Origin of the sequence: Embleya australiensis (assembly GCF_051903075.1) — a bacterium.
Classification (GTDB): Bacteria; Actinomycetota; Actinomycetes; order Streptomycetales; family Streptomycetaceae; genus Embleya.
Genome location: NZ_CP182423.1, coordinates 4,130,435 through 4,217,944, shown reverse-complemented (window position 1 = coordinate 4,217,944; position 87,510 = coordinate 4,130,435). Strand labels below are relative to the sequence as shown.

At 70.2% G+C, this 87,510-nt stretch carries 83 protein-coding genes and 5 pseudogenes (1 of these 88 running past the window's edge); 58 read left to right on the top strand and 30 right to left on the bottom strand.

Going from position 1 to position 87,510, the window contains the following annotated elements; all coding sequences use genetic code 11:
• Positions 1-470: 470 nt before the first annotated feature.
• Complete coding sequence (locus tag ACMXN5_RS48800) at positions 471-3,650, top strand: Helicase associated domain protein (RefSeq protein ID WP_439673348.1); 3,180 nt, start codon at positions 471-473, stop codon at positions 3,648-3,650.
• A 27-nt stretch (positions 3,651-3,677) separates the two neighbouring features.
• On the opposite strand, the gene ACMXN5_RS48795 is transcribed toward ACMXN5_RS48800, so the two are convergent.
• Positions 3,678-4,583 (bottom strand): nucleoside triphosphate pyrophosphohydrolase family protein, encoded by a 906-nt coding sequence (locus ACMXN5_RS48795; protein WP_439673349.1) that lies wholly within the window; start codon positions 4,581-4,583, stop codon positions 3,678-3,680.
• Positions 4,584-4,698: 115 nt separating this feature from the next.
• On the opposite strand from ACMXN5_RS48795, the gene ACMXN5_RS48790 reads away from it, so the two are divergent.
• The 4 genes from ACMXN5_RS48790 to ACMXN5_RS48775 are packed head-to-tail and all read left to right on the top strand — an operon-like array spanning position 4,699 to position 7,166.
• The gene (locus ACMXN5_RS48790) at positions 4,699-4,977 is read left to right on the top strand and encodes a phosphopantetheine-binding protein (RefSeq protein ID WP_439673350.1); all 279 of its coding nucleotides are present in this window, start codon (positions 4,699-4,701) and stop codon (positions 4,975-4,977) included.
• Positions 4,974-5,396 carry a helix-turn-helix domain-containing protein gene (locus ACMXN5_RS48785; RefSeq protein WP_439673351.1) on the top strand — a complete coding sequence of 141 codons (423 nt, stop codon included), beginning with the start codon at positions 4,974-4,976 and terminating at the stop codon, positions 5,394-5,396. Before ACMXN5_RS48790 ends, ACMXN5_RS48785 begins: the two co-directional genes overlap by 4 nt.
• 26 nt (positions 5,397-5,422) lie before the next feature.
• Positions 5,423-6,301 carry an ImmA/IrrE family metallo-endopeptidase gene (locus ACMXN5_RS48780; protein ID WP_439673352.1) on the top strand — a complete coding sequence of 293 codons (879 nt, stop codon included), beginning with the start codon at positions 5,423-5,425 and terminating at the stop codon, positions 6,299-6,301.
• Positions 6,302-6,344: 43 nt separating this feature from the next.
• Positions 6,345-7,166 (top strand): hypothetical protein, encoded by an 822-nt coding sequence (locus ACMXN5_RS48775; RefSeq protein WP_439673353.1) that lies wholly within the window; start codon positions 6,345-6,347, stop codon positions 7,164-7,166.
• 3 nt (positions 7,167-7,169) lie between these two features.
• On the opposite strand, the gene ACMXN5_RS48770 is transcribed toward ACMXN5_RS48775, so the two are convergent.
• Positions 7,170-8,240, bottom strand: a complete 1,071-nt coding sequence (locus tag ACMXN5_RS48770; protein WP_439673354.1) for a nucleotide kinase domain-containing protein — start codon at positions 8,238-8,240, stop codon at positions 7,170-7,172.
• A gap of 30 nt (positions 8,241-8,270) precedes the next feature.
• On the opposite strand from ACMXN5_RS48770, the gene ACMXN5_RS48765 reads away from it, so the two are divergent.
• Positions 8,271-8,609 carry a hypothetical protein gene (locus ACMXN5_RS48765; RefSeq protein WP_439673355.1) on the top strand — a complete coding sequence of 113 codons (339 nt, stop codon included), beginning with the start codon at positions 8,271-8,273 and terminating at the stop codon, positions 8,607-8,609.
• A gap of 354 nt (positions 8,610-8,963) precedes the next feature.
• Here ACMXN5_RS48765 and ACMXN5_RS48760 read toward each other — a convergent pair whose 3' ends face one another.
• The 4 genes from ACMXN5_RS48760 to ACMXN5_RS48745 all read right to left on the bottom strand — a co-directional run bounded on the left by ACMXN5_RS48760 (position 8,964) and on the right by ACMXN5_RS48745 (position 15,065).
• Positions 8,964-10,241: an IS256 family transposase gene (locus tag ACMXN5_RS48760; protein ID WP_439673356.1), complete on the bottom strand. Its 1,278-nt coding sequence runs from the start codon at positions 10,239-10,241 to the stop codon at positions 8,964-8,966.
• Between the two features lie 166 nt (positions 10,242-10,407).
• The gene (locus ACMXN5_RS48755; RefSeq protein ID WP_439673357.1) at positions 10,408-11,052 is read right to left on the bottom strand and encodes a hypothetical protein; all 645 of its coding nucleotides are present in this window, start codon (positions 11,050-11,052) and stop codon (positions 10,408-10,410) included.
• 382 nt (positions 11,053-11,434) lie between these two features.
• Positions 11,435-12,625 (bottom strand): hypothetical protein, encoded by a 1,191-nt coding sequence (locus ACMXN5_RS48750; RefSeq protein WP_439673358.1) that lies wholly within the window; start codon positions 12,623-12,625, stop codon positions 11,435-11,437.
• Positions 12,626-12,665: 40 nt separating this feature from the next.
• The gene (locus ACMXN5_RS48745) at positions 12,666-15,065 is read right to left on the bottom strand and encodes a Helicase associated domain protein (protein WP_439673359.1); all 2,400 of its coding nucleotides are present in this window, start codon (positions 15,063-15,065) and stop codon (positions 12,666-12,668) included.
• A 160-nt stretch (positions 15,066-15,225) separates the two neighbouring features.
• On the opposite strand from ACMXN5_RS48745, the gene ACMXN5_RS48740 reads away from it, so the two are divergent.
• From ACMXN5_RS48740 to ACMXN5_RS48715, 6 genes are all read left to right on the top strand, one after another.
• The gene (locus tag ACMXN5_RS48740; RefSeq protein ID WP_439673360.1) at positions 15,226-16,308 is read left to right on the top strand and encodes a TniQ family protein; all 1,083 of its coding nucleotides are present in this window, start codon (positions 15,226-15,228) and stop codon (positions 16,306-16,308) included.
• Between the two features lie 273 nt (positions 16,309-16,581).
• On the top strand, positions 16,582-17,313 hold the full coding sequence (locus tag ACMXN5_RS48735) for a TnsA-like heteromeric transposase endonuclease subunit (RefSeq protein ID WP_439673361.1): 732 nt from the start codon (positions 16,582-16,584) through the stop codon (positions 17,311-17,313).
• Positions 17,310-18,170, top strand: a complete 861-nt coding sequence (locus tag ACMXN5_RS48730) for a hypothetical protein (protein WP_439681308.1) — start codon at positions 17,310-17,312, stop codon at positions 18,168-18,170. The genes ACMXN5_RS48735 and ACMXN5_RS48730 overlap by 4 nt, the downstream gene beginning before the upstream one ends.
• Positions 18,085-19,077 (top strand): hypothetical protein, encoded by a 993-nt coding sequence (locus ACMXN5_RS48725; protein WP_439681307.1) that lies wholly within the window; start codon positions 18,085-18,087, stop codon positions 19,075-19,077. Before ACMXN5_RS48730 ends, ACMXN5_RS48725 begins: the two co-directional genes overlap by 86 nt.
• 194 nt (positions 19,078-19,271) lie before the next feature.
• Positions 19,272-20,504, top strand: a complete 1,233-nt coding sequence (locus tag ACMXN5_RS48720) for a TniB family NTP-binding protein (protein ID WP_439681306.1) — start codon at positions 19,272-19,274, stop codon at positions 20,502-20,504.
• A 38-nt stretch (positions 20,505-20,542) separates the two neighbouring features.
• Positions 20,543-20,752, top strand: a complete 210-nt coding sequence (locus ACMXN5_RS48715) for a hypothetical protein (protein ID WP_439681305.1) — start codon at positions 20,543-20,545, stop codon at positions 20,750-20,752.
• A gap of 429 nt (positions 20,753-21,181) precedes the next feature.
• Here ACMXN5_RS48715 and ACMXN5_RS48710 read toward each other — a convergent pair whose 3' ends face one another.
• The 5 genes and pseudogenes from ACMXN5_RS48710 to ACMXN5_RS48690 all read right to left on the bottom strand — a co-directional run bounded on the left by ACMXN5_RS48710 (position 21,182) and on the right by ACMXN5_RS48690 (position 24,867).
• Complete coding sequence (locus tag ACMXN5_RS48710; RefSeq protein WP_439677917.1) at positions 21,182-21,433, bottom strand: hypothetical protein; 252 nt, start codon at positions 21,431-21,433, stop codon at positions 21,182-21,184.
• 527 nt (positions 21,434-21,960) lie between these two features.
• Positions 21,961-22,098: a hypothetical protein gene (locus tag ACMXN5_RS48705; protein ID WP_439681456.1), complete on the bottom strand. Its 138-nt coding sequence runs from the start codon at positions 22,096-22,098 to the stop codon at positions 21,961-21,963.
• A gap of 167 nt (positions 22,099-22,265) precedes the next feature.
• Positions 22,266-22,409: pseudogene (locus tag ACMXN5_RS48700) on the bottom strand (transposase); the annotation flags it as partial.
• A gap of 49 nt (positions 22,410-22,458) precedes the next feature.
• Positions 22,459-22,962: a TetR-like C-terminal domain-containing protein gene (locus ACMXN5_RS48695; RefSeq protein ID WP_439681304.1), complete on the bottom strand. Its 504-nt coding sequence runs from the start codon at positions 22,960-22,962 to the stop codon at positions 22,459-22,461.
• Positions 22,963-23,901: 939 nt separating this feature from the next.
• On the bottom strand, positions 23,902-24,867 hold the full coding sequence (locus ACMXN5_RS48690) for an alpha/beta hydrolase (RefSeq protein WP_439677915.1): 966 nt from the start codon (positions 24,865-24,867) through the stop codon (positions 23,902-23,904).
• A 1,174-nt stretch (positions 24,868-26,041) separates the two neighbouring features.
• On the opposite strand from ACMXN5_RS48690, the gene ACMXN5_RS48685 reads away from it, so the two are divergent.
• From ACMXN5_RS48685 to ACMXN5_RS48675, 3 genes are all read left to right on the top strand, one after another.
• A complete protein-coding gene (locus ACMXN5_RS48685) occupies positions 26,042-27,082 on the top strand; it encodes a CU044_5270 family protein (RefSeq protein WP_439677914.1) in 1,041 nt (346 codons plus the stop codon).
• A gap of 80 nt (positions 27,083-27,162) precedes the next feature.
• A complete protein-coding gene (locus ACMXN5_RS48680; RefSeq protein WP_439677913.1) occupies positions 27,163-27,315 on the top strand; it encodes a hypothetical protein in 153 nt (50 codons plus the stop codon).
• Positions 27,316-27,331: 16 nt separating this feature from the next.
• Positions 27,332-27,961, top strand: a complete 630-nt coding sequence (locus ACMXN5_RS48675) for a hypothetical protein (protein ID WP_439677912.1) — start codon at positions 27,332-27,334, stop codon at positions 27,959-27,961.
• Positions 27,962-28,034: 73 nt separating this feature from the next.
• On the opposite strand, the pseudogene ACMXN5_RS48670 reads toward ACMXN5_RS48675, so the two are convergent.
• Positions 28,035-28,367 (bottom strand): annotated as a pseudogene (locus tag ACMXN5_RS48670) (nitrilase-related carbon-nitrogen hydrolase); the annotation flags it as partial.
• Between the two features lie 51 nt (positions 28,368-28,418).
• Here ACMXN5_RS48670 and ACMXN5_RS48665 point away from each other — a divergent pair.
• On the top strand, positions 28,419-28,565 hold the full coding sequence (locus tag ACMXN5_RS48665) for a hypothetical protein (RefSeq protein ID WP_439677911.1): 147 nt from the start codon (positions 28,419-28,421) through the stop codon (positions 28,563-28,565).
• 612 nt (positions 28,566-29,177) lie between these two features.
• Here ACMXN5_RS48665 and ACMXN5_RS48660 read toward each other — a convergent pair.
• Entirely contained in the window at positions 29,178-29,897 is a 720-nt protein-coding gene (locus tag ACMXN5_RS48660; RefSeq protein ID WP_439677910.1) for a response regulator transcription factor, read from the bottom strand.
• A 269-nt stretch (positions 29,898-30,166) separates the two neighbouring features.
• Between ACMXN5_RS48660 and ACMXN5_RS48655 the strand changes: the two genes are divergently transcribed.
• Entirely contained in the window at positions 30,167-30,388 is a 222-nt protein-coding gene (locus tag ACMXN5_RS48655; RefSeq protein WP_439677909.1) for a hypothetical protein, read from the top strand.
• A gap of 114 nt (positions 30,389-30,502) precedes the next feature.
• On the opposite strand, the gene ACMXN5_RS48650 is transcribed toward ACMXN5_RS48655, so the two are convergent.
• From ACMXN5_RS48650 to ACMXN5_RS48640, 3 genes are read right to left on the bottom strand one after another with little or no spacing between them, the layout of a single operon-like run.
• Positions 30,503-31,954 carry a sensor histidine kinase gene (locus ACMXN5_RS48650; RefSeq protein ID WP_439677908.1) on the bottom strand — a complete coding sequence of 484 codons (1,452 nt, stop codon included), beginning with the start codon at positions 31,952-31,954 and terminating at the stop codon, positions 30,503-30,505.
• Positions 31,933-32,544 (bottom strand): phosphatase PAP2 family protein, encoded by a 612-nt coding sequence (locus tag ACMXN5_RS48645; RefSeq protein WP_439677907.1) that lies wholly within the window; start codon positions 32,542-32,544, stop codon positions 31,933-31,935. The genes ACMXN5_RS48650 and ACMXN5_RS48645 overlap by 22 nt, the downstream gene beginning before the upstream one ends.
• Complete coding sequence (locus ACMXN5_RS48640; protein WP_439677906.1) at positions 32,541-33,221, bottom strand: DedA family protein; 681 nt, start codon at positions 33,219-33,221, stop codon at positions 32,541-32,543. Before ACMXN5_RS48640 ends, ACMXN5_RS48645 begins: the two co-directional genes overlap by 4 nt.
• 191 nt (positions 33,222-33,412) lie before the next feature.
• Between ACMXN5_RS48640 and ACMXN5_RS48635 the strand changes: the two genes are divergently transcribed.
• From ACMXN5_RS48635 to ACMXN5_RS48600, 8 genes are all read left to right on the top strand, one after another.
• Positions 33,413-34,015 (top strand): hypothetical protein, encoded by a 603-nt coding sequence (locus ACMXN5_RS48635; protein ID WP_439681303.1) that lies wholly within the window; start codon positions 33,413-33,415, stop codon positions 34,013-34,015.
• A complete protein-coding gene (locus tag ACMXN5_RS48630; RefSeq protein ID WP_439681302.1) occupies positions 34,009-34,131 on the top strand; it encodes a hypothetical protein in 123 nt (40 codons plus the stop codon). Before ACMXN5_RS48635 ends, ACMXN5_RS48630 begins: the two co-directional genes overlap by 7 nt.
• A gap of 95 nt (positions 34,132-34,226) precedes the next feature.
• On the top strand, positions 34,227-34,742 hold the full coding sequence (locus ACMXN5_RS48625) for a transposase (RefSeq protein ID WP_439681301.1): 516 nt from the start codon (positions 34,227-34,229) through the stop codon (positions 34,740-34,742).
• Positions 34,743-35,101: 359 nt separating this feature from the next.
• Positions 35,102-36,355 carry a group II intron reverse transcriptase/maturase gene (ltrA, locus tag ACMXN5_RS48620; protein ID WP_439678286.1) on the top strand — a complete coding sequence of 418 codons (1,254 nt, stop codon included), beginning with the start codon at positions 35,102-35,104 and terminating at the stop codon, positions 36,353-36,355.
• Between the two features lie 44 nt (positions 36,356-36,399).
• Positions 36,400-37,356 (top strand): IS3 family transposase, encoded by a 957-nt coding sequence (locus tag ACMXN5_RS48615; RefSeq protein ID WP_439681300.1) that lies wholly within the window; start codon positions 36,400-36,402, stop codon positions 37,354-37,356.
• 1,071 nt (positions 37,357-38,427) lie between these two features.
• Positions 38,428-39,324, top strand: a complete 897-nt coding sequence (locus ACMXN5_RS48610) for an alpha/beta hydrolase (protein ID WP_439681299.1) — start codon at positions 38,428-38,430, stop codon at positions 39,322-39,324.
• A 56-nt stretch (positions 39,325-39,380) separates the two neighbouring features.
• Complete coding sequence (locus ACMXN5_RS48605) at positions 39,381-39,863, top strand: nuclear transport factor 2 family protein (protein ID WP_439681298.1); 483 nt, start codon at positions 39,381-39,383, stop codon at positions 39,861-39,863.
• 8 nt (positions 39,864-39,871) lie between these two features.
• Positions 39,872-41,266 carry an MFS transporter gene (locus tag ACMXN5_RS48600; protein ID WP_439681443.1) on the top strand — a complete coding sequence of 465 codons (1,395 nt, stop codon included), beginning with the start codon at positions 39,872-39,874 and terminating at the stop codon, positions 41,264-41,266.
• Positions 41,267-41,291: 25 nt separating this feature from the next.
• Here ACMXN5_RS48600 and ACMXN5_RS48595 read toward each other — a convergent pair whose 3' ends face one another.
• Positions 41,292-42,185 (bottom strand): LysR family transcriptional regulator, encoded by an 894-nt coding sequence (locus tag ACMXN5_RS48595; protein ID WP_439681297.1) that lies wholly within the window; start codon positions 42,183-42,185, stop codon positions 41,292-41,294.
• 89 nt (positions 42,186-42,274) lie between these two features.
• Positions 42,275-42,850 carry a TetR/AcrR family transcriptional regulator gene (locus ACMXN5_RS48590; RefSeq protein ID WP_439681296.1) on the bottom strand — a complete coding sequence of 192 codons (576 nt, stop codon included), beginning with the start codon at positions 42,848-42,850 and terminating at the stop codon, positions 42,275-42,277.
• Positions 42,851-42,948: 98 nt separating this feature from the next.
• Between ACMXN5_RS48590 and ACMXN5_RS48585 the strand changes: the two genes are divergently transcribed.
• From ACMXN5_RS48585 to ACMXN5_RS48560, 6 genes and pseudogenes are all read left to right on the top strand, one after another.
• On the top strand, positions 42,949-44,487 hold the full coding sequence (locus tag ACMXN5_RS48585) for an FAD-dependent monooxygenase (RefSeq protein WP_439681295.1): 1,539 nt from the start codon (positions 42,949-42,951) through the stop codon (positions 44,485-44,487).
• A 31-nt stretch (positions 44,488-44,518) separates the two neighbouring features.
• Positions 44,519-45,172 carry a CatB-related O-acetyltransferase gene (locus ACMXN5_RS48580; protein ID WP_439681294.1) on the top strand — a complete coding sequence of 218 codons (654 nt, stop codon included), beginning with the start codon at positions 44,519-44,521 and terminating at the stop codon, positions 45,170-45,172.
• A gap of 18 nt (positions 45,173-45,190) precedes the next feature.
• Entirely contained in the window at positions 45,191-46,471 is a 1,281-nt protein-coding gene (locus ACMXN5_RS48575; RefSeq protein ID WP_439681293.1) for an erythromycin esterase family protein, read from the top strand.
• 127 nt (positions 46,472-46,598) lie between these two features.
• A pseudogene (locus ACMXN5_RS48570) lies at positions 46,599-47,306 on the top strand (ISL3 family transposase); the annotation flags it as partial.
• 537 nt (positions 47,307-47,843) lie between these two features.
• Positions 47,844-49,628 (top strand): reverse transcriptase domain-containing protein, encoded by a 1,785-nt coding sequence (locus ACMXN5_RS48565; RefSeq protein ID WP_439681292.1) that lies wholly within the window; start codon positions 47,844-47,846, stop codon positions 49,626-49,628.
• Between the two features lie 106 nt (positions 49,629-49,734).
• A pseudogene (locus tag ACMXN5_RS48560) lies at positions 49,735-50,562 on the top strand (transposase); the annotation flags it as partial.
• A gap of 1,128 nt (positions 50,563-51,690) precedes the next feature.
• Here the strand turns inward: ACMXN5_RS48560 and ACMXN5_RS48555 are convergent.
• The 3 genes and pseudogenes from ACMXN5_RS48555 to ACMXN5_RS48545 all read right to left on the bottom strand — a co-directional run bounded on the left by ACMXN5_RS48555 (position 51,691) and on the right by ACMXN5_RS48545 (position 53,913).
• Positions 51,691-52,071 (bottom strand): fic family toxin-antitoxin system, toxin component, encoded by a 381-nt coding sequence (locus ACMXN5_RS48555; RefSeq protein WP_439681291.1) that lies wholly within the window; start codon positions 52,069-52,071, stop codon positions 51,691-51,693.
• A complete protein-coding gene (locus tag ACMXN5_RS48550; protein WP_161363586.1) occupies positions 52,068-52,280 on the bottom strand; it encodes a hypothetical protein in 213 nt (70 codons plus the stop codon). Before ACMXN5_RS48550 ends, ACMXN5_RS48555 begins: the two co-directional genes overlap by 4 nt.
• 629 nt (positions 52,281-52,909) lie before the next feature.
• Positions 52,910-53,913, bottom strand: a pseudogene (locus tag ACMXN5_RS48545) (IS5 family transposase).
• A 260-nt stretch (positions 53,914-54,173) separates the two neighbouring features.
• On the opposite strand from ACMXN5_RS48545, the gene ACMXN5_RS48540 reads away from it, so the two are divergent.
• From ACMXN5_RS48540 to ACMXN5_RS48515, 6 genes are all read left to right on the top strand, one after another.
• The gene (locus tag ACMXN5_RS48540; protein ID WP_439681442.1) at positions 54,174-54,515 is read left to right on the top strand and encodes an ArsR/SmtB family transcription factor; all 342 of its coding nucleotides are present in this window, start codon (positions 54,174-54,176) and stop codon (positions 54,513-54,515) included.
• A gap of 32 nt (positions 54,516-54,547) precedes the next feature.
• Positions 54,548-56,248 carry a SulP family inorganic anion transporter gene (locus tag ACMXN5_RS48535; RefSeq protein ID WP_439681290.1) on the top strand — a complete coding sequence of 567 codons (1,701 nt, stop codon included), beginning with the start codon at positions 54,548-54,550 and terminating at the stop codon, positions 56,246-56,248.
• Positions 56,249-56,645: 397 nt separating this feature from the next.
• Positions 56,646-56,831: a hypothetical protein gene (locus ACMXN5_RS48530; RefSeq protein ID WP_439681289.1), complete on the top strand. Its 186-nt coding sequence runs from the start codon at positions 56,646-56,648 to the stop codon at positions 56,829-56,831.
• A 216-nt stretch (positions 56,832-57,047) separates the two neighbouring features.
• Positions 57,048-57,563 (top strand): universal stress protein, encoded by a 516-nt coding sequence (locus tag ACMXN5_RS48525; protein WP_439681288.1) that lies wholly within the window; start codon positions 57,048-57,050, stop codon positions 57,561-57,563.
• Positions 57,560-58,003 carry a CBS domain-containing protein gene (locus ACMXN5_RS48520; RefSeq protein WP_439681287.1) on the top strand — a complete coding sequence of 148 codons (444 nt, stop codon included), beginning with the start codon at positions 57,560-57,562 and terminating at the stop codon, positions 58,001-58,003. The genes ACMXN5_RS48525 and ACMXN5_RS48520 overlap by 4 nt, the downstream gene beginning before the upstream one ends.
• A gap of 67 nt (positions 58,004-58,070) precedes the next feature.
• Positions 58,071-58,733, top strand: a complete 663-nt coding sequence (locus ACMXN5_RS48515; protein ID WP_439681286.1) for a response regulator — start codon at positions 58,071-58,073, stop codon at positions 58,731-58,733.
• 120 nt (positions 58,734-58,853) lie between these two features.
• On the opposite strand, the gene ACMXN5_RS48510 is transcribed toward ACMXN5_RS48515, so the two are convergent.
• Positions 58,854-59,546 carry a CBS domain-containing protein gene (locus ACMXN5_RS48510; RefSeq protein WP_439681285.1) on the bottom strand — a complete coding sequence of 231 codons (693 nt, stop codon included), beginning with the start codon at positions 59,544-59,546 and terminating at the stop codon, positions 58,854-58,856.
• A gap of 423 nt (positions 59,547-59,969) precedes the next feature.
• Here ACMXN5_RS48510 and ACMXN5_RS48505 point away from each other — a divergent pair, with 423 nt between their 5' ends.
• The 6 genes from ACMXN5_RS48505 (at position 59,970) to ACMXN5_RS48480 (ending at position 66,776) form a co-directional block, all read left to right on the top strand.
• Complete coding sequence (locus ACMXN5_RS48505) at positions 59,970-60,602, top strand: hypothetical protein (protein WP_439681284.1); 633 nt, start codon at positions 59,970-59,972, stop codon at positions 60,600-60,602.
• 205 nt (positions 60,603-60,807) lie between these two features.
• Positions 60,808-61,191, top strand: a complete 384-nt coding sequence (locus ACMXN5_RS48500) for a pyridoxamine 5'-phosphate oxidase family protein (protein ID WP_439681283.1) — start codon at positions 60,808-60,810, stop codon at positions 61,189-61,191.
• A gap of 120 nt (positions 61,192-61,311) precedes the next feature.
• Positions 61,312-62,421: an acetate/propionate family kinase gene (locus tag ACMXN5_RS48495; protein WP_439681282.1), complete on the top strand. Its 1,110-nt coding sequence runs from the start codon at positions 61,312-61,314 to the stop codon at positions 62,419-62,421.
• 145 nt (positions 62,422-62,566) lie between these two features.
• Positions 62,567-64,831 carry a formate C-acetyltransferase gene (gene pflB / locus ACMXN5_RS48490; RefSeq protein ID WP_439681281.1) on the top strand — a complete coding sequence of 755 codons (2,265 nt, stop codon included), beginning with the start codon at positions 62,567-62,569 and terminating at the stop codon, positions 64,829-64,831.
• Positions 64,832-64,899: 68 nt separating this feature from the next.
• Complete coding sequence (pflA, locus tag ACMXN5_RS48485) at positions 64,900-65,616, top strand: pyruvate formate-lyase-activating protein (protein WP_439681280.1); 717 nt, start codon at positions 64,900-64,902, stop codon at positions 65,614-65,616.
• 305 nt (positions 65,617-65,921) lie between these two features.
• Positions 65,922-66,776 (top strand): universal stress protein, encoded by an 855-nt coding sequence (locus ACMXN5_RS48480; protein WP_439681279.1) that lies wholly within the window; start codon positions 65,922-65,924, stop codon positions 66,774-66,776.
• 78 nt (positions 66,777-66,854) lie between these two features.
• On the opposite strand, the gene ACMXN5_RS48475 is transcribed toward ACMXN5_RS48480, so the two are convergent.
• The 3 genes from ACMXN5_RS48475 to ACMXN5_RS48465 form a co-directional block, all read right to left on the bottom strand.
• A complete protein-coding gene (locus tag ACMXN5_RS48475) occupies positions 66,855-67,763 on the bottom strand; it encodes a universal stress protein (RefSeq protein WP_439681278.1) in 909 nt (302 codons plus the stop codon).
• Positions 67,764-67,860: 97 nt separating this feature from the next.
• Positions 67,861-68,331, bottom strand: coding sequence for a Crp/Fnr family transcriptional regulator (locus ACMXN5_RS48470; RefSeq protein ID WP_439681277.1), 471 nt, complete (start codon positions 68,329-68,331; stop codon positions 67,861-67,863).
• Positions 68,332-68,341: 10 nt separating this feature from the next.
• Positions 68,342-69,043, bottom strand: coding sequence for a CBS domain-containing protein (locus ACMXN5_RS48465; protein ID WP_439681276.1), 702 nt, complete (start codon positions 69,041-69,043; stop codon positions 68,342-68,344).
• Between the two features lie 328 nt (positions 69,044-69,371).
• Here ACMXN5_RS48465 and ACMXN5_RS48460 point away from each other — a divergent pair, with 328 nt between their 5' ends.
• The 3 genes from ACMXN5_RS48460 (at position 69,372) to ACMXN5_RS48450 (ending at position 72,268) form a co-directional block, all read left to right on the top strand.
• Entirely contained in the window at positions 69,372-70,829 is a 1,458-nt protein-coding gene (locus tag ACMXN5_RS48460; RefSeq protein WP_439681275.1) for an amino acid permease, read from the top strand.
• Between the two features lie 162 nt (positions 70,830-70,991).
• Positions 70,992-71,411: an STAS domain-containing protein gene (locus tag ACMXN5_RS48455; RefSeq protein WP_439681274.1), complete on the top strand. Its 420-nt coding sequence runs from the start codon at positions 70,992-70,994 to the stop codon at positions 71,409-71,411.
• 107 nt (positions 71,412-71,518) lie between these two features.
• Positions 71,519-72,268, top strand: coding sequence for a response regulator (locus ACMXN5_RS48450; RefSeq protein ID WP_439681273.1), 750 nt, complete (start codon positions 71,519-71,521; stop codon positions 72,266-72,268).
• A gap of 4 nt (positions 72,269-72,272) precedes the next feature.
• Here ACMXN5_RS48450 and ACMXN5_RS48445 read toward each other — a convergent pair whose 3' ends face one another.
• From ACMXN5_RS48445 to ACMXN5_RS48435, 3 genes are read right to left on the bottom strand one after another with little or no spacing between them, the layout of a single operon-like run.
• The gene (locus tag ACMXN5_RS48445; protein ID WP_439681272.1) at positions 72,273-73,082 is read right to left on the bottom strand and encodes an FAD:protein FMN transferase; all 810 of its coding nucleotides are present in this window, start codon (positions 73,080-73,082) and stop codon (positions 72,273-72,275) included.
• Complete coding sequence (locus ACMXN5_RS48440; protein ID WP_439681271.1) at positions 73,075-73,527, bottom strand: FMN-binding protein; 453 nt, start codon at positions 73,525-73,527, stop codon at positions 73,075-73,077. Before ACMXN5_RS48440 ends, ACMXN5_RS48445 begins: the two co-directional genes overlap by 8 nt.
• Before the next feature lie 25 nt (positions 73,528-73,552).
• A complete protein-coding gene (locus tag ACMXN5_RS48435; protein ID WP_439681441.1) occupies positions 73,553-74,854 on the bottom strand; it encodes a ferredoxin reductase family protein in 1,302 nt (433 codons plus the stop codon).
• 209 nt (positions 74,855-75,063) lie between these two features.
• Between ACMXN5_RS48435 and ACMXN5_RS48430 the strand changes: the two genes are divergently transcribed.
• The 8 genes from ACMXN5_RS48430 to ACMXN5_RS48395 all read left to right on the top strand — a co-directional run bounded on the left by ACMXN5_RS48430 (position 75,064) and on the right by ACMXN5_RS48395 (position 84,085).
• On the top strand, positions 75,064-75,801 hold the full coding sequence (locus tag ACMXN5_RS48430) for a response regulator transcription factor (RefSeq protein WP_439681270.1): 738 nt from the start codon (positions 75,064-75,066) through the stop codon (positions 75,799-75,801).
• A 2-nt stretch (positions 75,802-75,803) separates the two neighbouring features.
• Positions 75,804-77,237: a sensor histidine kinase gene (locus ACMXN5_RS48425; protein ID WP_439681269.1), complete on the top strand. Its 1,434-nt coding sequence runs from the start codon at positions 75,804-75,806 to the stop codon at positions 77,235-77,237.
• A gap of 183 nt (positions 77,238-77,420) precedes the next feature.
• Complete coding sequence (locus tag ACMXN5_RS48420) at positions 77,421-77,573, top strand: hypothetical protein (protein WP_439681268.1); 153 nt, start codon at positions 77,421-77,423, stop codon at positions 77,571-77,573.
• A 231-nt stretch (positions 77,574-77,804) separates the two neighbouring features.
• Positions 77,805-78,212: an ATP-binding protein gene (locus ACMXN5_RS48415; RefSeq protein WP_439681267.1), complete on the top strand. Its 408-nt coding sequence runs from the start codon at positions 77,805-77,807 to the stop codon at positions 78,210-78,212.
• A gap of 308 nt (positions 78,213-78,520) precedes the next feature.
• On the top strand, positions 78,521-79,564 hold the full coding sequence (locus ACMXN5_RS48410) for an alcohol dehydrogenase catalytic domain-containing protein (RefSeq protein WP_439681266.1): 1,044 nt from the start codon (positions 78,521-78,523) through the stop codon (positions 79,562-79,564).
• Positions 79,565-79,613: 49 nt separating this feature from the next.
• On the top strand, positions 79,614-80,627 hold the full coding sequence (gene gap, locus ACMXN5_RS48405) for a type I glyceraldehyde-3-phosphate dehydrogenase (protein WP_439681265.1): 1,014 nt from the start codon (positions 79,614-79,616) through the stop codon (positions 80,625-80,627).
• Between the two features lie 31 nt (positions 80,628-80,658).
• Positions 80,659-83,361: a pyruvate, phosphate dikinase gene (gene ppdK / locus ACMXN5_RS48400; RefSeq protein ID WP_439681264.1), complete on the top strand. Its 2,703-nt coding sequence runs from the start codon at positions 80,659-80,661 to the stop codon at positions 83,359-83,361.
• Between the two features lie 55 nt (positions 83,362-83,416).
• Entirely contained in the window at positions 83,417-84,085 is a 669-nt protein-coding gene (locus ACMXN5_RS48395) for a helix-turn-helix domain-containing protein (protein WP_439681263.1), read from the top strand.
• A gap of 132 nt (positions 84,086-84,217) precedes the next feature.
• On the opposite strand, the gene ACMXN5_RS48390 is transcribed toward ACMXN5_RS48395, so the two are convergent.
• Positions 84,218-84,730 carry a universal stress protein gene (locus ACMXN5_RS48390; RefSeq protein WP_439681262.1) on the bottom strand — a complete coding sequence of 171 codons (513 nt, stop codon included), beginning with the start codon at positions 84,728-84,730 and terminating at the stop codon, positions 84,218-84,220.
• 71 nt (positions 84,731-84,801) lie between these two features.
• Positions 84,802-85,332: a CBS domain-containing protein gene (locus tag ACMXN5_RS48385; RefSeq protein ID WP_439681261.1), complete on the bottom strand. Its 531-nt coding sequence runs from the start codon at positions 85,330-85,332 to the stop codon at positions 84,802-84,804.
• Positions 85,333-85,580: 248 nt separating this feature from the next.
• On the opposite strand from ACMXN5_RS48385, the gene ACMXN5_RS48380 reads away from it, so the two are divergent.
• The 4 genes in view from ACMXN5_RS48380 to ACMXN5_RS48365 are tightly spaced (at most 15 nt apart) and all read left to right on the top strand, a layout consistent with a single transcriptional unit that may run on beyond the window.
• Positions 85,581-86,465, top strand: coding sequence for a universal stress protein (locus ACMXN5_RS48380; RefSeq protein WP_439681260.1), 885 nt, complete (start codon positions 85,581-85,583; stop codon positions 86,463-86,465).
• Positions 86,462-87,076 carry an Rv1733c family protein gene (locus tag ACMXN5_RS48375; RefSeq protein WP_439681259.1) on the top strand — a complete coding sequence of 205 codons (615 nt, stop codon included), beginning with the start codon at positions 86,462-86,464 and terminating at the stop codon, positions 87,074-87,076. Before ACMXN5_RS48380 ends, ACMXN5_RS48375 begins: the two co-directional genes overlap by 4 nt.
• 15 nt (positions 87,077-87,091) lie before the next feature.
• Positions 87,092-87,364 carry an MBL fold metallo-hydrolase RNA specificity domain-containing protein gene (locus ACMXN5_RS48370; protein WP_439681258.1) on the top strand — a complete coding sequence of 91 codons (273 nt, stop codon included), beginning with the start codon at positions 87,092-87,094 and terminating at the stop codon, positions 87,362-87,364.
• A protein-coding gene (locus tag ACMXN5_RS48365; RefSeq protein WP_439681257.1) for a glycoside hydrolase family 65 protein crosses the window boundary here: on the top strand, positions 87,361-87,510 show its beginning. Its footprint extends 2,277 nt past the window's final position; only the first 150 of its 2,427 coding nucleotides appear in the window; its start codon is at positions 87,361-87,363; its stop codon lies beyond the right edge, outside the window. Before ACMXN5_RS48370 ends, ACMXN5_RS48365 begins: the two co-directional genes overlap by 4 nt.

Below are 87,510 nucleotides of genomic sequence, written 5' to 3'. Positions count from 1 at the left end.
CCCGCGGAGCGGGTCCCCAAGCCGCTGCGCGGCTTGCGAGCGAAAGGCTGCCGCGTTGCGGCAGCCGGGTGGCGCGTTGCGCCACCCGGTGAAGGACGGCCGCGTTGCGGCCGTCGGAGCCCGCTGCGCGGCCTCCCGGTGTACCGCTGCGCGGTACACCCGAGCCACCCGCTGCGCGGCTGGCTCAAGGCCGCAAGCGGCCTGCCGGCAGCGGCAACCGGGGTGTCTGGGTTACGCTTTCGGGGCTCTGGCTCGTATATCTGATGAGCCATCACATTGGATCTGACGCATCGTCAGCTGTGATTTCCAATGCCTGACTCGACGTCAGTCGCAATCTGACTTGCCGTCATGTGGTGCGGTGGGGTTTCCCACGTCCGAGAAGTCCGGTGGGCTTCGCTTCAGGGTGACACATCGGTACCGAGTCACGCCGTCGGCTTGCATCAAAACATCTTCTACCCGAGTCTGTGATTATGAGCCCCTCGTACCGAGGCGTCGCGCCGAGCGTGACTCTACGCCGTCATCAACGCGAAGCCGTGCAGAACGTAGTCGCCGAGTTCCGGCGTCCGCTCGAGGAATTTCGGCTCGGCGACGGGCCGTACGCGGGCCGGCGGGCCCAGGTCGTGTCCGCCACCGGGTCCGGCAAGACCGACATCGCCGCGGCCGTGGCAGGCGAGGTGGCGCCGCGGGGGCGGGTGCTGGTCCTGGTGCCCACCCTGGGTCTGTTGACCCAGACCATGACCGCGTGGCGGCGCGCGGGGCGCGACGGGCCCATGGTGGCGTTGTGTTCGCTGCCGAACAGCGATCCGGTCCTCGTCGACGCCGGCGCGCGGGCCACCACGAACCCGTACCGCTTCGCCCTCTGGGCGGGCCGTACGCGGCACGTCACGGTCTTCGGGACCTACGCCTCCCTCCGGCAACTCCTGAAGGCCCACAAGGGCAACTACGGCCTCCCGGTACTCCCCTGGACCCTGGTGATCGTCGACGAGGCACACCGCACCAGCGGCTACCTGGGCAAGAAATGGGCCGCCGTCCACGACAACCGACGCCTCCCGGCGCAGCGGCGGCTGTACATGACCGCCACCCCGCGGGTGTGGGACCCACAGGCGCGTAGTGCGTACGCGGCGTTGGGGGCGCGGCCGACGTCGGTGCGGTACGAGGCGCCGGAGGAGTTCGACGACGAGGAGGTCGTCGAGGGCTTCGGGGGCTTGGAGGGGGTCGACGGGGGGTCGGAGGGTCTCGATCTGGTCTTCGATTTCGCCTCCGGTGAGGACGACGGGGACGAGGAGTGGGAGGCGTTCGCCGAGGAGACCCCGGATGAGGCCGAGGAGGAGGTCTCGGGGACTGTCGAGGATGTCGAGGCGGAGGAGCGGCTGGTGGCGATGCCGTTGCCGCCGGGGTTGGTGGCGTCGATGGACGACGAACGCCTCTTCGGCAGGGTGGTGTTCGAACTGCCTCTCGTCGAGGCTTGTCGCCACGGGATCTGTGCGCCTTTTCGGGTGATCCTGGTGGAGGTCACCGATGCCGAGGTGGAGGCCGCGGCGGCGGCGAAGGGCCTCGCGCTCAACAGGAACACGCAACGCCCCCAGGACGCGGAGGAGTTCCGGGGTGCACGGTTGGCGGCGTTGCAGACGGCGTTGCTCAAGACCGCCGCCGAGTACGGGCTGCGGCGCATCCTCACGTTCCATCACCGCGTCAAGGAGGCGCAGGCGTTCGCTGAGGGCCTGCCGAAGGCGTTGGGGCGGCTGCACGCGGCGGATCCGCGGACGTATCCGGGGTCGGTGGGCGCGGGGTGGTTGTACGGCGGTGACGACGCGGAGGTCAAGCGCGAGGCGTTGCGGGTGTTCGAGGCCGGTGTCGACGCGGACGGCGTCGTGGCCGAGCGGTCCTTCCTCGCGAACTGTCGGGTGCTGGGCGAGGGTGTCGACCTGCGGGTGGACACCGTGGTGTTGGCGGATCCGCGCGGTTCGGTGGTGGACATCTGCCAGGTCCTCGGTCGTGCGGTCAGGCCCTCGCCGGAGGGCGACAAGATCGCGTCGATCGTCGTGCCGATCTTCCTGCGCAGGGGCGAGACGCCCGACGACATGCTCGTCTCCCCCACCTGGGCGCCGTTGGCCCGCGTCCTGTACGCGCTGCGGTCCCACGGGACGGATGTCGTCGACGTCCTCGCCGTGCCCCAGGTCGACGGGGCGGCGCAGGAGACGGCCCGCCCGTTCGACGACGGTGACGACGAGTCCGGTGGCGAGGGCGGGCCCGGGGGGCGGGGTTCGCTGGTGTGGTTCTCCTCCCGGCGCGACCCGGTCCGGTTGGCGCGGTTCGTGCGTACCCGTGTCCTGGACCCTCAACGGCGCAACTGGCTGCGGGGGTACGCGGCCGCGGAGCGCTACCGCGAGCGGTTCGGGAATCTCGAGATCCCGCTGCACACGGTCGACATCGACGCGCACGGCGTCACCTTCCCCGTGGGGAGCTGGGTGTCGGAGATGCGGCGCGCGTACGCGAACGGCGGCCTGGATCGGACGCAGATCGCCGAGCTCGAGGCGTTGGGGATGGTGTGGGACGCCTACGACCGGGGGTGGCGGGACGCCCTGGCCCACGCCCGTGAGTACGCCCGGCTGCATGTGGGCCTGGCCGCGCCGGTCGACGCGATCATCGACGGCTTCCCCATCGGACGGCAACTGCAGAAATGGCGCCAGGGCAACGGCATGAAACGCCACCCGGAACGCGCCGAACAACTCGCAGCCATCGACCCCGAATGGAACCCCCGGCACTGGTCGATCGACTGGCAGCGCCACCTCAACCACCTCCGCCACTGGCAACAGACCCACAACCCGCCCGCCGCCCTCGAGGGCGGCGACGGCGCAGCGGCGGGTGGACATGAGCCGGGTGTCGGGGTGGGGGCTGGTGGGTCGTACGGCGCAGCGGCGGGTGCGGGTGGGGTGCCCGACGCGGCGGCGGTTCGAGACGGCGGGGGCGGAGGCGCGGCGGCGGGTGTGGTCGGGCCGGGCGTCGCGGGGCCCGGGCACGGGACGGCGGCGTCCCGGGGTACGACGGCGGGTGGGCATGGATCGGGCGGTGAGGTGGGCCTGGCCGGGCCGCGCGGCGCAGCGGCGGGGGTGGCTGGTGGGGTCGGGGTGCGTAGCGCGGCGGCGGGTGTGGCGGGGCGGGTCGCGGCGGGTGGTGTGGGGGCCGACGTCGGCGGTGGGGCGGCGGGGCCGGCGGCGGTGCGGGAGGTGGTTGTTCCCGGGCCCGGGACGGTGTATCGCGGGGTCGGGATCGGGCGGTGGGTCGAGCGGCAGGTCGCGGGGTGGGCGCGGTTGAACGCGGCGCAGCGGGAGGCGCTGCTCGCGGTGGGCGTTGTGGCGTCGGCCGTCGGGGTGGTGGCGGGGCGGGGCGGGGGGTCGGGTGGGCCGAGGGCGGGGCGCAGTCGGGACGAGGCGTTCGCGGTGGGGTTGGCCGCGGCCGGGGTGTTCTTCGCGCGGGAGGGGCATCTGGAGGTCCCGCGTGGGCACGTCGAGGTTGTGGAGGTGCCCGGGGGTGGCGGGGTCGAGGAGGTGCGGTTGGGGGTGTGGGTCACCAACACCCGGGCGCGGCGCGGGAAGTTGACGGGTGAGCGGATCGCCGCGTTGGACGCGATCGGGATGCGGTGGACGTGACGTCGGGTGTGAGATCCGGCGTGAGGTTCAGGGTGCGGTGTCGGTTCTCGTCGAGGGTGGTTCGGGGTGGGGGCTTTGCTCGATGAAGGTGAGTGTCTGGTGGTCCAAATCGAGTTCAACTGTGCCGCCGTTGTGCTTGCGGATCTGACGCCATACGTCGTAGCCGGTCATGATTGCTTTTTCCCAGTCGGCGGCTCTGAGGACGTTGACTTCCAGGTGGGCGGTCATCTGGTCGATCGTGTCGAGGAGTTCGTGGTCGACGTGGCGGGTGTCTTCGAAGAAGCCGTGGCGCGTGGCGTAGGTGAAGACCAGGGCGGATACGCCTTCTTCGATGGCGATTGCGCGGCCTCCGTCTTCGGCTTCGTCGACGCCGGGACGACTGCGGCGTTTGCGCTCCAGGAGGAAGCGGGTGACGGGCGACCAGCCTAGGACTGCGGCGTGCGCAAGGTGGAAGGCGTCGTGGAAGCGGTAGTCGTCCTCGATGTGGGATGCGCTGGTGAGGGGGTCACCTGCTTGGCTGCCGTCCTCACGGGTGAGTCGGACGCGGTTGTCTTCGGTGGGGGTGAACGTGAGGGTTGTGCGGCGGGGAAGTTGCTCGTGGGGCGGGTAGTCGGCGTCGAAGTGGACGCGTTCGAGGTCGGGGGTGACGCGCCATCGGTCCTTGGCCTTTTCGAGGCTGGCGGCGGCGACGTCCTCGAGGTCGAGGTCCAGTCGGTGGGCCAGGGCGGCGACGTACCACAGGACGTCGCCGAGTTCTTCGCGTAGTTGTTGGCGTCCGGTGGTCGTGCCGTCGCGCATACGCTTTTTGTAGGCCGTTGCGACCGAGCCGACTTCACCGACGAGACCGAAGAGGGGCACGAGGACGGGGTCGGCGTCCGGGGTGGGCGGTTGCAGGGTTTTCAGGGCGGCCTGCTGGTAGCGGGCGAGGTGCACGTACCCTCCGTCTAGCGAGTTAGGCGACAAGTCTGTCGGATTTCCCGACACGCTTGGTATGCTAGATGACGTCAGCCCGGCTGTCCGGGAGTCGCGAACACGGGCGGGTGTCGCCATGCCGGACGGAAGCGTCAGGGAGATCGTCGACGTCGTCGTGGAGCTTCTGGCGGAGCAGCAGGGTCGATCGGTCGACGAGTTGTACGAGGAACTTTCGTCCCAGGGTGCGGAGTTGCCGGTGGACTCCGTGTTGATCGTGGAGATCCTGACCCGTGTCGAAAACCGTTTTGGCGTGACGATCAGCGCGGATGCCGAGGCCGGAAGATCTCTGCGCTCCGTGTGGGCTTTCGCCGAGACCGTCCACGAAGCCGTCCCCGCGAAGGAGGGGCTGTCATGACCGCCGTATCCGAGCCTGCGGACGACGATGTCGAGCGTGCCCGGCTCGGGCAACGATTGAGGAGCACCCGCGATTATCTGGGCCTGTCCCAGCAGCAGGTGGCCGAACGGACCGGCATCCCCCGTTCGGCTGTCAGTGACATCGAGCGCGGAGTGCGCAAGGTGGACACGATGGAGTTGAAGAAGCTGGCGCGCCTCTACCGGTTGTCCGCGTCCTACTTCCTGGACGAGGACGAAGACGCGGATGCCGGTGAGCACGCCTTGGCGGGGATGCCTCGGACTCGCAAGGACTTGACGGAAGGGGACCGGATCGAGGTGGCCAGGTTCATCCAGTACCTCAAGGCTCGGCGTGCGGCCGAGGCGGAGGCGGAGTCCTCGGACGCTTCGGATGGGCCGTCGGCGTCCCCGGAGCTCCTTTGAGTTGGGACGAGGCGCACGGGATCGCGATGATCGCCGCAGCGCACGCCCACCAGAGCCTGAGGGTTCCCCGCGACGACTATGTGGACGTGTTCGCCGCTTTGAAGGCTGCGAATGTGGAAGTTGTCGCTCGAAAGTTGGGTCCGTTGTTGGGGTTCTACCTCGCGTCGGGCGACGGCGGGCCGGCTTGTCTGCTCAACGAGGGCTTGGTTGAAACCGACATCCGACACACCCTGGCTCACGAACTGGGCCATCACGTCCTGGGACACGGGACGACCCTGGATCACGACGGGGACAGGAGGTGGGGACGTTGGGGTGAGGACTGGCCGGAGCACGAGAAAGCCGCCGAAGCCTTCGCGTCCTGGTTTCTGATGCCGTTGCCGGCCGTCCGTGCGGCCTGCGCGCGTGTCGGTGTACGGCACCCGTCCAGCCCTGCGGACGTCTATCGGATCGCGCGCTGGCTGGGCACTCCCTACGCCACCACGGTGCGACACCTGGTCCGGCTCAAGGCCATCGGACGATCCACCGAGAGGATGTGGGTGAAAAACGCTCCGGCGGATCTGAAGAACCTGCTCGCGCACGGGCTCGGAATCTCCCCTCGGGCCCATGTCCACGCCCTGGGGCGTGGTGCTCATGATGCGCACATACGTGTGGCCGCCGGGGATCTGCTCTTGTTGGACTTCAGCGGTGCCTGGGACGCGATCCCTCCCGGCTTCGCGAACGAGGATCCGTCCGACCAGACGCAACTTTCTTGGGAGGGTGGCCCCGACGGCAACCGCGCCCTGTGGGTCACCGAAGAGTTGAACGGCGTTTCCACCCTGACTGCCACCTCCGGCGACGAGATCTTCCACGTCACCGTGTCCCCGGTACCGCGACGTCATGGCTCCGATCACTTCTGGGAGTCGTAGCCCGAACGCCGCGCGCCAGTGCTCCGTCGAGGGGAGACAGAAAGTGCACACCTTCACCGTCGACGCTCCCGACGTGTCCTCCGCCTGGCTGAGGGCCTGCGGGCGCCTGGCCGAATTCCCGGGCGCGAAGGGCTACCACACCGTCGTGCGCATCTCCGATCCGCGGCACGAACATCCAGATATGCGAGCCGAGTTGGAGCGCCTGCGCATCGCCAAGGACAAGTACCCGATGGAAGCGGTGATCAACACCCTCTTCCCCGCCGCGCTTGCTGCCTCCAGCAAGGATCACGCCGAGTTGGCCCGACGCTATCTCGCCATGTACGAGCGGCTGCGCAAAGCCGATCGGCGCAACGTCCACGGCACCTACTTCGGGCGGCTGGTGGGCCACCCCGGCCGCGACGGGAACACGGCTCCGGTCGACCAGTTGGGTGTGCTCATCGCGCGGCTACGGCAGCTCAGCCGCAGCAGTCGCTGGAACGCGGTGTACGAGGCCGGCACCGTCCACGTCGAGGACGGTCCGCCGCCGGTCGAGGAGGCTCCGACCGACCTGCCCATCCGCGACCTCGGGGGCGACACCCAGATGCTGGACTTTCCCTGCCTGAGTCACGTCTCGTTCCAGCTGGAGAGCGGCGCCGGCATCGTCCACACGGTCGCCTACTACCGCAGCCACTACATGTTCGACCGCGCCTACGGCAACTACCTGGCGCTCGGCAAGCTCAACGCCTGGGTCGCCGAGCAGGCGGGTCTGCGTCCGGGAAGTCTGATGGTCGTGGCAGGCGTGGCACGTCTGGATTGCACTCGAGAGATCCTCGCCCGGGTGAACAGGGCGCAGCAGCAAGAAGACCTGTTCGCTCCCCAGGGTTGACGCTCAGGGGCACGCCGACGCTCCGGCCGCACTCTCTGTCCCGGGCGCGTCGGCGCCGCCCAGTCCCCACTTCGGGGGAAACCACGGTGTCAACGGCGCGGAGTCGGCGCGGTAGACCTGCTTGATCCGTGCGCGGCCGCTGATCCCGGCGACGTCGGGGTGCGCGACCCTGGCGTACTTGTCGACCTCGCAGAACAGGTTCTGGCAGTCGATCAGTTGGAGTCGGCGGCGGCCTCCCAGCCGCACCGGTTCCAGGCCCAGTCGGGCGAAGTGCTCCTCCTGGGTGTCGGTCATGTAGTGGATGACCTCCGCCTCGATGCCGTCCGCCGCCGCACCGAACGCCTTGCGGATGCCGTCCTTGGCACCCGGGCCGGGCACGACGAAGTCGCCTTCCTCGAAGGGCATCTCGGCCGCGTAGTTCAGGTCGATCACGTACTGGTAGGCCAGGAACGGGCCGATCGCCGGGTAGCCGAGCAGGATCCGGTACGCCTCCTGGAGGCTCTTCGCCGCCAGTACCCGCGCGGGCGCGTTCGTGGCCATCATCGTCTCCAGCACGCGCAGGTGATTGGCGTGCTTGCGCGGCTCCCCCATGGCCGGCGGCGGGGTGATGTAGGCCGCCGAGTACAGCCGCCCACCGGACGCGAACGCCTTCGACAACACTTCGTCGTAACGACCGAAGTCGTAGTCCGCCCACGTCGGCGTCCCGCCGAGCGCGCCCACCAACAACTCCCACGTGGACGCCTTGTTGAAGAACTTGAACAACAGCGTGCGGAAGAACACCTCCTCCCAGCGCTGATCACCCCGGTAACTCACCCCCGCGATCAGCTGCTGACTGACGCGATCCGCCGCGCGGAAGCAGTTGGTGAACCGGTGACGGGCCAGAATCGGGTCGCTCGTCCACGGCGCGGGCGCGCCGGCCACCCGGGCGCGATACACCCGGTCGCGCAGCACGGCGAACCGCCAGTAGGTGTCGAAGACCGCCGTCGGCCGCAACCGCCGCCCCGCCACGACCACCTCGTCGCGGGCGCGATGAGCATGTTCCTCGGCAGCGGGGCTGGCCAGCAGGGAAGGCATGCGTTTGAATATATATTCAATCTATAGTCGATGAACAGGGGCGCCGCCGTGGGCAGGTCCGTGGAGCGGGTCCATCAGGGGACGCGGCGCAAGGTCCTGCTCACCTGGCCGCAGGAGATCGACGCCCGCCTCGACCTTCTGGTGCGCATGGCCACCGAGGCGGGCGAGCGCACCAACCGGTCCGAACTGCTGGCCGCCCTGATCGCCTCCACCGAGACGACCCCGAAGAAACTCGCGGACACGCTGCGCGCCTATCGACGACTGGACCCGGAGACGTTCACCGCCGCCCACGACCGGCCCGATCTGCCCACCGTGCGCCGCACCGGACCCAAGACCACGAGCGGGGACACCACCGCGCCCACGCCGTAGCCGCACGCCCCCGCGGCCGCCGCCACGTGGACCGGCCCGCCGGCGGCAGATGTTCCCGCCCGGTCCGCACCGCACGGGTGAACCACCACCGCGTCTCGACGCGGCGTCCGACGAAGGCAACGACACGCGGGTTCAACCCCCCCACACGACACCGAGGACACGGCCCGACCCCCACGACCACGCGCCGGCCGCAACAGGAGCCCCCGGCAGTCGAAGACGGCTCACCCTCGGCGGAACGGGGCACGACATCGCGTGCTCTACCGCTCGCCGCCCCCGTACACCGCACCGCCGGGCCGGCCCCACTCGCGGTTGCGGGTCTGTAAATCGAACGGTGTAACGGGGTTGATGTAGTGGTCAGTTGCGTCCGGCGGACAGGCGTCCGTCGAAGGCGATGTCGAAGGCGTTCAGGGCTGCTTTCCAGCGCATGGTCCAGCGTTTGCGGCCCTGACCGGTAGGGTCGAGCGACATGATCGCCATATAGACGCACTTGAGGGCGGCCTGCTCGTTGGGGAAGTGTCCGCGCGCCTTGACCGCCCGCCGGATCCGCGCGTTGACCGACTCGATCGCGTTGGTCGAGCAGATCACCGTGCGGATCTCCGTGTCGAAGCTCAGGAACGGTACAAACTCCGACCAGGCGTTCTCCCACAGCCGTACGATCGCCGGGTACTTCTTCCCCCAGGCGTCGGTGAACTCCACGAAGCGTTCGAGTGCGGCCTCCTCGGTCGGAGCCTGATAGACCGGCCGCAGGGCCTTGGCGATCTTGTCCCAGTCCTGCCGTCCGGCATAGCGAAAACTGTTCCGCAGGAGATGGACGACGCAGGTCTGGACCACGGTCCGCGGCCAGACGGCCTCGACGCTGTCGGGCAGACCTCTGAGCCCGTCGCAGACGAGCATGAGCACGTCCTCGACGCCGCGGTTCCTGATCTCGGTCAGCACGTGGAGCCAGAACTTGGCCCCTTCCGCGCCGTCGCCGGCCCACAGGCCGAGGATGTCGCGGTGGCCCTCGGCGGTGACCGCCAACGCGACGTAGATCGGCCGGTTGGCGACCTTGCCGTCGCGGACCTTCACGTTGATGCAGTCCACGAACACGACCGGGTAGACGCGGTCGAGCGGCCGGTTCTGCCACTCGGCCATCCCGTCGAGGACCTTGTCGGTGATCGTGGAGATCGTCTGCCGCGACACGTCGGCCCCGTAGACCTCGGCCAGGTGGGCCCGGACCTCGCCGGTGGTCAGACCTTTCGCGGACAACGAGATCACCATCTCGTCCACCCCCGACAGACGCCGCTGCCGTTTACGGACGATCCTCGGCTCGAACGACCCCTCGCGGTCTCGCGGCACCGATATCTCCACCGGGCCCACATCGGTCAACACCGTCTTCGCGCGGGTGCCGTTGCGCGAGTTCCCGCTGTTGTCCCCGGCCGGATCGTGCTTCTCATACCCGAGGTGGTCGGTGATCTCACCCTCGAGAGCGGACTCGAGGATCCGCTTGGTCAGCTGCTGAAGCAGCCCACCCTCACCCACCAGATCCAGACCTTGGGCACGGGCCCGGCCCACCAGCTCGTCGATCAACCGGCCGTCCACAGCGTCATCGACGACACCTCCAACCGGGCTGTCCTGCACAGGCTCTGACATCACGTCAGTCATCTCTCGGCGTCACTTTCATGATCAAGTTCCACCGTTAGTTTTACAGTCCCGCGGTTGCCGGATCGGGCGGGTCCACCGCACGTCGCGGAAACCAACGGCCCAGCCGAGGCGCGACACAGGGCGCACCCACGCGCGAGTTCGCTGGTGGAATCCCTTACGTGGACGACTCCCACGTCTTGGCGAAGATTCGTTCCAGGGTCCGATACATGGGCGAGGACACGGGGTACTTGACGACCGCGCAGTGTCGGCCGTGCTCGTGCGCCGAGTAGGGCGTGAAGTAGGCCGCCCGTTCGGTCAGACACACCCGCCCGATGTGCGGGGCGTCGAACCTTCTGAGTTCGATCGTGCCCGCACTCGTGTACGGGGCCACGAACGCGACGTTGGTCTCGATCTGAGTGTGCAACAGGCCCGAGCCGTGACTGCGATCGAACGTCGCGAGTTCCGCCTCGCGGTCGGTCGTCCAGCGGGCGTCCCGGCCGGTTCCGGTACACGGCAGCAGGAGCCGGACCCGGCGCCCGGTCGTACCCGCGGCCGCCAGGAGAGGAGCGAAAGTATCCCGCTGCAGCTCGTTTCCCCGGCCGGTCAACAGGTCCACGCGACGAGCGCGCGCCAACTCCCTGCGGAAATCCTCGTCCGCCTCGACCTTCGTCGGCCACGTCTGACCGAAATCACCACGCGTCAATCGCGCTACCGCCCGGATCAACAACCAACGAAAACGTCCCGACCACAACACCGCGAGTGTGACGGTCAGCCCCGTGGCCGCGAGTGAGGACAACACCCCCATCAAGAACTCGTTCACCACCCACCCCCTCGCACGTCATACCCCGCCGCCCGCTCCGACCAAGCCCCGGGAAGACGAACAACACATGCGATTCGCGACATCGGCGCCACCCGAGCGGATGCGCGACTCCTTTGGCGGCCGGGAACGATTCGTGACGACCGCGTCGCCGGCCACAGGCCGGCTCGCGTCACAAGGGAATAGGTTCCCGGCCGATGTTCGTCGAATCGGTCGGGGACCGGTCGGTCGTGCCGCCCGAGAACGCACACGTGCGCCAGCCCACCCATCGAGCCCGTGTCTTGCTCGCCGCTCCCGTTGCACGGTTCGTCGACGCGTGGGGAGGCCGGGTGGGCCCCTGAGCCGAGCAGAAGCGTGACGAGTGAAGGGACGGCGCAGCGGGGCGCTACGGGGCGCGGGCGTCACCGTGCCACTGGTCGAGGCGGTCGGGGAACTCGGATGCGTCGTGCGGGGTGCGTTGTTTATTCAGGATCCGGTCGGTGAGTTCGACGGTGGCGAGGTACCACCAGAAGATCCAGTCGAGGAAGGCGTCGTCGTAGTCGGCGCGTTGGTCGGCGCGGCCGTGGCGCAGGTCGTATCGGTTGGCGATTTCGAAGAGGAATCCGTCGTCGGGTTTCCCGGCCTCGGTCTTGATGAGGTCGCGGCGTTGTTCGAGGATTCGGGCGAGGGCGACGATGGCCGAGCGTTTGTGGTCGCGGGTGGCCCCGCGTGCGCGGAACAGGGCGATGGCGTGCTCGGTGCTCGCGCGTGTTCGCGGGTCGGGTGTGTTCAGGACCCGGTGGACGAGGTCGCCGCGGGCGTCGTCGGTGAGGGCGACCAGTCGGCCGAGGTCCTCGCCCTCGTCGGCGAGTCGGTAGTCGATGCCGGCGTCGTGGAGGAGGTTGTTGATCCTCCATCGGTACAGGGCGCGGCCGGGGGCGGCGTTGAACTCCTTGTGGTGCCAGCCGCAGCCGGAGTAGGAGTGCATGTCGCGGTTGCGGGGGCGCGAGACCAGGTCGTGGAAGACCTCGATCAGGCCGAAGAAAACGTCGTCGTCCCATGCGTCGGGGTCCAGGGGCCACAGGTTCGCGTGTCCGAGGTGGCGGTCCAGGATCCGGGAGCGGTCCGGGAGCGGATCGGGGTCGTCGACGCAGTCCCGGCCGAAGACCTCGACCAGGTAGCCGTTGGTGTCGAGTTCTTCGACGAGGCGAGCGAACTCGCGGCGTTCGCCGCCCTTGTGGCGTGCGTGGTCGGACGGGGCGCCGTGGCGTTGAGGCCAGTACGGGCGCGGTCGGCGGGCGTGGCGCAGTTCGGCTGCGCGGTCGATCAACTCGCGCAGCCAGGTGCGTTGGGTGTACGCGGGAGGCGCCTGTCCCGCGGGCGGTTTCGGGGACCAGGGGTCGTCGTCGGCCCAGATGGTGGAGGATTCGCCGACCTCGTCGAAGTCGCCCACCGCCGTGGTGCCGGCGAACGCCTCGCCCAACAGCAGTCGTGCGCGTTCGACCCACTGACGGTGGTCCGAACGCGAGATGCGCTCGGCCTCGGCCGTGAACAACGCGGTGGGCCACACGAGTTCGTACACGCTCACATCCAGCACGGGACCATCCTGGCCGAGTGTGTACGGGATCGTCCCCGAATTAGCGCGGCTGCGTGCGGGGTCGCGACCTTGCCGTCGTCGGTCGGGCGCTGTGCAGTTCGATCGGGGGTGAGGGGGCGGTGAGGCCTGGCTGCCATTCCATGCCGAGTGCCTGCAGGGCGTCGAGTTCCGGGCGGGACAGGCGTGTGACGTGGTCGGGGTCGCGCAGGGCGGCGATCGCGGCGCCGAGGGGGATGCGGTCGCGGCGGACGCGTTCGACGTGGTCGGCGGGTACGCGCAGGTGACCGTGGGTGCGACGGAACCGGCGGGCGGCGCGCAGGAGGTGGCAGAACTCCTTCTCCCCCGAACTGCGGGGATTGCGCAGGCCGATGGCGAGGGGGTCCGCGGGCAGGAGACCGGCGAGTTGCTCGCGCTGGCCCGAACGCAGCGCGGGGAAGGCGTCGAACTGGGCGTCCAGCCATCGGGTCAGGTCGTCGGCCTCGGCCTGGGCGTGGGTGAGGGGGATGGCCAGGGCGCCGCCGCGGGCCCGAACGAGGGCGGCGGCGTGCATTCGCTGCCAGGCGTGCGGCCAGGCGGGGTTCCAGTGGCGGTCGATGCCGGCCAGCGCCTGGGCGTAGCGGCGGGGCAGGGTGCCGGCCGTGTGCTTGGCGCGTTGGTGTTCGAGCCAGGCGCCCAGGGGTTGTTTGCGGAAGGTCTCGGTCGGTTCGGGGAGCAGGTGGCCGTGTCGGTGGCGCCAGGCGCGGGCGAGGGCGAGGTGGTGCTCGGCGCTGTCGGCGGAGTGGGGCCAGCTCATGCCGAGTTGGGCCAGGGCGCAGATGCGTTCTGGGGCGAGGTTGCCGGCGGCTTTGAGGGAGCGCTGATAGCCGATCCACCAGCCCAGTTGGAAGCCGTTCTCGTCGATGTGGTCGCTGTCGACGTCGAGTAGGCCGTGGCGGGCGTGGTGGCGGGCGGCGGCATCCAGGCCCTGGAGCCACAGATCGGGAGAGGGGTCCATGGTGCGTAGCCCGAGGTGGGCGGCGATCTCGTCGGCGCGTTCGGGGTGGGGTGCGGGCAGCGGGGTGTGTTCGAGGGGTTCTCGGCCGTTGCGGGCGATGCGGTGGAACAGGTGCTCGTCGTGGGCGCGCAGGGCGATCATGACTTGGTAGAGCAGGTGGTAGGGCGTGCCGAAGGTGGCGTCCCGGGGGTGTTCGCCGGGTCCGAAGAACACCGGGATGATCAGGGTCGAGCATTTGGACATGCCCGGGGCCAGGCGCAGCGCGCGGCCCACGCCCTGGACGATGTCGATCGTGCTGGACTTGGGGTCGGCGAACAGGACCGAGTCGGCCAGGGGGAAGTCGACGCCCTCGATGGCCAGTCGGCAGTTGCAGAGCACTTCCAGGTCGGTCGCGTGCCGGCCGGGGGCGAGGTCGCGGGGCGGGCGGGCGAAGCGGTCCATGCGGCGGCGGCGCTCGGCGGGTGTGTGGCGGGAGTGGACGGCGGTCGCGCACAGGCCCTGGGCGTGGCGGCCTCCGGCGTGGCGGGCGGTGTCCAGGAGGGTGTCGGCGAAGGCGTCGGCATGGCTGATCGCGCGGGAGAAGACCACGGTGCGGCTGATGCCGTGCAGTTCGCGGGCGCGTAGCAGGGCGAGTTGGGCGCCGGCGATGCGCATGCCGCCGGCGGCCGGGTCGTCGTCGTGGTCGGGGCGGCCGGCGAGCAGGGTGCGCAGTTGGGTGTCGTGGATCTCGGGGGCGCAGATGCGGTAGTCGGCGAGTTGGCCCTCCTCGATGGCCTGGGCCAGGGAGTAGCGGAAGACGACGGGCCCGTACAGGGATTGGTCGTCCATGGAGGCGATGGGCTCGTGGGAGAGGGGGCGGGTGACGTCCCAGATCCTGGGGGTGGCGGTGAGGTAGAGGCGGTGGCGGGCGGGGACGGCGTCGTCGTCGTGGATGGCGGCCCATTGCTTGCCCAGGGCTCCCGCGGTGCGGTGGGCCTCGTCGACGACGACGATGTCCCAGCGCGGCAGGGCGAGGTGGAGGTGGGCTTCGATGATCCTGGGGAGGGAGGCGTAGGTGGCGAAGACGGTGACCGGGCCGTCGGCGGTGCGTACGGCTCGGGCCAGGACGGCGGGATCGGTGGTCATGGTCATCAGGCCCTGCAGGGCGGGGTCGGCGGGCTTGTCGTCGCTGAACAGGCCGACGTAGGTGCCGGGTCGGCCTCGGGCGTACCAGCTTCCGGCGGTCTGCTGGAGCAGCGGTCGGGTCGGGCACAGGACCAGGGCTCGCCCGTGGGGGGCGCGCCGGTGGGCGATGCCCAGGGCGATGAGGGTCTTGCCCGTCCCACAGGGCGAGACGAGGGTGCACCGCGCGGCGCCCAGGGCGAAGGCGTTGCCGGCGGCGTCGATGGCGTCCTGCTGGCGGCCGCGCGGTTCGATGGTCAGGTCGTGGACGCGTGGTGGCGGCAAAGGGGGGCCTCCCGGCGGCGCCGGCGCGGCGCCGTGCGGATGCGGCGCCGTCGAAGTGCAGCGTGGGGGAGGAATCGACGGGCGGGGCGGCCCCTGCCGGGGGTTCGCTCGTTCGAGTGAACAGCTCTGGTGGCGATCGGTGTCGGCGTGCTATCCGGCCGTGGAGGGCGGAACGCGCGAAGGGGCGGCGGCGGTGGCCGGAGGGTGGGTGGAGGCCGGGACGTGGGGCTCCTCGCGCGGTTGGCCGCTCGCGGTGCGGTTCGTCGCGGACGAGTCCACCGGCTCTTTCCTGTCGCGGTTCGCCCGGGCCAACGGCCGCGGCGTCGGGGACCTCCTGCAGGATGTGGGCGAGGGTGGGATCGGGCGGTCGCCGGTCGAGCCGTGCCTGGCGGAGGTCTACCTCAGCCGCCCGGCCCTGGAGCGGCTCGCGGTGCTGACCGGCCGCCGGGCGCAGGTGCTGCAGCGGGCGCTACCGAACCTGCGCGATCCGCTGCTGCTGGCGGACGAGGGACCGCGGTGGCACTACCCGTGGACGCCCGCGGCGGGGTCGCTGGTGCGTGCCTGCCCCCGGTGCGCCGCCTCCCGGGGAGCCGACGGCGCGTGGGTGGTGGCGCGGGACCCGTGGCGGGTGTGTCTGCGGCATCGGCGGTGGACGGACGCGGTCCGCGCCGGCGGGCCGGCCTGGTTCGACCTGGCCGCGCTGCCCGAGGTCACCGCCGCCCGACTCGGGTGCCTGCGCCTGGAACGGCGCTTCGGGCCCACCGGGGCGGCGTTGGTGGCCGACGCGTTCGCGATCGCCGGATGGTGGTGGCGCCGCGCGCCGCAGGCGCCGTGTTGGCGCCGCCGCGAGCGGTGTCTGGGGGTGGGCCCCGGTGCGGTGCGCACCGCCGTCCTGGTCGTGACGCCCGAGGCGTTCGCCCTCGCCCGGCTGCTGTTGCGGCACGAGCGGGTCCGCGGTGCGCAGGGCGGGCAGGACGTCGCTGCCGAAGCCGAACTGTTGTGCGCGGCGCGGGCGGTGGCCGGACGGTTGCCGCTGGCGCCGCGGGTGGCGCAGCAACCGGTGGCGGAGTGGTTGGCCCGCCACCACCGCATCCTCTCGGGGACCGAGGACCACGGCGGGGTGCGGGTGGGCCGACGCGAGCCGGTGCGCTGCCTCGTCCACGGTCGGGACGAGGCGCAGGCCTGTCTGAGGGAACGCACGTGCCTGCCCTGGCAGTGGAGCGACCTGCACACACGACCGTGAACGCCCCGGCGGCCGGGCTGTGTTCGGGCGGCGAGCGATTGCCGGCCCCGCCCCGGGCGTGGGGGCCTCGCCTGGCGGGCCTCGCCTGTCCGTGTGGCGGACGCCCCCCGATCGCCGGCGCCGCTCGTAGCGCGTCGCGCGGCGGTTCGGCAAGCGCCGGGGCACCGCTGTCACCCGTGGGAGTGAATACGCGGCCATCGGGTCCCGGGCCGCCGGGTGTCGCCGACGCTGGTGGGGACGGTTCCGCGCCGAGATGCCCGAAAGGGGGCCGGTGTGCCGGAGATCTCCATCGCCTACACCGACGAGAACGGACGCGCTCTCGAAGTGCCCGCGGATCGGGCAGGTGGCATCGCGTTCGAGGAACTCCCCCATCCGCGGCCCCCGATCGCCCATCGGGGGCGGCGCGGCTTCGTCACGGATGGCTGGGTCTCGGGGACCGGGCGGACACTGGCCCTGGGCTCGCTGCGACAGCAGCACGTCGCGATGCTCCTGGACCGGGACCCGTCCGTCGGCGCGTTCGCCGCCGGACCGGTCGAACTGCGCTGGAGCGCCGGGGGCCGGGAACACGCGCTGCGGCCCGACTTCCTCGCCCGCCTGACCACCGGTGTGCGCGCCCTGGTGGCGGTGGTGCCCGACCGCCCCGCCACCGATTGGGACGCGAGGGTCCGTATCCTGCGGGCGGCGGCCTCGCAGGCGGGCTGGCAGGTCCGTACCTTGTCCCCTCCGCGCGGTGTGCGGCTGGCGAACCTGCAGCTGGCTTTCGCGGCCCGCGACCCCAGGGGCCGCGACGAACGGCAGGCCCGGCTGCTGCTGGGCGCCTTCGCCCGGCCGCGGCCTCTCACGGACGGCGCGCGGGCCTGTCCCCTGCCCACCCTGGTCGCGCTGGAACTGGCCTGGCACCTCATCTGGCGTGGTCGCCTCCACGTCGACTGGGACACCCCCATCGTGCCGGACTCCTCGCCGGCCTGGGCCGCCCGACCGGCCCCGGAAGGCGGCCGGCGGTGAGCCCGGCCGCGGTCCGCACCGCACCGCCGCCGGCGCGCGGTGACCGTCTCGAGCTCGGCGACCGGGTCCGGCTGCGCGGGCACGTCTGGCGAGTCGTCTCCTGGCAGGGCGAGAGCATCTCGCTGGCGCCCGCGGACCGAAACGACACGGAATTAACCGCCCTGTTCGCCGCGCTGGTGGGCGCCGAGGACTTCGCCGTGCTGGACCGCGCGGACCGGCCCCTGACGCGCACCGAACTCTCCAGCCGCACCGGGCAGTTCGACGCCCTGCCCGTCGAGGTGCGCGCCGATGCCCTGCGGTGGCAGCGCCACGTGATGGAGGTCCTGCACCAGCAGGCGCCGAACGTGCCCGCCACCGGCGTTCCGCACCCGGCCTACGACCCCGCGACGCACACCCTGCAAGAGCGCTACCGGGCCAAGGCGGCGCAGTTGTCCGCGCTGGGATGGGACGTGTCGCACCACACGGTCGAGCGCAAGTGCCGGGCCTGGCGCAGGAGCGGACCCATGGGACTGGTCGACCGGCGCCGGACGCGACCCCCGTCCCCGTGCGGACGCACCGATCCGCGCGTGGTGGACGTGCTGTGGCAGGTCCTGGACGCCGAGGCGGGAAAATCGGCCGGCACGGTGACGCGGCTGTGGGGAACTCGTCCGGGCGCGGGTCGCACGCCGCTACCGAGCGGAGATGCGCGACCCAAAGGAGCGTCGGCGTCTGACGGTGCCACGCGCGACCTTCTACAGACTCCTCCACCGCCTGGGCGTCACCGTCGAGGACGTGGCCGGGTCGACCGCGCGGCGCAGCGCCGACCGGGAGCGGCCCCCACCCCCGTACACACCCACCGCGGCGCGGGTGCCGGGTGAGTTGATGCAGATCGACACGACCGGCCTGGACGTGCTCGCGATCGGCGACGACGGTCGGCCCACCCAGGTCGAGGCCACCGTCCTGATCGACGTCGCCACGCGCACCATCGCCGGCGAGATGATCGTGCCCAAGCGCTCCGGCCACGGGCCGCACGGCAACCGCGTCGGCGGGCGGGCCACCCGCTCGCAGGACGCGGTCTTCGCCCTCGCGCAGGCCCTGGCCCCGGTCCCGGCCCGGGCGGGCTGGTCGCCACTGACCCTGATGGAAGGCTCCGACCTGCCCTACGAGGAGTTGCTGGCCGCCGATCCACGGATGGCCGGGGCCGCGGCCCGACCGGTGATCCGCCCGCGGACCGTGGTAATCGACCACGGGAAGGCCTACACCGGCAGCGCGTTCTCCTCGGCCTGCGCCGAACTGGGCATCGAGGTACGGCACGCCCGCACCCGGACCCCCACCGACAAAGCCATCGTGGAACGCGCCATGCGAACCATCAAGACGCGGTTCGGCCAGTGGCTGGCCGGCCACACCGCCCACCGCCTCGAACTGCGCGGCAAGAACGTCGAGCGGCAACCGCTGTGGCGCATCGACCAGATCCAGGACATGTTCTCGCAGTGGATCGCCCTGGAATGGCAGCAGACCCCACACGGCGGCCTGCGCAGCCCCTACACACCCGGCAAGCTCCTCACCCCGAACCAGATGTACGCCGCCCAGATCGCGCGCTGCGGCTACCGGGCCCTGCCGCTGACCCAGGACCAGAACCGCAAGCTGCTGCCCGCGGTGTGGGTGACGGTCGACCGCAAGGGCTTCCGCATCGACAACCGCACCTACAACCGCGGCACCGAACTCGCCCCGTTTCGCGGCAAGTCCGGCATCCCCGGGCGGCGCGGCCGGTGGGAGGTGCACTAACCCCTACCGGCCCGAGGTGGCCTGGCTGTTCGACCACCGCGCCCGAGAAGGCGAGGACCCCTGGGTGGAAGTGCCCTTCGTCCACCGCAGGCTCCTCGACGACCCCGTGGACCGAGGACCTGTGGGCGCAGGCGAGGGCCGCCCACGTCGCGGCCGGCGGCGACCGCCGCGACGAGGCGGCCATCTGCCGGGCGGTGGGCGAACTGCGCGAACGCGCCCGCCGCGGCCGGCCCGCGGCCGAACGCCGGGTACCCGCCCCGCTGTTCCGAGGCCCCGACGTCGACGTGGACACCCCGCCCCACGACCCCTACGCCGGCATCCCCGACGTCGATCCGAACACGATCACCCCCTACCGCAGCCTCGACGTCCCCGCGCCGACCTGTTCCCCGACCCCGTACCGCCCACCGAGCCCCTTCCCGGCGAACTACCGGACCACATCGGCTTCCTCAACTGGGACATCGCAGAACTCGACCCGCCCGGCCCGAACCCGAAACCGCCCGAGAGCGCCGGCGACGACGAAGCGGGAGGGCCGTGAGCACCGCGCCCGCGAAACCCACCGCGGCCCCGCCGAGTCGCGCCCCGACCGGACCGCCGAACCGGAACGGATGACGGTGCGCATCGGCTGGGACACCGCCGTGCACCGCCCCGCGACCATCCCCGACCTGCGTGACTGCGCCCCGGCCGGCACCCCGGTCGGCGACGACGACCCGCGAATGCTCTACCACGGCACCCTGGGACCGGTGGCCACCGCGGACATCGACCACGGCCTGAAGGTGGCCAGGCGACTGCTGCGGGCCAACCGACAGACCACCCAGACTCCCGCCCACGCCGCCGTCGACGGGGAACGGGGCAGCGGCAAGACCACCCTGCTCCACGTCGTGGGCCGCGCCCACCAGGGCCGCGTCGAGAAGTGGCACGGCATCGACGCCAACCGCATCCCCGTCGTGTGCATCAACACCCCGCCCACCCGCGACGACCTCGTCAACTGGTCCGCGCAGATCGCCGTGTTCCTGGGCTGGGACCTGTACCGCAGGGACCCGGACGGCAAGACGGTACAGCGGACGAAGGACTGGACCGGACCGGTCGTACACGTCCTGCGGGCCGCGAAGACCCGACTCCTCCTGGTCGACGGCATCGACCGGTTGCGCACCGGCGACATCGGGCCCGCGTTCGCCTTCCTCGACTTCCTGGCCGCCGAGTTGGGACTGACCGTGTTGTGGTGCGGCACCGGCTCCCGCGAGGTCCTGCGCGAAGCCCGCGGCGACCCCGACACCGACACCGGAACCCTGCTGCCCCGAAACGCCGCCCCACCCTGTGGGTCCGCCCCGTCCCCTACACCGGCGCCCGGCCCGAACCCTGGCTGCGGACCCTCGACGGCTTCGACGAGAAACTACGACTGCACCACCACACCCGACACGACCTCCTGACCCACGCCACGTTCCTCCACAAGGCCAGCGAAGGACGCATGGACGTCCTGGCCCCGCTGATCTGCCAGGCCGCACAGATCGCCATCGAGAACGGCACCGAAGCCCTCACCACCGCCGTCCTGGCCGAAGCCGCGGAGTTCCTCGGAACCGACACGACCTACCGGGACCCCTCCCCCGCCGGCACTCTCCAGGACACCCCACAGGACACCGGGCCGCCCGGAGGAACCCCACCGGAAACACCCGGCTGACCGACCACACCGCCACGCGTCCGGCCGCCCGCGGCAACCACCCACAGCCGCGGCGCACACCCCCGCCCCGGGGCCGCCGCCCCGACGGTTCCCCGCCACGACCGCCCCCGGGACACAACCCCCGCCCGCCCCGTCGCATGGCCGCCGGCACGCCGCACAGGCCCACCCGCACAACACCCCACAAAACCCGACCGCGACCACCACCGCGGCCCACCCGAACACACACAAGGCAGTCTCGCTCCACCCGCCGAAATCTCATTCCCCCTGCAAGATCAACCACTTACCCGCCCCCGACCAGCCGACATCCCCACCACACCCGAAAAACGACCTCCCCACAGGTCGAAACATCCATCTCACGGCACCAGCAGCAATACAGACCACACAGCCACAGAACCAGACAAAACCAGCGAGACGGGACAGGCCGCCGAATCAGTACCGGCCGTCTCGGTCGGTCGCACGTTCCGAGTGATTGTTGAGCATTCTGCTCAGGGAGATGAGCCGTCCGCCCGCAAGGGCCGCGAACCGTCCGCTCACCCGGACGTCTTCATATCCGCAGACACTCCTCGACGCCCTCGTGGTCTCCGGGGGCAACGCCCATTCCAGGGCGACACGCCGCACCGGATGCTCGGGCGGGGTGTCGTAGACGATCTCGTCGAACTCCTCACGCCGTGCCTCGGGCAACGCGGGGCGGATACCGCCCACCCTTCGCGTCAGCGTGATGTCTCTCCCCCGGCACGCGCGTCCAATCCGAATCCGCCATGGCCCCCAGCGTGCCGGCGCGAGGACGAAGATCGGTGGACGGCACACACCACCGGCCGACGCGATCTCCCGGACGACGAACGCGAACGACACCCGGGGCAAAGGAACCCCGCACCGGTGCCGGCTCGGCCTGCGGCTGGATCGACGAGATCCTTCGGAAGTGACCGTGACGCGTACTCCGGGATGCCGATGGTGATCTTTTTCGGCCTCGCACGGTCTACGCGCGGGCCCCGGTGCCACCGCACTCGCGAGGCGACGAAACAAGAGGCCCCGAGCCGGGGACCGGGCATCACCGGCGCCCTCGAGGCGATCTCGCCCTCCGCCCACGGGTCATTCAACGGTACGGTCTCGCAGGCGCTCGTCTCGTCTCCGCGCAGGACGGTGCGGTCTCACCTGCGGTACACAGTCCAGCCGGCCTCGGTAGCCCGGGCAACGTGCTTGGGGCACAATCACCCGTCCCCGGTGACGGTGAGGAATGCCACCGAGCCGACCGAGACCAGGGCGACTCCGAACAGGCACCAGTAGCGCGCCGCGCGGACCGCCGATTGGATCTGGTAGACGTGCGCCGTGGCCGGCAGCCGGCGCACCAGAGGATCGGTTCTGGCGATGTTGGCGTGGACTCGGCGCAGTTGCTCCTGCCACTGGGCGCAGCGGCTGCGGGTTGTCCTCCGCGAGCGCCGCGCGGCGGATACTCACGGCGATCCGTCGGTGACGTAGCAGGTCGTCGATGCTGGTGGCCGTGGAGCACCCACGACTCGTACCGCTCCGGCACGTCCCGCCAGGCCGTGCCGGTACGAAACTTCCCCACGATCCCATCGAGCACCCTTCGGTCGTCCAACCGCTTCCGACCCCGCTCCGAGACCGGAAACAACGGACGCACGAACTCCCACTCAGACATCGGACAGTTCATGGCGACGTATCACTCGCCCATGACCCACCATCCAAGATCATTTGAAGACACGGCCTAGCGGCGCGTGGCACCGGTCTGGTCGGTGCTTGCGAAGGCGCCGGCGAGGGCGGCGGCGTGGGCGGCGGCCGCGGCGCGGTCGGCGAGCGCGGTATCGAGTGATCGGCGTACGACGAGCATCCGGTAGTAGACCGGCGCCCCCAGCGCGGGCGATGAGTTCGATGCCGTCGGTTTCGGGGGGCAACTCGCCGCGTGCGATCGCACGTTCTACGATCACGGCGGCGCCGGCGTTGCGCTCGGCGAAGAAGTCGTGCAAGGCACGCTCCGCCGCCGAATCCCTGGTGGCACCCGCGACGATGGTCTCGATCATGGTGCGAAAACGGATGTCGTCCCGATACAGGGCCACGATGGACCGCGACAGTGCCCGAAGGTCTCCTTCCAGCGATCCGGTGTCGGGGAAGGGGATCTCGTTGAAACTGATCCACGTCAGGAGATCCACGATCAAGCCCTCGACCGTGCGCCAACGCCGATAGATGGTGGCCACGTGCACACCGGAGCGACGAGCCACGTTCTCCATGGTGAGTCCGCCTTGGTCGGGCTCACCGAGTTCCGCCAATACCGCGCTCAATACCTCGGCACGGGTACGCGCCGTGCGTCCACCGGGGCGCACGGATCCGGGCGTGTGCGTCGACTCATTCGCTGACACTGGACCCCACAACGGTCGAACGATCTCGCCGGTAGAACACGGGCGGGATACCCGCGTTCGACGGTGGCCACCCCCGCGGCCGCCGTCCACTCGGTCGTGTGACCCTAGCCGCCCGGAACGCGGTCCATCGTCGGCGGGCCGGATGGTCGACGGCCCGGCGTATGACGAAAGGGCGGACCGCGCGGACGAAAGGGGGGTCACACGGGACGGTCGGGTCCGTCGTCGGGTCATCGGTCATCCTTCGACGCCTTGGCACAGGGCTCGGACGAGTCCTCCGTGGCGGGGAGGTCGGCCGGACGCACCCCCGATCTGCCGAAACAGACGCACCCCCGATCTGCCGAAACAAGCGACCGGGCACTGCCCCAAACATTCGCCTCAACGCGATGAGGCTCCTGTCAAAAGCCCTTGGGGACTCTTCTTCGAGGGCGTCCGAGCAGGGTAGGGAAACCGGCGGGCACGCGGATGCGCCCCACGCGGCGGGCGGGCCGCGTCTGCTCTCCGCCTCGTGGCGCGACGCGTCCGCGGCAGTGATGGGGCATGGCGACCCGACTGCGGGCGACTTCGGCAGGTCCCGCGCGTCCGGCCGACTTCGTGCGTCGGCCGGACGCGGGATCGGGGCGGCGCCCGGTCCCGGCTACCCGGACACTGAGGTTGGAAGGGGCCCGATACCGGTGGCCACGTACGGCTTCCGGCCCTTGCTGCGGCATGAGAAGACGTTCGCTCTCGGGTGGGCCCCTCCCAACGCGTGGCTTTCGTGATTCCTCCGAGGCGCCGGCGTCAGGCGGTGCGAACCTGCCGGGGGTGACTGCCGCTCTCGGCCATCCGTTGCGCGGGAACAGGTGCCGGTCCGACCGCGAGGTGTTCCTCGAAGAACGACGTCATGAGTCTCAGCGATTCCGCGAACTGCTCGTTGTAGACCACGAAGTGGCCACCGGGCAGGATGGCGAGCCGCTTGGGGTGCAACGCGCGTTCGTACGCCGCGAACGCGAGGTCGCTGTGCGTGAGAATGTCCTGCTGTGCGACGACCATGAGCAGCGGCGTGGGCGAGATGCGCCGGATATAGTCCCCCGGTTCGTATCCCGACAGCAGCTCGATCGAGCGCACGGTGATCTCGTTGCGCCACGTGGCGAGGCGTTCGGGTTCGATGGACTGGTACCACGCGTAGGTTTCGCGGTCCGCCATCGCGGCCATCGCGGTCGGATCCTCGGTGATCAGCGGGATGACACCGGGCTCCGCGCCTTGGAAGCGCGCCAGGCGGTCCTGGTCGAACATGCGCCGAATCTCGCGCATGGCCTCGGAGTTGATGAATCGGGACAGGGTCGTCCCACCGCTGATGACCGGGACCTGCGCGTACACGCACTTCACCCGACGGTCGATGGCACCGACGACCAGGACATGGCCACCGGAGAAGCTGGAGCCGAACACACCGATCCGGTCCGAGTCGATCTCGGACCGGGACTGCAGGAAGGTGATGGCGTTTCGGTATCCCTGTATCTGCGCGGCCGGGTCCGCCTCCTGGCGCGGCAGGCCGTCGCTCGCCCCGAAGGAGGGATGGTCGTACAGAATCACCGCGATGCCGGCACTCGCCAGATGCTCGGCGATGGTGTCGGTGTACTGCTCCTTTACCGCGCCCAATCCGTGCGTCACCACGACCGCGGGGTGCGGAGCCGCTCCGGATTCGGGAATGTAGAGCCAGCCCCGAAGCGTCGTGCCGTCGGAGTCGAACTCGATGTCCTGGCGCATCCGCGCTTCCTTTCGACAGATGTGGCCGTGATCAACGTGCGATGGTCGGACGGCGCCGGGCGTCGGTGGCAGTACGCGCCCCGGGGCCGGGATATCCGCGTGCTCCGAGCGTCGATCCAGCCACGGCGCGTGCCGCATGTCGTAGCCGTGGACGAGCCCTCGGAAGAACTCGGGAGCCGTGAAGAATCACCGGATGAGACCGCACCGTCCACGCCCTCGAGCCCCGCGTGTGTCTTGTCGTGCATCGGTGTGCCAGGTGTGAACACGATCATCCCGGGCGTCGAAGGGCCCAACCTCGCTCGAGACGTGTGCGTTCGCGAAGTTTCGGGGTACGGCGTGGCACGCACTTCCGGCCCGGCGCCCACACTAACGCTAGTTCTCTCGTATTAGTAGTCCCGAGGTTCCCGCCCACTCCCCAGTGCGGCACAGGGCACACAGTCGGTGCGTCGTCGCAGTGGGGCCGGACGTCGTTCACCGGGGCCCGCTGCGGACCGCGTCCATTCCCCCTCCCGCCACGGCCGGGCACGCGAACGCCGGGACCGGCGGCGACTGGCCGGCGAGATCGCCCCGGACCGGACTGCCGGACCCGAGACCGCACCGGCATCGGCACCGGCACCGCGAGAAGCCCGTCCGGCCGTCAGGTCGGCGACGTCGAGTACCGGTTCCGGCCCCGAGGCACGGCTGACGGATTCGGGCCATGCAGCCCGGAATCGACCCGATGTGCTCATGGTGCGCGGCTCGAACCCTCCACAGGCGGCCCGGAGTTCGGCACGAAGGCGGGTGTCCGTGATCCCGTCGACCCCGCACACCACACGTTGATCGCGACCAGGGCCTCGCCGACGCTGTCGGAGTCGTCGTCGCCGGAGTCGATCGCCCAGCACTCCGAGAGTCGATGCAGCCCCCGAACCGTGTCCGCAGCCCTCGACGGGTTCCCGTGACGCAGGTCAGTTTCGTGCGCCGGGAGGTCGGCTGTCGTCACCGGCCCGCCGGTTCGGGATCGCATCGGCGCTCGACCTGCCGGTGGGCACCGTGCGCTCCCGCCTCTCCCGTGCCCGGGCCCGACCGCGTGGGCCGGCCGAGGGGGAACTGCGGGCGATGCGAGGCACCTTCGACCCACCCGGCGTGGCGACCGCGTCACCCCCTCCGTCCGTACGATTCTCCGGGAGTCGGCCCCATGACGCACCCGCCCCGCCCGCCCGGCACACCCTCCTGCGCCGAGGCCGCCGAACCCACCGACGTGACCAACCCCGGCGACAATGCGATCGAAGCCGCGCCGGCACACGATGCACGGCCCACCTCCGAGCGGCGGAGACTGCTCGAGGAGCACCTGATGCGCGAGATCACCGAGGACCTCGCCCGCTCCACCACCCGACGGCCCGCACTCGGGCGCCGAGTGCCCAGGTTCGTGGCTCCGCTCGGCGCGGCCGGCGCGGTCCTCGCGGTCGTGACGGCCGTTGCCCTCCTCGGCACTCCCGGCTCCGGCGCGTCCGGACCGGGCCGCACGCCCACGATCCGGGCCGACTCGGCCACCGCGCCGACGATTCCCCGCCCGGGGCAGGTCCTCTATACCGAGTCCGAATCCTCTTCGTGGCCCGACTCCGATGCATCGCCACGGCGTATTCCGCCACACATCCGCAAGGAGTGGGTGTCCCAGGACGGGCGCCGCGTCTTCATCGACGAACCCGGGGCAGGGTTGCACGGGTTGTCGGTCAGCGATCCACCGCTGCGCTGGAACTACCTCGAACCGGCCGCATCGGTCCCGACTCCGGACGCCCTGACGGCGGCGATCCGGCAGCGCAACGCGGACACGCCGGGAGAGATCGATCAGGAGGCGTTCCGCGAGATCGCGAGCGTCCTCTCCCGGGGTGTCCTGCCCCCGGGCATGCCCACCGCGCTGTTCGAGGCCGCGTCCCGGCTCACGGGCGTGGAACGCACCGACGACGCCGTCGATGCACGCGGGCGGCACGGCATCGGGCCGGCCCGTACCGACCCGCGCGGCGGTGTGCGCACGGAACTGGTCCTCGACCCCACAAGTCGCCTCCTCCTCGGCTCACGCGGAGTGCTGACCCACCCCGACGAGAACCACCCGATCGGGACGGTCGTGTGGACATCAACCGTACTCAAACGCGACATCATCGACACCATGCCGGCAGACCCAACGGCCGGGATCAACGGTTCGCACACGTTCTCGATCGCCCCGAAGCCTCGATCGTGACGGCGCCCGCACAACCGCGCGGAGAGCCACAAGAGCAACGGGACACACGATCACCGACCGCACCGGAACGCAAGGACGACATGACCGGCACCACCACGCCCACACTCGCGCCCGACGCGCTTCCGGACACCGCCGCAGGGCCGGAAGCCGCCCTGGGCAAGCGGCACTTCCGTGATCGGATCCGCTCCGGACACAGGTCCTCGACCATCTCGCCATGGCCCTTCCGGTGCTGATCCTGGCCTGGCCGGCATGGGGTGGCACCGGCGGTGGATCACCGACGACGGGCTGATCTACGTACGCGCGGCCCGGCAGATCCTCGCCGGCAACGGTCCGGTGTACAGCCCCGGCGAGCGCGTGGAGACGTCGACCGGCACGTTGTGTCAGTGGCTGCTGGTGCTGCTCGACGCGTTCGCCCCGGGCGATCCGGCCCGCGTCGCCGTCTACGCGGGCCTGGCCCTGTCGGTCGCCGGGTCGCGGCTCGCCCTGTCGGGCACCCGTCGACTACTGCGCGCGGAGACCGGCCGGATCCTCGTCCCCGCCGGCGCCCTCGTCCTGGTCGCACTGCCCCCGGCCTGGGACTTCGCCACGTCCGGACTCGAAACCGGCCTGCTCGTCGCCTGGATCGGCCTGTCGTGGCGGTTGCTGATCGCAGGCGATCCCCGGGCGTGGACGACCCGACATCGCCTCGGCGTAGCGGCGGTGTTCGGGCTCGGCTTCCTGATCCGGCCCGAACTGGTCGCGACCGCACTGGTGTTCCTGATCGCCCTGGCTTTGGTGTCGGGATCGGGACGGCGCGCCGTCGTGGCGATGTTCCTCGCCGCCGGCGCGCTTCCCGCGGCGTATCAGGTCTGTCGATGGGGTGGTGGCCTTCCGGACTGAAGGGCGGGACGGCGGCCGGAAGACGGTCGGCGATGAACAGGCAGTCGTGCCGGCGATCTTCGGCAGTGGCTGCGACAAAGGGTTCGCCGTCGGGGGCCCAGATGCCGGAGGTGCCCTGGTACCGCCAGGCGCCGGCGGGGACCTGTTCCCAACCGCGGCGATTGGCGTACGCGATGAACAGGCGCCACATGCAGGCCATGGCGGGGATGACGGGGCGGGTGGCGTCCTGGTAGGGGACCTGGCTCATGGTGCCGTCGGCCAGGCGGAAGTGCCCGTTGGCGGCGGCCTGCCCGATCACGACCTGCGCGCCCTGTTCGGCCAGGAACTGGTACAGGGGTGGGAACTCGCACTCGTGGCAGTTGAGGACGCCCGCCACGATGCCATTGAGGCTGACGACGGGCGGCAGGTCCTACCCGAAGGAGTAGTTGTGGCGCCTGCGGACCCGTACAGGTGGGTCTTGCGGTCCGCGATCGGCCGAACCCACCCGACCGCCCGCCAAGCCGACGCGCGTACCGCACTGCTCGCCGAATCCCACGCAAGCATCGTCACCGCCGAGTGGACAACGCTGCCGAGCGTCCTCGCACAGACCCACGCCCGCGGCTGACAGACCATCCGTACCAACCCGATAGCGTGCGGCGGCGATCCGGTCCGGACGCCCCGCCACGAGGACGATCGCGCCACCATGTACCCGGCGCGCTTCACGGCGGCGCGCCTTCGCCATCGCGCTGTCCCGCCATGGTCGACGGCACCGGGACCGGGATCAGCCGGGTGAACACGGTCGAGGCCGTGCCTGTCGCCGCGAGCCGACCGCCGGCGCCCTCGGCCGGCTCCCGGGTCGACCACTTCCCCGTGTCGCCGGGGTGAACCCGGGGCGTGTTCCGGGCGTGCGGAACACCGGCGGCCCGGCCACCGGAACGGGGGTCCTCCTCGGGGTGCGACATCCGACCCGTGCGGTGAACGTGCGAGTGCTCGCTGAGGGTGCAGGCCAGGGGCGCGCGCAACCGAGCAGATCCTCGACGTCCTCCTGGACAACGTGCGAGAGTACGGAAGCGGCACGGTACGCGTCACGCTGCGCGAACTCGGCGCCGCGGTGGCCGTCGACATCCGCGGCGAGGGAACGCCCACCCTCGATCCGGCCGGCCTGTTCGACCGGAGCACCAGCGGCACCGGCCAGGGCATCGGCCTGTCCCTGGACGATCGTGGCCGCCACCGCGAATCAATCGGTAACGACCAGCCTGTACCCGACCCCGCGCACCGTCTCGATCACGGGCCGCCGGCCGGGCGCGCCCGACGCGCCGGCGGAACCCGCGCCCGGGTCGCGACCTTCGCCGCCGATCTTGCGCCGGAGGTAGCCGACATACACCTCGACCACGTTCGCGGGCCCCTCGTAGTGCGCGTCCCACACGTTCGCCAGGATCTCCGTCTTCGACAGCGCGTCGCCGGCCCGACGCATCAGGAACTCCAGCAGCGCGAACTCCCGTGGGGTCAGCTGTGCCTCCTCGCCCTCGAACTCGACGCGGCGGCGCGCGGGGTCCAGGGTCAGGCCGCCCACTTCGAGCACGGCCGGTCGCACCGGCGCTCCCCGGCGCACCAGCGCGCGCAGGCGCGCGATGAGGACCACGAAGCTGAACGGCTTGGTGAGGTAGTCGTCCGCCCCCAGGTCGAACGCGTCCGCCTGGTCGTATTCGCCGTCCTTCGCGGTCAGCATCAGTACCGGGGTCCACACGTCCGCCGCGCGCAGCCGTTCACACACCCGGTAGCCGCTCATGCCCGGCAGCATGATGTCGAGCACGATCACGTCGTAGGTGTTCTCGGTCGCGGCCCACAGGCCGTCCGTCCCCGTGTGGACCACCTCGACGTTGAAGCCCGCGTCGACCAGCCCCAGCCGCACGGTCTCCGCCAACCGCACCTCGTCTTCCACCAACAGCACCCGCACCCGATACCTCCGCCGCCCGCGCACCGGCCGCCGGGACCGCCGACCGTGCAGCGAGCACATCATCTCGAACCCAAGAAGACGCTGAGACAGGGCAACGGTGCGTGCGTCCGTGTCGTCCCGGGGCGTTTGCCTTCTCAGCATCTTCTCAGCCGCCGGGTGGTTGGCTGCCGGTGAGGGTGGCCGGACCGGGCCGCGGTTGTGTGACGTCGGAGAGAGAAAAGGCAGTGATCACCCGTTCGAGTTCGCCGCGTGCTCGGCGTGGAGGGCAGATGCGACTCATCGCGCCGGCGGTTCTGGCCGCGGCTGTGGTGGCCATTTTGATGCTGCCGCCGATTGCGGCTCAGGAGCCGAATTCGCGCCCCCGCGACAGCACGGCCGACGCTGTGCAAGCACCGCAAGCGCTGCACGTGGCCGCCGAACACGCGGACAACTTGGTCGACAAGCTTCGGCACACGCACGATGCGCACCCCACGCCGATGAACCCCTGCTGATTCGAAGCCGGACTCGCCAAAGGCTCCGCAGGCTCCCAAAGGCTCCGCGGATTCAGGGCGCGGCGCACATTTCGCGAGCCCGGCCCGCATCGACTGTCGCCCACCCTCGGCGAATCAGCGGTCGGTGGCCTCGTCACCCGCATCCACCGGCAGGACCACCCGGAACAGCGCCCCACCCCGCGCCGAGGCGAGCACCTCCACCGTTCCCCCATGCGCGGTGACCACCTCACGGGTGATCGCCAACCCCAGTCCGGTACCGCCCGAATCGCGGCGCCGGCTCTCGTCCAGTCGGACGAACCGCTCGAACACCCGCTCCCGCTCCTCGACCGGGATGCCGGGCCCGTCGTCGACCACCTCGACGATCGCGTTGCCGTCGACTTCGCGCAGGGTGAACCTCACGCTCCGCTCGGCGTGCGTGGCGGCGTTGTCGGCGAGGTTGCGCAGTACTCGGCCGAGTCGATGGGCGTCGCCGCGCATCCGTACCGGAGTGATCGCTGCGGTCACGGCCAGGCCGGGATGCTGGGCGGCGAGCCGGTGTCGCTCGGCATCGAGCAGGTCGTCCAGATCCACGTCGGCGAAGCGCGGTCGCAGTTCGCGCTCATCGGCGCGGGCGAGCAGGATCAAGTCGTCGACCAGGCGCTCCAGGCGCGAGGTCTCCGCGGTCAACAGTTCGACCATGGCCGTGTCCCGATCCGTGAGCGGGTGCGTGCCCAGCACCTCCAGGCCCGTGCGCAGCGTGGTCAGCGGGCTGCGCAACTCGTGCCCGGCGTCCGCGACGAACCGGCGCCGCGCGTCGACCTGCTTCTCCAAGCGGTCGAGCATCTCGTTCATCGTCTCGGCCAGCCGGGCCACCTCGTCCCGCGCCTCGGGCACCGGGACCCGATCGCCGAGTCGGGCCGCGCCGATGCCGGCCACCTTGCGCCGGATCGCCTCCACCGGTCCGAGCGATCGCCCCACGAAGGCGTACGTGGCGCCGGCGACCACGACCACGAGCACCGGATACCCGACGATCAACAGCGCGGCGGCGTCCTCGACACTGTCCCGGATCGGCTCCAGGGACTCGCCGACCACCACGGTGTACGTCCCGTCCGTCAGGCCCACGCCGAACGCGGCCACCCGGTATCGGTCCTCGTGGCCGATGATCCCGCGCCGGCCCTCGTTCAGAAGCCGGCCCGCCGCCGGCCGGGCGGCCGACATCGGCAGCCGTCCCCTCAGCGTGCCCGACCACGCGAGCACCGTGCCGTCCGGACGCAGCACCTGGACCAGAGCCGACCCACCTCGCTCGGTGGGGAACTCGCCTTCCGGTATGCCGGTGCGGGCCAGGTCGGCGGCGACCGTCCGGGCCTGCCGGCTCGCGTCGGCGTCGATCGTGCGTTCCAAGGACCGCCGGTAGAGCAGGACGAACGCGGCGATCGCCACGGCCAGGACCAACGCCACCACCACGGCGGCGGCCAGCGCCGACCGGGTGCGCACGCCCGCGTGCCGCCGGTACCACCCACGTACCTGCGCCCACCGGCCCGCCGGCACGGTGCGGCCACGCCCGATCATCGCCCGGCGGCGACCCACGGACGCATCCGCGAGTCCCGCATTCGCTCCACCAAGGGCGCGGCCCGACCCGCTGCCAGGGTCAGCGGCCACGCGAACAGCACCCCGACCAGGAGACCGACGAGCACGTCGTGTGGATAGTGCACTCCCACCCACACCCGGGACGCCGCCATCGCCAGTGCCGCGACCGCCGCGAGAATGCCCAGGACACGGTTCAGCAGCCAGATCACGGTCGCCGCCGCGGCCGCGATCACCGCATGGTTGCTCGGGAACGACCAGTCGCCGGAAGCCGGACAGCTCTCGACGGTGAACGAGTTCGCCATGGTCTGACAGGGCCGCTGCTCCCGCACCAGACTCTTGAGCCCGGTGTCCAGCGCGTACACCAGGGACACCACCAGCGGCGCGCACAGCGCCCGCGCCATCCGTACCGTGTCCTGCCCGCGCGCCGACCACCACGCGAGCACCATCAGCGCCACGAAGACGACCAGGCCGTACGCGGTCCAGTCGTCGATCACCCGGTTGACGAAATCCGGCGCCTGCCGGGCCCATTCGGTCACCCGCGTGTACAGCCCGCCGTCGACGGACGAGCCGGAGAGGGCCGACTCGGTCATGATTCCTCCCGATGCCCGGCGTGCCGAGGTACGGTGTTCGGCTTCCGCCGTCGCGCCTTGAGTATTTCGAGGGCGATGGGAGTCAGCGATACCAGGACCACCAGCGCGACGATCGGCAGCAGGTAGGTATCCACGTTGGGCACCGACGAACCCAGGCCGTAGCCCGCCATGACCAGTCCGATCGCCCAGACCGCCCCGCCGAGGGTCTGCCACAGCGTGAAGGTGCGCACCGGCATCTCCAGCACGCCGGCGAGCGGGTTCAGCACGGTACGCACGATCGGTACGAAGCGGGCCAACACCACCGCCTTGGCGTGTCCGTATCGGGCCAGCAGTTCCTCGGCTCGCTGCACACCCTCGTGCAGGCGCTTGTTCCTGTACCGGGCGAGCAGCGCGCGTCCGCCGCGGCGACCCAGGACGTACCCGACCTGCGCGCCGATCAGGGCGCCGGCCACGGCGGCGAGCAGGACCTGCCACAGCGTCAGGTGGACCCCGGAGGAGCTCGACACACACAGCAGACCGGCGGTGAACAGCAACGAGTCACCGGGAAGGAAGAAGCCGATCAGCAGACCGGTCTCCGCGAACAACACCACGGCGATTCCGATCGCCCCGAACGCGGACAACAACGAACTCGCGTCCAGGACGTTCACGGCCAGGCCGGACACGGCCGACGGCGCCATAGTGCTCCCTCTCATATGTCGCCGATCCGACGTCGTTTCGACCACGTATCGACGCACCGGTGCTCTGTCCCCGAAACCATCGCGGATCACGCCTGAGAGAACGCTGAGAGCAAGGGGCGCCGGGCGGCTCGGTGCGGGTCGGCGTGGGCCGGCCCGGTGGCCTCCGCGTGGAGGACCATGATCGAGACGCCGTGCTCCGTGTCGTGGATCCCCCGGGCGATCCGGGCGATCCGGGCGCCCGCGGCGTGACGCGGGCCGTGTGCGTGAAGCCGGCCGCCGCTGCGGCCACCGCCACGCGGGCCGTACCGAGTGACCTGCCCGACTCTGGCTGCTGCTGCTCACCGCCGGCCCGCACGCCCGCTGGGCTTTCTCGTCCCTGGCGCAACGGTTGGCCGCTCGCGCGCGTCGGTCGCCTCGACGAGGCGGTGGAGGCGGTCCGCCCGGCGTTGGACGGTGCGGACTGCGGGTGCCTGCTGTACGGGTTCCTGGACGTCCTGGTCACCGGCGGCGGCGCGGCGGCGGCGCTGGACCTGCCGGCCGCAACGGCGGAACGCAACCCGCACGTCGCGGAGCACGCGGGGAATCTGCGGCCGTGGTGGTTGTCCGAGGCCGGGCGGGGCGAGGAGGCGATCGCCGAGGTCGTCGCCCGGATCGAGAAGGACGACGAACGGTATGACATCGAGCAGTCGGCCGGACTGTTGGACTCGGAGGGCAGGGTCGAGGAGCGATCGCCGCGCTGTGGGAGTATGCCGCCGAAACCGGCTTCGGCCGCACGCACCTGGCGCGCATGTTGATCGGACAGGGGCGCGTCGAGGACGCGATCGCCATGCACCAGCTGCCGAAACCCCGCATCGTGTCGCCGGGGGACGATCCGTGGGGCGCGCCGGTGGTCGAATCCGCGTCCCCGTGAACCGCAGTGGCCGACCGCGGACGATTGAGGTGTCACGAAGGTTCCGGACAGGGACCCAATAGGGTTGTCCTGTAAGGAGTCGAGGAAAGCAGCACATGGCACGTCCCAGCTCGTACACGCCGGAGTTCCGCGAGGAAGCGGTTCAACTGGCGCTGAAGTCCGCTCCTCGGTCGATCGCGCAGACCGCGCGAGAACTCGATGTGCACCCGGAGATGCTCCGCAACTGGGTCCGGGAGTACAAACGCGAGCACGAGAGCACCGACGAGGCGTCCTCCGTGGACGAGCGCGCCAGGCTGAAGGAACTCGAACACCGCGTCCGTGAGCTGGAGATGGAAAACTCCTTCCTGAAAAAAAAGCCGGTGTGCCACGAACGCTGGAGGTCGTCTGAAGTAGGAGCGACCGAACGCGGTGCTGCACAGGAGATGAAGGATTGTAGGCCCTTCGGAGCCGCCCTTCGGGGGGAGGCTCCAAACCGCCCTCTGCTGCGTTGGCTGAAGACCGTCGTGGTGAGCGACGAGGGAAAAGGCATCCACGAGGTGTCAGGTGGGGATCAAGAAGGCGTTGCATTGAAAATCCCGTTCGGGATTCACTGTCGAAGCGTCGTTATTTAGAAAAGTGGCATCGAAACCGGGTGTTATGGCTTGGCCCGGGAAGAGTCTGGCGGGTGCCCGATGTATTGGCCAGGCGGTGCCCGGCGTGGAGGTGGCGCGAGCTTGATCTGCGGCTCCTGTGCGGAACGTGGGAACGCGTGTCCCGACACGATCCCGACTCGGAAAACGGGCGGGGCGACAGGGAGTTCCCCAAGCGTTTGAAACGCGAGGGGGTGAGTACCGTCGCGGGACACGCGGGCGGACCGGCCCGTAGTAGCGAAGATTCTCCTGCTTGATGCGGTGGGAGGGAAGCGAAGGGGCCGGCTCGGCCGTGGTTCGTGCATTCGATCAACCAGGAAAAGAATCCTGGGAGGAGTCTCGTGGACGAGCAGAGACCGCGGAGCAAGCCGTTCGATATTTCGAAACAGGAGGTGTGGGAGGCTTATCTGAAGGTGCGAGCCAACAAGGGCGCACCGGGAGTGGACGGCTGCTCGATCGAGATGTTCGAAGCGGATCTGAAGAACAATCTTTATCGGATCTGGAATCGGATGTCGTCGGGCAGCTACTTCCCGCCCCCGGTACTGGCGGTGGAGATTCCGAAATCGCACGGCGAGGGTACTCGGATTCTCGGAGTGCCCACCGTCGCGGACAGAATCGCGCAGACCGTTGTGGCAGCCCGACTGGAGGAGGTCGTGGAGCCGAGATTCCACGACGACTCCTACGGGTATCGGCCGAACCGGTCGGCACTGGACGCGGTGGGAAGGTGCCGGGAACGTTGCTGGAAATTCGACTGGGTGATCGATCTCGACATCCGGAAGTTCTTCGACAGCGTGCCCTGGGATCTTGTCGTCAAGGCGGTGGAGACGAACACCGATCAGCCCTGGGTCGTCCTCTACGTGAAGCGGTGGCTGGCCGCTCCCGTACGGATGCCCGACGGTTCGCATGCCGAACGAAATTGCGGAACTCCACAGGGATCCGCCGTTTCACCCGTGCTCGCCAACCTGTTTCTGCACTACGCGTTCGACGCCTGGATGGCACGGAAGTTCCCGACCCTGCCGTTCGAGCGGTATGTCGACGACGCGGTGGTGCACTGCCACAGCGAGAGCCAGGCCCGAATGGTGGCCGGGGCGATCGGTGAGCGAATGGAACAGGTCGGACTGCGACTGCACCCGGACAAGACCCGAATCGTTTACTGCAAGGACGGAAAACGGCAAGGCTCGTACGAGCACACGTCGTTCGACTTCCTCGGGTTCACGTTCCGGGCCCGGGGCGTACGCAGCAGGCACGGAACGGTGTTCACCGGTTTCGGCCCGGCGGTCGCCAAGACCGCCCTGAAGAGGATGAGTCGGTGCGTGAGGTCCTGGCGACTGCACCACTACACCACCTTCTCGGCGCAGGACATCGCACGATGGATCAACCCCGTCGTGTCGGGATGGATGAACTACTACGGGCGGTACCACCGTTCGGAGTTGTATCCCCTGCTCAGACGCATCAACGCCTACCTGGTGCGCTGGCTGAGAAAGAAACACAAACGGCTGAGGACCTTCGCCAAGGCGCACGCGGCATGGAGACGGACCACCCGTCAATACCCGCGTTTCTTCGCGCAGTGGCGATGGGTCCACGCTTTCTGGTGAGACCGAGAAGAGCCCGGTGACGGGAGACTGTCACGCCGGGATCTGTGGGAGCCCGGGGGTGCGATTCCCCCGGGCCACCCGACCAGCGTACTTCGCGAAGGATTCCCGGTAGCCGGAAAGTACGAGTTCATCGAATCGATGCGACTCGACACCGCGGAGTACGCCTTCCCGTCGCATTCATGTGCGACCGCCTCGGCGTGTCGAGGTCCGGATACTACGAGTGGCGCCGGCGCCCGGAATCCGTGACCGCACAACGGCGCGAGGAATTGACGCTGCTCGTCTCCAAGGCGTTCGAGATGTCGGACGGCACCTACGGACATCGCCGCATCCATGCCCGGCTGCTGCGCTGGGGCGCCCCGGCCGGCCCGGAGCTGGTCCGCCGGATCATGCGCGACCTGGACCTGGTGCCTTGTCAGCCTCGCCCGAGGCGCCGGTCGCTGACCCGGCCGGAGTCCGCGCCCGTGCCGGACCTGGTCGGTCGCGACTTCGGCGCCTCGGCTCCCGGCGAAAAGCTCGTCGGGGACATCACCTACATTCCGACGGCCGAGGGATGGCTTTATCCGGCAACCGTCATCGACTGCTGCACCAAGGAAGTCGTCGGCTACGCGATGGACGACCACTACCGGACCCCGTTGATATCCCGAGCGATTCGCAACGCGACGCGGAACCGCACCCTGGCGAGGGGTGCGATATTCCACTCGGACCGCGGCAGCAACTACATGTCGGTCGAGTACGCGAGCCTGCTCGATGAACTCGACCTGCGCCGGTCCGTCGGCCGTACCGGGATCTGCTTCGACAACGCAATGGCCGAATCCTTCTTCGGGGTATTGAAGAACGAGCGGGTCTCACGCGTGAGTTACCCGACTCGCGACGCAGCCCGACGGGAAATCACCCGGTACATAGAATTCTGGTACAATCGCAAACGCCTTCACTCGGCCCTGGGTTACCGCCCTCCACGCGAAGTACACGCCGAGTTTGAAGAGTTGCGACTGGCTGCATGAACTGACAGCCGGGCCCTGTCCGAAGAACGCGAGGCCCCTCACCCCGAGGGTGCGTCGTCTCAGCGGATTGTGCAGGCGCGGTGCGCTGACCTGGGGTGCTGCACGGTTTGAGAATGTTGGTCTGTGTCGTATGACCTGGGGCTTCGGTGTGCGGTGTCAGGTGTGTTCCTCGGGGGAGGTGCGGTTGACCTGCGGTGCGGCAGGTTCTGAGAAGGCCGCGCAGCGTGATTGAGAATTCCCTGTGATGGGTGGTCTGTTCGTCGGTCGGGGCCGGTTCGGGCCGCCGTCCGCATCATCGCCTCGCCCCTCTTGTGGTGGGGGGATTGGGTGAGGCGATCGTGGGCCAGCGCCGCCGCGGCGCACCTGGCACGTACAGCCCGCGAACCCGTCCTGACCCGGGCCTCGCCGGTCGCGGACGGGCGCCAGTGTGAGTGTGCGTTGGGGTGGCGGTGGTTGGTCGTCAGTGGGATGCGGGTGTCGTGTGGGTGTGGCGGGGGTGTCGGGGTGCGGGTTGTCGGGTTCGGTTGCTGACACGGGTGTGATCGCCGGTCTCGGTATCGCTTTCACGGCCTGATACACCCCCGCCCGGTCGGGTGTCTCGTAAACGATGGTTCCGACGTGTCGGTGTGGTTGTTCCCGGTGGGATCACTCGTGTCGTGCGGCGCGTCGCCCGCGGCATCCGCCGTGGGGGAGGCCGAGGGTGACCGGTGGTTCGGTGATCGAGGACGTGTTGCCGCAACACGGGCGGCTTTGGTGGCCCGCCTGGTGGAGTTGGACGCTCAGGGCGCCTTGACGGCGGCGCACGTGCGGGCGGGCGCACAGGTCGCGGGGGTGCATCAACGGACGGTGTGGCGATTGTTGGGCCACGCACTTCCGCGAACCCACCGAGGCCCCGGGGAGGAAGCTCTCCGAACCGGGGGGCCCGCACCCTGGTTCGCGGACCTGCCGTACCGAAACCGTTCGCTGATTAGCCACGCTCAACATGCTGTGAGTCATTGGGCGTTGTGGCGCCGGGGCGGCGGCTGCCAGCGTGTCCGGAGTCCCTCCATGACGCCTTTGAGGAGTTCCGCCATGCCCCTGCGCGAACAGGTCGGCTTCGACGGTGACGGTGCGAAGCTCGCCGGCCATCTCTTCCTGCCCGACGCCGCCACCGAGGAGGTCGGCCCGGTGCAGGGTGTCGTCGTCGCCGGTACCTGGACCAGCGTCAAGGAACAGATGGCGGACCGGTACGCCGAGGAACTCGCCCGGCGCGGCTTCGCCGCCCTTTCCTTCGACTTCGCCGGGTACGGTGCATCGGGTGGTGAACCGCGCGACGTCGAATCGGCCCGGCTGAAAGTGCGGGACCTGCGCGCGGCAGTCGACTTCCTGGCCGGTCACCCCTCGGTGGCCGACGGGGGCTTGGGCATGCTCGGCGTGTGCGCCGGTGCCATGTATGTCAGCGCCTGCGCGGTCGAGGACTCGCGGGTGGCGTCGCTCGCCCTGGTGGCGCCGTGGCTGCACGATCGTCGGCTCTGCGAGGACACCTACGGCGGCCCGGAAGGCGTCGCGAACAGGAAAGCGGCGGCGGCCGAGGCCCGGCGCAGGTACGAGGAGACCGGGGAGGTCGCCTACGTGCCCGCGGTCGGCGCCCATGACTGCGATGCGGCCATGCCGTTCGACATCGACTTCTACCTCGACCCGCAGCGCGGTGGTGTCCCGCAGTGGTCCAACCGGTTCGCCGTCATGGCCTGGACCGAGTGGCTGGGCCTCGACGCGATCGCGATCGCGTCGCGCGTGACCGTACCCGTGCTGCTCGTGCACAGCGAGGACGCCGCCATTCCGGACGGCGCGCGGCGCTTCCACGACCGGCTCGCGGGCCCCCGATCCCTGCTGTGGACCGAGGGCGTCCAGTTCGACTTCTACGACCGGTCGCCACAGGTCGACACGGCCGTGGACGCGGCCGCCGAACACTTCGCCCGCACCCTGTGACGCCCCGGCCCCCCACCACCGCCGCCCCGCAGCCCTCGACAGGAGTCCGCCGCACCATGCCCGAGATCGCCCCCACCGCCGCACCGTTCCCGGCCGAAACCAGGATCGAGATCGTCGAGAGTTGCACCCGGATGGTCGTGCACGCGGACCACCGCGAATGGGAGCTGTTGCGCGGCCTGTTCGTCGACGAGGTGCTCCTCGACTACACCAGCCTCCACGGAGGGCAACCGGTCCGGATGTCCCCTCAGGAGATCATCGACGCCTGGTCGACGACGCTCGGCGGCTACGACGCCACCCAACACCTGATCGCCAACCACCTGGTGCACATCGAGGGGGATCGCGCCGTGTGCACCGCCTCCTTCCAAGCCACTCACCGGCTCGCCACCGCGCATGGTGCGTCGCTGTGGACGCTCGGCGGCGACTACCGCTGGGAACTGGCCCGCACCGGCGACCGATGGCTGATCGACTCCGTGGTGATGACCGCGACCTGGGGCGACGGCAACGAGGGCCTGCCCGCGCGGGCGGGTGCCGCACGATGACCTCCTCCATGCCCGCCCGGTCCGTTGCCGCCGTGACCCCGACGAGAGCCCGAGGCGGTCCCGCGGTGGTGCTCGGCGCCGCCCTGCTCGGCTTCTTCCTCATCTCGCTGGACGCCCTGATCGTCACCGTTGCGCTGCCCGACATCGGTCGCAGCCTGGACGGCGGCATGTCCGGCCTGCAGTGGGTGGTGGACGGATACACCCTGATGTTCGCCGCCCTGATGCTCTCCGCGGGCGCCCTGTCCGACCGCATCGGCGCCCGCCGAGCCTACGGCGGCGGCCTGGTGCTCTTCGCCCTCTCCTCGGCCGCTTGCGGGTTCGCCCCCGGCCTCGGCGTGCTCGTGGCGGCACGGCTGGTACAGGGAGGCGCGGCAGCCGTGATGATGCCGGCGTCGCTGGCCTTGGTCCGCCAGGGCTTCCCCGACCGGGCCGAGCGGGCGCGGGCGATCGCCGTGTGGACGGTGGGCGGCGCCGTCGCGGTCGCGGCGGGACCGGTCCTGGGCGGTATGCTCACCGCGACCGTGGGCTGGCGGTGGATCTTCTTCGTCAACCTGCCCGCGAGCCTGTCGGCGCTCGTCCTGTTGGCCCGTCTTCCCGCCTCGCCGCGGTTGCCCGCCCGCCTCGACGGGCCCGGCCAGGTGACGGCGGTGGTCGCGATGGGCGCGCTGACCTACGGCGTGATCGAGGGCGGTGACAAGGGATTCGACCGGCCGCTCGTGATGGTGTCGCTCCTGATGGCAGTCGCCGCGGCAGCCGCCTTCCTCACCGCTCAGGTCAGGGGCGCACACCCGATGCTGCCCCCGGCGTTGTTCCGCTCCAGGGTCGTGGCCGTCTCCCTGGTGATCGGCTTCATGCTCAACGCGGCCTACTACGGCGGGGTGTTCGTCTTCAGCCTGTATCTGCAGCAGGAACGCGGGGAAACGGCCCTGCACGCGGGCCTGATGTTCATCCCGATGACGGCACTGGTCGCGGTGGTCAACCTGACCTCGGCGAAACTGGCCGCACGCTTCGGCCCGCGCCTGCCGATGGTCACGGGACAACTGGTCGCGGCGGTCGGGCTGTCGGCGTTGCTCACCGTCACCGCACACACCGACGTGTGGGTGGTGGCCGCGCTGATGGTGCCCGTCGGTCTCGGCGGCGCGCTGACGGTACCGGCGCTGACCGCACAGCTGCTGGACGCGGTTCCCGCCGACCGGGCCGGCACCGCCTCCGCCGTGCTCAACACCGGCCGCCAGATCGGCGGAGCGATCGCGGTGGCCGCCTTCGGGGCGCTGCTCGCGGGGGCCGACACGTTCCTTGGGGGCATGCGCCGGAGCATGCTGCTCGCAGCCGCGGGACTCGTCCTGACCGCAGCCGCGACACTGACTCTTCCGCGGCCCGGGGACCAAAACTCGGCAACGTGAGGCGACCTCCTGTCGGAACCGCGTCTCATCCGGCGCTGCCGGAACCGAGACCGACGACCATCTCGACGAACGCCCGCAGTTCGGCGGAGACACCGTCCCTGCGCCACATCAGCACGCCGTCGACGGTCGGTGCGTCGTCGAACGGGACGAAGGCGATGTCGGGGCGGCCGTAGTAGCGCCCCGCCCGCACCGTGGACACCGTGGCCCCCCTACCCGCCCCGACCAGCGAAAGCATCTCCTGCCACCCGGCGACGGCCACCGCATGCTCCACCGGGCGTCCCTGGGGAGTGCGCCGGGGAAAATAGGCGTCGTGCCAGGCCGGCGACACACCGGCGGCCGTGATCAAAGGTAGGACCGCGAGGTCCTCCAGCGACGCCGTCTCCTGCGCCGCCAAGGGGTGGTGCGCGGGTACGAGCAGGGCACGGGGTTCGGAGAACAGGACCGGGCCCACGACGATGGCGGGGTCCTCGACGGGAGGCTCGGCGAGGAGAAGGTCGACGTCCCCGCCCTGCAATGCGGCGAGCGCCGCACCGTACGTCGCCTCCTTCAGGTCGACGACGCAACGGGGATGGTGCGCACCGAACTCCTGTGCCGCCCGCACGAACAGGTCACCGGACCATGCGGTGGTGAAACCGACACGCAGCACTCCGCCCAGACCCCGGAAGGCCGCCGACGCCTCGGCGACGGCCTGTTGGACCTGCCGATACGCGGGAAGCAGATCGGCGTACAACTGTCGACCGACCGGCGTGAGAGCGACATGACGGTTGCTGCGCTCGAACAACGCACCGCCCACACGTCGTTCCAGCTTCTTGATCGTCTGACTGACCCGGCCCGGAGACACGAGGAGACGCTCGGCGGTCCGTGTGAAGTGAAGTTCCTCGGCGAGAGCCAGGAACGTCTCGATCTCGTACCGCTCCATCGGCCCTCCCCCGGGTCGCCGCCCCATCGACGACGGTCAGTAAAGACCCTCGCAGGCCCCGCCGTCCAGGGCGTTGTCGACGACGGGCCTCACGAGGGGTTTCCCATGCCGGTGAAGAGAGCGTCGAGGACGCGGTCCACGTACGCGTGGGTCAAGGGTTCCTGGGTGATCAGGAGTTGGAAGTAGAGCGGGCCGGAGAGGATCGCCATGGCCAGGTCCAGGTCGAAGGAGGCCGACAGTTGGCCTTGGGCGCGTGCCGTTTCCAGCCGGGCCACGGTCATGGCGGCCTGCGGGACGATGAAGCGCTCGTTGAGCGCGGCGGCGACTCGGGGGTCGTACTGCGCCTCGCCGACCAGGGCCCGGTACAGCGGGCCGAAGGGCGGATTGCCCAGGAGGTCGACGGCCGCGTGGATCTGCGCGCGAAGGTCGGCGACGATGTCGCCGGTGTCCGGGTAGTCGAGGCCGGACGCGTGCAGGTGGAGCAGCGAGTCCAGGAACAGGGCGCCCTTGGACGGCCATCTGCGGTAGATGGTGTGCTTTCCCGCGCCGGCTCGGGCCGCGATCGCCTCGATACTGAGTTTGGCGTAGCCGATCTCCTGGCCCAGTTCCAGCGTGGTCCGCATGATGGCCTCGGTCCGGTCGGCACCGCGACTGGGGTTGGTCATGCCGCCACTCTACCGGCACGGCACGTGCCGTGCTTGACGGGATACGGGTCCGTGGTCTTTCCTTGCGGCACGACACGTGCCGTTCCGAAGGGAAGTACATGAACGCCGATGTGATCGTCGTGGGCGCCGGACCGACCGGCCTGATGCTGGCGTGCGAACTGCGTCTGGCCGGGGTGCGTCCCCTGGTGCTGGAGCGGTGGCCGCACCGCCGGGACGTTCCGAAGGCCGGTGGACTCGGCGGACAGATCCTGGAACTGCTGCGTCACCGGGGCCTGTTGGAGCGGTGCGAGGCCGCCTGTACCGGCCCCGTCCCGGCCCCGGTGTTCCCCTTCGGCGGCGTCCATCTCGACCTGACCCGGCTCGCGAATCCTCCGCTGCACGCCCTGCCGCTGCCGCAACAGGAGCTCGAGGATCTACTCGCCGAACGCGCCGGCGAGCTCGGCGTCGAGATCCGCCGCGGACACCGCGTGGCCGGGGTGGTCCAGGACGCATCGACAGTGACCGCGGATGTCGTCGGCCCGGACGGACCGTATCGAGTGGCCGCCCACTACCTGGCAGGCTGCGACGGCGCCCACAGCCGGGTCCGGGACGAGGCGGGTATCGCCTTCCCCGGCACCGTCTATCCGGAGGTCAACCGGCTGGCCCAGATCACCTTTCCCGACGCGGTGACGGTGCTCGGCAACGGGGATCTCGACATCGCCGGCTTCGGCACGGTCCACGGGGGCTTCACACGGACGGACCGCGGTCTCCTCGGCGTCGGCGCATCGCCCGACTCACGCGTGATCTCCCTCTACACGGTCGAGGACGAGGCGGACGAGTACGACGACGACACCCCGATGTCCATGACCGAATTCCGGGACAGCGTTCGTCGCGTCCTCGGTGCGGATCTCCCGAGCGGCACCGCCATCCGCCTGTCACGGTTCACCTTCAAGGCCCGGCACGCCGAGCACTACCGAAGAGGGCGAATCCTGCTGGCCGGTGACGCCGCGCACCTGTTCCCCGCAACCGGCGTGGCGATCAACGCCGGCATGCTCGACGCGGTGAACCTGGCCTGGAAGCTGGCCGCCGACATCCACGGCTGGGCACCCGACGGTCTCCTCGACACGTACCACGACGAACGGCACGTCGCCGGCGCGCGCACCATGCTGCACACCCGGGCCCAGGTGGCGCTGCGACGCGGAACCGACCCGGCCGCCGAAGCGCTCCGCGAGGTCTTCCGGGAACTGCTCGCCGACGAGCAGCCGCTGCGCCGCATGGCGGCCCTCGTCGCGGGCTCCGACATCCGCTACCCGATGCCCGCACCGTCCGACCGGCACCCCATGACCGGTGCGTTCATCTCCGACCCCACCCTTCATGACTGGGCAGTGACCGGCATCGGCGAACTCATGCGCACCGCACGGCCGCTCCTCTTGGACCTCGCGGACCGCGAGGACCTCCGCCGGGCGGCCCGAGACTGGCACCCTCGCATCGACATTCACACCGCCAAGGCCGACGACCGCCGCGCCGACGCCGTCCTGATCCGACCCGACGCGCACATCGCCTGGGCCGCAACCGTCCAAGAGTCCCCCGAAGACGCCGTACCGGCCCTGCGCGAAGCGCTCGGCCGCTGGTTCGGCACCCCCCGAAACCACGCCTGAGGCCACGCCCTCAAAGAGGAAGCGATCACGAATGCCGCTCGTTCCCGCCGACCCGACCCTGGTACATCCGATGCCCGACCAGCCTCGGGTCGTACTCCTCAAGCCTCTGGTGACCTCGCCGCTGATCGAAGTCGGCGAGTTCACCTACTACGACGATCCCGAGGACCCGACCGCCTTCGAAAACCGCAACGTCCTGTACCACTACGGGCCCGAAAAACTCGTCATCGGGAAGTTCTGCGCGCTGGGCGAAGGCGTGCGGTTCATCATGAACGGCGCCAACCACCGGATGGACGGGCCCTCGACGTTCCCCTTCCCGATCATGGGCGGTTCCTGGGTCGACCACTTCGACCTCATCACCGACCTGCCCGGACGGGGCAACACCACAGTGGGCAACGACGTCTGGTTCGGCTACGGAGCCACGATCATGCCGGGCGTCCACATCGGCCACGGGGCGATCATCGCCTCCGGCTCCGTCGTCGTGGACGACGTCCCCGACTACGGCATCGTCGGCGGCAACCCCGCCCGGCTGCTGCGGCGGCGCCACGTCGACGCCGACATCGACCGCCTCCTTGCCCTGGCCTGGTGGGACTGGCCGCTGCCGCACATCACCGAACACCTCCGCACGATCATGTCCGGCACCGTCGACGCGCTGGAGGCCGCGGCCCCCGGAGCCCCCCGGCACTGAGAATCGAGAGCCTTCGTCATGTCCCGGTCCTACCCCGATATCCCGTTCACCGACTGGCTACGCGAACGCGCCGTCCCGCTCACCCACCTCCACCCCGAAGCGCCGCTCGACGACCTGGAACCGCTGCGCGGCATCCTTGCGGACGCCCGCGTCGTGGCGATCGGCGAACACTCCCACTTCATCGCAGAGTTCGCCTTGTTGCGTCGCCGCCTCCTGCGGTTCCTCGTCGAACGCTGTGGCTTCACCGTCCTGTCCTTCGAGTACGGCTTCAGCGAAGGTATCCCCCTGGACGCGTGGGTCCAAGGAGAGGGAACGGACGATGACCTGGCGGCCCACCTCGCCGGGGCGATACCCGTGGGACTCACCGAGCCCCTGCGCTGGGTCCGCGGGCACAACCGCACCACCTCACCACCGGTGCGCTTCGCCGGGATCGACATCCCGGCCGCGGGTGGCTCCCTGCTCCCCGCACTGGCCCCGGTCGCCGACTACCTGCGCCGCGTCGACCCCGAAACCGCGTCGGGAGTCGAAACGGCCATGCGGATCGCCGCATCGTTCGCGGGCGGCTCCGCAGCCGTGGCCGCGCCCGCCTGGGCGCGCCTGCCCGCACCCGAACAAGACGCCCTCACCGCGACCCTCACGCGTCTCCTCGTCCGATTCCGTTCCCTCGAACCGCTATACACCACCCGCGCCGGCCGGCAGGAGTACGACCTCGCCCTGCACCGCCTCGAAGCCGCCTGCCACGGCGACTACACCTTCCGTGCCATGGCCGACCTCTTCGCAGGAGAGGGACTGATCGCCGACACCTCCGCCCGGGACGCCTTCATGGCCAGATCGGTCCTCTGGCACTTGGAACGCTTCGATCCGGGCACCCGCGTTGTCCTGGTAGCCCACAACGCCCACATCCAGACGGCATCCATCTCCTTCGACGAGCGCCTCACAGGACTCCCCATGGGACAGTATCTGCGGCGGGCGCTCGGTGACGACTACCGCGCCCTCGGCCTGACCAGCGTCACCGGACACACCGCGGAGATGCACCGCGACGAGAAGACGCCCTTCGGCTTCACCCTCGGCGCCACGGCGCTGGAACCGCCCGAGCCCAACAGCCTCGAGGCCGCCTTCGCCGACGCCGGCGTCGGACTCGGCGTCGCCGACCTCCGTCAGGCACGCACGGAGACCTCCCACCAGCCCGACCGCATCCGACTGCAGAGCACCTACCTGCACACCCCCGTCGTCGACGCGTTCGACGCCGTCCTGACCATCCCCGCTTCCACCGTTACCAAGGACCTCTCCAGCCCATGACCGGGACCGGACACACGGACACGACGCGTTCACGGGTACGGGAGTACGCCCCCATCCGGGACTGTAAAACTAACGGGTCTGCCTCACATTCGGTGGTGACGGACAGTGAGTCCGTGATCATGTGCGGATGTTGAGTGCGAACGAGCTTGTGGGCGTGGTGTTTTCGGGGCTTGCGCCGCTGGTGGTCGAGGAGGTTGCGGACGAGGACGGGGTCATCCGAGTTTGGGCCCGGACGCCTGGCGGTCCGGTGGATTGCCCGGATTGCGGCGGTCGGGCCGGTCGGGTGCACGCCTTCCATGAACGCACGGTGACGGACGTGCCGGTCGACGCCCGCCGGGTGGTCGTGCTGGCGCGGCTCCGCCGCCTGGTCTGCCCCACCTCGGCCTGCCCCCGCATCACGTTTCGTGAGCAGATTCCCGGTGTGCTGGAGCGCTACCAGCGGCGGACGGTGCGCCTGCCGGCCCAAGTCCGGGCCGTGGTGCGGGAACTCGCGGGCCGCGCCGGCGCACGGACACTGGACGCGCTCGGCGCCGGGCTGTCACGGAGCACCGCCCTGCGTGTCCTGACCGGGATCCCGCTGCCGGCCCGCCGGGTGCCGCAGGTCCTGGGCGTCGACGACTTCGCGCTCAAGCGCCGCCACCGCTACGCGACCGTCCTGACCGACGCCGAGACCGGCGAACGCATCGACGTCCTGCACGGCCGCGACGTCGACGCGCTCGAAGCGTGGCTGCGACGGCACCCAGGCATCGACGTCGTCTGCCGGGACGGCTCGGGCGCCTACGCCGAAGCAATACGCCGCGCGCTGCCCGACGCAGTGCAGGTCAGCGACCGATGGCAGTGCGCCATGAGGCGCCTTGTCGTATCCCCGACTCAGTCGGGAAGAATTCGGAAGGAGATTCTTGGGTCCAATGGCTTACCCGATCCGGAAACGGTGACGGGACCAGAGCATGCCAGGAAACCGACGGTCGCTCTCAGGCGGCAGAGGTGACGCGTCGTGGGACCCGCGTGACACGGTGAAAGCTGAATTGCCTGAACCCTAATTCCCAGGAGATTGAAGGTCGAATCCGTCGGAAAGCTGCCTGTAACCGACGCCGCATCCTGCGACGGTTTGATGCCATGACCGACGCAACCTCCGGGATGCGGAGCGATGCCCAGCGAGGGCATTCAAGGGAATGAGTGGGGCACCTACATCACGCTATGACGTACGACAAGGACGAACATGGGATCGCCTAAGGGAAGAGGTCTTCCTATGGCGACGGAGGCCCCGTAGTAGTCGCCGGAGTCACGACCGGCCAAGGAGGACGGGAAGGCCGTCCGCATCGGGCGAAGGGGGCCAGGTGATCGGGCACTCAATGATCGGGAGGTATGCGTAATGCAGAGCGCCGAAACGGTGCTGGGTGTCCTCCGTGAACGCGGCAGGCGTGGCCTGCCGTGCGATGAACTGTATCGACAGCTCTTCAATCCGCAGTTGTATCTACTGGCCTACGGGCGTCTGTACTCCAACAAGGGAGCGATGACGCCCGGGGTCCACGGGGAGACCGTGGACGGCATGTCGCTGGGCAAGATCGAGCACGTCATCGACGCGCTGCGCCACGAGCGCTACCGATGGAGCCCGGCACGAAGGGTCTACATCCCGAAAGGGCGGGGCAGCACGAAACTGCGTCCGCTCGGACTGCCTCCGTGGAGTGACAAGCTCGTCGGCGAAGTGATTCGCCTGCTGCTAGAGGCCTATTACGAGCCGACGTTCTCAAACTCCTCCCACGGTTTCCGTCCTCGCCGAGGTTGCCACACCGCATTACGTGATGTGGCCAATACCTGGACGGGGACAGCCTGGTTCGTCGAGGGCGACATCGCTCAGTGTTTTGACCGGCTTGACCATTCGGTCATGCTCCGGATTCTGGGCGAGAAGATTCACGACAACCGGTTCCTGCGGGTGGTGCGGAACATGCTCAAGGCCGGATACATGGAGGATTGGGTCTGGAATGCCACGCACAGCGGGAGTCCGCAAGGCGGGGTTGTTTCGCCGATCCTGTCGAATATCTACCTGCACAAGATGGACGAGTACGTCGAGAGAGTTCTGATCCCGGAATACACCCGAGGAAGAGTCAGGCAGCCAAACCAGACCTTCTTCAAGGTGTGGAATGCATTGCGTGGCGCACGCAAGCGCGGCGACCGCACCGCAGTGCGGGAACTACGCAAGCAACTCCGCAGCGTGCCCAGCATGGATACTCAGGATCCCGGCTACAGGCGGCTGCGGTATGTGCGTTACGCCGACGACACCCTGCTCGGGTTCGCCGGACCAAAGGCAGAGGCCGAGGAGATCAAAGACCGACTGGCGCAATTCCTGCGTGAAGAACTCAAGCTGGAGTTGTCACCGGAGAAGACCCTCGTCACGCACGCCCGCACCCGGGCGGCGAGGTTCCTCGGCTACGAGATCACCGTGCATCACAACGACCGCAAGGTCACCGGCGGACGTCGTTCCGTCAATGGGGTCATCAGATTGCGTGTCCCCCGTTCGGTGGTATCTGCCAAGCAAGCCCGGTACATGGAGCGCGGCAAACCCACGCGTCGGCCCGAACTGCTGAACCAGGACGACCACGTCATCCTCAGCACCTACGGGTCCGAGTACCGCGGCATCGTCCAGTACTACCTGCTGGCCGGCGACGTCTTCCGACTCGCCCGGCTGCAATGGGTCATGGAGACCTCGATGCTGATGACGCTCGCCAACAAGCACCGCTCGTCGGTGTCGAAGATGGCCCGCAAATACGCGACCACCATCGAGACGCCACACGGGCCACGCAAGTGCTTCGAGGCCCGCGTCGAACGCACCGGCAGGAAACCACTGGTCGGACGGTTCGGCGGGATCCCGCTACGACGGAACAAGAAGACGGTCGTCAACGACCGACGGCCGGCCCCGGTCAACACCAAACGCAAAGAGCTGGTCACCCGGCTCCTCGCCGGACGGTGCGAGGCATGCGGGCGGATCGACGAGGTGGAAGTTCACCACGTCGCCAAGCTCGCGGACCTCGGACGACCGGGCAACCGGCCGCCGTGGGCAGATCTCATGGCCGCGCGACACCGCAAGGCCCTTGTGGTCTGCGGGACTTGTCACACGGACATCCACGGCAAGAGACCCGTCGCAGCACTCACGGAGTAGTCACTGGAGAGCGACGTGCGGTGACAAGTCGCATGCGTCGTTCGGGCTGGGGGCCGTCGGAAAAGGACCTGCTCAGCAGGCACCTCGCCAACGGCCCACCAGTACTCTGTGGCACAACCTGTGCGAAGCCGCCCTCAGCGAGGTGAAGGCACACAGCACCTGCTGGGCCACCGTACTGGACGCACCCATCTACGACGGGCCACGCGCCCGAACCACCCTGGAACGCTGGCACCAAGTCCATGACCTGCTCAATCAGGGCGTGGGTCTGCTCGAATGCGCCCGCCGTCTGCAACTGGCCCTGAACACCGTCAAACGCTACGCACGAGCCGACCGGCCCGAGCGGATGCTCCGCGTCCCCAAATACCGCGCCAGCCTCGTCGACCCCTACCGCGAGCACCTGCGCAAACGCCGGGTTGAGGACCCCGCCGTCCCCGTCAGGCACCTCTTCGAAGAGATCCAGGCCCTCGGCTACGAAGGCTGCGTCAACCTCCTGCACAAGTACATCAACCAAGGCCGCGCGGACGCCGACCGCAGCCACATCTCCCCACGCCGGCTCGCCAGGATGCTCCTCACCAGGCCCGACAACCTCAAGTCCGAACATCACGACCTCCTGGCACGGCTTACCGCCGCCTGCCCCGAGATGACCCAACTGGCTGCTCACATCACGGACTTCGCCCAACTCCTGACGCCTCACGAAGGAAACGCCGACGGGCTCTCACGCTGGATCGTCCAGGCTCGCGCGACCGATCTGCCCCATCTGCACTCCTTCGCCCGGGGCCTGGACCGAGACCGCGACGCCGTGATCGCCGCGCTCACACTTCCGTACAGCAACGGCCCCACCGAGGGCGTCAACACCAAAACCAAGCGGATCGCGCGCCAGACGCACGGACGAGCAGGCTTCACCCTCCTCCGCCACCGCATCCTCCTCGGATAGCGACACACTCCGTCACCACCGAATGTGAGACAGGGCCGTTAGTTTTACAGTCCCGCGGTCGGCACCCGCGCCACCCGCGGTTGCCCGGCCTGTCGCTGTCCAGGCTCTGACGGGCGCCTGGTGGTTGGGCCGTGCTTCTGGACGGCCGGGAGGTTGGGACGGGGTCCGGCCGGCGTGCGGGTTCAGACGCGACGGAGGTGTTGCAGGTCGGCGACCAGGGGGTCCATCCGGGTGAGTGAGTCCCGGACCGTGGCGAGGTGTTCGGCGGGGTCGTCGGTGGGTGTGCTGTCGGGGTTGGTCAAGCGCCCTCGGCCGACCTGACGTAGCCACGACACCCCCCAGGCGCCGCATCGCGCCGGCGACCTCACACGGCGCCTCGGCCGAGTCATCGCCGCCCCCAAACCGCGCCGCGATGATTCGAGTCCTCGTCGTCACCCGAAATCCCGGTGCGTGTCGGGCGACGATGGCCCGATCCCGGCCGCAGCGCAGTGATCGGCACCGTGCGGAAACCAAGGCCGAGTGGTCCGTCCGAAGTGGTCGACGAACATTGCACCGCCGCTGCCTGGATCTCACCTTGAGCAGAAGTTCCGTACTCTTCCGGGGCGGATTCGGAACCAGATGCTCCTGTGTCTCGGCGTCGGTCTGATAACCGTCGTCGACGAGCATGCCGACCCCGACACCGACCGCGCATTCGACGACGCAGTCGCCGCGACACCGAAGCGAGCGGGCTTCCCGATCCCGGCGAAGCTCCCCCACACCCCGAACAGCGCTTCGCCGATCGCGCCCCCGGGCCCCGCCCGCGACCCACTCGCAAGTGCGTACCGCCACGCGGCCCACGAAGTACGTGCCTCGGCGCAGCGGCGCCGCGCCGCCGACATCGGATGGTGAGGCCCGCGCCGTTGGCGCTCCGCCCCGGTCGGGTCGATCAGGTCCGACCTGCTCGTAGCCGGACCGTGCCCCGTGCCCGTAACCCGTCCTGCCGAAAGCTGTTCGTGACCGCTCTCCCGTTCGAGGGGCGCGTCGAAATCCAGGGAGCGCGCCGCCCTGGGGCACCGACGCCCCGGCCGCGCCCGGAAGATGATCACCACCGGGCCGCGGGTGTGGGGGTGTGCCGTGCGTTCGGCCAGCTCAGTCGGTCCAGGTTCTCAGGACGGCGGCGATGTCGGGGACGGTGCAGATGTCCTTGCGCAACTCGACGACCAGGGCGGTGATCTCGTCGCGGCCGAGTTTGGTGGTGATCCCGCAGGCGGTGAGGTAGCCGTGGGCCACCGCGACGGCCACCGTCATGTTCGAACGTTCCAACCAGACGACGCGGCCCAGGAGTTGACACAGGGCCGCGGCGCGTACGAACGGGCCGCTGTAGACGTCCTGTCCGGCCAACACCGCCTGATGGCGGGCAACGGCGGCGATGGGCAGGCCGTAGTCCTCCGGAGCCGGGTCGTTCTCCCCGGCCTCGCGGGCGACCTCGAGGATCCACGCCAGGTCGATGCTCAAATTCGAGGCGGTCACCGGGACGCCGCCAACTCCTCGATGAGGTCCCCGTATCCGACGATCACCTCGCGGGCCCCTTCGAGGAACCGCTCCCGCACCCCGTCGTTGTCCCGGCGCACGAGCTGCTCGATGTAGTCGTTCAGCGGCAGATGCCGCGTCTCCGCCGCCTGCCGCGCCATCTCCGCGGTCTCGTCACTCATCCGCACATTCACCTGCGTCTTCGCCATACCGACAAGGTACCACCGGATACCAGGCCGGGCGTGGGAGAACCGCGACGTCGTGGCCGTCCTCGGATCTTTCGCGGAGGCTGGTTCGCGTGTGGTGGCGCCCGTCGGCGGCGGGTGACCCTTGTCGCGCCACCGGCGCGCGGTCTTGCGCGTCGACGCCACATCGTGTCGGTGTCCGGGTCGGATCCGATCGGTCCGGGAGGCAGGCTGACACGGAGACATTCGGGAGACCGTGCGCGGGTTTCTCCCGGCCGGGGATCGGGCGGCTCGAACCTACCGCGCGCCCGACACCTTCCTTGATCGCCGCCTGCGACGCGGTGCCCGCCCTCGAACGGCCGGAAATGGGTTCGCGCCGGTGCGGCGCTGCGGACGCGCCGGCCGGCCACGTCGGTCGGTCGGCTTCATGACCTGACGAATTGCAAGATTCTGCAATTTCATACATTCTTACGCCAGCGCACGCGGCTCGCATGGGCCGACCGCCGCGCCGACCGTTGGGCCCCGTTGCGCTGAGGAGAGCGGATGCCGGGGCAACGGGTCGGACGCGGCTTGTCGTGCCCGTGCACGTCATCGCCTCGAAAGGAACGGTGGCTGACCGAGAGTCGGGAACTAGGGCACGTATCCAGTCGTGATCAATGAGTGCTCCGGCTGAGGGCTTTGACCCAGATCATTGCGGCGCGGAGGTGAAGGGCGGCGAGGTAGCTCTCGGGAGTCTTGTCGTATCTCGTGGCGATGCCGCGCCAGGCCTTGAGCCTGTTGATCAGGCGCTCGACGGTGTTCCGTTCCTTGTAGAGGTCGGCGTCGTGGCGGACGGGTCGGCCGCCCCCGCTGCCTTTCCTCTTGCGGTTGGCGGCCTGGTCGCTCTTCTCCGGGATGACCGCCCTGATGCGGCGTCTGCGCAGGTGGGCTCGGTTGCCGCGGGACGAGTAGGCCTTGTCCCCGGCGACCGCGTCGGGTCGGGTGCGGGGACGCCCGACGGGCCCTCGGACCCGTATTTTCTCGAGGACGGGGACGAATTGCGGGCTGTCGGCGGCCTGTCCCGCGGTCAGGACGAAGGCCAAGGGGCGACAGTTCCGGTCGCAGGCGAGGTGGATCTTGGAGGTCTGGCCGCCCCGCGAGCGCCCGAGCAGGGCGGCCCTCAGCCGGATCCGGTGCCGGCGCCGGACGCGTCGTCGTTCCTCCCGCTCCGGGTCGATTCCGGCTCCGTTCCCGTCTTGTCCCTCCGGATCGCCCCCTTTTGCCGGGCCTTCTCCTCCTCCGCGGCGGCCTTCTCCAGAGCGGTGAGCGTGTCGGGATCGACACGCATCCCGGCGGCGTCGTGGTGCGCCCGGACGGTGGTCGAATCCACGCTCACCAGCGACAGGTCCACCCCGCCCCGTCTCGCGGCCTCCGCGATCAGGCCCTCCAACAGGGCCTCGAAGACACCGGCGTCACGCCACTGCCGGAAACGATTGTGCACGGTCGGCCACGCACCGAACCGCTCCGGCACCTCACGCCACTGCGCGCCCGTCCGAAACTTCCAGATCACACCCTCGAACTGCTGCCGCAGCCGCTCGGGATACGGACCGTACGCACCGATCGGCAGGTACGGCCCGATGAACTCCCACTCCACGTCCGTCAGTTGCTCTCGCGTCACACCAAGCCGATCTACCAGACCAGGACCGCCTTGACGACGGATCCCACAGATTGATCACGACCCGATACACGACCTAGTGCCGGCAGTGGGGAACTTCGCCGAGGCCAGGCCATGCCGGTCCGAGTGGTTCGGGCGCGGCCGATGCGGCGGAGGCGGCCTCCCATCGTGCGGAATCCACAGCAGGGCAAGCGTCGTACGAGTCGCAGGAACGACCCGAGCGGGCCCGCGAGCGAGAACGAACACGGAAGGGGCTGGGGATGGTGCCGGTTCCGCTGTATCAGGCGAAGGCGGAGTTCTTCCGCATGCTCGGGCATCCGGTGCGCATCCGGGTCCTGGAACTGCTCCAGGACGGACCGCTGCCCGTGCGCGATCTGCTCGCTGCGATCGATATCGAGGCGTCCAACCTGTCGCAGCAACTCGCGATCCTGCGCCGCTCCGGGATCGTGACCTCCAGTCGCGACGGATCGACCGTGGTCTACGCGCTGGCTGGTGGGGACGTCGCCGATTTGATGCGCGCGGCGCGACGCATCCTCACCGAGATGCTGGCCGGCCGCAACGAACTGTTGGAAGAGTTGCGCGAGGCGGAGGCCGACGCACGGTGAGCACGCCCCCACTGTTCCGGAGGTTTGCGCGGGTGGGTTCCCTGTTGCCCGGGCGCGCCGATGTCGCGGCGATACGCCGCGCGCCGCGTCGGGACCTGCTTGCCGGGTTCACGGTGGCGATCGTGGCGCTGCCGCTGGCGCTCGGGTTCGGGATCTCCTCGGGACTGGGCGCACAGGCGGGGCTGGCGACCGCGGTGGTCGCCGGGGTGCTCGCGGCGGTGTTCGGCGGGTCGAACCTTCAGGTCTCCGGGCCGACCGGGGCGATGACCGTGGTGCTGGTGCCCATCGTGCACGAGTACGGCGCGAACGGCGTGTTGACCGTAGGTTTCCTTGCCGGCCTGCTGCTGATCGGCCTGGCGTTCGCCCGGGCGGGGCGATACATGGCGTACATCCCGGCTCCAGTGGTGGAGGGCTTCACCCTCGGAATCGCCGGGGTCATCGCCCTGCAGCAGGTCCCGTCCGCGCTGGGAGTGCCCAAGCCGGGGGGTGACAACACCGCGGTGGTGGCGTGGCGCGCGGGCGCGGCGTTCGCGCGCGAACCGCACGGCACCGCCTTGGCGTTGGCCGCTTCGGTGGCGCTGGTGATGCTGCTGGGCGCGCGCCGCCACCCGACCGTTCCGTTCTCGCTGCCGGCGGTTGCGGCGGTCACCGTCGCGGCGCAGACCGCGCATCTGGACGTGGCGTGCATCGGCGAGTTGCCCGCCGGATTGCCCGCTCCCGACATCGGGTTCTTCGAAGTTTCGGCGTTGTCCTCCCTGCTCGCGCCCGCACTGGCGGTCGCCGCACTCGCGGCGTTGGAGTCGCTGCTGTCCGCGACCGTGGCGGACGGTATGACGGTGGATCAAAAACACGACCCGGACCGGGAGTTGTTCGGCCAGGGCGTCGCCAATCTGGTGGTGCCGTTGTTCGGTGGGGTCCCGGCCACGGCGGCGATCGCGCGGACCGCGGTGAATGTGCGTAGCGGCGCCGCCTCGCGGTTGGCCGCGATCACACACGCGGTGGTGCTGGCGGCGGTGGTGTTCGTCGCCGCGCCGTTGGTTGCGAAGATCCCGCTGGCCGCACTCGCCGGGGTGCTGCTGGCCACCGCGATCCGCATGGTCGAGGTCGGCTCGGTGCGGGCGATGGCTCGCGCGACCGGTTCCGACGCGCTGATCCTGGTACTGACCGCGGCCGCCACCCTCGCCCTGGACCTGGTCAAGGCGGTCGTCCTCGGCCTGCTGGTCGCCGGGGCGCTGGCGTTGCGCGCGGTCGCCAGGGACGTCCGGGTGGAGAACGTGCCGCTGCGCGAGGATCTGCCGAAGGACCACGGCGCGGAGGAACATGCCCTGTTGGCCGAGCACATCGTGGCCTACCGCCTCGACGGCCCGCTGTTCTTCGCCGCCGCGCACCGCTTCCTGGCGGAGTTGTCGCAGGTCGCCGACGCGCACGCGGTCATCCTGCGCATGTCGCGGATCAGCACGCTCGACGCGTCGGGGGCACTCGTGCTCAAGGAGGTCGTCGAGCGACTGGAGCACCGCGGCATCACCGTCTACGTCTCCGGCATACGCCCCGGCCACCACCGCACCCTCGACGCCCTCGGCGTGATGGATCGACTGCGCGCCCAAGGCAGGGTCTTCACGACTACTCCCGAGGCGATCACGGCGGCCCGGCGTCGCCTGCACGGCGCCGGGATACTGCCCGGCGAACCTACCGAGGAAGACCGGGGGAACACCCGTCTGGAGAACATCCCCTGATCGGGAACCGCGCTCTCGCACCCCCGCCCGCCGCGAGTCTCGAAGGCGCAGCGGGTGGCTGTTCGAGGCCTCGGCTTCCCACTCGAATACGCAGGCATCGACATCGGCTGCCACGACATCGACCACACGGGCGAGACCCTGCGGATCACCCGGCCGACGCCCAACGGCGGCTCGGTGCTTCCGATCATCCTTTACGAAAGACCTCCACCATGACATACGAGATGATCGTCCTCCCCCGGTACGGAACCGCACTGCCTGCCAGGCGAATCGACGCCGCCACCGTGCGCACCGCACTCGCCCAAGCCGCAGTCGATGGCACACGGCTGCGTATCCGCCCGACCGCAACCGGGACCGATTCCGCGGAAGACACACCCACTCCCCCGCAAGGACGCCCGTCGTGAGCGATCGACCGCCCGAGAGTCCCCGCGCCCCCGCACCCGCGCCGCGTCCGCAAGTGAGGGCCGGCGAATCCCAAAAGGACATCGAACGCGGCATCATCCGCTGGATGCTCCTGTTCCTGTTCGGCACCCATCTCATCGGCGGATCGATCTGGCTCGCCATGTATCTCACCGGCCACGGCTGACAGCACCCGGAGAACACCGTGTGACCGTCACAGGTCTCCTCGGGATCCGAAGGGACGCCGTTCGCCGGATGGAATGCGGTGTGGTTCGGCCCGGCAACGTACAGCGCAGGGCCGAACGGCCCTGGAAAAGGACCTCTCGACCGGGCCGGGAGACCCTGTGCGGATCGATCCGGGTGGAGCAGGGTGGGGGGTGTACCTCTCGTGGAGGAGGAGCCCATGGACACAGGTCTGTCGCGGAACCGGCCGCCGTGCGTGGTCGTCGGTCTGGATTCGGACCCCGTGGTCAATCGCGGGTCCGTCCGGTGGGCCGCTCACGAAGCGGCCCTGCGCGGGGCCGCGCTGCACCTGGTGTACGCCTGGGAGCCCGTGCCCGTCCACCGCGCGCACTACGCGCCGACGCACACCCTCGTCGACTTGACCTCACAGCGTCGGCGGGTCCGCGAACTGCTGGACGCGGCCGAGCAGGCCGCGCACCACGCCCGGCCCGACCTCACCGTCCTTCGGCGCCCGATCGAGGGGCCGGCCGTGCCGGTGCTGCTCGGCGCGGCGCGCGAGGCCGCCCTGCTGATCCTGGGCAGCCGAGCGCGCCGGGTGGACCGGCGCCCGCTCGGACCTGTCACGCGCGAGTGCCTGCGCTGCGCACGCTGTCCGGTGGTCACCATCGGCGGCTCCGACGACGAAGAGCGCCGGCCGAACCCGGTTGCGACACACACGACAGGAGTCACGCCATGACCGAGACGACACGGACCACCACCGACACCGGTCCTGGGATCCCGACCGTGCGTGAGGTGATGCACGGCCCGGTGGTCTCAGTGACCACACAGGACACGTTGTGGGCGGCCATGGACACGATGATCGTCAGCCACCTACACCACGTCGGCGTCGTCGACGACGACGGTCGGGCGTTCGGCCTGATCAGCGATCGCGACCTCGCCGCCGTGTGGACCCTCGACCCGTTGGGCCTCAAGCAGCACACCGCCGCTCACGCCATCGCCGGAACCGAGACGAGCTTCGTCTCCCCGGACACCGACGTGGTCACGGCGGGAGAGGAACTGCTCCGACACCGCCGGGACGCGTTGCTCGTCGTCGACGCCGGCGGCACCGCGCTCGGCGTCCTGACCGACCGCGACCTGCTGACCGTTCTTCTGGGGCTGCACCGCCCGATACGGTGACGGGGTGACAGGCGCGGACGTCTTCGACGTCCGACAATGAAGGTACGTCCGACTCCGGAGGAGGGCCGTGTCGACAACGCCCATCCGCGTGTTCCTGCTCGACGACCACGAGGTGGTCCGCAGGGGCCTCGCCGATCTGCTCGGCGACGAGCCCGACATCGAGATCGTGGGCGAGTCGGGCTCCGCCGCCGAGGCCGCGCGGCGCATCCCGGCCCTGCGGCCGGACGTCGCGATCCTGGACGGGCGCCTGCCGGACGGCAGCGGCATCGACGTGTGCCGCGAGGTGCGTTCGCGTTTCCCCGAGATCAACGCGTTGATCCTGACCTCCTACGACGACGAGGACGCGCTGTTCGCCGCGATCATGGCCGGCGCCGCTGGATACGTGCTCAAGCAGATCCGCAGCCGGGACCTGATCGCCGCCGTGCGCGCCGTCGCCGCCGGACAGTCCCTGCTCGACCCGGCGGTGACCACGCGCGTCCTGGAACGGGTGCGCAAGGGATCGGCGGCGGAGCCGGGTCCGACCGGCCTCAGCGAGCGCGAACAGCAGGTCTTGGAACACATCGCGCAGGGCCAGACCAACCGCGAGATCGCCGAGAGCTTGGGGCTGGCGGAGAAGACGGTCAAGAACTACGTTTCGGCGGTGTTGAACAAGCTGGGCCTCGAACGTCGGGTCCAGGCGGCGGTGTACGCGACCGAACTGCACCAAGGCAACGAGCGACGCCAGGGCTGAGTTCCGACGGGTCCCGACGCACACGGCCGATGTCCCCCGGACCGATGTCCCCCGGACGGAAGTCGAAGCCGAGGGACATCAGCGGTCCGGCGTGTGCGGCCCTGTGTCGTCACCGCGTCGTCATTCCCCGAAACATCCGTGCCCCGTTGTCGTGGCAGGGTGTTCGGGGCCGCAGGGGTGGGTGAGGTTGTGCGTGACCTTCTCGACACCGTCCACGGCGGTGCACAGGCGCACCGCGATGTCGACGAGGGTGGGATGGTCGACCTCGCCCGTGAGGTGTACGACGGCGTCGCGGACGTCGACGTCGATCGTCGTGGGATCCAGGCACAGCGCCTCGCCGAGGATCTCGCGCTCGATCTCCGCCCTGATCTCCGCGTCCGACCGCACGAGGGCGCCCAGCAGGTCGCAGCGGCTCACGATGCCCACCAGTCGTCCGGACCGGTCCACCACGGGTAGGCGCTTGACGTGGTGGCGGTCCATCAGACGAGCCGCCTCCGGGGTGCCGACGGTCGGCGTCACGGTGATCACCGGGGCACTCATCAGACCCCGGGCGGTGAACCCCTCCTCGGACGCGGCCACCTCGGATGCCCGATGCGAGGACGTCGAGCTCTGCGGCGTCCCGGTGTCGGCGACGCGCGCGTGCAGCAGGTCGGTCTCCGAGACGATGCCCAGCAGGCGATGGCTGCCGTCCACCACCGGCAGCGCACTGACCTGCCAGGTCTCCAGAATGCTCGCGATGTCACGGAAGCGGGCATCGGAGCCGACGGTGACGACATCACGCGTCATGACGTCCCCCATCGTCCTGTGTGTCATGGCATGCCTCCCAAAATCGGTGCGCCCGGGAAGAGTTCGCCGGCGATGATGTCGGCCCACGTCTCGATCTCGGCCCAGCGATGCGATGGGCGATCGCCTTTGCGCACTGCCGTGCGCGCTCGCGTATGCGATGAGGACGTTCACCGTGTCACCTCCCCGGTCATCCCCAGCATGCGATCCCCTGCGAAGGTGCGGCAGGGTCGCGCTACCCGGGGCCCAGGGCCGTTCGGCCCGGGTGTACATCGCGTCTCGGTTCGCCACCCATCGCGCGCCACCCGGAGTGGGCCAGGGCGCGGCAGCTTATATGGGGGGCGCGTTTACTCGAACGAGCCATGTTCGGGGAGACGTTCGGCCCTTATCCGGCCTCGGCGCGGCGGGCAGGCTGTGACGCGAACCAGGGGAGGGGTCATGGATCGACGCGGGTTGAAAATCTTGATCACCGAGTCGCACGCGGACGGTTGCGGGCAGGTCGCGAACGAGTTGGTCGAAGCCGGGCACACGGTGCTGCACTGTCACGAGGGGCCGGGGGTTGGTACCGCTGTGCCGTGCGTGGCCTGGGCAGCGGACGGTGGATGTCCGCTGCTCGCGCCCGATGTGGACGTCGTCGTCGACGTGCGTACCGAGGAGGGGCCGCAGACCACGCGCGAACAGGGCGCGATGTGTGCGCTCGTGGCCGGTGTCCCGCTGGTGGTCTGCGGGCCCGTCGACACTCACGGCGGGACGCTGTCGCGTGCGGATGTGGTGTGCGGGCGAGCGGATGTCGAGGCCGCCTGTCACAGCGCGTTCTCCCCGGTCGGGCCGACCGCGCACCGGGTGGTGGCGCGCGCGGTGTCCCGCGCACTCGCCGGGGTGATCGCGCCCGCCGAGGTGCATGTCGATCTGACAGCGCGCGAAAGCATCGTGTTCGCCGACATCACCGTCGGCGCGTCGCCGACGGCCACCGCGTTTCGTCACGTGCGCGGTGCCGTGCGGACCGCCCTCGCTCCCTTCACACCGGCCTGGTCCTACACGCCGGTGACGCTGTATCACCGCGAGCCGAGGGCCCACCGTCGGTGAACCGGTCGCACACCTTCGCAAGTCCCCTCAGGAGCACGGACTTTTCCTTCGGACGGGTCGAACGGCCCTGCCGGACCTGCTTGCGTGGCGGGATCGTCGGTGCGACAGCGCCGAACATCTGCTGTGGGGCACCGTGGAGGCGCCGTCGGTGCCGGAACCGGCTGCCGCGTCGCTTCCCGTGCCGGATACCCGGGAACTCGTCGTCATGACCGAGGAGGAGTGCCGGGCGCGCCTGTTCCTGCACGACGTGGGGCGGGTCGCCCCGGCCATGACCCAAGATCCGTTCGTACTGCCGGTCGACTACGTGATGGACGGTGCGGACGTGATCTATCGCAGCGCTGCGGGCTCACGGCCGGCCAACCTGGTCGGGCCCGTGGCCTTCGAGGTGGACGACCTGATCCGGATCGCCCGGTTGGGGTGGAGCGTGCTCGTGATCGGCGACACCGAGCGCGTGACCGATCCCGTCGAGACGGCCCGATTGACCAGGGACGCCCGAACCTGGTCCGACGGCGTCCCCGATGTCTGGACCCGGATCCGTCCGAGAGACGTCACCGGCCGCCGGCTGCGTCCCCACGCGGGCGACGAGTAACCCGAACGAGCCCCCGGCGCCGGGATACACACCGTTCGGCCCTGTGACCGCCGTGGCTCGCATGGCAGCGTCGCAGGAGTCGTCGTGTCCGCGTCCGATCATCGCGAGGGAGTACCCATCATGAGCACCCATCGAGTCCTTGTCGTCAACGCCGGGTCGTCGACGGTGAAACTGTCCGTACTCGACCCGAACGACACAGTCGTGTGCGCATCGACCATCGAATGCCCCGACGAGATTCCGGACGGCGCGGTTTCCGGATTCCTGCGCGGTGCCGGGCCCGTCGACGCCGTCGGACACCGAGTCGTGCACGGCGGCGCGGACTTCACCGGTGCGACCCGGCTCGATCCGTCGGTCTTCGTGCGCATCGCCGGCCTCGCCCCGTTGGCACCGTTGCACCAGGGTCGGGCGCTCGCGGGCATCGATGCCGTGCGCCGGGAACTTCCGAGCGTGCCGACGGTGGCCTGCTTCGATACCGCCTTCCATCGCACGTTGCCGGCGGAGGCGAGTACGTACGCCCTGCCCGAGGGCTGGCGCCGGAAATGGGGTCTGCGCCGGTACGGCTTCCACGGCCTGTCGCACGCGTACGCGGCCCGACGCGCCTGCGAACTGGCGGGCGTCGAACCGGCGTTGGCGCGGGTGGTGAGCTGCCACCTGGGCGCGGGGGCCTCGCTGGCCGCCGTACGCGGGGGCGAATCGGTCGACACGACCATGGGGTTCACCCCGGCCGAAGGGCTGGTCATGGCCACCCGGGCGGGCGACGTCGACCCGGGCCTGATCCTGTGGCTCCAGCGCCAAGGCGTCGGACTCGACGATCTCGAACAAGCGCTGGAACACGGCGGCGGCATGGCGGCGCTCGCCGGGCACGGCGGCGACATGCGGGCGATCCGCGCCGCCGCCGAGGCGGGTGATCGTCGCGCCGCAACCGCCCGTCGGATCTACGCCTATCGACTCCGCACGAAGATCGCCGCCATGACCGCCGCGATGGACGGCCTGGACGTACTCGCCTTCACAGGCGGAATCGGCGAACACGACGACGAGATCCGCGCCGACGCCGTCCGCGAACTTGCCTTCCTGGGCGTGCGCCTCGACCCGCACGCCAACGCCGAGGCGCGCGGCGACGCCGACGTGAGCGCCGACGGCAGCCCGGTGCGCACGCTGGTCGTGACCGCCTGCGAAGACGTCGAGATCGCCCACGAGACGCGTTCGGTGATCGACCCCGAGAGCACCTGACTTCGCCGTGGGGGTCGGCTCGGTGCCCCGGGGCCGGGCCGTTCGGCAGGGACGGTCGGGTCGTCCGCCCCTGCCCGCACCGGTGCGACGCGGACAGTGTGTGAAGTGTCGAGAACGCGTCGATCGAGTCCATCGAGAGGCCACCATGACGACCACCACCACACACCCCTCGGACGTCGACCTCGCGCCCTGGCGCGACTTCCGCCTCGGGGCCTGGCAACACGGCATCGCCGTCCGCGACTTCATCCGGACCAACCACATCCCCTACACCGGCGACGCCGACTTCCTGTGCGAGGCCACACCGCGCACGCGCGCGGTCTGGGACCGGGTGTCCGCGCTGTTCCCCGAGGAGCGCCGCAAGGGCGTGCTGGACGTGGACACCGCGACGCCCTCCACGATCACCTCGCACGCCCCCGGCTGGATCGACCGCGACCGGGAGTTGATCGTCGGCCTGCAAACCGACGCTCCGCTCAAGCGGGCGATCATGCCCAACGGCGGACTGCGCATGGTCGAGGCCGGTCTGCGCGCGTACGGCTACGAGTTGGATCCGTTCGTGCGAGCGGTGTTCGGCACCTACCGCAAGACGCACAACGAGGCCGTCTTCGACGCGTACACCCCCGAGATCCTGCGGGCCCGCCGCGCCGGGCTGATCACCGGGCTCCCGGACGCCTACGGCCGAGGGCGCATCATCGGCGACTACCGGCGCGTGGCCCTGTACGGCGTGGACCGCCTGATCGAGGTCAAGCAGGCCGAGCGCGGCGCTCTGGATCCGCTGCCCGCCACCGTCGAGGTGATCCGCGACCGAGAGGAACTGGCGGAGCAGGCACGGGCCCTGGCCGAGTTGAAGGAGATGGCCGCGACCTACGGCTGCGACGTCTCGCGCCCGGCGGCAACCGCTCAGGAGGCCGTGCAGTGGTTGTACCTGGCCTACCTCGCCGCGACCAAGGAGCAGAACGGCGCCGCGATGTCGCTCGGCCGCACCTCCACGTTCCTGGACGTCTTCCTGGAGCGTGACCTGCGTGAAGGCCGCATCGACGAGAGCCGCGCGCAAGAGCTGATCGACGACTTCGTGATCAAGCTGCGGATCATCCGGTTCCTGCGCACCCCCGAGTACGACGCGCTGTTCTCCGGCGACCCCACCTGGGTCACCGAATCCCTCGGCGGCATCGGCACCGACGGCCGCCCGCTGGTCTCCCGCACCTCCTTCCGCTACCTGCGGACCCTGTACAACCTGGGGCCCGCACCGGAACCGAACCTGACCGTGTTGTGGTCGCCCCGACTGCCGAGCGGCTTCAAGCGCTACTGCGCGCAGGTCTCGATCGACACCAGTTCCATCCAGTACGAGTCCGACGACCTGATGCGCCCGTGCACCGGGGACGACACCGCGATCGCGTGCTGCGTCTCGGCGATGGCCGTGGGCAAGGACATGCAGTTCTTCGGCGCCCGGGTCAACCTCGCCAAGGCCCTGCTGTACGCGATCAACGGCGGCCGGGACGAGATCAGCGGCGAACAGGTCGGCCCGAAGTCCCCGCCGCTGCGGGGCGATCGCCTCGATCCGGCGGAACTCGACGCGGCGTTCGACCACATCCTCGACTGGTTGGCCGGGGTCTACGTGGACGCGCTGAACATCATCCACCACATGCACGACAGGTACGCCTACGAGCGCCTGGAGATGGCCCTGCACGACCACCCCGTGCACCGCACCATGGCCTGCGGCATCGCCGGACTCTCGGTGGTGGTGGACAGCCTCTCCGCGGTCCGGTACGCGGGTGTCGAGGTGATCCGCGACCGGGACACCGGACTGGCCGTGGACTATCGCGTCCTGGGGGAGTACCCCGCGTTCGGCAACAACGACGACCGCGCCGACACGATCGCGGTGGACCTGGTGCGTTCGTTCCTGGCCAAGTTGCGGCGCCACCCCACCTATCGCGACGCCGAACACACGCTGTCGGTGCTGACCATCACCTCCAACGTGGTCTACGGCAAACACACGGGCAACACCCCCGACGGCCGCCGCGCCGGCACACCCTTCGCGCCCGGGGCCAACCCGATGAACGGCCGCGACCGACACGGCATGGCCGCGTCCGCGCTGTCGGTGGCCAAGATCCCCTACGAGTCGGCCCGCGACGGCATCTCACTGACCTCGACCGTGACTCCGGAGGGCCTCGGTCACGATCCCGGCGAGCGCGCCGACAACCTGGTCGGCCTGCTCGACGGCTACTTCGCCGCCGGCGGCTTCCACATGAACGTCAACGTGCTCGATCGCGCCACCCTGACCGACGCCATGGAACACCCGGAGCGGTATCCGAACCTGACCATCCGCGTCTCCGGATACGCGGTCCGCTTCGTGCGTTTGACCCGCGAGCAGCAACTCGACGTGATCAGCCGGACCTTCCACCAGGCCCGGTGAGCACGATGCGACAGGTCCCGAGCCCTCTCCCGCACGGCCTCCGGCCGCGCAACGACGGACACACGGGCATGGTGCACTCGTGGGACATGTCCACCGGCGTGGACGGGCCCGGGACCCGCTTCGTGCTCTTCGTGAACGGCTGTCCCCTGCGCTGCCTGTACTGCTCCAACCCGGACACCTGGCACCTGCGCGACGGCCGAAGCACGGACGTCGAGGAGGTGATGAGCAAGATCACGGCCTGTCGGGAGTTCCTGCTCGCGAGCGGCGGAGGCGTGACGGTCACCGGAGGCGAGCCGCTGCTCCAGGCCGACTTCGTCGGGGCGGTGCTGTGCCGCTGTCGCGAACTGGGCCTGCACACCGCGCTGGACACCTCCGGATACCTCGGCGCCCGCGCCGGCGAGCGCCTGTTGTCCGCCACCGACCTCGTCCTGCTCGACATCAAGCACTTCGACCCCGACGCCTATCGCCGACTCACCGGCCGCGAACTCGCGCCGACCCTCACCTTCGCTCGGCGGCTCGCCGACCTCGGCATCCCCGTATGGCTGCGCTTCGTCCTGGTGCCGGAACTGACCGATGACATCGCGATGATCGACGAACTGGCGGCTTTCGCCGCAGGGTTGGGAAACATCGAACGCGTCGATCTACTGCCCTTCCACAAACTCGGCGCCGCCAAGTACGACGAACTCGGCATCAGCTTCCCGCTGCGGGACACCTCGCCGCCGACGGCCGAGCTGATCGCGCGAGTCCGCGCGCAATTCCGCACGCACGGCCTCCGCGCCCACTGAGCGCAGGCGACGACGGTCGGATCGAGACCGGACCGCCACGGCGTGTGTGAGCGCGACCAGGGCCGTACCGGCAGGCCACACATACGGAAGTTCGCCGCGGCGCTGGACCGGCTGGTCCGGGCATTTGCGCGTGCGTTCAAGCGGCATGTGCGGGCCGGGATGGGCACGATCCGTGACGCGCACGTCGGCGATGGCGGGAGGGACGGTCGGTCCGGTGCGCAGGGCCGGTCGGCCCTGTCGGGGGTCCTCGGCGAGCGGGACGGTGAGGGCGAGGCGTCATCCACTCGTGCGAATGGAGATGTGACATGGACCGGATACCGCTCGTCGTCGCGGCGACCGACGGATCGCCCGAGGCGATCGAGGCCGTGATCGAGGCAGCCGACGAAACCGCCCGTCGGGGTGCGGAGTTGGAGATCGTGTTCGTCTGGCAGGGATCGACCCTCGAGCGGAACGCCGGATACCGCAAGGGAGTGAGCGCCCATGTCGAAGGCATCCGCCGGGATGCCGCCGATGTCGCGCGCTTGCGACAGCCGGAGATCGGGATGCGTTCCTCGGTTGTACACGATGCCCCCGTCGCGGGGTTGCTGGAGGTAGCCAAGCGGGCCGATCTGCTGGTCGTGGGAAGTCGTGGGCACGGTGCGGCCGGCGGGATCCTGCTCGGGTCGGTGAGTCTGGCTCTGGCCGGTCGGGCACCCTGTCCCGTCCTGGTGGTGCGTACCCGTGTACGTCCCGGGCGTCCGGTGGTCGTCGGCGTAGCCGGTGAGGACAGCCGGCCCGCGTTGGAGCGCGCCTTCGCCGAGGCCCGGGCGCGTGGTGTGGGCGTGATCGCGGTGCACGCCTGGAACTTCCCCGAGATCCCGCGAGCGCTGCGGGAAGCGCAGGGCGCCGAGACGCCCTACCACCAAGCCGAAGAGTTCGCGCGCCAGGTGCTCGTGAACGTCATGTCCCCGCTTCGGGAGGCCAACCCGCACGTGAAGGTCGAGGAACGCGTCGTGCGGGCCGGCGCCGGTGCCGCGCTGGTGGCGGCGTCGCGGGACGCGGGTCTTGTCGTCGTGGGGCGGCACCACTCGCCGCACCACTTCGGACCGCGTCCGGGGCACTCGGTGGTCGCACTGCTGCACCACGCGCACGCACCGCTGCTGGTCGTGCCTTCGGATTGAGTCCGGTGCGTCGAACACGTCGAGACCGCCGGGTGGTTCGCCACCCGGCGGTCTCGGTTCGTACGCGATCGGGACGGGTCAGTCGACGGGGATCAGCAGGACCGGAACCTTGCTGTGGTGCAGCAGGACATGGGTGACGTGACCGAGGTTGGGGCCGAAGCGGCCATGGCGGCGGTGGGCGGCCAGGACGATCAGGTCGGCCTCGTCGGTGGTGGCCAGCAGCGCGTGCGCGGGAACGTCGCAGACGACCTGCTCGGTGAGGGAGACGTCGGGGTACTTGTCCAGGAACGGGGCAAGGGCCGCGCCGAGGGTGGCGTCGGCGGCGTTGCGCCCGTCGTCGCCGGACCACAGCGGGGGCGCGTAGGGCGCCGCGGGGGAGAGCGGCGGTGTCCAGGCGTGCACGGCACGCAGCGGCAAGGCGCGTGCCTGTGCCGCCGCGAACGCGGCCTCGACGGCGGGCGAGCAGTCGAAGTCGGAGATGCCCACGACGATGCTGCCCGGCTCGTTCTCCGGGGCGTTGGGGTGTCGCGCGTGGACGACGAGGATCGGGCACCGCGAGGTGGCCGCGACGGACAGCGAGACCGAGCCCATCAGCAGGCCCGCGAAACCGCCTCGGCCGCGATTGCCGAGGACGATGAGCCTCGCGCGCTCGGCGGCCTCCTCCAGGGTCGGGACGGTGCGGCCGAGCACGATGGTGGTGACGATCGCCAGATCGGGTTGCCGCCGCCGGGCCCGATCGGCGGCCCGGCCGACCAGGGCCTCCGCGTCCGTCCGTAACCGGGCGGCGTGCGCGCCCTCTTCGTGGTTCGGATCCCCCTCGACGACGTGCAGCACCTCCAAGGGTGTGTGTCGCAGGGCCGCCTCGTCGGCGGCTCGATCGGTCGCGAGATCGGAGATCGGGGAACCGTCCACGCCCACGACGACGTGACCGCGCAGGGTCCCGTCGGTGGCGTCCGTGGTCGCACCGGCCGAAATGTTGTCGTTCACATCGGACTCCCGGAATCGAGTGGAATGGGTGGACCGCAGGCGGCATTCCGATCCCGCCTGCGGGGGTGCGTGCGTGGTTCGCCGGCCGTGAGCCGGCTCACCCTTTCGCGGAGTCGTCGTTCGCCGAACGGCGTGGTCCGTACAGGTCCAGCAGCCGCAGTCGGCTCGCCTGGAGGCGGCCGGCGATCACCTGCGCGCACGCGAGGGTGATCGCTCGCCCGGAGTCGGGATCGCGCTCGCATTCGGCCCGCACCGCGCCCGCGTCGAACTCCACGGCCCGGACGGCACCGACGGCCCGGCCGCCCAGGTGCCACCGATAGGGCGGGAACAGCCGGCTCCACCCGACGAGTTCACCCGATCCCAGCGTCTCGACGGTCGCCGGGTGCCCGCCCGGGACATGCACGTCCAGGCAGACGGAGCCGCCCTCGACGAGCCAGAAGCTGCGGGCCGGTCGGTCCTCCTCGAACATGCGGGCGCCGGGTTCGAACGTGACCGGCCGGCCGAAGGCCATGAGCCGATCCAAGTGCTCCTTGGGGATGCGGCCGATCCGGCCGGATACGTGGAACATGGTGTCCTCCTCAACAGCCGGGCGAGCGGCGACCGAAGTGCGCTGGACCGGGCCTGAGATGGCTGTCGTCGAAGTCGAACGTCAGGGTGTGGGTCACGCTCTCGACGCCGTCGACGGCGCGGCACAGCCGCACCACGATGTCGATGAGACTGCGGTTGTCGACCGCCCCCGACAGGCACACCACCGCGTCGCGCACGTCGACCACAATCGTGCCGGGCTCCAGCCACAGCGCCGCGCGCAGTACGTCCTGCTCGATCTCGGCTCGGATCTCGGCGTCCGGGCGCAGGAACGTGCGCAGCAGGTCGCAGCGGCTGACGATGCCGATCAGCCGACCTTCGGTATCGACCACCGGGAGGCGCTTGACGTGGTGGCGTTCCATCAGACGCGCGCCCTGGAGGGTACCGGCGGCGGGTTCCACGCTCACCACGGGAGTGGTCATCAACTCGTGGGCCGTGTGGCCCTCGCCCTTGGTGTGTCGGTTCGCCAGTCGGCGCAGGCCCGTCAGGAGGTGGGCGTCCTCGGCCTTGTCCACCTGGGCGCGCAGCAGGTCCGCCTCCGAGACGATGCCCAGGACCCGCCGCTCGTCGTCGACGACCGGCAGGGCGCTGATCCGCCGGGCGTCCAATGTGGCGACGATGTCCTGGAACTCGGCGTCGGAGCCGACGGTGACCACGTCCCGGGTCATGACGTCCTCGATCTTGCGTTGCAACATGCGAACCCCCTGGTCGATATGCGGCGGGTCACCGAGGCTTCGACGGCGACGCCTTCGGCCGGACACCACGAGCGTGGCGCCGTTTCGGGTACCGGGACAGGGCCGCGTTGCCCGGTACACAGGGCCGTTCGGCCCGGGGTGGTCCACGCCCCGGCGTCGGTGTGCCATACGCCCGAGCGGGGCGATGACCATCGGCGCCGCCATCGGGACCTTTGGCACCGGCGCGTCGGCGCCCGGGCGGCCACGCTGCAAGCGTTCGGCCGGAGCAGTTCCGCCACGGCACACCGCCACGCCCGGTCGAATCTCATCGCGACGACGAGGATTCGCCATGCTCGGGAAAAGAACGACCTCCGCCCACCGCGCGGCCCGCGAACCTGGCACGCCATCCGAGGAGGCACGCGGCTCCGCCTCCACATTCGGTCTGCCCACCGCCACGGCCCTGGTGGTGGGCAGCATCATCGGCACCGGTGTGTTCGCGCTGCCGGCCGCGCTCGCGCCGTACGGCCCCATCTCCCTGGTGGCGTTCGTCATCGTTACCGTCGGTGCCCTGGCCCTGGCGGTCACGTTCGGACGGCTCGCTCGCCGGGTCCCCGGCAGCGGCGGACCCTACGTGTATGCCCGGGAGGCGTTCGGCGAGTTCGCCGGGTTCCTCAACGCCTGGTCGTACTGGATCACCGCGTGGGCGGGCAACGCCGCGATCGTGGTGGCCTGGGTCGGCTACGTCGAGGTGTTCGTCAACACCGGCCACAACAAGTGGGGGTCGGTCGCCATCGCGCTGACGGGCCTGTGGATCCCCGCCGCGATCAACCTGGCCGGCCTGCGCAGCATGGGTGCCTTCCAGATCGTCACCACCGTGCTCAAGTTCGTCCCGTTGATCCTGATGGGCACCGTCGGCTTGTTCTTCCTGGACACCGACAACCTCGGCGCCTTCAACGCCCACGGCGGGTCGCCGATGGGCGCGATCTCCGCCGCCGCGGCCATCGCGCTGTTCAGCTACATCGGCCTGGAGACCGTCTCCGTCGCCGCCGGCCGGGTCCGCGAGCCCGGCCGCAACGTGCCCCGCGCCACGGTGTACGGCACCCTCGCCTGTGCGGCGGTCTACCTGCTCGGCACGCTCGCCGTCTTCGGCGCCGTCCCGCACGCCGAACTCGTCGCCTCCACCGCGCCGTTCACCGACGCCGCCGACCACATGGCGGGCGGCTCCTGGGCCGGCAACGCGGTCGCGGTGGCCGCGATCGTGTCCGGGATCGGCGCGCTGGGGGGCTGGACGATGATCTGCGCCGAGATGCCCTACGCCGCCGCCCGAGAGGGGCTGTTCCCCAAGGCGTTCGCCCGCAAGCGCGGCGACACCCCGGTGTTCGGCATCCTCGCCGCCACGATTTTGGCTTCGCTGATCACGGTGGCCGCCTACACCAGCTTCGACCACGTGTTCACCAGCATCGTGTTGCTGAGCGTGCTGACCGCGGCGATCCCCTACCTGTTCTCCGCCGCCGCCCAGCTGTACTGGCTGCTCACCCACGCCCACCACGCGAGTCGGGGCCGCTTCGCGCGGGACGTGCTGGTGGCGGGAACCGCGTTGGCGTTCTCCTACTGGTCGATCCAGGGCAGCGGCTACCAGACCGTCTACTACGGGCTGTTCGCCGTCCTCCTCGGCATCCCCGTCTACATCTATCTCAAGCGCGACCGCGGCGAGTACGGCGAAAAGGCGGCGCCCGCACCCGTGACGTCCCTCGAGCAACTCGCCTCCCCGCGGAGTTCCTCGAAGCCCCGAGGACACGCCGCTTGACCGTCCGGCGGGCCGGCGAAGGCGCCCACACGTCGATGAGCCCGGACGGGACCTTCGGCCCCGTCCGGGAGCCGTCCGCCTCTGGGCACTGGTCACTGCTCCCACTGAACTGGTCGCGCAGCCGCCCCGGCGGAACCCGCAGCCCAGGAAGCGAGGCTCTTTGTGATCACCATCGCGACGACTCCGACCGGCCGCCGCGGCGCGACAACGCCCGGCACGTCCCTCACCGTCGACCTGCGCGGCGAACTGGACCTGGACAGCGCGGCGAGCATCGAACCGACCCTGACCGCCCTCGCCCGAACCGGCCCCGCCGAACTCCGGCTCGACCTCGGCGCCCTCGTCTTCTGTGATACCTCCGGCATCAACCTCTTCCTGCGACTTCGGCACCGGTGTGCCCAGGCCCACACCCGGCTGGTCCTGACCGGGGTCCACGGCCAACCGGCCCGTGTCATCCGCCTGGTGGGACTCGACCGCGCGATTACCTGCCGCTTTGGGGGCCCACACCCGACGGGACGCGCAGCGGTCGGCCCCGTCGACATCCGCGAACCCTTCTCGGGGCCGGTGGGGGCCACTCGGCCCTGAGGGACCCGGGACCACCGGCCCTGTTCCGATGATCCCGCACGCCCCGAGACTGATCATCGCGTCGACCCGACCGGGCGAACGCGTCCGTCACCCTCGGGGAGCAGACCATGGAAACCGGGATCACCACCGAAGCCGTCGCCGGAGCCCGCCTGCCCCGTATCACCGGCGCCACACGCACGACCCCGACCCCGACCGCGAAGCCCGAACCGCCCGCCACGATAAGGGTGTTCCTCCTCGACGACCACGAGGTCGTCCGCCGTGGCCTGGCCGACCTGCTCGGCGCCGAGGCGGACATCGAGATCGTCGGCGAATCGGCGTCCGCCCTCGAGGCCATGAGACGCATACCCGCCCTGCGCCCCGACGTCGCCGTCCTGGACGGGCGGCTCCCGGACGGCAGCGGAGTCGACGTGTGCCGCGAGGTGCGCTCCTCCTTCCCCGAGATCAACGCGCTGATCCTGACCTCGTACGACGACGAGGACGCGCTGTTCTCCGCGATCATGGCCGGCGCCGCCGGATACGTTCTCAAACAGATCCGCGGCGCCGACCTGGTCCGTGCGGTCCGAGAGGTCGCCGCCGGCCGCTCGCTCCTCGACCCGGCGATCACCACGAAGGTCCTCGACCGCGTCCGCACCGGAACACGCGAGGACCCGCGCGTCGCCTCCCTCTCCGACCAGGAACGCCGAATCTTCGACCTGGTCGCCGAGGGCCTGACCAACCGCCAGATCGCCGAACGCCTGCACCTCGCGGAGAAGACCGTCAAGAACTACGTCTCCACCATGCTCCACAAACTCGGATTCGAACGTCGCGTCCAGGCCGCCGTCTTCGCCGGGACCCTCCCACACCGCACATCCGCCTGACCCATCACCGCATCAAGCCGGCCGACAGCGCCGGACGTCCCTGGGCGGGCCGAAGGTGCGCGGCGAATCCGCTCGTCGACCAGGTCCGGTCGACCGCGACGACCGCGAACGCCTCATAACCGGTGAGGCGTTCGATCCACCCGTGCGCGATCTCGCCCATCGCGAAGGCGGCGGTCGCGTAGGCGTCGACCCGAGTGAGGTCGGCACCGATCACCGTGATCGAGGCCGGACCCCGGGCGACGCGACCGGTGCGCGGGTCGAGGATGTGGGCGCCGCGTTCGGCCGTACCCGAGGTGGCGATCGCGAGTTCCCGACCCTCGACGACGGCGCACAACTCGCCGTCCCGCAGCGGGTGGGCGACGCCGATACGCCAGCATTCGCCGGGCTCCGGCTCGCCCCGCAGGCATATGTCGCCCCCTCCGTTCACGCATGTGTTCCGGGCGCCGGCGGCGACGAGCAGGCGTGTCGCGTGCTCGATCGCCCAGCCCTTGACGAGTCCGGAGGGGTCGAGCCGGCCCGCCGGCCGGGCACTGAACCAACCGCCGCTCAGGTCGCTCACCTCGGCGCAGAGGTCGAGCACGGTGGCGACCTCCGGCGGGCAGTCGGCGAGCGCGATCTCGCCTCGGTCGAGGCGGCTGATCGCGCTGTCGGGGCGATAAGTGGAGAAGGTCCTGTCCACGTGATGCAGCCAGGCGATTGCCCGCCTCAGCGCTTCGCGTAGTTCGGTGGTCGGTCGGTCGCGGATGTCGAAGGAGAACACGGTGCCCATGACGTGTTCGACGTGGTGCAGACGCCGTGGTGCGCGGTCAGCCATTCGCCTGGTCCAATGCGCTCTGGAGGGACTGTATGTAGCCCTTGCTGGTGTAGGTGGCCCCGGAGACGGAGTGGATCCGCGCGCTCTGCGCGGTCAGGGCCTCCTGCGTCAAGGTGGGTACGGACCGCGCGGTGATCTGTCGGTCGCGACCGTTGTCGTCGGGGGTCCGCAGGACGCGTACATCGGTGATCCTGCCGTCGGCGAGCGTGACGGCGACCTGGACCGGGCCGTAGCGAGTGTCGATCGTGTCGCCGGTGAACGTGCCGCTGCGGGTGTTCGTCGGACCCGGCGGCGTGGGCGATGCCGCGGCGGAACCGGGAGAGCCGGTGGTCGATTTCGTGCCCTCGGCCGCAGTGTTCGAGGGCGCGTCGTGGTGGGGTTTGAGCGACAGCAGCAGGATGACGCCCGCGATCGTGGAAACGGTGGTCAGGGCCATACGGCGCATGGACGACTCCCCGGAGACGAAGGATTCAAAGGGCGAACGACTCGTGATGGATGCGCCGCCGCGGTACGCCCGCGGCGCGCAGCGCGGGGATCGCGGTGTCGACCATCGCGGGCGGCCCGCACACGTAGACGTCGTGCGCCGCCAGGTCGGGTACCAGAGCGGACAGCGCCCCGGAGGAGAGCGGGTACGCGCCGGCCGTCGGATCGTCGATGTAGTGCACGCACGCGTGGCGGGCCGCCGCGATGGTGTCGAGTTCGGCCCGCAGGGCGAAGTCCTGTGGCCGCCGAGCCCGATAGATCAGCGTCACCTGTCCGGGAAGGGTCTCGAACAGGGCCCGCAGCGGCGTGATGCCCACGCCGCCGGCCAGCAGCAGTACCGCGGGGGCGGTACGGCGGGCCGCGGTGAACGCGCCGTACGGCCCCTCCGCCCACACCCGCGTGCCCGGCGTCAGTCGCGCCAGGGCCGCGCTGTGCGCGCCGGCGGCCTTGACGGTGATGCGTAGGCCGGCAGGGTGAGCGGGCGCGGAGAGCGAATAGGGGTTGGCGGTCCACCACAGGCCGCGGGTCAGGAATCGCCAGCGAAGGAACTGGCCGGATTCGCCGCCGAGTTCCATCAGATGCCGGCCGGTGAGGTGAACCGAGACCACTCCCGGGGCTTCGGGACGCACCGCCACGACCCGCAACCGGTGGCGCAGCGCGCGCCGCAGCGGGATCAGGAACCGGTACCAGAGCACCAGGGCCGCGACGCCGAGGTAGAGCGCGTACCAGCCGACGCGGGCCGGTTCGCTGCCGATGAAGTCCGCACCGTTGGCGAGCATGTGGCCGAAGACCAGGAAGACCGCCAGGTAGGTGGCGAAGTGCAGGTAGTGCCAGGTCTCGTAGGACAGCCGGCGGCGGGCCGCACGCGCCGAGAGCACACCGGTGGCAAGCAACAGCAGGAAGCCGATCGTGCCCTTCAGCATCTCGGGATAGTCGAACACCAGGGTGCCGGTCTGGTGGAGGACATCGGTATGCGCGGCGAGCGAGTAGCCCACGATGACCAGCAGCGTGTGCGCCACGGCCAGACAGACCGTGTATCGGCCACCCATGGCGTGCCAACGCGCCAGTCGATCCGACCCGATGTGGTGATCGAGCAGGGGTATGCGCGCCATGAGGGCGAGCAGGACCGCGCACGCGTAGCCGGCCAACAACCCCGTGATGCGACCCGCGTCGGTGATCCAGTCCGCCGGCCCGATTACGGTGGGCGTGTCGGCCCACCACAGACCTACCACGGCGACGGCCCCGCCGACGATCAGCGCCCGGGCCACACCCGGTACCGCGCGGCGCAGCGGGTGGACGGCAGCGGATCCCGCTACAGGGGGATCGCGATACAGCGTGTGGCTCACGAGAACTCCTCTCCGCCGGGCGGTGGACGGTCAGCCTCGCAACGCAACCTCTGAACATCCTCTGAACAGCCGGGTTCGGCGTGGATTCAGAGGAAACTCAGAGGCGCGCCGACGGTGGGAGAACGCCGATCACGCGCGATGCTGGTCGAATCATGGAGAACCCCAGCACACCTTCCCCGCTGCGCCGGCCCGACGGGCAACCGGTGCGGATCCTGGTCGTGGACGACGAGCCGGACCTGACCGAGGTCCTGTCGGGCGCACTGCGCTACGAGGGTTGCGACGTGCGCGCCGCGGCGGACGGCGCCGACGCGCTGGCGGCGGCGCGGGCTTTTCGCCCGGACGCGATCGTCCTGGACTGGATGTTGCCGGACACCGACGGCCTGACGCTCCTGCGCGCCCTGCGCGCCGAACTGGACCGGGTGTGCGTGCTCTTCCTGACCGCGCGCGACGCGGTGGAGGACCGCATCGCCGGGATCACCGCAGGCGGTGACGACTACGTCACCAAACCCTTCAGCCTCGAAGAGGTGCTGGCCCGGCTGCGAGGATTGTTGCGGCGCGCCGGGATGGCCCGCGAAGCCGGTGGCGATCGACTGGTGGTCGGCGATCTGGTGCTCGATCAGGATGCGCGCGAGGTGACCCGCGCGGGCTCGGTGATCGAACTCTCCCGCACCGAGTTCGAACTGCTGCGCTATCTGATGCGCAATCCCCGGCGGGTGTTGTCCAAGGCACAGATCCTCGACCGGGTGTGGTCCTACGACTTCGGCGGCCAGGCGCACGTGGTCGAGCTGTACATCAGCTACCTGCGCAAGAAGGTGGACGCCGGACGCACCCCGCTGATCCACACCGTGCGCGGAGTCGGCTACGTGCTCAAGCCGGCGGAGCACCCGTGAGGATGCGCGCTCCGAGATGGCCGCGCACCTTGCGCAGCAGACTCACCGCCGCCCTGGTGCTCCTGCTCGCGGTCGCCTGTCTGGCCGTGGGAGTGGCCACCGTGGTCGCGCTGGAGGGATTTCTCAAGGATCGGCTGGATCGACAACTGCACGACGCGGGAGGCAGGTTCGCGGCCGGCCTGGAGCGCTCGACCCGGCCCGGCGCTGACGGGCGGCTCGACACGCGCGGCCAGGCCGAGGGCACCCTGGGCGCTCGGCTGCTCGACGGACAGACCACCGTGGCGGCGGTGGTCAGCCGGGACGGACAACACGAACCCGCCCTCACGGCAGGCGACCGGCGAGCCCTGGCCGGGGTGCCGGTCGACGGTCGGGCGCACGACGTGCGGATCGGCGGGCTCGGCCGATACCGGGTCGTCGCCATGTCCGGTCAGGACGGCGACGTACTGATCACCGGTTTGCCGCTGCACGAGATCGAGGAGACGGTGCACCGCCTGGAGGCCATCGAGGTGCTGGTCTTCGGGGCGGCGCTGGTGATCACCGGGGTGATCGCCGCGTTCTGGGTGCGGGTGTCGTTGCGCCCGTTGCGCGAGGTCGTGGGCACCGCGACCCGAGTGGCCGAACTGCCGCTGGCGGGTGGGGAGGTGGCGATGCCGGCGCCCATCGCCGACACGGATCCGCGTACCGAGGTCGGCCGGGTCGGCGTCGCGCTCAACCGCATGCTGGGACACGTCGGCGACGCGCTGGCCCGCCGGCAGGCCAGTGAGCAACGCCTGCGGCACTTCGCCGCGGACGCCAGCCACGAACTGCGCACCCCGGTGGCGAGCGTGCGCGGACATGCCGAACTCGCGCTGCGCCACCCCGGAGCGGTACCACCGGAGGTCCGCCACTCCCTGGAACGCATCCAGGCCGAATCGCAGCGCATGAGCGCACTCGTGGACGACCTGCTGCTGCTGGCCCGACTGGACGCCGGCCGCCCGCTCGTGCACGAAACGGTGGACCTCACCCGCCTGGTGCTGGATGCCACGAGCGATGCCCGCGCGGCCGGGCCCGAGCATCACTGGGTCCTGGAGCTGCCCGAGGAACCGGTGACGGTGACCGGCGACGGGCACCGCCTCCAGCAGGTGATCGCCAACCTGCTGGCCAATGCCCGGGTCCACACCCCGCCGGGCACCGAGGTGACGGTGCGCCTCGCTGCCGCTACCACGCACGTCGAGTTGAGCGTGTCCGACGACGGCCCGGGCGTGCCGATCGCGGCCAGAGCGCACATCTTCGACCGCTTCACCCGCGCCGACCCCGGTCGTTCACGTGCCACCGGCGCCACCGGACTGGGACTGGCCATCGTCAAGGCGGTCGTCGTCGCACACGGCGGAACCGTCGAATTGACCGACCGGCAAGGACGCACGGAGTTCCTGGTGTGCCTTCCACACGATCGGTAGGTGCTCGGCGAAGCAGCGCCCCGGTAACGTGGATCGGTCGCGGGCCCCGCGCTGCGGTAGCGTGCCGATTGCCCGGGAGCGGGCGTATGTGCTCGTCGGCGAGGGGGAGGGGTCCTTGTGGCGCAGACGGGAGGGGATCGTCCCGAGGATGTGCGGCGCGCGATCGAGGCCGCCCGTCAGGCGATGGCTACGGCCCGTCTGAGGGCGATGCGGCAGCCGAGCGAGTCGGCCGAACAGCGACTGGTCCGGGAACTCGAAGGGGTCACGGCGGCGTTGGAGAACCTGATCCGAGCCGTCGAGCCTCTCGTCGGGTTGGGGGAATCGACCGACGCCTGAACCGGATATCGAAAGGGCGGGGTGGAGCGGGTTCGGCCCATCAATGCCTCCTGGGGGCGGCGCTCGGCGGGCCGGGTAACAGCCCGGGAGTCGAGGCCGCGTTGCCCGTCTGGTGTGAGGGTCCCGGGGTAGACGAGCGCCCTGGGGTTGGGGTGCTCGGAGAGGCGGGACGACATGGGGCGGACGATGGACGGTAGGGATCGCCGGCGGGGACTCGTCTCGGCTTCGGCCGTGTTCGGCGAAGACGAAAGCGTCTCTCTGGCCCGCGCCCTGACTCGTGGTTTCCTTCGCGACGTGCAGAGTGAGCACGGACTGCCGGTGTCCGAGCGCGTGTGGGAGACGGTGCAACTCGTGGTCAGCGAACTGGTGACCAATGTCCGACGGCACGCTCCCGGCCCGTGCCTGTTGACACTGGAGGTTCGCGACGGTGCCATCGAGGTGACTGTGTGGGACGCAGACCCGACGCCGCCGCCGATGCTCCCGCCCGACCCGGATCGAGTCGGCCGGCACGGTCTGGAGATCGTGATGGCGCTTTGTCGAAGCTTCGCGGTGCACCGTGAGCCCGGGGGCAAGCGGATCTTCGCATCCGTCGTGCTGGCCGACGATCCGGGCGGCCACGTCGCCGGCCGCCTGGCCTGACCACTCACCGAGCCCCGCGCTCGAAGCCGTCGACCGACCCCGACCATCGACACGAACGGCTTCGTCTTCGAATGCCTCCAAGCTTCGATGGCATCGGCGTTGGCAAGCACCGAGTCGGTCTCGACGACCTGATCGGCCGGCTGTGCCCTGACGCTGACCCGCCGCGCCGGCGACCATGGAGCGGTCATCGGGACGCCTCGTGTCGGTCGGCCCTTTCGGTCGGGCCACTCGGCCCTATGGCGGTCGCCCGGGCGGCGTGACGCTGGGGGTGGAAAGCGTTACCGCTCACCTTCGGAAAGGCGGACGCCATGAAAGCCCTGACCTACCACGGCGCCGGACATCACCGCTGGGAGGACGTGCCCACGCCGACCGTGCGCGACCCGCAGGACGCGGTGATCCGCGTGGACGCCGTCACCATCTGCGGCACCGACCTGCACATCCTCGAGGGCGACGTGCCCGAGGTCGAGCCGGGCCGGATCCTCGGCCACGAGGCCGTCGGCACGATCACCGAAGCGGGCCCCGGAGTTCGGGACTTCACCGCGGGCGACCGAGTCCTCGTCTCGTGCATCTCCTCGTGCGGGCGCTGTCGCAACTGTCGTACCGGCGCCTACGGACAGTGCTCGGGCGGAGGCGGTTGGGTGCTGGGCCACCTGATCGACGGCACCCAGGCCGAATACGTACGGGTGCCCTTCGCGGACACGTCCCTGTATCGGATCCCGGACGTCGTCGGCGACGAGCAGGCACTGATGCTCGCGGACATCCTGCCCACCTCCTACGAGGTCGGCGTGCGCAACGGGCGGGTGGCCCCCGGCGACACCGTGGTCATCGTCGGGGCCGGCCCCATCGGCCTGGCCGCCATCACCACCGCCCGCCTGTTCACCCCCTCCCGCATCGTCGCCGTCGATCCCTCGGCCGCGCGTCGCGACGCCGCGAAGGCGTTCGGCGCCGACCTCGTGCTCGACCTCCCCGACGCCACCCCCGAGACCCTGCGCCCGCTCACCGCGGACGGGCAGGCCGCGCACGTGGCCATCGAGGCCGTCGGTGCGCCCGAGTCCTTCGAACTGTGCACCCGACTGGTCCGCGCCGGCGGACACGTCGCCAACGTCGGCGTGCACGGCAAACCGGCCACCCTGCACCTCGAAGACCTGTGGATCCGCAACCTCACCCTCACCACCGGCCTCGTCGACACCACCAGTACCCCGCTGCTCCTGGATCTGCTCGCCGAGGGCCGACTCGGCACGGAAGGGATGATCACCCACCGGTTTGGCCTCGACGAGATGTCCACCGCCTACGACACCTTCGCCCGCGCGGCGGAGACCGGCGCACTCAAGGTCGCCCTCTTCCGCGGCTGAACCGGCCCGCTCCAATCCGCGTTCCACGAGATCCGAGGAGGATCCCGCGATGACCGTTCGTGTGGGAATCAACGGCTTCGGCCGGATCGGCCGCAACTACCTGCGCGCCGTCCTGGACCGCGCCGACGGCACCACGCCCGTCGAGGTGGTGGCGATCAACGACATCGCCCCCGCCGCCACACTCGCGCACCTGCTCAAATACGACTCCACCTACGGCACCCTCGCCCGCGCGGTCGAGACCGATGGCGACACGATCGTCGTCGACGGCGTCCCGATCGCCGTCACCGCCCACCGAGACCCGGCCGCCCTGGCCTGGGACGCGGCCGGCGTAGACATCGTGATCGAATCCACCGGCCGCTTCCGCACCCGCGACGACGCGGCGACCCACCTCAAGTCCGGCGCCGCCAAGGTCCTGCTCTCCGCTCCCGGCCGCGGCGTCGACGCCACCATCGTGATGGGCGTCAACGAGGGCGACTACGACCCGGGCACCGACCACGTCGTCTCGGCCGCGTCGTGCACCACGAACTGCGTCGTCCCGATGGTCAAGGTCCTGCACGACGCCTTCCGCATCGAACGCGGCCTGATGACCACCATTCACGGCTACACCAACGACCAGTCCCTGCTCGACGCGCCGCACAAGGATCTGCGCCGGGCGCGTTCGGCCGCGCTGAGCATGATCCCCACCAGCACCGGCGCGGCCCGCTCCGTCGGCCTCGTGCTCCCCGAGCTGGACGGCGCCCTGGACGGGATTTCGGTCCGGGTGCCCGTCGAGGACGGCTCACTCACCGACCTCACCCTGATCCTGCGCGACGAAACCGACGCCGCAGGCGTCAACGCCGCCTTCGAGGCCGCGGCCCAGGGCCCGTTGCGCGGCATCCTGCGGGTATCGCGCGTGCCGATCGTCTCCCGGGACGTGATCGGCGACCCGCACTCGTGCGTCATCGACGCCGAACTCACCCAGGTCAACGGCAACTTGGTCAAGGTCTTCGGCTGGTACGACAACGAATGGGGCTACACCAACCGCCTGCTCGACCTGACCGAATACGTCGCCCACCGGCTCTGACCACTCACACGACCGCGCAGGAAGGCCGGCCATGACCACCGCGTACGTGTACGACTTCGCCGAAGGCTCCCGGGAACAGGCCGCGTTGCTCGGCGGCAAGGGCGCCAACCTCGCCGAGATGACCCGTCTGGGACTGCCGGTGCCGCCGGGCTTCACGATCGGCACCGACGCCTGCCGGGCCTTCCTGCGCACCGGCCGCGTGCCCGAGGGCCTGGAGGAGGAGATCACCGCCCACCTCGTACGCCTGGAGCAGATCATGGGGCGGCGACTGGGCGACGCCGACGACCCGCTCCTGGTGTCGGTGCGCTCCGGCGCGCGCTTCTCCATGCCCGGGATGATGGACACCATCTTGGACGTCGGCCTCAACGACGCCTCGGTGCTCGGCCTCGCCAAGAGCACCGGCCGCGAGCGGTTCGCCTGGGACTCCTACCGGCGCCTGGTCCAGATGTACGGCGCCACCGTGCTCGGCATCGACGCCGCCCGCTTCGAGGCCGTGTTGACCCGGCGCCGCCGGCAACTCGGCGCCGCCGACGACCTGGGCCTCGACGCACATCAACTGGCCGAGACGGTAAGGGAATTCCAGGGGATCATCCACGACGCGACCGGCGAGGAGTTCCCGCAGGATCCGCGCGAGCAACTGCGCCGCTCGGTGGTGGCCGTGTTCGAGTCCTGGAACGGCGAACGTGCCGCGGTCTATCGCCGCCGCGAGCATATCCCGGACGACCTCGGCACGGCCGTGAACATCCAGGCCATGGTCTTCGGCAACCTGGGCCCCGACTCCGGTTCGGGAGTCGCCTTCACCCGCGACCCGGGCACCGGCCGACCCGGCGTCTACGGCGACTACCTGCCCGACGCCCAGGGCGAGGACGTCGTCTCCGGCGTGCGCGACGCCCTCGCGCTCGACGAACTGGAGCGCCTGGACCCGAACTCCTACCACCGACTGCGCGCACATCTGGCCCTCCTGGAAGCCCACTACCGCGACCTGTGCGACGTCGAGTTCACCATCGAGCGCGGCAGGCTGTGGGTGTTGCAGACCAGGGTCGGCAAACGCACTCCCGAGGCCGCGTTCCGGATCGCCTGCGCACTCGTGGACGAGGACGCGATCACCTGGCCCGAGGCCCTGTCGCGGATCCACGCCGGGCAGCTCGACCACCTCACCTTCCCTCGCTTCGACGCCGACCCCGACACCCCGGCCCTCGCGCACGGCGTACCGGCCTCGCCCGGAGCCGCGGTCGGCGCCGTCGTCTTCGACGTCGCCGAGGCGGTCCGCAGAGCGGAGGCCGATGAGCACGTGGTGCTCGTTCGCCACGAGACCAGCCCCGACGATCTGCCCGGCATGATCGCCGCCGAGGCCGTACTCACCGGCCGAGGCGGCAAGACCAGCCACGCGGCGGTGGTCGCGCGCGGCATGGGCAAGGTGTGCGTGTGCGGCGCCGCCGAGCTCGACATCGACCCGGAGCGGCGCCGATTCACCACCGCCGACGGCACCGTGGTCGAAGAGGGCACGGTCGTCTCCGTCGACGGCACCGCCGGCACCGTGCACCCCGGGGCGCTGCCGCTGGTCGCCTCCCCGGTCACCCGCTACCTGGAGACCGGCACCCGATCGCCCGGCCTGGTCGAAGCCGTCGCCCGCTGCCTGGAACAGGCCGACGGGATACGCCGGATGGACGTCCTGGCCAACGCGGACACCCCGGAGGACGCGGCCCGCGCACGCCGCTACGGAGCGCGCGGCATCGGCCTGTGCCGCACCGAGCACATGTTCCTGGGCGAGCGTCGGCGACTGGTCGAGGACATGATCCTGGCCCGCACCGATACCGAACGAAACGCCGCGCTGGACGCCCTCCTCCCGCTCCAACGCGAGGACTTCATCGGCATCCTCACCGCCATGGACGCATTGCCGGTCACCATCCGGCTGATCGATCCGCCCCTGCACGAATTCCTGCCCGACCACACCGAGTCGGCCGTGCGCATCGCCCGCGCACACGCTCTCGGACAACAACCCGAGCCACGCGATCTGCGGCTGCACGAGGCCGGCGAACTGCTCCACGAACAGAACCCGATGCTGGGCCTGCGCGGCGTACGCCTCGCCCTCGCCGTACCGGGCCTGATCGCAACCCAGGTCTGGGCGATCGGCGAGGCCGTCGCCGCCCGGGTGCGCGCCGGCGGCGATCCGCGAGCGGAAATCATGATTCCGCTCGTGGCCACCGAGACGGAACTGCGCATCGTCCGCACCGAGGTCGAACGTGTGCTCGCCGAGGTCCGCGAACGCACCGGCGTCGACGTGCGCTGCCCGATCGGCACCATGATCGAACTGCCCAGGGCCGCGCTGACCGCGGACGAGATCGCCCGCTCGGCGGACTTCTTCTCTTTCGGCACCAACGACCTGACCCAGACCACCTGGGGCCTGTCCCGCGACGACGCCGAGGCGTCCTTCCTCGCCGCCTACCTCGAACGCGGCATCCTGCCCGTCTCCCCGTTCGAGACCATCGACCGCGACGGCGTCGGCCGCCTGGTGCGCACCGGCGTCGACCGGGGCCGCACCACAGACCCGAACCTGCGCATCGGCGTCTGCGGGGAACACGGCGGCGACCCCGACTCGATCCACTTCTTCGACGAGTGCGGCATCGACTACGTCTCCTGCTCGCCGTACCGCCTCCCGGGCGCCCGCCTGGAAGCCGCCCGAGCCACCGTCGCCGCCCGCCGCACCGACCACACCGAATCCAGCCCCGACTGAGCAGCGCCCCGGGCCGTTCGAGTCGCCGCAACGGCCCGTCGCGAAGGAGAACCCGATGGACAACGAGACGGCGGGCACCCGCCTCCCCGACATGGTCGACATACCCCGCAACATCCGACGTCGGCGCGAGCAGCTCGGTCTGACCCGGGCGGACGTCTGTGCCCGGGCCGGACTGCCGATGAAGTGGCTTGTGGAACTCGAGGTCGGGGACGCCCCCTTGTCCCGCGCCGCCCTCGGCGGCCTGGCGGTGGCGCTGGAAACCAGCGTCACCGCCCTCGTGTCCGGTCTGTCCGACGCGCCCGAGGCCGACACCCCCGACGCCCCCAGGCTGCTCGTGATGAGTGAAACGGAGTGCCGCGCCCGCCTCGCCGGTCACGAGGTAGGTCGGCTCGCCGGCGGCCTGGACCAGGCCCCTTGGGTGCTTCCCGTCAACTACGTGATCGACGGGGAGGACATCGTCTTCACTACCCGACCGGACTCCCCGCTTGCCCACGTTCGGGGAGCGGCGGCCTTCGAGGTGGACGACGTGGACCGGTACGCCCGACTGGGCTGGAGCGTTCTGGTAATCGGTGTGGTCGAACCCGTCACCGACCCGATCGAGATCGCCCGACTCGCCGAGGCCGGCGGCGGCACCTGGCCCGCCCGCCGCAGCGAACTGTGGTTCCGCATCTGCCCCGGCCGCGTAACCGGCCGCCGGGTGCGGCCGAGCCAGGCGCAGCGGTGAACCGCGCCACCGGAAGCGAAACCACGGGGCGAGAACCGGTCTAAAAAGACCGCGTCGTCTCGGCGAAACCGTGCGAACGGCCGACTGCCCGAGCCTGAGGATCAGGCTCGGGCAGTCGGGTGAGGTGCGGGATCAGGCATCCGGTGCCGGGACGAACAGCACCGGGGTCGTGCTGTGGCGCAGGCAGTACAGGCCGGTGGGGCCGGGGATCGTGGGGCATTCGATGCCGCTGGTGCCCAGTACCAGCAGGCGGGCGTCCCGTGCGCGGGCGACCAGGACCTCGCCGGCCGCGCCGTGCAGTGGGGTGGCCACGATGCGCTCCGGTGGGATCGGAACCCGCACCAGGTTCGCCAGCGCGTGCTCCAGCCGCTCGCGGGCCACCGACAGCGGGGCGTCCGGGCGGTCCAGGGTCGGGCGTTCCGGGTCGGCGTCCGTCCAGGCCGCCACCACGTCGAGGACCACGCCGAGTTCGGCGGCCTCGCGCGCGGCCCAGCGCAGGGCGACGGCGGATCCGTACGAGCCGTCCAGGCCCACCACGATTCTGCCGTCCGGGCGGTTCTTCGCGGCGTCGTCGGCAGGTATGACGCCCTGTCGAGGGGCCACGCCCGTCGTTTCCCGGTCGAATCGGGTGCCGAGCGATTCCATGTCGAGTTCCTTCGGGTCGTCGTGATGGTCGTGGGTTGTGAGGAAGGGCCCAACTGGGTTCGTCGAGCCGATCAGCCGTGGCGCGACGGCGGAAGCACGGGTTCCAAGCGGAAGAGCACCGGGCCGCGATCCCGGGGACCGTGTGGCGACGTGCGTCCGGCGAGTGCCGTGACGAGGTCGCGGGCGGTCACCAGACCGACCAGGGCCTCGTTGTCGTCGGTGACCGCGACCGCGTCCACCGCGTGCTCGTGCATCACCTCGGCCACCTCGGCCAGTCGAGCGGAGCTCGACACCTGCGGCTGGGCGCCGCCGGACAGCAGGTCGCCCACGTAGCGCTCGGCGAGCGAGATCGCCGGAAGCGCACACGCCACCGCCAGGTCGCCGCGCTCCAGCAGCCCCACACAACGGCCCTCCTCGTCCACGACGGGCAGGTGGTGGAACCCGGTGCGCTGGATCAACTCCCAGGCCCTCAAAAGGGATTCGTCGCCCGCGACGGTGAGCAACGCCGTGCTCATCACCTCGGTCACGCCCCGCTCTCGTACCGACCCCTCGACGGGGAGGGTGGTCGTGGTGTCCGGGGCGGGTCCGCTGCTCGTCCTCATCGCGCTCCCTCCTGTGGCTCCGGGCCCCGCGATTGCGCGGTTCGCCCTGTCTCCACCATCCAGTCTTCGCAACCTCCGGGACAGGGCCGGTGGGGAGGGTGGACCGGGCCGAAGGTCCCGGTCCGGCGGTACCGGGTAGCCCTGTGTCCGCCGGTGGCGCGCGCGCACGCTGAAAGTGAGGAGTCGATCGGAGATCGCCGTGCCGGCTCCGCCGCCCGAGATGTCGTTCATCGACGATTGGACAAGCCATGAGCACCGGAATCCAACTCCTCCACCTCGGGGTTCTCGTCGGTTACGACGGCTCTCCCGGCGGAGAACGCGCGCTGCTCTGGGGTGCCCGCGCCGCCGCCGACGCCGAGATGCCGCTCTACCTGGCCATGGCCGTCCCGGACGCCGCCCTCGGGGGGCACGCTCGTGCGAAAGAGGTCCATGAGGGTGCCCGTGCCCTCCTAGAGCAGGCGGCGGACCGCAGCCGGGCGGCGTACCCTCACCTGACCGTCGAGACGTCGCTGGTCGAGGACCCGGCGGCGGACGTGATTCTGGAGGCGAGCCGGCGGGCCGAGCTGATCGTGGTCGGCACCCGCGGCCACGGCGGCTTCGCGGGCCTGCTGCTCGGGTCGGTGTCACTGCGGGTGTGCGCGCACACGACCTGCCCCGTGGTCGTCGTACCCGAAGCGGCCGACGAGGTGGACACGCCGAGCGTCGTCGTGGGCGTCGCCGACCACAGCGACACACCGGCCGTGGAGTTCGCCGTGGAGCGGGCCCGTCACATCGGCGGCAGGGTGGTCCCCGTCCACGTATGGACGCTGACGATGGCCGGCTACTTCCCCGGCGTGGTCGCCCCGCTGCTCGGTGACCCGCTGGACCTGGCGACATCCCACGACCACCTTCTGACGGAAATCCTCGAACCGATCCGGGCTAAGGCACCCGATGTCACGATCGAGGCCATCGTCGCAACCGGTGCGCCCGCGTACGCCCTGATCGGTGTCTCCGCACACGCGGACCTGCTGGTCGTCGCCGCCCACCGGGCACACGGCCCCTTCCCGATGCGCCTCGGCCCCACCACCCACGCGGTACTCCACCACGCCACCTGTCCGGTGGCCGTCGTGCCGATACCGACCGCCGCGCCATGAACGCCGCGAGGCCGCGAAGGCACGGAACGTCCGCACGAGTGCGGCGACGGTTTCGCGCACTCCTCGGCCGCGAGCCGATGTATCGGCGATGCGACGTCACTCACCTGCGGGCGATGCTCGCGCTGACGATCCTGGCCCTGCTCGTGGTGCCGTTGGTCGTCCTGACGGTCGTTTACGTGCAAGCCGACTCCGGCGAGGCAGCGCGCACTGGGCAACTGGCGCACAAGCAACCGATCTCCGCCGTGCTGTTGAGCAAGCCACCCACCGTGGCCCGGGCCGGTGCCGAGACGGTGACCGCGAGCGTGCAATGGGTCGCGGCCGACGGCACGGCCCGAACCGGCGAGGCTCAGGTGCCTCGCGTCGGATCGGCGGGCGACACGACCCGAATCTGGCTCGACGCCGAAGGCCGGCCCACCGCACCCCCGCCAACCCACGGCGCGATCGTCGTCGACGCGATCACCGCCGGTCTGCTCGCGCTCGCCGCGTCGCTCCTGATCACCGCCGCGGCGTTCGGCTCGGGGCAAGTGCTGATCTCCCGCCGGCGCACCCGCGAGTGGGAGTGGGAGTGGGCGGCGGTCGAGCCGAAGTGGACCGGCCGAATCGAACACTGAGCGCCAGAGGGGCACGTGGGCGCGCGATCCGGTGGAGGGCGCGCGTACCCTGAAGATGTTCGGCACTCACGTGCCGGTGCGCGCGGAAGTGGTGAAGTCCCCGGCCTGTGCGCACACGCGGACGCCGACGAGATCCTGGCCTGGTTGCGTGACGCGCCGGCCCCGAACGCGACCCATCTCGTGCACGGAGAGCCCGAAGGCGCGCGGGTACTGCGAGATCGGCTGGCCGCGGAACGGGGTCGGACGGAGGTCCTACCCCGCCCGGGAGAACGGGTATTGATCCGATGAGCAGATCCAGGCGCCCTCCGCGGCAAGATCCCTGGACCCTGGCGTTCCAAGGCTTCGATGCCCGAGACGAGGGTCGGCGGGAGGCCCTGTGCGCGGTCGGCAACGGCTATCTGGTGACGCGAGGGGCAGCCCCCGAGTCGCGTGCC

Coding starts and splice junctions, on each gene's coding strand:
- ACMXN5_RS48800 (WP_439673348.1), top strand. CDS start 471: ATGAGCCCCTCGTACCGAGGCGTCGCGCCGAGCGTGACTCTACGCCGT.
- ACMXN5_RS48790 (WP_439673350.1), top strand. CDS start 4,699: ATGCCGGACGGAAGCGTCAGGGAGATCGTCGACGTCGTCGTGGAGCTT.
- ACMXN5_RS48785 (WP_439673351.1), top strand. CDS start 4,974: ATGACCGCCGTATCCGAGCCTGCGGACGACGATGTCGAGCGTGCCCGG.
- ACMXN5_RS48780 (WP_439673352.1), top strand. CDS start 5,423: ATGATCGCCGCAGCGCACGCCCACCAGAGCCTGAGGGTTCCCCGCGAC.
- ACMXN5_RS48770 (WP_439673354.1), bottom strand. CDS start 8,240: ATGCCTTCCCTGCTGGCCAGCCCCGCTGCCGAGGAACATGCTCATCGC.
- ACMXN5_RS48765 (WP_439673355.1), top strand. CDS start 8,271: ATGAACAGGGGCGCCGCCGTGGGCAGGTCCGTGGAGCGGGTCCATCAG.
- ACMXN5_RS48760 (WP_439673356.1), bottom strand. CDS start 10,241: ATGTCAGAGCCTGTGCAGGACAGCCCGGTTGGAGGTGTCGTCGATGAC.
- ACMXN5_RS48715 (WP_439681305.1), top strand. CDS start 20,543: ATGGACGTCCTGGCCCCGCTGATCTGCCAGGCCGCACAGATCGCCATC.
- ACMXN5_RS48690 (WP_439677915.1), bottom strand. CDS start 24,867: ATGCGCCAGGACATCGAGTTCGACTCCGACGGCACGACGCTTCGGGGC.
- ACMXN5_RS48685 (WP_439677914.1), top strand. CDS start 26,042: ATGACGCACCCGCCCCGCCCGCCCGGCACACCCTCCTGCGCCGAGGCC.
- ACMXN5_RS48680 (WP_439677913.1), top strand. CDS start 27,163: ATGACCGGCACCACCACGCCCACACTCGCGCCCGACGCGCTTCCGGAC.
- ACMXN5_RS48675 (WP_439677912.1), top strand. CDS start 27,332: ATGGGGTGGCACCGGCGGTGGATCACCGACGACGGGCTGATCTACGTA.
- ACMXN5_RS48655 (WP_439677909.1), top strand. CDS start 30,167: ATGCGACTCATCGCGCCGGCGGTTCTGGCCGCGGCTGTGGTGGCCATT.
- ACMXN5_RS48645 (WP_439677907.1), bottom strand. CDS start 32,544: ATGACCGAGTCGGCCCTCTCCGGCTCGTCCGTCGACGGCGGGCTGTAC.
- ACMXN5_RS48640 (WP_439677906.1), bottom strand. CDS start 33,221: ATGGCGCCGTCGGCCGTGTCCGGCCTGGCCGTGAACGTCCTGGACGCG.
- ACMXN5_RS48630 (WP_439681302.1), top strand. CDS start 34,009: ATGTTGATCGGACAGGGGCGCGTCGAGGACGCGATCGCCATGCACCAG.
- ACMXN5_RS48625 (WP_439681301.1), top strand. CDS start 34,227: ATGGCACGTCCCAGCTCGTACACGCCGGAGTTCCGCGAGGAAGCGGTT.
- ACMXN5_RS48610 (WP_439681299.1), top strand. CDS start 38,428: ATGCCCCTGCGCGAACAGGTCGGCTTCGACGGTGACGGTGCGAAGCTC.
- ACMXN5_RS48605 (WP_439681298.1), top strand. CDS start 39,381: ATGCCCGAGATCGCCCCCACCGCCGCACCGTTCCCGGCCGAAACCAGG.
- ACMXN5_RS48600 (WP_439681443.1), top strand. CDS start 39,872: ATGCCCGCCCGGTCCGTTGCCGCCGTGACCCCGACGAGAGCCCGAGGC.
- ACMXN5_RS48595 (WP_439681297.1), bottom strand. CDS start 42,185: ATGGAGCGGTACGAGATCGAGACGTTCCTGGCTCTCGCCGAGGAACTT.
- ACMXN5_RS48590 (WP_439681296.1), bottom strand. CDS start 42,850: ATGACCAACCCCAGTCGCGGTGCCGACCGGACCGAGGCCATCATGCGG.
- ACMXN5_RS48585 (WP_439681295.1), top strand. CDS start 42,949: ATGAACGCCGATGTGATCGTCGTGGGCGCCGGACCGACCGGCCTGATG.
- ACMXN5_RS48580 (WP_439681294.1), top strand. CDS start 44,519: ATGCCGCTCGTTCCCGCCGACCCGACCCTGGTACATCCGATGCCCGAC.
- ACMXN5_RS48575 (WP_439681293.1), top strand. CDS start 45,191: ATGTCCCGGTCCTACCCCGATATCCCGTTCACCGACTGGCTACGCGAA.
- ACMXN5_RS48565 (WP_439681292.1), top strand. CDS start 47,844: ATGCAGAGCGCCGAAACGGTGCTGGGTGTCCTCCGTGAACGCGGCAGG.
- ACMXN5_RS48550 (WP_161363586.1), bottom strand. CDS start 52,280: ATGGCGAAGACGCAGGTGAATGTGCGGATGAGTGACGAGACCGCGGAG.
- ACMXN5_RS48525 (WP_439681288.1), top strand. CDS start 57,048: ATGGACACAGGTCTGTCGCGGAACCGGCCGCCGTGCGTGGTCGTCGGT.
- ACMXN5_RS48520 (WP_439681287.1), top strand. CDS start 57,560: ATGACCGAGACGACACGGACCACCACCGACACCGGTCCTGGGATCCCG.
- ACMXN5_RS48510 (WP_439681285.1), bottom strand. CDS start 59,546: ATGACACACAGGACGATGGGGGACGTCATGACGCGTGATGTCGTCACC.
- ACMXN5_RS48500 (WP_439681283.1), top strand. CDS start 60,808: ATGACCGAGGAGGAGTGCCGGGCGCGCCTGTTCCTGCACGACGTGGGG.
- ACMXN5_RS48495 (WP_439681282.1), top strand. CDS start 61,312: ATGAGCACCCATCGAGTCCTTGTCGTCAACGCCGGGTCGTCGACGGTG.
- pflB (WP_439681281.1), top strand. CDS start 62,567: ATGACGACCACCACCACACACCCCTCGGACGTCGACCTCGCGCCCTGG.
- pflA (WP_439681280.1), top strand. CDS start 64,900: ATGGTGCACTCGTGGGACATGTCCACCGGCGTGGACGGGCCCGGGACC.
- ACMXN5_RS48480 (WP_439681279.1), top strand. CDS start 65,922: ATGGACCGGATACCGCTCGTCGTCGCGGCGACCGACGGATCGCCCGAG.
- ACMXN5_RS48470 (WP_439681277.1), bottom strand. CDS start 68,331: ATGTTCCACGTATCCGGCCGGATCGGCCGCATCCCCAAGGAGCACTTG.
- ACMXN5_RS48465 (WP_439681276.1), bottom strand. CDS start 69,043: ATGTTGCAACGCAAGATCGAGGACGTCATGACCCGGGACGTGGTCACC.
- ACMXN5_RS48460 (WP_439681275.1), top strand. CDS start 69,372: ATGCTCGGGAAAAGAACGACCTCCGCCCACCGCGCGGCCCGCGAACCT.
- ACMXN5_RS48450 (WP_439681273.1), top strand. CDS start 71,519: ATGGAAACCGGGATCACCACCGAAGCCGTCGCCGGAGCCCGCCTGCCC.
- ACMXN5_RS48445 (WP_439681272.1), bottom strand. CDS start 73,082: ATGGCTGACCGCGCACCACGGCGTCTGCACCACGTCGAACACGTCATG.
- ACMXN5_RS48440 (WP_439681271.1), bottom strand. CDS start 73,527: ATGCGCCGTATGGCCCTGACCACCGTTTCCACGATCGCGGGCGTCATC.
- ACMXN5_RS48430 (WP_439681270.1), top strand. CDS start 75,064: ATGGAGAACCCCAGCACACCTTCCCCGCTGCGCCGGCCCGACGGGCAA.
- ACMXN5_RS48425 (WP_439681269.1), top strand. CDS start 75,804: ATGCGCGCTCCGAGATGGCCGCGCACCTTGCGCAGCAGACTCACCGCC.
- ACMXN5_RS48420 (WP_439681268.1), top strand. CDS start 77,421: ATGGCTACGGCCCGTCTGAGGGCGATGCGGCAGCCGAGCGAGTCGGCC.
- ACMXN5_RS48410 (WP_439681266.1), top strand. CDS start 78,521: ATGAAAGCCCTGACCTACCACGGCGCCGGACATCACCGCTGGGAGGAC.
- gap (WP_439681265.1), top strand. CDS start 79,614: ATGACCGTTCGTGTGGGAATCAACGGCTTCGGCCGGATCGGCCGCAAC.
- ppdK (WP_439681264.1), top strand. CDS start 80,659: ATGACCACCGCGTACGTGTACGACTTCGCCGAAGGCTCCCGGGAACAG.
- ACMXN5_RS48395 (WP_439681263.1), top strand. CDS start 83,417: ATGGACAACGAGACGGCGGGCACCCGCCTCCCCGACATGGTCGACATA.
- ACMXN5_RS48390 (WP_439681262.1), bottom strand. CDS start 84,730: ATGGAATCGCTCGGCACCCGATTCGACCGGGAAACGACGGGCGTGGCC.
- ACMXN5_RS48385 (WP_439681261.1), bottom strand. CDS start 85,332: ATGAGGACGAGCAGCGGACCCGCCCCGGACACCACGACCACCCTCCCC.
- ACMXN5_RS48380 (WP_439681260.1), top strand. CDS start 85,581: ATGAGCACCGGAATCCAACTCCTCCACCTCGGGGTTCTCGTCGGTTAC.
- ACMXN5_RS48375 (WP_439681259.1), top strand. CDS start 86,462: ATGAACGCCGCGAGGCCGCGAAGGCACGGAACGTCCGCACGAGTGCGG.